The following is a 91,648-nucleotide window of genomic DNA, read 5'->3' on the forward strand; positions in this document are numbered from 1 at the left end:
CCGGAGCCACTGGCGCAACAGGAGCAGCAGGTACGGCGGGACCATCCGGAGCCACCGGTGCTACAGGAGCAGCAGGTGCGGCGGGATCATCCGGAGCCACCGGTGCTACAGGAGCAGCAGGTGCGGCGGGACCATCCGGAGCCACTGGCGCAACAGGAGCAGCAGGTGCGGCGGGAGCATCCGGAGCCACTGGCGCTACAGGAGCAGCAGGTGTGGCGGGACCATCCGGAGCCACTGGCGCTACAGGAGCAGCAGGTGCGACGGGACCATCCGGAGCCACTGGCGCAACAGGAGCAGCAGGAGGTGTATTGGGATTTGCAGATTTTTTTGCCTTGATGCCTCCTGATAATGCAGCAACTGTTGCTCCGGGTACAGACGTAAGTTTTCCGGAAAATGGCCCTACCAGCGGGACTACTATTACCCGAACCGGTCCTAGCTCTTTTAATTTAGCAGCAATAGGGACTTATCAGGTGCTCTTTCAGGTTAGTGTAACCGAAGCTGGACAACTCATCTTGACACTCAATGGCGCGGATCTCGCCTATACTGTAATCGGACGTGCAACAGGTACATCGCAAATCGTAGAAATGGCTATAGTGCAAACGACGGTCATTAATTCCATACTGACTGTTCGAAATCCTGCTGGCAATTCCACTGCACTTACTATTACTCCTCTCGCTGGAGGAACAAGACCTGTTTCAGCACATCTTGTTATCACACAATTAGCATAGCAAGATATCTTGCATGTAGATAATCTAGAAATTTGCTATCTTTAACTGGACGGCTTTTCTTATGATCATAATTAGGACGTACGAACGTCCTCCTCTTCCTCCAGAGTATCCCTCGGCTGAGATAGCGGCCCGCCACGCGTGGCATTTTGCAGACATCCGCTATTTAGTATTTCATTAAATGGAAAATCTGAGGGATACGACAATGGGAACAGCATACGAACAACAAAATGCAGTACTACAACATGAAATCACGGTAATGGAAAGTATCCTGGAAAGCAAGGAGCAGTATTCCAAAATAGTTTCGTGTTGCGTCGTCATTCGGATCGCCACCTTTTTGGGGGCTCTTAATTTTACGAGTTCAATCTATATAGAGTAAAAATCCCAGTAGCAATAATGACGAAATAACTCGTTTCAAAATAATCTCTCCTTATTTATGTATTATTATGCGAGTTTAGAAGTTTCAATATGTATCATCTAAATATTTAAATTCATATATTAAATAATAAGTAAAATAACTACTTTTTGTATGAGTAAGCTATCTATTAAATAATTGTACTGATGAACAAAGGTAGGATTCATAGTGAATATACAATTTCTCGAAAAATTAAGTATCTTACGGGAACTTTACCGGAACGCACTTAATTTCACCAATTCTGTTGTGATTTAAAAGAAAAAGCCCCGAAGGGCTTACTTTGTTAAAATTATTGATTTTCTTTTGTGAGAATAGAAGCTGCTAGCAGTGTAGTATTAGTATAACCACCTGAAACATTTTCATACGAAAAATTAGCGATAGGAACTCCAATAACTGAAGCAACGTCACCCTCAAAAATGTCCCCACTTGCTCCTGGATAAACTGCTATTACTGTATTATCATTTTCATCACTAATATAAACGATAGCCGTTGTCCCTATAGGAATGTTATCTTCTTCTATATCTATTACATCGCCGCTTATTTTTACAAATTTGTTTAAGTATAAATTCAGATTTTTATTTAAGTGTTTTGTTGTTACAGATTTGTCTACTAGATTAATGACTTTGCTTTTATCTGTTGAAGGAAATAAGTCACTGTTTTTAACAATGAAGTCGTAAGATGCTTGCTCCATAGAAGCTTGATCTTCTGTTAAAACAGGTGTCCCATTTTTCATGAATTCGGCAAATAAATATTGTTGATCTGTGACCTGATTATTTGTAGAACTTTGCTGAGCAGTATTCTCATTGCTCGCTGTTTGTTCTGTAGCAAAGGATGTAGTTGAAGAATTAGACCCTGCTTTTGTTGTTTCTTCTTTTATATTGCTTCCACAAGCTGTTAGAGCTATAGAAAGTAGAGTAATTAATAAAACTTTCTTTGACATGATGAATTCTCCTGTGAGTATCCTCATCGGTTGAGGTAGTTGCTCATTTTATCTTGTTACCTTTATTATCGAATATTGGTGTTGAATATGTTAGCAAAGCACAGCTCCCAAGCTTTTTGAAGACTGTGTTTTTTATTGAAATGAGCGGTCACAATTAGTTTGTAATCCTTAGGTCTAGAAAAGTGCATTGTCCTGTATATCAATTTAGGTGTGATTATTCAGATTTGAACCCTAAATATTAAAAAGGACTTCATTAGCATGTGGCTGATATGAAGTCCTCCTTAATGTTTATTTAGTTGAATATTCGCTTACCTCAAAGGTAAGTATTTTGTTGAAAATGACATAATCCTTACGGTTACTGAAAGGTCCTTTATTATTATTGTGCTTGTCAATGGCAAAGAATGAAGCACCTCTGCCAGCATCTTTAGCGTCATACCAAGCGATGAAGGAATTTAAGCATTTAGTTCAGCTTAAAGTTTATTCGACTAGCGACAAAAAGTCCTTTTCGATAATATATCACTCTGCACCAATATAAACTCTGTCCCAACGTAAAAAGGACCCTCAGCAACTCCGGTCCCTTCTGGATTATTCAGTAGATTCTTTGGCATTCAATATGTAATCAATTTCAATAATTTCCCCGATATCTGTAATTTCAAGTACCTCAATAATCTTTGCCAGATGGTCTTTATTCAAAACACTACGGGAGCCACGGACAATTTCACTAATGGTACTTGGGCGTAGCCCTGTTAACTGAGATAAAGTCCCTTGTGTCATTCCTTTTGACTCCAGAATCTTTCCAAGCTTGACCACGATTATAGATTTTTTTGACATATAACCGACCGTTCCTTCCCCTTGATTCTTGCTTAGTTATGCTTGTGTTGATTTTAAGTGAAACTAAAAGATAACGCAAAAAGATGTTGACAATAACGTTATATGGTTATATCGTTAATAACGAAATAACGTTAAAATGTTATGTAAATTCATGCCATGGAAACAATTTTGTTATTGACATCGTTGATGATAAGGCAGTACGAAAATTCGCATCTAATTAGAGTGGTTCTTCATTATTGTACAGCAAGTTAATCCGCAATTCTACGCGAGTGAACATGAAGCAGTCCTATCACAACTTATTGAAATCATAGGTAAGAAGGGAATTTGGGATTTTGCTATTGAGAGGGCAGTTGAGGCTGCCACAATTTGATGGTCAGGAGCCCTTGCCAAGTTGGACGGATAAACACTAAGAAGGAGCACATAAAAATGGAGACTAAATCAACCATACTAGAATGGGTGGCAATGGTATATGGACCTTTTGACCATTTACATATGTATGAAATATATGAAGGTGTGCTTTATGATGGACGCTACTTCTTTCACATTGAGGACGGACGTTTGTGGATGCGTCATGTGCGGGGGTTGGAGCATCCCGAACATACACACTTATTCGTCGATGGTGACAGTGGTGGGCTGCAATTGGCAGAAGGCATTCAGCGTGACCTTATGGAGGTTGTTTCAGAAACCATTGACCAGCTACGCTCTATGGATGGTATGACTTTTTTGCTTAACGAACTGCTATGGTTGGAAGGGGAGGGGCGCTGTGACATCCAGTTGAATCTTGTAAGGAACAAGGGATAGCATTTACAGGGATTTTTGTCGTAGAAGGAATCGTTATATTGTTCACCGAATGAAATATTTGAGGTGATCGTCTTGAAGGATACATATAAAATGTTGAAAACAGACATGGAGCTATTTGGAGCGGCTTTAACCAAGGTACATGTATACGTTGTATCCGTCGATGAAGAATTACGTGTGACACTTGAGGATTATGGCGGAGTGGTGGAGGAGATTACACCAGGGTCGGTTAAGATCGCCAGTAAAGATTTTATACGAGAACAGTTTGAATTCCGGGTAGACTTAACAGGAGGAGAGCAATTTGAATGATCTTAAAACCCCGATTTTAAAAGAAACATTAAAGCACATGGAAAGGTTTAATGCAACGGTTCCACTCCCCTCCAAGGCAGACGTAGGCTTTAAATTCAGTGTTATGTTCGGGACTCGCTTTGCATAAAGCTAGGCGGAGTCATGGGTAAAGCGTGACTCCGCCTCGAATTAATCATATATCGGGACGCTTGTTCTATAATCCTTGGTGATCATGGAGACAGCCTCTGACTTTGTTAAAGCTAAGTGTTCATAGAACATTTTCCTAAATTCTTCTTTAGGTAGATAGGGATTGATACGGCTTAAAAACTCGGAAATTTCATTGGCGTTGGAATACCATTTTTTTTCTGTAGCTGCAACCAGATTCTGATCTCCTGCTATGGCTGCTTTAACAAGATCCGCAGCAAGGACTAAATGTTCCCTAATTAAGTTACTGTATGTTTGAGCAACATGATCACCATAAAAAGGTCGAAGTGAATTCCCCATATCTGTTGCATTTTGAAGAAGCCGGGCGGTAACCACGTTCACATCAGGTAGATGAAAGACCAAGCTAAGGATGGTCATCCTGGTCCAGGCTATATGTTGTTCCCACAGCATACGTATGAAGCTTTTCAATTCAACCTTCGCCTTGCTTACACAATGAGGATTTTTGGTCATTAGATGAGCAGGTGTTACTTGATCCGATCGCCAATAATGATCGTATGGTTGTACTACATAAGGAAACATACTTTTTCACTCCTTGTTTCCATAAATTTGTATACCACATGCATCTGCATATATAGTGCTACATTATTCGAACTCATATTGTTGGGTTAATGTCCATTAAAAAAGTCATCTTCTAGCAGAACTTCTAAACAACCTCGGAATTAGATTAGTATGAGGCGTGGAACTTCGATATTCATAATGACAAGGCATATTCCATATGACTAAGTAAGTTGCTTTTTGCTCACATAGAGGAGGGATATGATTGGATGCATTCGTTGCGCGCTCATTAGATGAGATACGATTTTGGTCCAGGATCATGAAGGAGCATTCATTTTTTCTGGGGTTAGGTTTTAGAGCGGAAGATACTCAACTCATTACAGAAGCCAATCAGTTTCATGCTATTTTTGAGGATATTGAGAGAAGATCACACGAATTTAATATCGATACTGACCCTCACACAATCAAAGAGTTTAATACGGAGGTGCAGAATGCAGCGACTCATATTTGGGCGTTTAAGAGAATGGTATTGGGCCTTATATTGCAATGCAAGCTTCCCGGACAAACCAATTTCCCTTTACTGGTAGATCATATAAGCCGGGAAGCGAATTATTTCAGAAACCGTTTAGAGGAACTTAATTCGGGAAAGCTCGAACCATTACCCGATGCAATTATTGATGAAAATGTATTTTTCTTAAAAATCATGGCCGATCATGCAAAATTTATAGGCCATTTGCTAGATCCATCCGAACGTAAACTGGTTGAACAAGCTAGGGAGTTTAGTAATGATTTCGATACGCTAATGTTTCAAGCGATTGATTTAAGTCATATGCAGCCACAGTCGTAGACCGTTCCACTCCTAAGTCAATTTGTTGATGAAAACCGTGTCTCTGTTAAGTCCTTGCGTGATTTTAAGAAAACAGCGCGTGATTTAATCGACGAATGCCGAATAAAAAGTATTATCCATCCTTTATTAGCCGATCATGTATTTCGTGAAGCTGAGCGCTTCCTTTTTATTCTCGATATGTTTGATCAATCTTTATCAGGTGTTAAGGTGAACAAGAAAGAAATCATGCACTGATATGCTGTCGCTGCTGTGTAGCATAAATAATTAAAACGTAATCCTTCAGACTGGGACACAGTATTCCCCAACAGGAGGTGCGCCAAGACCGTATCTTTTAAATCCTAATCCAGGTGTCGAAATTTATAAATCATTACGTTGGGCCCTCTTCCTATATCTCAAAAAAAGGAGAAACCCTGTCTTGTGTAAAGCGGGTTTCTCTACTTTGTAGAGATCACTTTATAATTTCGTCGATTCGTGATTCCAACTATGAATGCACAATGTTCTTATGCTCATGTTCTTCATGGCTACATACTTTAAGTGTATAACCTGTGTCATCGTTAGTACACCATGACTGAGATTGAAAAGCTAAGAATAATGCGACCCAACGATCTTTAAACTGAATTAGCAATCCCCCGTCTTGCCAAACTCCATTATCTTTTTCCCATTTGGGATTTCCTGAGTTTCCTTGATTCATATGAATATCGTGAACTCCATTCCCGGGTTTGAAATGAAAGTATTCATCCTCCTTATGTTCAGGGCCAAATCGTTCTCCATAAGCATATATAACAGCTTCTTCATCAATAGCTTTTTGAACATAGTCTGTTAACTTTTCGTACAAATCGTTGTCGGGACCAGGTTTAATATTTGGGAGTGGTGTCATTTGTTTAGGATCAAACAGACCGCCCCTGACATAATCCAATGCAATCTCCGGATTGTTTTTATTGATTCCAGTGAAGCCTTCTGTCATACCTTGCAGATGGGTAATTTGCGAGGAATTAAAATTTTCGCCAATCAAATAAAGAACTTCTGACGGCCAATCTTGTGATTGGATATTAATGGCTAATCTGAACTTTTCTTTGCTATGCAATACTTTCATGAGCACTTCTAGATGCTGGTCATCTTTTCCTAATTTGAATTCTTTAGGAATTGCTTTTAGCACACCGTATTTAATGGGCATTGTTATAGTCTCCTTGCGATTAATTTTTTACATTTTCTAGCGTGTCTTATATTTGAATTTATTATTTAATCCAGGTTTGTCCAAAAGGGCTATAGAGATCGGTTATTTTATGGATAATTTAGGGGTTATAAATTTTTTGAAAAATGAAACAATAACTCAGTACTTTATAACAAAGGAGGAAACAAAATGTCAGAGGTGAAGGGATTGGGTTTAACCCCATCTCCAATAGATAAAAGGGATATTCTTATGTCTTCTATTTTGCCGCCTTTTATTATTCCATCAAAATTTGAAGTTAAAGGAATAACTCCTGTGAGAGATCAGGGACACGAAGGAACGTGCGTTGGCTTCTCCTGCGCTGTAGGCATGAAAGAGTGGCAAGAGAGAGATAAACATGTCGGACTCTCACCCAGGTACCTTTACGAGAAGGCAAAAGCAGCAGATTCAGCTCCAGATAATACACCTCGATGTACTCCTGATGGAGACGGGACATCTATTAGAGTAGCCATGGATATACTGAAAAAACAGGGAGTATGTGAAGAAAGCTTTTGGAAGTATGAAGCCTGTAATCCTGGTAGTCCCCAAGCTGGAGCAGATACAAATGCAGCAAAATATAAAATAAAAGCATATGCAAATCTGGACACGATAAAAGCAATGCAGAGAAGCTTAGTTGTGAACGGACCTTTTGTAGTCGGGACATCAGTGTACAAAAACTGGATGGATCCAAACGTAGCAGCTACAGGTAAAATACCTTTACCCGAAAGTAGTGAATTTATAGGTGGACATGCCATATGTATTGTAGGCTTCGATGATGATACCCAAATGTTCAAATTTAAAAATTCATGGGGAACTCCTTGGGGCGATAATGGATTTGGCTACTTACCTTATGATTATCGTGTTCAAAAACAAGCGGAACATTTCTTTTTTGAAGCGTATAGCGCAACGGATCTAATCGACAATGTTGACGCCTTAGTCAATGCTAAGGAGAAAATATTGCAGCAAATGGGTGAAGAATTTAAAGAAGAGGTTGAGCTTCATCATTGGGGGGGAGATCAGGTTATTAAATATCACTAGAAAGTCAGGTGATTTAATGATCATTTCCATTGAAGAGAAGGACAATGGTAAAATCCTCCGTCTAAAAAAAGGCGAAGCCTTCCAGATTACCCTACTTGAAAATGCATCTACAGGATATACATGGTTGGAAGAAATCGTTTCAGAGAAAAATGTGGTCTTGCTTGAGAAAGAAGATTATGTTGGTAACCACACTGTAATTGGAGGATCTGGTGTCCGAGCTTGGACGTATACGGCAAATGAAGCAGGTCAGAGAAAGGTGAGATTTCATTACCAAAGGCCGTGGCTACAGGAGGCTGTAAAAAGTTTTGAAATTACGGTTATTGTAATATAGGGACGCTGAAAAGCGTTCCTTTTTTATTTCTGTGTTTTAATAAGGGGGATTCTATTTCTCAGTCCAGTGGTTAGTAACCATTCAGGATGTGAACCCGTCTGAGTATTCAGGGGGGATGATCAATGAACAGCTTTACGTTGTTGTTTAGACGAACTATAGCAGTAGCTTGTACCGCAGTGTTACTATTATCCGGCTGCACGCCAACGAAGGGCGAGGAACATGAAAAATCGCCTGTAGAATCTACACAAGTGGGACCATCATTGGATAAGCACGAAAAAGAGTGTTCAAATATAACTGTGGATTACGCATCTCTAGCAAAATGGAATGGCGTTACCTATAGGGCGAGCTATGAGAACGACAATAGTAACTTGCACAAAGGGGAGAAAGTTGGCGCAATTTTATATCGCATGGCAGATTATGCTTGCCCGGGATATGTGATGAAGGACGGGGATGCGACGTTGCTGGAGATCGGAACAGAACTGTATGAAGTGAACGGGTACGCCCAATCTGCCAGATTATTTGCGGGGAATACACTGTATGAAGCAACGCATAACCCTTCTGCCAAGACTATTAATGATTTGCTGGATAGCTCGGGAAAAATAGCAGTCGTTCGCTTTGTCAGCGGCAATGACGGGACCAAGTTGAAAGATTTCACACCCCAGGCGACTGCCACATTTGCCGAAGCCTATCCTAAACTGAACTACGTTTCTTTTGAACAAATGTACAAACAGACCAAGGGATTGGTCGGGAACAGCTACTATCTCCAAATTGAAATGAAAGACGGATCAACGAGAAACCTTGCCTATCATATCCAATCTAAAGCCTTCTATCCTGCCGGATATGCTACTCCTGAACTGGCTCAGCTTGTGGAAGAACAACGTAAACGAATATACGCTAAATAAAGGACTACAGCTCAGAATTATCCTTCCCGATCTCTATCGAAAATACTTCTTTAAAACCTCTCTCACCATCTGCTGTAATGTATATTGCTCGGGTTTTGGGCAGACGTTGAATCCAGTTTAATTCGAATAATCTGTCCAAAAGAGCATTCCCCAAGGCTCCGGCCAGATGGTGGCGTCGTTCACTCCAATCCATGCATTTATGTGAGAAGGAGCGGCGCTTTTTTTTCGTTTCTTCAAGGTCAATTTGAAAGTCTGCAAAGAACGCCCTCCCTTTTTCAGTAACAGAGAACCCGTCCCGATCCTGCGAAATGTAATCTTTTTGAATGAGAGAAGCCGTTAGCTGTACACCTAAATGACCTGCCAGATGATCGTAGCAGGTTCTTGCCTGACGTATGGCTTTGTCTTCGGAAGCATGCTGGAATGACTTGATTGGAATAGGTGGAGCTATGGATAAAAATGACTCCATTACCCGGGCAACTTCGGGATTTTGAATGCCGTAGTAACGGTGACGCCCTTGTTTCTCCACAGTAACGACTTGAGCCTCGGTCATTTTAGCCAAATGGAAGCTGGCGGTTTGCGGTTTGATGCGTGCCATATGGGCCAGCTCGCTTGCAGGATGAAATCTGCCGTCTAATAAGGCGGTTAAGATGGCTGCGCGGGAAGGCTCGCTGACGAGAGAAGCAATCATGGCTACATTTGATTTGGCGCTCATGGCACAGTTATCCTCCTTTGTAATCCATACTTCGATGAAGATTGAAGTATTTATATTCTACAATAAGGAGGCAGATCTGAACAGAAGGAGAAGGGATAATGGACCAAATGAATCAAATGAATCAAATAAATCAAATAAATCAGATGAATTTCAGCCCAGACATCAAAACGATTAAACCTAGCATTTTATATTATGGAACCCCTGTGATTTTACTCAACACGCTGAATGAGGATGGAACGACCAATATCAGCCCTATTTCCTCCTCATGGGCATTGGGAGATTGTGTCGTACTGGGTATTGGAATAGGTGGGAAAGCATTTGAAAATATGAAGCGGCATCCCGAATGTGTGATTAACATTCCGGGACCTGCCTTATGGGAGCATGTGGAGCGGTTGGCCCCCTACACGGGCAAAAATCCCGTACCCGAGGATAAGCAACAAAATGGCTTTACCTATCAGAAAGACAAGTATGAGATTAGCGGACTAACTTCGATTGACTCTAATGTGGTCAAGCCCGTTCGAATTAGGGAATCCCCTATTCAAATTGAAGCCAAGGTGAAGGATGTACGGATTTCTGATCATTCTCCTTCTTTTGCAATCGTTGAAACCCAAGCTGTACAGGTGCACGTTCATCAGGATATGATCCTCGGTGATAACCACATTGATCCGGCAAAGTGGAGCCCACTCATCTATAACTTCCGCCATTATTTCGGCCTTGGTGAGCGGTTGGGCAAAACCTTCCGGTCTGAAACCTGATGTTCTAGAAAAAAAATATAATTTCCTACCTGAATAATGAGAATTATCTTCCCAAATTGTTCTTTTTGTGCGAGAATGATTGAAAAATCATTCATGATTGCGCATACAGAAAGAGAAGATTCATACAGCACGTATAACAAGGGAGGAAATAACCATGTCAGAAGATCGCAAGCTGTCATTCGAAACTCTCGCTGTCCATGCCGGACAACAAATTGATCCTACTACTTTTGCCCGCGCCGTTCCGTTATACCAAACCACCTCGTATGGATTTCGGGATGCCGAGCATGCGGCTGATTTGTTTTCGTTAAAAGAGTTCGGCAACATTTATACGCGCCTAATGAATCCGACCACGGATGTGTTCGAGCAGCGGATCGCAGCTCTGGAGGGAGGGGCTGGCGCGTTGGCAACGGCTTCGGGAGCAGCAGCCATTTCCTTTTCCATCCTGAACATTGCGGGAGCAGGGGATGAAATTGTGTCGGCATCCAGTCTATATGGCGGTACATATAATTTGTTTTCCACGACGCTGCCGAAGCTGGGCATTAAGGTGCATTTTGTGGATTCGGATGACCCGGAGAACTTCCGCAAAGCCATTACGGATAAAACGAAGGCGTTATTTGCCGAGACGATTGGCAATCCGCAGGGCAATGTGCTGGATGTGGAAGCTGTAGCAGCGATTGCGCATGAATATGGTATTCCGTTAATTGTAGATAACACGTTCCCAAGCCCGTACTTATTGCGTCCCATTGAATACGGAGCGGATATTGTCGTGCATTCTGCGACGAAATTCATTGGCGGACACGGAACGTCCATCGGTGGGGTGATCGTGGACAGCGGCAAGTTTGACTGGAAAGCAAGTGGCCGTTTCCCTGGGCTGACCGAACCGGACCCGAGCTATCACGGGGTTGTATACACCGAGGCGGTGGGGCCTATTGCATACATTATCAAGGCGCGGGTACAACTGCTGCGTGACCTGGGAGCAGCTATTTCACCGTTCAACTCATGGCTGCTGCTTCAGGGCTTGGAGACACTCCATCTGCGGCTGGAAAGACATAGCCAGAATGCTTTGAAGGTAGCGCAATATCTCGAAAGCCACAAGGATGTGGAATGGGTCAGCTACACTGGATTGCCAAGCCACCCATCCTACGAGTTAGCCCAAAAATACTTGCCGAAAGGGCAAGGGGCGATCCTGACCTTCGGCATTAAAGGTGGTAGTCAGGCGGGAAGCAAGCTGATTGAAAATGTGAAGCTATTTTCCCATTTGGCGAATGTGGGCGATTCCAAATCTCTGATCATTCATCCGGCGAGCACAACCCATCAACAGTTGAATGCGGAGGAACAGGTTGCTGCTGGAGTCAAGCCAGAGCTGTTGCGTTTGTCTGTCGGGACGGAAGCGATAGACGATATTTTGTACGATTTGGAGCAGGCGATCGCGGCCAGCCAGCAGTAGTTAAGTGAGCAGAGGCCAGCGACGTTGGCTTGTTAAGCAAAGTGTGACAGGGCATTTGTGCAGGATTCCGTAAGTGGTTTTTCAATCCAGATTGGTTTTCGGTCTGTGGTTAATCAGGTGGGGGGCAACCTCCACCTTTTTTGCGTCCATGTCATGAATAAATAGCGTTGACAACATACCCCCATAGGTATATATTATACCCCGTAGGGTATATGAGGAGGGGAAGAAATGAGCAGAAAAATAGTTATTATTGGCGGGGTAGCAGGTGGGGCTTCTGCGGCGGCAAGATTGCGTAGATGGAATGAGGAAGACGAGATTATAATGTTTGAACGCGGAGAGCATGTTTCTTTTGCAAACTGTGGACTTCCTTACTATATTGGCGAGACGATCCGTGCGCGGGAGAAGCTGTTCCTCCAGACACCTCAAGGGATTCGAGAACGTTTTAATATAGATGTACGGGTATTTACCGAAGTTATAGAAATAGACCGGGAGCAGAAGCTCATCCGCTTCCGTGATGTAATGACAGGAACAATGGGGGAGCAACCGTACGACTTGGTGGTTTTGTCCCCAGGGGCCAAACCGTTGATGCCGGATATTCCCGGATTAAACGAAGCTACTAATCTATTCACGCTAAGAAATATTCCTGATACGGACGTGATTAAGGCATATGTAGATGAAAAGCACCCGCGACATGCTGCTGTTATTGGCGGTGGATTTATCGGGCTGGAAATGGCTGAGAATCTGCGGGAGCGTGGACTTGCGGTAACGATTATCGACCAGGGAGAACAATTGCTTAATCCGCTAGATCCTGAAATGGCTAAACTGGTAGAACAGCATATGAAGCTGAACGGAGTGGAGGTGCGCTTAAAGGAAGGGGTTGCGGCTATTGCAGATCAGGGTACACGGCTCCTTTTAGCTTCGGGAGGTGTGCTTCAGACGGATTTGGTTATTCTGGCGATTGGTGTTGTTCCCGAAAATGAACTGGCCAAGCAAAGCGGATTGGAGCTTGGTTATCGCGGGGCTATTCAGGTGAACGCCCAACTGCAAACCAGTGATCCGGCCATTTATGCGGTAGGAGACGCCATTCAGGTCAAAGACCGCAATCACGGTTTTGCGACCATGGTATCGCTGGCCTGGGGAGCCAATCGGCAGGGGCGCTTGGTGGCGGATCATATGAACGGTCAGGCCATTTCTTATGATGGCGCGCTCGGAACGTCCGTGATTAAGACCTTTGCCTTGACAGCAGCATCGACAGGCAATAACGAAAAAACATTGCTACGGCTGGGCGTTCCCTATAAGGCTATTCATATTCATCCCGGTTCGCATGCGGGTTATTATCCCGGGGCATCGCCAATCTCTATGAAGCTGCTCTTTAGCCCGGAGACGGGAATGATATACGGGGCACAGGCCGTTGGAGCCGACGGAGTAGACAAAAGGATTGATGTGATTGCGACCGCCATGCGTGGGCATTTGGAGGTGCGTGAGCTGGCTGATATCGAACTTGCCTATGCTCCCCCTTATTCTTCGGCCAAAGATCCTGTCAATATGGCTGGTTATGTGGCTTCGAATATCATGGATGGGCTGGTCCAAACGATGCAATGGCATGAAGTCGATGACTTTTACCACAACGGTGGTGTCATTATTGATGTCAGGGATGAGGTGGAGCTGCAAGCAGGAGTCATTCCGGGTTCTATCCATATTCCTTTGCCAGAGCTGAGAGAACGGATGTCAGAAATCCCTCGTGATCTGGAGATCGCGGTATCCTGCCAGGTCGGTTTGCGGGGTTATATTGCGGCCAGAATACTGACCCAATATGGTTATCAGGTGAGAAACGTTGATGGTGGCTACAAGACGTATTCAGTTATGGTTGAACGGGATTCTGATTTTGATCTGCCTACAGGGGGCGAACTGGACGAGGAAGCTAAAGACGGGTCCGGCGTACCTTCGAGAGTTGCAGAAGAAGCCGTAAGCCCCGACACAGAAATTACCCTGCTGGATGCCTGTGGATTGCAATGTCCGGGTCCTATTCTCAAGGTATATGAAGCTGTTAAGGCACTGGAAGAAGGGCAAAAGCTGGAGGTTACCGCAACCGATTTCGGTTTTGCGAGAGATATTGAAGCGTGGTGCCTCAAAACCGGGAATACGTTGGAATCTTTGGGAGTGTCCCAAGACAAGGTTAAGGCTGTGGTACGCAAAGATTCTGGCAAGCCATCTGCTGTTAACGGTCATTAGTGATGATAGAAGAATACAAGCAGGACAGCGCTGATGCTGTCCTTTTTTGCTTGGAATCTGCCAGGTTTTGTGTCCTGCAATGGCCCGTTTTCAGCCGTGCAAATGAAAGAGACTTGTGGTTATTTGTACAACAGATCAAGGACGGCGGTTTTTAAAATAGTTCATAACCCATCCAATGTGATTGAGATGGTCTGTCACTTCGCCATGCAGGGCACCAAAAAAAGTATCTTGAAGCTCTACGTCAACGGTACCTTTTTCCGCCAGTGCATGGTAAGCCAGCTTAAGTTCCTCTTCGCTGTCAAAATCGAGAATGATTTGTACATGTTGCGCCCTCAGCGGTTTACCATAGGAATCGGAAAAATGGATGTGACTGCTGCCCAAGTGAAGCTCAGCGTGTAAAAGCTTGTCTTCCTGCTTGTTCAGTACTTTAATTTCTCCGCCCAAAACAGACTGATAGTAATCCACCGTTTGCTGGACATCGTTCACAATGACAAAGGGACTTGCACTTCTCATGGGTTCATCTCCTTTGGGGTCTTTATGTAGTTACTATACATTATTTACGTTGCCGGCAGGATTTACCCCTTTTCATTTCAAATTATGGCTTGGTTCACTGTGTGACGTCTGTTACAATAGAAGTGACATTTACAAATGGATAGAAAAAAGATCGGACGGTGAGCACTTCTATGCTGTGGGAAGCGACTATATATTTTGTGATTTTGGTAATTTCCGCTCTAAGCGTGATTGCGGTATCAGGTAACCGGAGGACTGCGAGTACAATTCTTCTGGTGCCCATCGTTTTATTTTGTACGATATTTATGGTGCAAGGTTCAGTATTTACAGCGATGAAGCACCCGACGATGGGAGCTAATGTTGGTTCGCACATGGCATTTTTAACAACTTGGGTAGTTACTGGAATATTGTTTGCCGTGACGATTGTGATTGCTTTCATTAAATATAGCAAGAAAAACAAGGCGTAATTCAGCCTTAACCTCAGATGAAAAAGGGCTTTTGGTCTTTGGCCGAAAGCCCTTTTTGTATCCTTTTTTCAACAATGCGGGATGTCTTCGTTTATCTGCGTCTTCTCATGAACAATACAACAACCAGCACAACGATGATGACGATCAATAGAAATTTCATATTCGATACCCTCCTTGGTCTGTCTCTTATTTGGTATTAACCATATTTAATTAGCATGTACCGGTTTACCTCAAGAAGATACCTGTTGTGGAGTGTTTGGAAAAAATAGAGCTGGGCTCCAAAAAGAGGTTTACAGGATTAGTTGGGAAGTGTATACATATAGTAAGGAGGCGATTGCCATGAGTGATCGTGGATTTCATTTGTTCTATATTATTTTCCTGACGGTTCTTGCACTAGGAAGCGTGGGTGGAATTGTTTGGTGGCTGCGTTCTGTCAGTCGTCAGGAGAAAGAAAAAAACTGAATTTGAACCGGACGTAAAAGTCCAAAATGCAGCTTCCAGTAGGAGGGTGCATTTTTATATGCTATAATGGGAACATATGTTCTTTACAGTGGGAGGAAAGACGATGTTGCCTGATTTGGAACGAAAGCTGTTACGGATTTTGTATAACTATTTTGCCCAGCATCGCCATATGCCAACGATGACGGAATTGACCGTCAAAACGGGGAAAAGGGACAGCGAGATTACAGCCGCTTTGCGGCATATGGAACAGGAGCATTACATTACATGGGAAAATAACTCCAGTACTCAGCATGTGGTCTTGCTGGAAGGGTGGGAGCGTCCTTCAACGGATAGGTTCACCCGCCCGGAAACAGGGCGCACAACTACTCCAACCACGCCACAGGGCGGGACGGAATACTGGACGAATTATTAAAGTAGAACTCAAAGCTGGAAAAAATTAATGAGTTTTTAAGGTGCATATCATTTAGTTTTAAGAAAGAGTGACTATAATGACCTTATTAACCCCTTTTTGATCAAGCTATAGACCCTGCCGATGTATTGGCAGGGTCATTTTTTTGGCTATAGATGCTTTCGATGGTGCTTAACAGATACCTATGTACATTAAAAATCCCCCGGGGATCATCCGGAGGATGGGTGCAGCTTGCGTGAACTGCACGGCCTGCTCGAACTTCATGGTTCGACGGCATAATATATATTCAACCCCTGCTGCCTTGCATAATATGGTCAGCATGTTCATAAGGGGCAGTCCGATTCCACTGCTCATTTTCCAAACGACAAAAGCCCTACCTCTCTTTCGTCCTTGCGGCTCCGATGACCGCGCCAGTGTGAATGTGAAAATCTTCGGCAAAAGCTCAAAATTCTACATTAGGGTTATACATAAAATTTGGAGAAGCTCCATGCGGTGATTAGGAGTATAGCTTGTTGCGCGGAATCCTATGGGGTTTAATACATACTTTAATAGTATAGCAAGAACGATTCTAAAATGCAAGGCATTTCTGTTTTTTTGATGATAGAATGGAAAAAAAAAGTTTCTCGTCTAATTCGATTTTCCATGATATAAGTTTACCACTGCAAGGCCATATTACGGACAATTATAGGCCACGAAAAAACTTTTGACGAAAAAAAGGTTATATTTGTAATTATTGTATGATAGTATTGTATTTAGCTGGCCAGCTACCAATCTCATGGAATCTGGAGGATGAATTAATGAAAAAGCTGTCTGCTTCCTTGCTGACACTCATTTTTTTATTGGTATTTTCCATCCCTGTATCCGCAAATCCAGCAGAGTCAGACTCACGAGGCTTAGAACCCTTTAAAGATGCAAGTACAAAAAGCGAATCGGAAATTGACGAATACTTAAAACAAATGGGCTTTACTGACGAAGAATTAGGTTTTACGTCATTGGAATTAAAAAAAGATATTGCAAGTAACGGTGGCACAAAAATAAAAATCGAAGAGTTAGACCCTGAAGTTGTTGTTAAAGATGAACTTGGCAAAGCAGTCGCATCTTCTGATAAAATTTCCACTCAAGATGTCAGAGATGGAATCTTCAAATTGTATGGCTATGCATTTAAACTTGAATCTCCGAATAGTAAAGAAAATGCCTATCATGTTTATGCTCAGTATAGCTGGGACAGAGGTCCTTTGAATTATTACACTGATACATTAGCAATGGCCTGGCAAAGTAAAGTTACTCCTTATCGTTCTCCATATAGTGTCCATAACTGGAGAAGCGGATCACACCTTTATCAATACGAAAACCAACTACAGAAACAACAGAATGAAGGTAACTCTTTTGAGGTAGATGTGTTTGGATATCCAGATCCACAAGATGGATTTGCAAGACAAGAAGTAAGAGCTCCTAAATCACTTGCTGGCCAAACAGGCTCAGTGGAAATTGGTTATGCTCATAAACATATTCCACAAATAGCAAAAGCTATACTGTACTATTTCAGCATTGACTTCAGTGGATATTCACAGGATGAATATAGCGATAGATTTAATTTCACGTACTAAATTAGTTATCAATAATGCCAAAGATACCGTTTAAACAAGCGGTATCTTTGGCATTATAAATGGAGGTAATAAACGATGGTTTATCTGTATATGTTTTTGGGTGTTGTAGGTTACTATGCTTTAGGTTTCATCCTTACTTCTCTTGATTTGATAGTATTTAAAGGTGATGAGGCAGTTCAAGTCCTTATTTCAATGATTATTGGTATATTAGTGTACATTGCCGAAACTCTGGATGAAAAAAACAATGAAAAAGAGAAAAATGAGCCAAAAATCATTGACGAAACAGATGACATGTCTTAGCTATACATCTCGCTCAGGCCCAACTCTCCGCAAACTGTAAAATCAAATTCCCCTTCATCATCCAAATAACTGCGCCGAATGACCTGTTGCTGCATACTGGAAAGCTTGTCCATTGCCAGTGTAAGCAGCCGATCCTTGGCGGCCAGATCTGCCTCCTTATCCACGTTGTAAACGGCAATGGATCCAGTCTGCTTGCTGATCGCGTTGGTCGACTGATGCTCTCTATATGAATACACCTGCGTGATAGCCGCCGCGTGAACAGGTCATTCTGGCTGCTCCCGTACGCGATATCTAAGTCGGCTGCGATCCAGTTTTTTTGGTTAAGGCAGCATGTTGCAAATTGCTCAAGCAAACATGTTAACTTTTGCCGACCGGACTCCGATATTGAATAAACAAGATGTTTTGTGAGTGTACGGATGAAAAGAGGGGTAGCATTTTGCCGATCTATAAGCGTTTTATTCAGCATGTTATCCTGAACTATATTATAGGTTCGTTTATAGCTGTTCTGTTGGTAGGCGCGATTTTTGTATTTTCCACGTTAAATGTAGCCCACTATGAATTTTTAGGTCTTATGAAGATCATTGCTTTTTCCAGTATTATTATGATTGCTTGCGAAACGCTGGTATTTCGGATGCATCTGGGACCAGTTCGTCACTTTTTTCTGGATAAGCGGACGACGTTCGAGGATGTAGAAGCGATGTATATACGGATTCACCGTCTGCCTAATCTGTCAGTGTTACGTATTATGGTACCGCATTTGCTCGGTTTTTCCATCCCGGCAGCTAGTATGGCTATATGGATGATTCATACCGGACAGCTCACCCTGCCCTTCTATTATGTGGGAATTGCCTGTATAGGGGCTTGTCTGGTTGCTTCGATGCACGCGATGATTGAATTTTTCCTGACGATGAGGGCGATCCGTCCGTTGCTGATAGAAATTAGAGACCGAACTTATCAGAAATATGGAATTAACATATCGCTTCGGGGACGGGTGTTACTATCACTCCGGCACAAATTTCAGCTGAGTGCAACGTTGATTGGTGCATTTCCGCTTTTTTTGTTTTGCCTGGCCACGCAGATTCGGCTGGAACGTCTGGATAAGGCACTTTCCAGCTCCTATTGGTTATGGGCGGGCACGATTTTACTATTTGGTGTGGCCTTTGCTTATCTGGGAGGATGGCTGTTAACCCGTGAGATTGAGCAGCCGATTCAACATTTGCTGGAAAAGATGAACGAAGTGAAGGAAGGCCGCCTGAACGATAAGGCTAGAGATTTGTACTCTGACGAGTTTGCGAAGCTGGTTGAAGGCTTTAATATCATGGTTGAGGGATTGAAGGAACGGGAAGACAAAAACAGTCAGCTACAGGAAAGTTATTTCGCCACCTTGGCGGCAGCACTGGATGCGAGGGACGCTTATACCGCAGGACATTCTTTGCGTGTGGCTGAATACTCGGTGATCATTGGACGGCGGGGCGGTTTGAATGAGACAGACCTCGATTTGCTGCGCAAAACGGCATTACTGCATGATATCGGCAAAATCGGCGTAGCCGATGCTGTGCTGCTCAAGGATGGCAAGCTGACGGACGAGGAATTTGACCAGATTAAAATGCACCCGGTCATGGGAGAAAGCATTCTCCGCCAGGTGGAGCCGGCCGATGCCATGGCTCCTTATTTGCCCGGCGTGCGTTCGCACCATGAGCGTTATGATGGCAAAGGATATCCAGACCAGCTCTGCGGGGAGGATATCCCGCTATTTGGAAGGATCATTGCGGTAGCGGATGCGTATGATGCGATGACGTCTGACCGCCCATACCGGAAGGGTATGCAGAAAGAAAAAGCGGTTATGATATTGGAAGACGGAAAAGGAACCCAGTGGGACCCTTACTTTGCCGAATTATTTGTCGATGAATGGCGCCGGAACAAAGGCATCATGAGTTGACCCTATACTGTATATCCACCAGGCGAGCCGTTGCGGTTCGCTTTTTTTATATAGGGATGTACGCATCTTTTGACATGTCGAAAGCTGAAGCTTCATGTTATGATATACGAGAAAAGCAAAAGCGGTCAGCATAGGCCTGGCATCCAATTTTTCGCGCTATGGGAGTGTGAGTCCATGCAATTTTCAATGATGTTTCTAATGAATCTGGGGATGCTGATTGCCGTTGCCTATGTGGCGAACGTGATTTATAAATATGGGTTGAGTCGTACCTCTTCGCGATTTAAATATATCAGCTCGGTATTGCTGGTGGTATTTGGCGGATGGGTTAGCTCTTGCTTCGGTTTTAACTTTAGTGAGACGGTTATTTTTGACCTGCGCTTTGTGCCGTTGATTATCGCGGCGTTGGTGTATCCCCGCTCCTATACGCTTATTATTATCGGGGTAGCGATCGGGCTTACAAGATTTACCTTCGGTGTGAATATGGCGGCGTGGGTCGGCTTTCTGAATATGAGCATTCTGGGCGTGCTGTGCGCCGGATTGAACTACTGGATGCGCCGTTCCACCTGCCGTCTGATTATTAAGGCATCGGTGACTATTTTAGCAGTTAATATCGTAAATACGTTGAATATTGCCTTTCTAGGCGTTATTCCATGGCGCTATTATGTGGCGGAGGTTGTTCCTCTTACTTTGCCTATTGGCATTGTACTCAGCTTTTTATTTGCGCTGATTTTACGTGATTTTCAGATGGAGCAGATGCGTAATTATCAGATTAAGCAGGCGAATCAGCTATTATCAGAGCAGCGTGATGAGTTACAGAAGACGAAAATCATTTTGGAAGAACGGGCCAGACAGTTAATGGTGGCTTCCCAATATAAATCGGATTTTATGGCAACGATGTCGCATGAGCTGCGTACACCACTTAATAGCATTATTAATCTGGCGCAGATCATCAACGAGCAGGGAAAAGAACTGGATGAGGACGAGCTTTACCAGTATAGCGAGCTGATCTATGCTTCGGGGCATGATTTACTCCAGTTGATCAATGACATTCTGGACTTGTCCAAAGTCGAGGCGGGGCGGATGGAAATTGTCAGTGAGCCGGTCAGCGTGCGCGAGATTGCGCAGGTGATGATGATGCATTTTGAAGTCACTGCCAAGGACAAGAAGCTTGAATTCAGCTTGAACGAGCATGGCGATATACCGGATGAAATTCGATCCGATCCCAAACGTGTACAGCAAATTTTGCGCAACTTGTTATCTAATGCTTTTAAGTTCACTCATGAGGGACGTGTATTGCTGGAGATCAGCACACAGCATCTGGAACGAAAGGGGCAGGAGGGAGATTGGGTTGTAATTGCGGTAAAAGACACGGGCATCGGTATTTCCAAGCTCCAGCAGCATGTTATTTTTGAGGCATTCCAGCAGGCGAACGGTTCCATTAACCGCAAATATGGAGGAACCGGGCTGGGACTATCGATCAGCCGTGATTTATCCCGCTTGTTGGGCGGTTTTATACGTTTGGAGAGCGAGGAGGGCAAGGGAAGCACTTTTTCCCTGTATCTGCCCATGTGTCCGTCTGAAAGCAGGGAGGCGGGCGAACAGCCGTTTAAATTAGCCTAGTAAACAAGTGCAGGAGCAGGTGCGTTACAGGTTACAGGCATAAGGAGGTCTATCGTGGAGCGTAAAGCGGTCGTTGTGGGTGCAACGGGGCTTGTCGGGGGTTATGTTGTACGGGAGCTGCTGGTGCAAAAGGAATACAGCCGCGTCATGGTTGTGGGCAGACGTGCGCTGGAAATCAAGCATCCCAAGCTGGAACAGGCACTCATCGACTGGGAGCAGTCGCAGGAAGCGGCATCCGCCTTCGAAGGGGTTGATGATGTTTTTTGCTGCCTCGGGACGACGATGAAAAAGGCTGGCTCCAAGGAGCAGTTTCGTCAGGTGGATCTGGACTATCCGGTTCTGACCGCCCGGTTGGGCAAAGAGGCCGGTGCGGTGCAGATGCTCGCCATCTCCTCGATGGGGGCGGACCCGGATTCGCACGTGTTTTACAACCGTACAAAGGGAGAGGCTGAGGAGGCGCTTGCCGCTATTGGATTGCCTGCGTTGCATTTGTTTCGTCCGTCGCTGATTTTGGGCACGAGGCCGGAACGTCGTTTTGGCGAGGCCGCGGCTGCTGTCGTCATGAAGGCACTGGATGGCGTGATGACGGGTAAACTGGCTTCCTACCGTGCCATCCCGGCTTCGGTGATCGCGCGGGCTATGGTACGAATCGCTCTCGCGCATGCGAGCGGCGTACATATTTATCCGAATGATATCATTCGGGTCATCGGAGCTGAGCTGACACCTGGTGAGGGTGATTCAGGGACAGAGCGTAACAGTCATTAATGCGGAATAGTGGCTTTGGACTTCCCATGCTATAATACGGAGAACCAGTATCAGGAAGGAGCATTCAACCCATATGAAAAAAACAATTGCTACTGAAAAAGCGCCTGGCGCTATCGGACCCTATAGCCAAGCTGTAGAGGCGGGCGGTTTTATTTACACCTCAGGACAGCTTGGACTGAATCCGGCAACAGGTGAGTTCGGTAAAGATGTACAGGAGCAGGCTCGTCTGTCCTTGAGCAACGTACAAGCTATTCTGGAAGCGGCAGGAAGCAGCCTGAACCAAGTCGTGAAAGCGACCGTATTCCTGAAAGATATGAACGACTTTGTCAGCGTAAATGAAGTATACAGCTCTTTCTTCGAACAACCGTATCCGGCTCGTAGTGCGGTGGAGGTAGCTCGTCTGCCGAAGGATGCACTGGTGGAGATTGAAGTTATCGCCTTGAAGGGCGAATAGGCTAAGGAATACAAAAGAACTTCCAAAATCCACACTTGAGTTGGAAATGGAAGTTCTTTTTATGCGTACGGTATGTGTAATGTGATTCTTTTAGTCCCGTTCCCGGTTACGGGCAAAGAACAGCCACAGCGAGTACACCAGAATGATTGCGGCCAGAATGAATGCAGCCAGCCGCACGTTTTCATTGTCCGGATGTTTGATGGCGATGGCGACATAAGCCCACACGAACACAAGTGGATAAATGCTGTCACGATATGGAAAGCTGACCATGATAGCAAGCACGGTACCAATGAACAGGACGATGATCGCCCATGTGGTATCGCTGAGTCCCCAGCCGTTCCACTCGTTCTTTTCCAGTGCCACCGCGATATTGATGATGGTAGCGACGGATACCCAGCCAAGGTTCAGACTGAACGGCAGCTTGACGAACCACATTTCCCCGAGGGTTGGTTGCGGTGTACGAGAGCGTACATATACGACAGCCAGAGAGAGCAAGTACAGGATAATGACGATCACACACAACTCTACATATACATACTGCCACAAAAAAATCCAGATCATGTTGAAGATACAGCTTAAAATAAAGAAAAAACCGATAGACCGAACGCTCGTCTTGGTTTGTCCTGCCGATGTGGCCTGATACACAACAAAGCAGGCAAGCAGCAAGTAGATAACCGACCAGATGGAAAAGGCATAACCCGCAGGTGTTAGCAGGGTAGGATACATATTGGATACGGCAGCAGTGCTTCTTCCGCCGATGGGAAGTGTGGAAGCCAGAATGTTAACAACGATGACAGCAATAAATGCAATGATATTCCACCACTTGAATGGATGGGTTCGTGACATAGGGGCATCTCCTCCTCAATAAATGATGAACCGTGGAATGACCGACTGGTCACCATCTTCTAATATGAATATACCCACTTTTCTACCAAATATGTCCTTGCCGGGAAAAGTTTCATGCTACAAATATTTTATTAAAAGGTGTATGTATATGCTGTCATATGTAGTCCAATGATAAAAATTTTAACCACTAGAAGTAAGGAGACAAGAGGGATGAATGGTTTGGAAAAAGCGGGAAAGTTCGTAGGAGGAACCTTTTCGATCTGGGTAATTTTATTTGCATGTCTGGGATTTTTCTTTCCTGCGGCGTTTACAGGACTGAAAGGATACATACAGCTATTCCTTGGCATCGTGATGTTCGGTATGGGGCTGACGCTTTCCTCGGCTGATTTTCGTGAAGTATTCCGGCGTCCGGTTGATGTGGCTATTGGGGTAGTCGGGCATTATCTGATCATGCCGTTTTTGGCTTTTGCGTTAGCGCTGGTATTGCAGCTACCCCCAGATATTGCTGTTGGTGTTATTTTGGTAGGGTGTTGCCCGAGCGGCACCGCGTCCAACGTGATGACCCTTTTATCAAAAGGCGACGTGGCGCTGGGAGTATCCATTGCTTCGGTGTCGACGCTGATCGCGCCACTGGCAACTCCGGTCATGATCAGCCTGCTTGCTGGACGGTGGATGAATATTGATGCAAAGTCGCTGATTATGGATATTCTTGTCGTGGTTATTGTACCGATTGTGCTGGGGGTTATCGTCAAATCGCTGTTCCGTAAACAGGCTGAAGCAAGTGTCAAGGCACTGCCGCTTGTATCGACGCTGGCTATTGTGCTGATCGTGGCTATTGTAGTCGCAGGCAGCAGAGGCAAGATTTTGGAAACCGGCCCGATTATTTTTGCTGTGGTGATTTTGCATAACGGCATCGGGTTCCTGCTCGGGTATTGGTTTGCCAAGCTGTTCGGAATGAATCTGTCCAAACGCAAAGCCGTTACGTTGGAAACAGGGATGCAAAATTCCGGGCTGGGCGCTGCGCTGGCAGCGGCTCATTTTAATCCGATTGCCGCTGTGCCGAGTGCGATTTTCAGCGTGTGGCACAATATTTCCGGCTCGCTGCTTGCGACCTGGTTTTCCCGTCGGGAAGAAAAGGACAGCACAGCAGGGAGATAGCTAAAACGCTGTCAGGCACTTGGAATTGTACAGGCTCACCGAATGGTTTAGGGAGGATCAGAAGGGTTTTATTTGACTTTATATGAGCGGATCATTATACTGTGGTTGTTATAACCACTGTATTTAGGTAAGCAATATTACACATGCTTCATAAGAGTAAAGTTGCCTTGAATTCGTTTTTGGCATCATGGTAACAGCCCATATTCGTTTTGATCTGACTTACATTAAAGGAGAGAGTACCGAAATGAATCCGAAATATAAACCGCTATTTGAAGCTTTTACTCTGCCATCTGGCGTTACGTTGAAAAACCGTATTACGATGGCACCGATGACTAACTTTGCGTCTCATGAAAATGGTGAAGTCAGTGATCAGGAGTTGGCTTACTACCGTGAACGTTCCGGCGGTGTAGGTGCGGTCATTACCGCTTGCGTGTACGTGACTCCAGATGGTAAAGGCTTTGTAAATGAGTTTGGTGCGGACAAGGATGAAATGATTCCGAGCCTGCGCCGTCTAGCTGACACGATTCATCAGGAGGGCGCAAAAGCGATTCTGCAAATTTATCATGGCGGTCGTTTGTGCCCACCGGATCAGATACCGGACGGACAGCCGATCAGCGCAAGCGCGGTGGCTGAGGAAAAAGAAGGCGCACCTGTGCCGCGTGAAATGACCACCGACGATATTCACCGTGTTATCCGTGCCTATGGCGAAGCGACTCGCCGTGCGATTGAAGCGGGCTATGACGGCGTGGAGCTTCACGGAGCGAATGGATATCTGGTACAGCAGTTCTTCTCCCCGCATTCCAACCTTCGTACCGATGAGTGGGGGGGCAGCCTTGAGAAACGCTTGACCTTCCCGCTGGCGGTTGTTCATGAAGTGAAGAAAGTGATCGCAGAGCATGCGAAGCAGCCTTTCATTTTTGGATATCGCTTGTCTCCCGAAGAAGGAACCACGCCGGGCATTACACTGGACGATACGTTGGTGCTCGTTGACCGCTTGGCAGATCAAGGTCTGGATTACCTGCACATTTCCGTCAATCATTTCTTCGGCGGGTCCATTCGTGATCGTAGTGCAGAACAATCTCGTACCGTTATCATTCATGAAAAGGTGGGCGACCGTGTGCCTGTCATGGGCGTTGGCTCGCTGAATACGCCTGACGAAGCTCTCGGCGCACTGGAGACAGGTGTACCGCTGGTTTCACTGGGACGTCCGCTTTTGATGGAACCGCAATGGGTTCAGAAGGTGCAACACGGCACTGAAGATACGATCCGCACGACATTGTCCAAGCAAGCTCAACAGGAGCTGGTCATTCCGGACTACCTGTGGGGTGCGTTGACGACGGTGCCTGGCTGGATGCCTGTTACGGACTAAATCTCGAATGAAATGGATGAGGATACCCTGGGTTGCTTTCATGCACCTGGGGTATTTTTCTGCCCTGTAAATACATGCATACGAAAAACAGAGAAAGAAGGGAAATGACAATGTTAAATGAATCCAATGGCGCAAGTTTGATCACTTCCACCCATCCGGGGCTACAGATTCGGCTTTTACAAGTAAGTGATGCAGAACGATTATTGGAGATTAGACGCGAAAATTTTGATTTTCTTAAGCCATTTGAGCCGGAACGGCCTGAAATTTACTTTACGCTGGAAGAACAGGCCCGCCTGATTTCCATCGGCCTTGAGGCTGCGCGAGCCGGGCAGGGATATACGTTTGGACTTTTTTTGCCGGAAAATGATAAGCTTATCGGCAGAATGGAGCTATCGGGCGTAGCCAGAGGCCCTTTTCAAAATGCGAATCTGGGGTACTTCGTAGATCCTGCACATCACGGACAAGGCTACGCCACCTCAGCAGTAAAGGATATTGTACGTTACGCCATCAATGAATTGGGATTGCACCGTATACAGGCCGGGGTTATGCCGAGAAATACGCCATCCAATCGAGTGATGGAAAAGGCCGGATTTCGCCGGGAAGGGCTGGCTATATCCTATTTGAAGATTAATGGTGTCTGGGAAGACCATGTGCTATATGCGTTAACGGCTGAGGATCTACAGAATGGCGTTTTCTGAACTCGCCGGGCGTGATGCCCTCCAGTTTTTTGAATACCTTGCCAAAATATTTTTCGTCCTGATAACCAACCATACCGGCAATATGATGAAGGCGTAGCTTGTCGTTTAACAGCAGCAGCTTCGCTTTGTCCATCCTGATCCGACATAGATACTCGGACAGATTAACGCCGTATTCCTGCTTGAATTTACGAGAGATATATTCCCGACTGAGGTAAAAACGGCTCGCCATATCCTGTAGGGAAATGTCCTCATCGTAATGAGCGTCCAGATAGCGGGCAATATCACGGATAACAGGATTGCTTGGGCTATGGCTTGGTGTAAGGGCCTGCCCGGCTGCAAGCAGTCGGTTTTCAACCTGCTTCTGCCATAGGGGCAGGGATAGCAAGCCCCGGTTGTCGATCGGCAGGGCAGGGATGGAGCTGTGCTCGTCTGCCAGTTCCTCGCCTGCGGCATCTCCGGGTCTGTCATTCAGCCAGCGAGCCAGCATCCAGTCCAGCTCCTGATTCCAGCCGACCAGTTGCTCTGCCGTAACCGAAGGTAGCTCGGCTACGGCTGCTATCCAGCCTCCTGCCGCCGCAGCTATACGACTGGCGTTGCAGCTAAGCGCACTAAGCCGCAGCTCCTCCTCCATCTCGGGAAGCTGGGGAAGACGTACGGCTTGCCGTGCAAGAGAGCTATGGTGCAGCCAGTCGGCGGCTTGCAGCACATCCCGTTTCCACAATGCTTGCCGCGCTTCCTGGTAGGCTGTGGCCGCCGCCACGGGAAAGGCACCGAAAGAGCCGATTCCAATATGCATATAGCACCGCAACGCCGTTCTTATCCCTGTGTGTATATCCTGCAAGAGCAGCGGCCAGCGGGACGGTTCGCCCCAATACAGCAGAATAATTTCGTCCATACGCTCCAGATGGCGGAACGCAATCCCGGTCTGGGAATTCCCGAGAAACTCGGTACAGATGTTAATCAGGGAAAAGCCCAGAAGCGTGTGCCGCGTCTTATATTTGTCCAGCATATCGGCATCCAGTTGAGTGGTGCTCATCACCGCTGCATTGCACATATGAATATCCGCAGGAAGATGCAGTTCCTCACGTAAAGGCGTGATGGAAAGATGGGTATTCGCCGTGCCGGACACCAGCTCGGTCAGGAGCTTGTCGGCATAGTGCGGCCTCATCCGGTTCACCTCAATGGCCTGCATCGTGTGCCTGTTCCGGTCTTGCTCCGCTGTCTGCCAGGCTTGAGTGGCTTTGGTTAATGCCTCGTTAATCTCCACCGGGTCCACAGGCTTGAGAATATAGTCCATGCCTCCCCGACGGATGACCTGCCGGACCAGCTCAAAATCGTCATAGCCGCTGACCACCACGACTCTGGTCGCGGGGGAATTCACCTGAATCCACTCCATCAGGGCCACCCCGTCCTTGCCTGGCATCCGCATATCCGTGAGTACAACAGGTGGCGAAAAGGCGGTGATGACCTCAATCGCCTGATCGCCCGACTCGGCTTCAATGACCTCGGTCACGCCGCAAGCTTCCCAATGTACAAGCATCCGAATGGCATGGCGCACATGCTTTTCATCATCCACAATCAGCACTTTCATGACAGGTCACTCTCCCTTAATATGAATTTCGGTATGAGCTTCGGTACGAATTTCGAGAGTATAACGAACGCCATGAGGCAGAATATTGTCTACATACAGGGTGTTAGAGCCATCTTCGGAGTGAAGCTGGATGCGCAGCAGCACATTACGGAGTCCGATGGAATCCGACTCGCCAGTGTTCGGTTCCTCATAGGCTTTCAGCGGACGTTTCAGTATATGCTGGAGCTGCTCCAACTCAGCCTGCGGAATGGGAGTTCCGTTATTTTCCACTGTTATCTTCACGATTCCTTCCCGAATCCGGCAGCCTGCAATTCGAATCTCACCATGTCCCAGCCGTGGATCAGCACCGTGTTTAAAATAATTTTCCACTAATGGCTGGAGAATCATTTTGGGCACCTGGTCATCCAGGACTCCATCTGCCCACTGGTAAGTAACCTCTAATTGCTCGCCAAAGCGTTCTTTTTGCAAATCGAGATATTGCTTTACGTGCTCGGCCTCTTCCTTGAGTGTAACGACTGTATGATCCCGCATGTTATAGCGCAGCATTTTGGCAAGAGAAGAGAGCAGAGAATAGATTCGCGGCACCTCATGCTGTAGAGCCAGCGTTCCGATAGATTGTAGCGTATTGTATAAAAAATGAGGATTAATCTGTGCTTGAAGCGCTTTCAATTGATGTGTCTTGTTCGCCAGTTCGAGCTTGTATTCCCGTAAAATGAGGTTGTTGATGGTATCCATCATCTGTCTGAAACGGCGTGACAGCACTCCGATCTCATCATTGCTCATGGCCCGGATGTCTACATCCAGTTGACCGGACTGAATCTGGTTTATGTAGCGGGTCAGTCGTTTGATGGGCTCCGTGATTTTGATGGAAATCCACAAGGTGGCGACAATGACGAGCAGCAATGCAGCGCCTGTAATGACTGCATTGATCTGGGTTAGGCGAGTGGCCCGTAAATAAAGCGTGCGATTAGGGATTTTCTTGACGATCGTCCAGCCTGACAGGTTGGCATCCAGCTTGCCATACACCTGCAATGCCGTATCGTCTTCAATGACTCCATGCTCGCCTTCTTTAGAAATTCGATTAATCAGACCGGATTCCTTCCAGTGTGTTCCAATCAACGCTTCCTGTCCACTATATATGATCGTTCCGTTCCGGTCGATCAAAAACAGTTCCTCTGTATCTGCATCGTACAATTGACGGCAAATGCTGCGCAGCGGCTCCAGACGAACATCCATAGCAAGTACCCCAAGCGTCTCTGAGGAAGGAATGTTCCGAATCGCCCGATGGAGTGTGAATACCTGTCGCTGTGTGTTGTGCTCCGCATAGGAAACCGCCGAAAAGCCGTACAAATGCTTCGTATGTGAAGGCTGAATAAACAATCCGGAAGAGCCGTAATGAATAGAGCCGGGAAAGGGGGCCAGCCGGAATTCCCGTAGAGGGACCGTGCTGGTAATCAGCGTAGATTGCCTGGCCTCAAAAGAGTGCAAATACACCTGGTCGATGCCTGACGAAGCATTCATCATCGTTTGCAGCGTGGTGTAAATTTCGGCGACGGCCCGGTAATCATCCGGAATTTTAGCCAGATTGCGCAGGAAATGAGGATCATTATAGACTCCAATGGACGCGCGGTTCAATGCCTGTAAATAGTTATCCAGATTCGTAATTCCCTGAAAAATAAGCCGTTCATTTTCTTGTGTGGCCTGCTCTCGCAAGGATTGCTTGGTAAGAATGAAGGTCATGGTCATCGACAGCAGCAGCGGCAGAGTGACCGCAATTAACAGAAACCAGATCAGACGAGAACGAATGCTATGGAATTTCATGCGGATAGCTCCTTTCACGATTCAAGGCAAGCCGGAGGTCAATATTTTCCCCCTGAATGGTTCACGATCTTGCGTGTTCTCCAGAGCGCTTATTCGACATAATGAACATGTGAACCGCAAATCATATGGTCAAAGCGTCCATGCTGCTTGATGAGGAAGCCGTAAGGAGCGCTTCAGACACCAACAGACAACAAAGGAGGGGATCGGCTTGAACCGCGCCAAATCGTCGCAATGGCTCCAGCAATGGATCTTCGTAGGGCCGTCGACGTTATTTTTCGTTATCATTATTGTAATCCCTTTCATGCTGGGAATGTACTATTCTTTTACTGAGTGGAATGGAGTTGCTAATCAGGCAAAGTGGGTCGGATTGGATAATTTCAGTCACATTTTACTGGATGATGACAAGTTTAGGACAGCGTTCTGGTTTACGGTCCGTTTTACGGTGATTGGAGTAGTGGCTGCGAATATGATTGGTTTTCTGCTGGCGTATTTTTTAACCAAGCCGCTGAAGACCAAAAATGTGCTGAGGACTATTTTTTTCATGCCCAATGTGATTGGAGGGCTGTTGCTGGGATTTATATGGCAGTTTATTTTTGTCAAAGGATTTGCAGCGATTGGAGAGAGTACGGACTTGTCTTTCTTCAATCTGCCCTGGCTGGGAGATGAGATCACGGCTTTCTGGGGGATTGTGATCGTGTTTATCTGGCAAACCGCCGGATATTTGATGGTTATCTACATCTCTTCCCTGACCAATGTACCTCGGGATATGCTGGAGGCAGCCGAAATTGACGGAGCGAGTCGGATGCAAATATTAAGGTCAATTATACTGCCCTTGATCATGCCTGCCGTTACGGTATGTCTTTTCCTGGCGATCTCGTGGTCGTTTAAAATGTTCGATCTCAATTTGTCACTGACCAAAGGGGGGCCCTTCGGTTCCACAGAGTCGGTCGCACTTAATATTTATAACGAGGCGTTTGTGAATAATCGTTATGGGCTGGGAACGGCCAAGGCACTCATATTCTTTATCATTGTTGCGCTTGTTACGAGCCTTCAGGTGCGTTTGACGAAAAGCCGGGAGGTGGAGGCGTAAATGGAAACAAGCAAGCGTTACCGTGCTGGAACATGGGTGACCGAGCTGGTGATGATACTCGTCGCTTTGATCTTCCTCGTTCCGTTTTATTTTTTATTCGTCAATTCGGTCAAAAGCTTTGGTGATCTGCTCACCGATTCGGCAGCCTGGCCGCAAACGTTTGTATGGAGTAACTATGTCAGAGCATGGAGCATTACACGTTTTCCCGAGGCCTTATGGAATTCACTCGTGGTTACGGTGGTCAGTAATCTGTCGCTCGCACTGATCAGCTCGATGGCTGCTTACCGGATGGTCCGGCATCCGACGCGTTATAACCGGGTGTTGTTCACCCTGTTTGTGGCTGCCATGGTCATTCCTTTTCAATCCGTGATGATTCCTTTGGTCAAGGTGGTTAGTACGCTGGATTTAATGAACAGCATCAGTGGTCTGGTTATCTGTTATTTGGGATTCGGAGCGCCGATGTCCATCTTTCTCTTTCACGGGTTTGTTAAAGGCGTACCGGTTGAGGTGGAGGAGGCGGCTACGGTAGACGGCTGTACGCCTTACGGTGTGTTTTTCCGCATTGTATATCCGTTGATGCTGCCGATGATGGTAACGGTTATTATTTTGAATACACTCTGGATCTGGAATGACTATCTGCTGCCTTCTCTTGTGCTGCAAAAGGCGGAGCTGCGAACGATTCCAATTGCGACCTATGCCTTTTTCGGGCAATACACCAAGCAGTGGGATTTGGCATTGCCCGCACTGGTACTAGGCATCTTGCCAGTGATCGTGTTCTTTCTGGCCATGCAAAAATATATTATTCAAGGTATTATGGCAGGCTCAGTCAAGGGATGAGTGTGGGATGAACTGAAAATGTTCATGGTGTGCCACTCCGCAAACGGATGGTACTTACCATCGCTGTTGCCTCCAGATTCCCCTGAATAAACGGATAAAGGTGGGAATCTAGAGACAAAGGCGAGCGCTATCGCTTGTTCAGCACCATTCCGTTTGCTCCGTTTCCATATGAATTTTTCGAGTTCATCTTATTTGAAATTTAAAATAGAAAGGAACATGAATATGAAAACGCATACTTTTAAAAAGAAAGCCCAAACTCTGATTCTGCTTCTCGCTGCTTTTGCACTTGTTCTGGCAGGCTGTAACAGTAGCGGCGGTGAACAAAATGCAGGAAAAGAGGAAGCCAAGGAAAAGACGATTCATATTTTTCAGTTCAAAGTGGAAATTGCAGAGGCACTCAATCGCATGAAGGCGGAATATGAAGCGTCCCATCCGGGAATCAAGCTCGATATTCAGACCGTGGGCGGAGGTAGCGACTATGGGGCTGCCTTGAAGGCGAAGTTTGCCTCCGGGGAGCAACCGGATATTTTTAACGTAGGAGGCTACCGGGAGCTGGATACGTGGCTGGAGTATTTGGAGGACCTGTCTGACCAGCCTTGGGTCGGTGACGTGGTCGATGTCGCCAAGGAGCCCATGAGCAAGGACGGCAAGCTGTACGGTCAGCCGATGAATCTGGAGGGCTACGGCTTTATTTATAACAAGGATTTATTCAAGAAAGCGGGCATTACCGAGACACCCAAAACGCTGTCCGAGCTGGAAGGGGCTGCCCAAAAGCTCCAAGCCGCAGGCATTACCCCTTTTTCTAATGGATACCAGGAGTTTTGGGTGCTGGGGAATCATTTGCTGAACGTGGCATTTGCCAATCAGCCGGACCCGTCAGCTTTTGTGAAGGGACTGAATGATGGAACAGCGAAAATCCCGGGTAACGCTGTATTCGCAGAGTGGATTAAGTTGTTCGATCTGACGCTCAAGTACGGCAATTCCAAGCCGCTGACGACGGATTACAATACTCAGGTCACGAATTTTGCTACGGGCACGGCCGCCATGATGCAGCAAGGGAATTGGACCCAAGTACAAATTGACGGGATTAATCCAAAGCTGAATCTGGGTATTCTGCCTATGCCGATTGGTGAAGACGCCGCAGCCGGAGATAAGCTGTTTGTAGGAGTCGCCAACAACTGGGTAGTTAACAAAAATTCATCTGTCAAAGCTGAGGCGAAGGAGTTTTTAAACTGGATGGTGACATCCGAGCAGGGTAAAAAGTATATCACCAAGGAATTCAAATTCATTCCGGCGTTCAAGAGCATTAAAGGGTCAGAGGCCGATATGGGCCAATTGGGTGCCGAAGTGGTGAAATACAGTCAGGAAAACAAGCTGCTGGGCTGGTTCTTTAGCCGCTATCCTGAAGGAGCGCAGCAGGAATTCGGCAGTCAGATGCAAGCCTATGTGGCGGGTAAATCGGATGCCGGGAAGCTGTTCGAGGATTTCCAGAGCACGTGGGATAATTTGAAGACCAAATAGTTGGAACGAAACCGAGGACTCATCCAATCCATGTTCCGTTGCCTGTCGAAGTTAACTCGACAGGCTTTATTTATTTTAAGCTTTCCGATACAGAACCAGCACTTAACTCCTAATCATTGATTTTATTTCTAAATTTCCGGAAATTTTTGGGTGTTATATGATGATGTTTTTTAAAAGACTGAATGAAGTGATTTACATGGTTGAATCCAACCCTGTGGGCTATTTCAGTTATTGTATAATCTGTTGAAATTAATAACTCACTGCCTTTCTTGATACGGTACTTAATTAAGTAGTCGTAAGGTGTCATATGAATTGTTCTCTTAAAACTACGAGTACATTCCGAAACACTTAGATGCGCTGTATCAGCAATCTCTTGCAGTGTTATATTATTGGGGTAGTTTTGATGGATGAAGCTGAGCATTAATTGAAGTCTTTCTTGTTGCAGCTTTAAGTATTTAGGTGCTTCCTCAGAAGAAAGCGAAATGTTAGAAATTAAGGTGAACCATAATTGTACAGTTTTGATAGAAACCTCATATTCCCATCCCCAGCTTTTTTTTGTATCAAATCTTATTTTCATATCCCAAAGCATTTCCAGTACTTTAGTTTGCCATTCAACATCCCCTTTGATTACTAGCGATAATAAGAGAGAGTTTGTAAAAGGCAGTACATAATTTTTTTCCATCGCACTATCCGCATAAAAGGCCAGCAGCTTCTCAGGAAAATTAAAACTCACGTATTGGCCGTTATGTGTTAGGTGTGTAGTAACATGTAGGACTCCCTTATTAATTAAAATGGCCTGGCCTGCTTCTAATTCATGGTCAATTCCATTAACTTGTATAGTTAGTTTTCCTTTAGTTACTAAAGTAATTTGTAGTTCTTCGTGCCAGTGTAAATCGTTGAAACCTCTACCTTCAGGGATAATTTTTAGAGCGTTAGCAGTGTACATAATGTATGGAAATGAAGCATCCGGATAGAAAATAGTCTCGTGCAATTGTTTAGACATTATAGAAGTCCTTTCCGAGTGATGATATTTCTATATAATTCAATGATATTATTGCACAAAAAAAAGGGTGGTGGTGATATTATTATATTCAATCTTTCATTTATCAAACAGTCTTGTGCACAGACAATGAGGTAAAACATCTTGGAGGCATAATTAAGGTGAAAATAAAGAAATCGAAGTTAGCGTTTCATCCGTATATTTTACTTTTTATCAGCATATTGTCTGTTTCTGTCTCTTCCATCATGATCAAATCTTCGGATACTCCAACCTCAGTGGCTGGAATGTACCGATTGTACATGGCAGTAATCATTATGCTTCCTTTCGTACCCTGGAAAACTGTACGATCCTTGCAATTAGGTAAAAAAGATTGGGGTACCATTTTTGTAGCTGGCCTATTTCTCGGGTTACACTTCTTATGTTGGATGGAATCATTAGTGTATACCTCTGTTGCAAGCTCGATGGTCATTTTAGCATTACAACCTTTGTTTGTAATCATTGGTTCATACTTCATATTCAATGAACGATCAAATATATTAACAATTCTTTGTTTGATAGCTGCCCTTTTCGGTTCAGTAATCATAGCTTGGGGAGACATAGGGATTTCAAGGGAAGCGTTAATAGGTGATGGATTATCTTTATTAGGAACAATCTTAGTTTCAGCATATATGTTGGCAGGGCAAAAGGTCAGTCATAAAATAGAGACAAATTTGTACAGTGTTATTGTGTTCTTTATTGGTGGGAGCGTCATGCTGGTCTATAGTTTGTTAAATAATTATTCAGTGATAGAATATGACTCTGCTGATTGGACATATTTCTTTTTACTTGCAGTAATCCCAACTATTTTTGGACAATATATTTTTAATCAGTTATTAAAGTCTTTAGGCGCAACCACTGTTTCTGTAGGTATTATTGGAGAACCTGTTCTCGCTATAATCCTTGCCTATTTATTTTTGGGTGAAACAACCTCTATATTTCAATTTATTGGAGGGTTTATGACGCTCTTGGGTATGGGAGGATTTTTTTGGACAAAATCTATGAACTATACAGCTGCTAAAAATACAGTAGCTAAGAATTAAATTTGTTATTCATTAGTGTGTGATTTAGAAAAAATATAGTGTATGAGGAGAATTCTAAATGGTAACGATTGATGATTTTTTGAAGCTGGATATTCGTGTTGGAACAATTGTTAAGGCTGAGTTTTTCGCAAAAGCAAAAATACCAGCTATCAAACTTGAGATTGATTTTGGACAAGAGATCGGAATTAAAACGTCTAGTGCACAAATTACTAAACGATATGTAGCTGAAGAAATAATAGGGAAACAAGTAATTGGGGTGATCAACTTCCCTCCGCGACGTATAGCCGGATTTAATTCAGAGGTATTAGTTCTTGGTGGGCTGCCGGATAAAGGGGACGTGGTTCTCTTAAAACCGGATGTTAAGCTACCTGATGGAACACCGATTGGATGATAGATATAATTCAATTTACCGGACAAACTAACGAACAGATATGTATTACACTGACAGACTGTTCAGACCATATCTGGCCGATAAGATGAGAGCATATAAGGTAATTACTGAAGTTGGTAACGTTCAGAATAACGATAAAGCACGCAATAGAGTCCTCGTATTTCAGGTAGAGATATGGTCCTGAAATACGAGGGCTTTTCTATTAACAGATATATAACTATAAAAGCTGGCTTAAAAGTTACCTATCGTGCCACTGCGCAGACGGATGGTGCTTCCCACCGCCACCGCCCCGCTTGTACAGCACCATTCCGCCTACTCCGTTTTGATGTACATTTTTCGGATTTGGCTTATATGTGATAATGAAGCATAACGATATCCCCGCGGCGTTCTATTTCCTGGAGTTCAAATGTACTTGGTGGTGTTCCTTCAGGAAATAACGGTATTCCTCGTCCGAGTACCTTGGGAATGATCGCAATGATAGCCTCCTCCAGCAGCCCCTCTCGCATGAAGTCCTGAACTAACTGTCCTCCACCCACCAGCCATACTGCACCTTCCGATTGTTCTTGTAGATGCGGAACAAGCTCAGACAGAGCTTTGTCCGTAAACGTAACATGCGGTGCCTGGTGATGCTTCGTTAATGACCGGGTGAGTACATAACATGGCTTGCTTGCATAAGGGAAATCATCTGAAAGCTTCAATACCTCCTCATACGTTAACCTGCCCATCAGCACCGTGCCTACGGTGTCGTAAAAGTCGGCATATCCATTGTCCCCGCCATCTCCTTTGACATCATATAGCCAGTCCACCGAGCCATCCGGCAGCGCTATATACCCGTCCAGACTCATGGCAATATACAGCACGATTTTGTTGCGAGGCTTTGTATTCTTCATCGTTCATCACTCCTTTCTATCTCCTATGTTACAATATATTTATGACATATTATGTCGTAGTTAAATTGCGTACCCGATTGAATTTTTAATAAAAGGAGTCCCTGATGAACGAACGCCGAATTGCTCTTATGAGGATACTGGATTCCCGAAAAAAATATACGGCACGTGAGCTTGCCGAGCGTTTTGACGTTTCCGTCAGGACGATACAAAGAGATCTCGACTATTTGCAACAGACCGGGTTACCCCTTTATACCGAAACTGGCCCTCATGGCGGGTACCGGGCGCTTCCCAATCGACTTCTTCCGCCTCTTCATCTTGCCCGCGACGAGGCCCTCGGTCTTTTTCTCATGCTGCAACTGCTGGAAGACATTCCGGATATTCCTTTTGGATCGGTTCGGGGGCATGTATCCGAGCATTATTATGCCGGGCTTCCACAGGATGTACAGGACAGCATTGATCAATTGAAGGACTATATCTCTTTTCGCATGATGCCTACTCACGCAGAGTCGCCCTACACCTCGCTCATTTTGGAGGCTGCGTTGAATAAGCGCCAGGTGAAGATGCATTACCGCTCCGCTTCCGGGGAAAAGTGGACTGAAGTATATCCGGTTGGGCTATATTTTGATCACGGATATTGGTACATGCCAGCGCATAGCAAAGACCGGATTATTCTGTACCGTTCAGATCGGGTAATCGCAATGACCATGCTGGAACAAACCTTACCCAGCCTTCCCACACTTCGAGAATGGATGGCTTCGGATGATTCTCGTACGGGAGTTCCGTCAAAAATAAGGTTTACCGCGTTTGGTGCCCGGCTGGCGGAATCAGATCCCCTCTTCCAGAATGTCTCCCATCTGGAATGGCAGGGATATATTCCGTTCGAAGAATTTAAATATGTATCCAGACTCCTGCTAAAGTATGGGCCAGAGGCCGAGGTCATATATCCGGAAGAGCTGCGTATGCGAGTCAAGCAACTGCTTCAAGATAGCCTGAATCCTTATCTGAAGGATGCTCAAGCTGATGATGAAGAAAAAAGACTTGATCCTATAGATTGAGTCTCTTTTGTATAGTTAATCACATGAATATTTAAGGTTATTAACTTATGAGTTTCCATTTATTTTTGCGATAAAGTTTTGAAAAGAGCCCGTTTTCGTATATGATGAAGAGTAATAATTCAAAAGGCTGGACGGGAGACAGATATGAATCAACCGCTTTATGGAATATGGCTCGGAGATGTGTTTTTTTGCTTTTCTGGTGAGACGTCAGAACCACGAATTGATGCGTGGAGCAGTGTGGTCCGCAGGCTGACGCTGAAGGGAGACCTTCGGCCGTTTCGGCAGGCTGCGTTGCGTCTTGCTGAGGTGCGGATACCAAACACCGCTCGTGTGGAAGTCGCAGGCAGAGGAGGCAAAAGACGCTCCATGCTGGGGCGCACGCTGGAGGGCCTGGCGCTGGAACCGCGCGAAACGCTGGCCCTGCTGACCCGTATGGACGAGAAGGGCTGTGCCGCGTCGGGCATTACGTTGGGAGAGGAGATGCAATATTGGCAAAAAGCCGCTTATTTTGCGCTGGAACTGATGCAGCGAGGCGAAATTGCGCCATCGCTTACAGAGGCGCGTCCATCGGGACCGCGCCGTCGTGGCCCGGAGGCGGCGGTTGGGGTGTGGATTCCCCGGCTGGGTCTGAAAGAGGACGTTCGCCGCTTTCATGAGCTGGCTTCGGCGATGCCTGCCGTCTGCATGGCGGCTCCCGCCGTCTTCGCGGGCAAGGAGCCGGAAAAACGGGAGGACGCAGCGGGGATCGTGCTCTATTCCTTCCTGTGTGCGGTCATCCATGCGGAAACGACTGCGGTACTGGCAGCCTCAGACCGTGAGCTGAGCAGATATCGCGCAGAGTATCGGCGCGGGAGATCGCCGCTGGCAGAACTGTGGTGGAACAGTCTGCTAACAGGTTCCCGTCCGGTTGCGATACAGGGAACACCCGCCGAGATGGAGGAGCTGGTCCTCCAGGCGGCCTCTCTTGAAGGAAGCGCAATGCCAGTCACGGAACGGAAGGATCAGGAGCCGATCGAAGGGCAGGTTCGTCTGTGTCTTCGTCTGGAGCCTTCACTGGAAGAGAATGTGAAGGAATGGCGTATTACCTTTTGGGCGGAAAGCGATGCCGAGCCGGGGTTGCGACTGCCTGCTTTGGCGCTGTGGGCGCATCCCGAGCGCGATCTGGTGCGTGGAACCATCGTGTATCGCCAAGTGCAGGCACAGCTGCTGCTGCTGCTTGGACAGGCGGCCGAAGCGGTGCCGATACTGCAAGAAGCGTTAAGTCGCCCTTATCCCGAGGGCCTCACGCTGGAGCCAGAGCTGTTTTTTCGCTTCCTGACGGAAGCCGTGCCTGCTCTGCAAAAGAACGGCACCACCGTGCAAATGCCTTCACGCTGGAGCCGGGAGGGCCGCCGCCGCGCAGGCCTGCGGCTCAAAATGCGTTCGGCGGAGCGCGGCGCACCGCCGGAAGGCGTGATTGCCGACACATCGACGGTCGGCATTAACCGTATGATTTCCTTTGATGCCGAGGCTGTGCTGGGCGATACGACCTTGACGGTGGAGGAATTGGAAAGCATCGTTGCGGCCAATTTGCCGTATGTACGTTTGGGAGGCGAATGGATTGAGGTCGATCCGAAGGAAATACGTCAGGTGCTGCGTTTTATCAAGCGCGGCGAAGACGGGGAAATGACCTTGTCCGAGTGGATGCATCTGGCCGCGGAAAATGAAGGTGCAGGCGAGGCCTCATGGAAGGGCCTGTCCATCTTCGGTGCGGAATCCGCCGGGTTGCTGGCCTCTCTGGTTGAGGGCGGCGTGCTTCGTTCTGTGGAGCCGCGCCCTGTACCGAAGACGCTGCATGGCGCATTACGTCCTTATCAGGAGCGCGGCTTCCAATGGCTGGCTGCCATGCGCGGGCTGGGCTTCGGTGTCTGCCTTGCAGACGACATGGGACTTGGTAAAACAATTCAGGTGATTACCTGCCTGCTCGATGGCGGCATCGGGGCCGCGGATCAGCGTCCAGCGCTGATCGTCTGTCCGACCTCGCTGCTTGGTAACTGGCAGCGGGAGTTGAAGCGTTTTTCGCCGGATTTGTCACTTTATATTCATCACGGCAACCAGCGACTTCACGGGGAGGTATTTCAAGAAAGCGTCCGCGAATATGATATCGTCCTCACGACCTACCATTTGGCGGGCCGGGACGGCAGTGATTTATCTGCGGTCTATTGGTCCTCCATCGTGCTGGATGAGGCGCAATATATTAAAAATGCACGGACAAAGCAGGCTCAGAGTGTGATGAAGCTGTCGGCACCGCATCGGATTGCCATGACGGGTACCCCGGTGGAGAATCGGCTGAGTGAGCTGTGGTCCATTTTTCAATTTTTGAATCCGGGTTATCTCGGCACTTCTTCTTCGTTCCGTCAGCGCTACAGTATGGCGGGAGAGGAAAGAGGGGCCGCGCTGCGCGAGCTGTATCGTCTCGTCTCGCCGTTCATGTTGCGTCGACTCAAAAGCGACCCGGATATACGCAAGGATTTGCCGGAGAAGCTGGAACTGAAATCGTATTGTGTGCTGACACCGGAGCAGGCTGGATTGTATCGCGGCGTGGTGGATCAACTCATGGGGACACTGGACGGGCAGATCGGTATCGCCCGCAAGGGGCTTGTCCTGTCTTCGTTGACCAAGCTGAAGCAAATTTGTGACCATCCGGGTCTGATCATTCCGGGCCGCGCTGACACAGGAAAAACCGAAAATTCGGGTAAAATGGAACGGCTGCTGGAGCTGGTGGAAACTATTCGGGAGAATGGAGAATCTGCTCTGATTTTCACCCAATATGTGTCTATGGGAGAGCTGCTGGTAGCACGGCTGGCCCGGATTTTCGGGGAAGAACCGTATTTCCTGCATGGGGGGCTGGCGAAAACCAGACGGGACGAAATCGTCCACAATTTCCAGCAGGGGGAAGGGCCGAATATATTCGTGCTTTCCTTGCGGGCAGGCGGTGTCGGCTTGAATCTGACGCGTGCCAGTCATGTTATTCACTATGACCGCTGGTGGAATCCTGCGGTGGAAAATCAGGCGACGGACCGAGTATTCCGCATTGGTCAAAGCCGCAACGTGCAGGTGCATAAACTGATTTGCCAAGGTACGCTGGAGGAACGGATTGACGAGCTGATCGAGAGCAAAAAGGCGCTTTCCGAGCAGGTTGTCGGCTCTGGTGAGCATTGGCTGACGGAAATGTCTGACGATGAATTGCGCGGTCTGATTGCGCTGCAAAATGATATATGGATTGAGTAAGCACAGAAAGGATGAAGACGATGACAAGGCCGCGTGTGATGCTGCAGGTAACTGACGGTCAATGGGAGGCGGATGTAGAGGGGGACGGAACGGAAAACGGTTCGGCGACTGCTCAGGCTGTCCGCTGGACTGGCTCCGTGCCTGTATTGAACCCGGAACAGCGAACGGCGTGGCTGGAGCAGCTAAAGGCGGAGCCTTGGGACATTTACCGTTTTATGCAGGGGGAAGCCTGCCCCTCGCTGGATGAAGTCGTTCAGGCAGCAGCCGATACGGCTACATCCAGCCTGGAGGACGGCGTTGGTGCCGCCGAAGAAGCCAGGAAGGCTCTCCAGGCCGGGTTGGAAAGCGATCCGCTACTCGGTCTGGAGCTGATCGGCATGACGCGCGAAGCGCTGCTGGAATTCGTATTCAGCGCTTGGGCAGGTGAACTGTCCCATGTGCAGGGGACATCTCCTGCGCTTGAGCCGACCTCGCGGTCAGAGGGCGCACGTAGCGGATCGGCGGCGATCAGCGAATGGATTGCTGAATCTGCCGCCGAAGGAGCACTGCACCGTCCAGGCGCGGGCTTTCATGCCATTGAGATTCGCCTGCCGCAGAAGCTTGCTCCAGTGAATGAAGCGGATATTACGGCATTGCTGCCGGGACTGCCCCGTGCAAAAGAGGCGCTGAAGCTCATACGTGAGCGTGTAGCTGAACGCGCCCGGGCCACAATTCCGCAAAAACGTCATACTCCGTAATAATTAGGGGCTATCCTTTCTTTTTCGCGCCTATTCAGCTTCATCGAACCGGATACAGCTTCGAAGAGTGTCGAAAATTCAGTTACAATAGGGGAACGAAAACTATAGCAAGCCATGCATCAAATGTAATATTGGAGGAGATACCCGCATGAAACAACATATGCAACAGAAACGAACCTCTCAGCACTGGACCAAGGCGCTTATCCCGGGACTGATTCTGCCGGGGCTGTTGTTGGCGGCGTGCCAACAGGGAGGTTCGGGCGGACAGGAAAGCCAGCCGCTGAAATCATCCCCGACGACGCAGGAGAGCGTGCAGCCTGCTACCCAGTCGAATGCGAGCAATAGTAGCACTGAATCGGGTACTGGACAAGCCCCGGCGGGTACAGGAAGCGAACAGGCAGATCCCGTGATGGCGCTGCGAAGCGAGAGTGCGCTGCAAGCCACGGTGGAGGAAGATGGCGGTACGGCCATCGTCACTAACGCGACGTCTGATACAGTCGTGGTGAACAAAAAGCGCAGCTTGCCTGTAGGCTATGCCCCGGATGATCTAGTGGAGCCGAAGGTGCCTTTTTCCTTCGAAGGTCCACATGAGAAGCGGCATATGCGTAAGGAAGCAGCAGAAGCGCTGGAGAAGTTGTTCGACGGTGCGAAGAAGGACGGCATTGAGCTGCGTGCTGTATCGGGATACCGTTCCTATAAGCGTCAGGTTTCTATTTTTAACAACAATGTGAAGACAAAGGGGCAGGAATACGCCTCTAAAGTCAGTGCTGTACCGGGTACAAGCGAGCACCAGACAGGATTGGCGATTGATGTGTCCAGTCCAAGCGTAGGCAATGTGCTGGAACAATCCTTCGGAGCTTCCAAGGAAGGCGAGTGGTTGGAGAAGCATGCGCCAGAATACGGATTTATTATTCGTTATATGAAGGGCAAGGAAGATGTGACCGGCTATGTATACGAGCCTTGGCATATTCGCTATGTAGGAACAGACCTCGCGGAGGATGTAGCCAAGCAGGGAATGACGCTGGAGGAATATTTTGACGAGAAGAATATCAAGCTGTAGTAGCTGAGAACAAAGCCGTAATCCTGGGGATTGCGGCAGCAGCGGCTATTCCTATGGCGGCTCGCGTAGCCGATCTCATTCCGGGGGCTAGGATGAATATGGGGACCTTTGTCGTTACCTGCTCTCTTTAGCAGCCAAGCAAGAGAATGGCTAAATCCTATGCTATAATGTAAAGGATTAACAATAAAGAGCGGTCAAAAGAGGTTTTATTCATTTATGACAAAATTGATGAACGTCATGCAGGCAAAGCATATAACACTTTTTAAATATATAACCATCATGCTGTTTATTTTTGCTGCATTAGTCGGCATGAGATGGGCGTGGTCTGTCGTTTTTCCCGTATCCGACCACCAGCCCCGTGCTGTTGGCGGCGTGCTTGACCTGCGCGGTATTGATCTGGAAAATTCCCCTGTGCTCTATTTGAATGGAGAATGGGAGTTTTATCCTGAAAATTTTGTTACGGGAGACGAGTTTCTGGAGAAGGAACCCGAAGCAAGCCATGTTACCGTACCAGGTGACTGGGGGAGCGCGCTTCAGCAGCATTCAAACAACTCGTACGGGTATGGAACGTATCGTCTTCGCATTTTGATTGATTCGCTTCAGACTCCTGTTTCATTCTGGTTTAAAAAAATTCAGGCGGCATCGGAAATTGAAATTAACGGAAAAAATTTTGCCATTATGGGCAAGCTAGCCGACGCTGCAAATGAATATACACCCAAAAGCATCTCTTTTACCTCTACTTATGACACAGAAGGAGTGACCGAGATTGAACTGGTCATTCGTGCGGCCAATTTCGACAACCCCTATAATGGCGGCATTGTAACTCCGATTCGCTTTGGCACTGCGGCCACTATTGATTTTGTGCGCTGGTACTCGATTGGATTTCAGCTGTTCATTTTTCTTATTCTGCTGCTTCATTGCCTGTATGCTTGCATTCTCTATCTATTCAGCTCAAAAGAAAGGACCTTGTTGATCGCAGCGCTGTTAACGATATCCGTTGGCATTACGATTCTAGTAAGTCACGATAATATACTCTTGTTATGGCTGCCGATTAACTATACATGGGCAATCAAAATTAGACTGATCTCTCTGCTGTGGCAAAATGTGTTTCTGCTTCTGCTATTCAAAAGTTTCAACGCGGCCCCGCTGCGAGAAAAATGGTTCCAAACCTACATTGCAGCGAATGTTGCTCTTACCGGCATTTTCCTGGTCTCACCAGCCAATATTGCTTATGCAATCGTCCATTTCAATGTATTTCATACGATTAATTTCATATCATTCGTCTGGTTTATATACATAGTAGGAACGATGATTTTGCAAAAAAATAAAGATAATGACGTCATTTTCTTGCTGTTCTCCGCAGTAAACATCTTATCCAACTTACTGTGGAGTATTGCTGAGAGCGCAAGAGATGTTACGACCGTCTACTATCCCATCGACATTATTTTTGCTATTACCGGCTTTTCGGCCTATTGGTTTAAAAAGTATTTTCGAAATTCGATAGAAAACATGGAATTGAACAAGCAGCTACAAAAAGCGGATAAAATTAAGGACCAGTTTTTGGCTAATACGTCCCATGAGCTCCGCACGCCGCTGCACGGTATTATGAACATCGCTTATAACGTTGTCACCAAAGAGAAGACCAGGCTTGCGAAAAGCAGCCTTGAGGATATGCAGCTGCTCATTACGATCAGCAGACGGATGTCACAGCTGCTTGGCGATCTTCTCGATGTCGTTCGGCTTCAGGAACGGCGCATTGTTTTGCAGCGGGAGCCCCTCAGCATTCAGTCCATCGCTCCTGGCGTTGTCGCAATGCTGCAATTTATGAAGGAAAGCAAGCCAATCGAACTGCATATGGAGATACCGGAATCGCTGCCTTTGGTACTGGCGGATGAGAAAAGGCTCGTTCAAATTTTGTATAACCTGCTGCATAATGCGCTTAAATATACCGAGGAGGGAAGCATCTCCGTCTCAGCCGAAATTCGGGACAGGCAGGCTGTTATTCATATTGCCGATACGGGGCCCGGCATGGATGAGGCGACCCAGTCGCGTATTTTTCTCCCTTATGAGCAAGGCTCTGATGGAATAAGCGGTGAGCAGGGCATCGGACTGGGCTTAAGCATTTGCAAGCAGCTTGTCGAGCTGCATAATGGCGACTTGACGGTTCGCTCCAAATTGGGAAAGGGCTCCGTTTTCAGCTTTAATCTGCCTTTAGCAGACGCAGCAGATTTTGAACCCAATCAGGTCCCTATTGCTCAGGCACAAACGAAGGGAATAATAGATGAGGTGCCTGCCGGCTTTCTTTTTCCGCACTCCATTGGGGAAATGGAAGCTGCCGCCGCACTGCCGCCGCTGTTAAAGGAGGACAAAGCCTATATAATTGCCGTTGATGATAATCCGGTCAACCTAAATGTTCTTGTCAGTATCCTTTCCACGGAGCCTTATAACATTACTACCGCTCGTTCCGGACGGGAGGCGATAGAATTGCTGGGGACCAGGCAGTGGGATCTGCTCATAGCCGATGTTATGATGCCGCAAATGTCCGGCTATGAATTAACACAGAAGGTTAGAGAGCAGTTTTCCATGTCAGAGCTTCCTGTGCTGCTCCTTACCGCACGCAGCCAGCAATCGGACATTTACACCGGATTTTCAGCAGGGGCAAGCGACTATGTGACGAAGCCCGTAGACGCTTTGGAGTTAAAATATCGGATCAGGGCATTGATAGCCCTAAAGCAATCCATTAAAGAGCGTCTACGTATGGAGGCTGCCTATTTGCAAGCGCAAATCCAGCCCCACTTCCTATTCAACACCCTTAATTCGTTAATGGCGTTAAGCGATATCGATACGGAAAGCATGCGCAAGCTGGGTGAGGCCTTCTCGTCCTTTTTACGAATTAGCTTTGATTATCTCAATACGGGGGAGTTAGTAGAGCTGGCCCATGAACTCGCGCTCGTTGAAGCCTATCTATACATCGAAAAAACGCGGTTCGGGGATCGGCTGTCGATTAAATGGGAGGTGGAGACGGGCATGCGGCTGCTGCTTCCTCCGCTCTCAATTCAGCCGTTGGTCGAAAACGCCGTCAAACACGGTCTTCTCAGCCGAAACGCAGGCGGTACGATTCAGCTGTCCATTACTCGCCGGGAGGGCTTCACCCTTATTGAAGTTAAAGATAACGGCAAGGGAATGGAGCAGGAAAAGGTCAATCAATTGCAAAATGCGGCTCAGAGTGAAAAAGCAGGCATTGGCATCCCTAATACGAATCGGCGATTGCAGCAGCTGTACGGTCAAGGCTTGTCGATCGTGAGCCGTGTTAATGAAGGAACAACCGTGTCGTTTGTTATTCCGGATAGATAGTAACAAGGCTCACGTCCTGGACAGGGATGATACCATGACGTGAGCCTAAATTCTAATTCGAATCCTGATCAAATATATTATTTATTTCCATATTAATCGTAGGATATTTTGTGTTCAGCTTGCTGATACGTTATAACGATAATAAGAAATTGTGCGCGGCAATGTGGCTCTGGCGCAACTGCTGCGCTCGATCATCGTCGGGGTAGCTTTTGTCGTAGGTACATTTTTAATGTAGCTCTGTATAGAGAATTGGTATAGAGAAGGTGTGAAAAGGATCTGCGAAACCGGACATCGGAATTGCAGGTCCTTTTTTTATTTTATGGACCACTATCGTTTCTGCGGGGACTATTCTGCAAAGCTACGGGTGATACTGCATAGCAAAAAGGAATTTGATGCAGTCATAAAAGCCAAATTGAAGAGAAGGGAATTCTGATCACATGAGTACCTCCATCTCCCCAACCAAACCAATTCGTATGGGTGTCATCGGCCTTGGCCTTATCGCTGAATATCACATTAGATCCCTGCAAACCATCTCGGGGGTTTCTATTGTGGCCGTTAGTGATGTGAACCCCAATCGCCTTCAACACATTGGAGAACAATTGCAACTTTCTGCTTCCAAGCAATATCCCCATTATGAAGCCTTAATCCGTGACCCTGAGGTGGATGCAATTCTATCGCTCACACCCAACGATGTGCATTTTGACATCCTTCGTATTGCACTGGAAGAACACAAAGCTGTACTGGCGGAAAAACCGTTGACACTCACGTGGGAGGAAGCGGATCAGTTGAAAAAGCTGTATACAGCGAACCCGGTGCCTTTTCTGGTTCATTACAAGCATCGTTACGGCCCTGCTTTCCAATATGCCAAGCAATTGCTGGATGAACACAAGCTGGGCAACATCTATAACATTCAATTTCGATATCTGATGGATGCATTCTCACCATATCGTCAACATCCGTATACATGGCGGCATAATTTAGCCAAGGCAGGCTCCGGGGTCGTGGGCGATACAGCCTCGCATATTATTGACCTGGCCCGTTTTCTGGTGGGCGAATTTAAAAGCGTCGCGGCGCTGCTACATACGATTACACCCGAGCGGCCTGATCCGGTCACAGGTCTGCCTGTAAAAGTGGATGTGGAAGACTTCGCTGCTTTCCATGGCATCGTAGGCGATAATACCGTCGGCACGTTCATCACCCACAAAAATGCCATTGGCAAACGTCACGATATCGAAGTTGATATCTATGGCGAGCTCGGTGCGCTGCACGCCAGTCTCAACAACCGGGAAAATGTCCGCATTGTGCTGCGAGATTTGGAGCACCCGGATGCCGAATACGAGTCTTGGACGGTCCCTGCAATCTATGATCATACGGCCTATGGAGACTTCGTGAAGCTGGCAAGGGGAGAGTCCGTGGATCATGCCCCATTGTTCGAGGACGGGTACAAAAACCAATGGGTCCTCGAACAAATACTGCAATCCTGGAAAGAGAATGGACGTTTAGTGGAAGTGTAGGGCAAGAATACCAAACTGTGGCCCATAAGATGGAGTCCTGAAAGGAGTGACCCTCTTGCGGATCACAGTTCCGCTCGGTTTGCATCCATTCAAATGAATCCTGCTTCGATCTTTTGAATAATGGTCAGCAGGAAGGCTTCAGCCAAGCTGTTTTTCAAAATAGCCTGTTTGGCTTCCTCCAGCGTAAACCAACGTGCTTGGTCTACCTCTGCACTGAGAGCATCCAGCTTGTCATCGTTCACAATGGATACAAAATTCAGCATCAGCGTATTGGTTCGTTCAAAATACTCGCTGCGCATATATGTATACTCATCCACTTGCAATCCCACTTCTTCCCTAACCTCGCGCACCAATGTCTGCTCGGCGGATTCCCCTTTGTTCACATAACCAGCCAGCAAAATAAAATCCTTGATATTGTACTGCTGTATGAGCAGCACTTTATTTCTCTGCCGATTGATTACAGCGGTGCTAATTGCAGTGCTGAATATCGGGAACCGAAAGACCTGGCATGTATTGCAATAGGGAATAGGGCCTTCGCCTTTACACTCCTTCACCATTAGTTTTGTTCCACATTCATAGCAATACTTCATCTAAGCGCCACCTTATATTCCATTTTTAATTTGTAAATGTTGCTTTTTATTCCATGTTCGTACGGAATACTTATCATCTTAATTCCACCATAACCGTTCTGTCTATGAGCGTTTTCGTTCTTCTGACATCCGTTATTTCTTTTCCTCCTGCACCTTTGCCCGCCTGGACCCGATCAGCCGCCAGCCTGTTAGCAGTGCTGCCACCAGACAGATGGACGCGGAAGTCATAAAGACCACATGCATCCCTGCCAGAAAAATTTCCGGATGACCCGGAACCAATCCGGTGACCCGATAACCGGCCTCTTTACTCATGGTATAAAAGAGGATCGACGTGGCTAAGGTAATCCCTACCACCATACCGACATTACGGACCAGTGAATTGACGCTTCCGGCTGAGCCGAGCTGCGTGCGGGGCACCTTGGACATGATCAGCGAGTTGTTCGGCGATTGGAATAAACCACTGCCGATACCCAGCATAGCGATCCACAGACCCACGAACGGAACGGGACTGCCTGCATGGAGACGAGCCAAGCCAATCTGGGCGACTACCATGACTACCAGTCCGGCAAAGGTGAGCAGTTCAGACCCGATTTTATCTGAAAGCGCACCGCTGAGAGGGGCAACGATAACCATGGAGATTGGAAACAGCATTAGCAGGAACCCGGCATAAAAAGGTGACAGGTTCAGCATATTCTGCGCATAGAAAGGCGAAATGATATTAAAGCAGAAGTTAGCGGCGAATACGAGAAAAGCGCACAGAATACTGAGCGAGAACAACGGATTCTTGAATAAAGCGAGCTGCAACAATGGCTGTGGACGGCGAATTTCCACCCAAAGGAATATCGCAAAAGCAATCACGGCAATTACCAGCAGAGCAACGATGCGGCTGTCTCCATATCCGACCTGCTGTCCCAGCAGCAATCCGGCGAACAAAGCGAGGATAAAAATCGCAAACACCAGACTGCCGGGAACGTCGATCTTGTCTTTCACCTTGATCAGATCCTTTGGAAGCAGCTTCCAGCCGAGAAAAACGGCCACCAGACCAATCGGTACATTGACCCAGAAGATATATTGCCAGCCCAGTGAAGAGACGATAATGCCGCCCAAGCTGGGTCCCGTGATACTGCCGAGGGAGACGAAGGTACCGATTAGGCCGAGCGCTTTGCCCCGTTCAGTCGAAGGGAAGATATCCGTAACGATCCCTTGGCTGTTGGCCATAGTCATGGATGCTCCGAGTGCCTGAATAATTCGGGAGATCAGCAGCATGGGCAATGAATGACTAAGACCGCACAGCAGTGAGCCAAGGATGAACACGATCGTGCCGATCTTGAATATTTTAATTTTGCCGACCATATCTCCAAGCTTGCCAAAAAATAAAATGGCTGTACATATAGCCATCAAATAGGCTGTTGTAACCCATTCAATCTGTGCTACGGGTAAATTTAACGTACGGGATAACACCGGGAGAGCGATATTAACGATGCTTCCATCCAGTGTGGACATAAACGTAAACAGATTCAATACAATCAAAATCATCCAACGTTTCTTCTGAATTTCGGTATTTTCCTGATACGTTGCAGCGGTTGTAGCAGTTGAACTCATGATAAGCACCTCTTTATCGTTGACGATAACTGTTTGGTTGCACGCGCAACTAAATGAATAGTTCTAGTGTATAGTAAATTAGTTGCGCATGCAACCATATTGTTGTAGAATTTGCTTGGGTTCTACCTGCGGATTTGCCATTTTAAGCTACTGGGGTGTAATTAATGAGAAAAAAACCGATTGGAAAGCTGATTTCCCACCTGTATCGTCGAAACCAAAAAATATTGTCCAGGAAAATGGCTCCTTATGGGATCGGCAGCGGCGGCCAGCACAGCTTTTTAAAGCTTATTTTACAGCGTCCGGGCATTACACAGGAACAGTTGACGAATGAACTCAAATTTGACAAAGCAACCACTGCGCGCTCTGTGAAGCAATTGGAGGAATCGGGTTACATTGAGCGAGAAACAGACCCGAATGACCGTCGTTCCTTTCTTTTGTCCCCAACGGTCAAGGCATTAGAATTTTCTCCTGTTTTGCAAGGAATTCTGGATGAGTTCAATGCCGATCTCGTCCAGAATTTATCTGATGAGGAAGAAGACCTGCTTATTGCCCTACTGCAAAAGATTAGTATAGACCCTGGTGAATAAAGGTATACAGTGAGATCATGGGCCGTTCCCCCCGTACGGCTTAAAAATACATCTCCAATAAGATCAAGCCTGTTTCGAACCTTGGAGGGTGTTTGACCAGACCACGCTAAAGCCATTGAATATATTGTTATCATTCATGTTATTTAAGGGTTTTCTAAAAAAATGGTCGGGGGGGATTACATTGGCAATCCGCTACAGTATCATCATTCCAACCTATAATCGAGCCCAGCAGTTGTTGCTCTCACTCGCTTCATTTGAAACACAAACGTATCCGAAGCATTTATTCGAAGTAATTGTAGCTGATGACGGTTCTACGGACGGGACAAAGGAAATGGTCGAAGGGTTCCAAGCATCCTATTCACTTCAGTATGTATTCCATCAGGAACAACGCAGTCGAGCTGCCATTAGAAATTTGGGGCTGCGCCATGCGAAAGGGCTATATATCATCTTCTGCGATGCTGACTTTTTAGTGTTACCTGAATTCATTAGAGTTGTGAGCCGTTATCACCGCAAATATCCCCAAGCCGTGCTTTCAGGCTTCCCTCACTCGTGGGATGATGCTTATACCCATTATTACCCTGACTTTTCCCCAGAGGAAAAAGAACAATGTCGTAATGCACTTACACAATCCAACTTATGGAGTCCGGACTTTGAAGCAGCGAATGAAATTATTCCGTTAATAACACCAGAAGATATCCTTCATCAAACGGATGCATTGTCAAAAGTTATTATCCCCACAAGAGTTCCCCCCAATGTCAAAAAGCAATTTGCCAAAACGGATGTAGCTCCCTGGACGCTACTAGTTACACGTTGTGTATCCATCAGACGCAGCCATTTGGCTCGTATTGGAGGTTTCAATGAACGGTTTGTACTTTATGGACTCGAAGACTGGGACCTTGGCTACAGGCTGCATCGATTGAAAATCCCTTTTTATTGTATCAAAGAGGTAGTCGGATATCACCAGGAACATCCAACCCACCTCAGAGGAAACGTTTTAAATACGGAAAATCTGAAAATCATGTTTGAAACCTACGGATTCAATGACTCCTCGTTAAATCTATTTGCCCTTGTACATCCATCCCTGGATTTGGAGACTTACAAAAATACGCTGCGGGTACTGCGCAGGGGAAGCCGATCCAAGCAAACACGTTCGTCAGCACTGTTGTTGAGGAGAACACTGCGAATGGCAGCCAAGCAGTTCGTTCAACCAAACCATACCCATGCGTATAAAAAATCATTACGATGGATAAAAAAGAATGCAGAGGGCCGCAAAAGTCGAGTCGCTCAGGTTTTACGAGACATGGTGTTAAAGTCTGAAAAGCTGGTGGAGTAGCATTACTGGATGTCAACACGCAAGAACATAATCATTAAAATGGCTGTTCCCAAAAGGAAACAAAGGGGGGAATAGAGCAGACTGTCCCATTTTGCAAAGACTGTTCCCTCCTTTTTTTCTGTACGGTATCGTCTAGATAAATGTTATATTACAGAGCCTTTCGGGTGATGTAAATAGATGTACATAAACGCCCACTTGAAATACCTGCGGATTTGCTCTATAATGCTGTAGCATATAGTGATATTCAAGGCATTGACCAAAGACATGATTTCCTTGAAGGGCCGTTCAGAGAGAAAAGACGAGGCTGAGAGCTTTTCCGGCAACCGCATGTGAAGTTACCCCTTTGTAGCCGTGACGTTGAACATGTAGCTGTGCAATGTGACAGTGACATCAGTAAGCGCCTACCGATTGATCCCCGTTAACGGATACCAATGGAGGGTCACGCATGTCGTGCATGAACATGTTTAATCAACATGAAATGTATGCACAGGAGCGGGCCGAACTAGGGTGGAACCACGAGCTGAACGCACTCGTCCCTTGAGGGAGAGAGGCGTTTTTTTGCGTTCAATTTTGATATATAGCATGCAACCTTACAATTTGAATGGAGGCTTTAATCGTGAGTATTCAAGTAAAATTGCCAGATGGAGCCGTACGCGAGTACGAGCAGGGCGTAACGATCGCCGACGTGGCGGGTTCGATCAGCTCCGGGCTGAAAAAGAACGCAGTCGCAGGTAAAGTGAATGGGAAGGCTGTGGATCTGAACACCGTTTTGGATCAGGACAGCGACCTGGAAATTATTACGCTGGACGGTGCGGACGGTCTGGAAATTTATCGTCACAGCACAGCGCATTTGCTGGCACAAGCCCTCAAACGCATTTATGGCGAGAAAAACGTGAAGCTTGGTATTGGCCCGGTCATTGACAGCGGCTTCTACTATGACATTGATATCGAAAACCCGTTGTCCGTTGACGATTTGGCGAAGATTGAGAAGGAAATGACGAAGATTGCACAGGAAAATCTGCCGATTACACGCCGTGTCGTTAGCCGTGAGGAAGCAACTCGTATTTTCGGAGAGCTGGAAGATCCGTTGAAGCTGGAACTGATTCGCGATTTGCCAGAGGATGCGGAAATCACGATCTACGATCAGGGCGAATTTTTTGACCTTTGTCGCGGGCCGCATTTGCCATCTACAGGCCGCATTAAAGCTTTTAAACTGCTGAGTGTAGCAGGTGCATACTGGAGAGGCGATTCCAACAACAAGATGCTGCAACGTATCTACGGAACTGCATTCCCGAAAAAAGCGCAGCTAGATGAGCATCTGCACTTGCTGGAAGAAGCGAAAAAACGCGATCACCGCAAGCTGGGTAAAGAGCTGGAACTGTTCATGTTCTCCGAGGAAGCACCGGGTATGCCGTTCTACCTGCCTAAAGGTATGGTTGTTCGTACTGCACTGGAAGATTACTCGCGCGAAATTCAACGCCTGCATGGCTATGAGGAAGTACGCACACCGCTGATGATGAACAACCGTCTGTGGGAACAATCGGGACACTATGAGCATTACAAGGAAAACATGTACTTCTCCGAAGTCGATGAAACTACATTTGCTCTGAAACCGATGAACTGCCCGGGACATATGCTTGTGTTTAAAAATGAGCTTCATTCTTACCGCGATCTGCCGATTCGCATATCGGAATTTGGGCAAGTGCATCGCCATGAGCTGTCCGGTGCGTTGAACGGTATGATGCGTGTTCGTACATTCTGTCAGGATGATGCGCATATTTTCGTCACTCCGGGTCAGATTGAGCAAGAGATTACGGACGTAATCAAGCTGATTAACGAAATGTATAGTGTGTTTGGCTTTGATTTTACAGTGGAGCTGTCCACACGTCCGGATGACTTTATGGGCGAGCCAGCGTTGTGGGATCAAGCGGAACAAGCTCTGCAAAACGTGCTGGATCACCTAGGCATCAACTACCGTATTAATGCGGGAGATGGAGCGTTTTACGGTCCGAAAATTGACTTCCACATTCTCGATGCACTCAAACGTAGCTGGCAGTGCGGAACGATCCAATTGGACTTCCAAATGCCTGAGAAATTCGACCTCACTTATGTGGGCGAGGATAACCAGAAGCACCGTCCAGTCGTTATTCACCGTGCCATCTACGGTTCAATTGACCGCTTCATGGGCATCCTGACAGAGCATTTTACAGGTGCATTCCCATTGTGGCTGGCTCCTGTTCATGCAAAGCTGTTGCCGGTATCCGAGAACTATATCGAGACTGCCAATGAGATACAGGAAGCATTGCTGAAAGCGGGCCTGCGCGTCGAAGTGGATACTCGTAATGAGAAGCTTGGTTATAAAATCCGCGAGGCGCAATTGGAGAAGGTTCCATATATGTTCGTTATCGGGGAAAATGAAAAAACATCCGGTACTGTAGCGGTTCGTAAACGGGGCGAAGGCGATCTGGGATCGCTCAGCATTGCGGACATCGTTGAGAAAATCAGCACTGAAATTCGCGAGAAGCAGTAATATTTGATTGAAAAATGAGCGAAAGAGCCATCAGAACCATGATGAACGTGGTTTTGATGGCTCTTTTTTTGTACATTACAGAATGCGTAGGTTTTAGCGAAGCTGAGCCAAGGCGGTTGTCCCCCTGACCGACGAATTGCTCAGGTTGTCAGATAGTAGTGAAGCCCTAGCAGGTCTGCGGCCGGGATACGGCGTGATCTGTAGGCAGAGCGTGCTTCCTCGGAGCTGAAGCCGCAGGCGGTTGCGCAGACGATTCTTCCTGATCCTCGCTGAGCGACAAGATTTCGCCGCGCAGCTTTAGCATTTTCTGATCCAGCTCATAGGTTGCACGCGCAGCCTCGGACAGCCCATTGACGACATGCTCAGGCACTTTCTTATCAAACTTATAGTACAAAATATGCTCCATACTGGCCCAGAAATCCATAGCCAGTGTGCGAAGCTGAATTTCAACCTTGATCCAGCGTGTACCTTCAAACAGAATCAGGGGAACTTCTACAATGACATGAAGGCTCTGATAGCCGTTGGGCTTGGGCTGGTCAATATAGTCCTTGACCTCCAGAATACGGATGTCTTCCCGTGTACGCAGATGATCCATCAGGCGGTAGATATCTTTAACAAAAGCACACACGACCCGCATTCCCGCGATATCATGAATTTCACGCAATATATTGTCCAGAGTGACTTCATACCCTTTGCGCCGAACCTTTTCCACGATGCTGTGAGGCTCTTTGATTCGGGTCTTGATATGCTCAATCGGGCTAAAGCCGTCCAACAGCTTCCATTCCGTCTGAATCAGCTTGATTTTGTTCTTTAATTCCTCCAGAGCCAGCTGATAAAGGACAGGGATTTTTCTCCATTCCTCCAGTTGCTTGGCGTTAACTCCGTTCTGCTCCAGCTGTAGCTGAAATTCCTGTAAGGGCAAAGGGACAGCATTCAAGTGCTTCCAATCCGGTTCATTCACAGGGCATTCTCCTAAATGAGGCTTACGATGTCCTCGATCTATTTCGTAAATATGCATTCCTGTATATATTGTACACTATGTCAAAACCTAGAGGCAAAGGAGAGAGGGGCAAAGAAAGGAGAAATAGGACAAGAATTTTTGTGGTAAAACCGAGTAATCCGATGTATAATTACAAAAATGCTGATTTGGAGCATTTAATTTAAAAAAATAGCACTAATGTAGAGTATCCGTCATTAGATTAAAAATATAAATTACAGAAAATGAGGTTGAGTGAAATGGCAAAAGTAGAAAGTTTTCAATTAGATCACACGATTGTAAAAGCCCCTTATGTAAGAGCAGCCGGAGTAGAGCATGACGAAAAAGGAAGCACAGTTCAAAAGTATGACTTGAGATTTTTACAGCCCAATGAAGATGCAATTCCAACAGCCGCTGTACATACGCTGGAACACTTGTTGGCGACGTATCTGAGAGATGAAATTAAAGGGATTATCGATATTTCTCCGATGGGATGCAGAACCGGGTTCTATTTAATTCTTTGGAACGAACATGAGCCTGAAGAAATTGCAGTCGCTTTGGAAAAAACCTTGAAAAAAATTCTGGAAACCACAGAGGTTCCGGCTGTTACGCCTCTGGAATGCGGGAATTACAAGGACCACTCTCTTTTCTCGGCGCAGGAATATGTGAAAATTGTATTGGAAGCTGGCATTAGCCGAGATCCTTTCGAAAGAGTATTTTAAAATTTATGATTTCGATTGACTTATCTCATCAGACAGCGGTAGTGACAGGCGGCAAGTCAGGTATAGGCAAGGGAATTGTGGAGCTTTTCATGAAAAGCGGGGCTAAAGTGATTTCTGCTGATATTTCCTATGAAGAGCCGTATCGAGTGGTCCATCCGCAGTTGGTTGAAACTCATTTGGACATTTCCAAGACGGACGATATTGAGAGATGGTGCAATGTACTATTCAGTGAAACGGGAGTCCCTGACATATTGGTAAACTGTGCGGGCACTTCCACGATGGACTATGTTATTGATAGTGAGTTAGCAGACTGGGAGAAGGTATTTTCTATTAATTCAACCGGATTATATGTGGCGTCCAAACGTTTTGCCAAAGAAATGGTGAACGCTCATAAGCCGGGACGAATTATTCAAATCGCTTCGCAGGCTGGAAAAAATGGATATCGGGCGATGGGAGGGTATTGCGCCTCCAAGCACGCGGTTCTCGGATTAACCAAGGTTATGGCGATTGAGCTTGCGCCCCAAAATATTTTGGTCAATGCGGTGTGTCCTGGCATTGTAGAAACGCCGATGAAGCATCGGGAACGGATTGAGGGGGGCGTCATTCGTGGAATGACCGCTCAAGAAATATATGAGGAAGATTGTTCTCAGGTACCTCTGGGAAGAACGGCTGAGGTGGAGGATGTCGCCAATGTGGTGCTGTTTTTGGCAAGTCCGCTCTCCGCATATATGACAGGACAAGCGATTAATGTTACAGGCGGAATGACGATGCACTAGCAAGATCTGGGGGGAATTAGAGATGAAGAAATCATTCGTTTTACTATTAGGAATCAGTTTATTATTAGTAGCCGCAGGATGTGGCAATAAAAGCTCTGACAGTAGTGGTGCCAGCTCCACTTCCGGTTCGGAAACACAGAAAATAGTCATCGGTTCCATGGGCTCGGACGCACAGATATGGAAGCATATTGCCCAATCTCAAGCAGCTAAGGATGCCAAGCTGGACATTCAAGTGAAGGAAATTAACGGCGGGATCGAAACGAACAATGCCACCAAGGAAGGCGAAGTAGATGTGAATGCATTCCAGTCGTGGGCGTATCTCGTTACCTACAACAAGGAAAGTAAGGCGGATTTGAAGGCTATTGCCACAACCTATCTGGAGCCGATGGGCATCTACTCACAAAAATTCAAAAGCATTGATGAAGTGACGGACGGGGCTTTGGTGGCTTTGGCAGATAATCCGGCCAATACGGCAAGAGGCTTGAAGCTGTTGGAGGCGTCCGGCTTAATTAAGCTGAAAGCAGATTTTGATGATGCTTTAGGCACGGTCAATGATATCACCAGCAACCCTAAAAACCTGAAATTCGAGCTGATCGACGATAAAACAGGTCCTCGTGTGATTCAGGATGTAGGCTTGGTGCTGATCGGGAACACGATTGCTTTGGAAGGTGGCCTGAATGTACTTAAGGACTCTTTGTTCCACGAAGAGATTAGTCAGGCGACTAAAAATAATATCAATGTCCTGGTTACCTCATCCGATAAGCAAAATGACAAAGGACTTCAAAAGTTGGCAGACCTGTATCATAGCGAGGATACTCAGAAATACATTAAAGATGAATTTGGCGGTACCAAGGTTGAGGTTAAAGAGCCTGTTTCTTATTTGGAAGGAAAGTAATACTCGGAAGTAGTTTGTCGCTAAGATCATAATAAGAGCAATTGAGCGATGTATAGAGGAATGACAGGCTGCTCCCGATTTCCTCTATTTGCCCAATTTATTGATTATAAACCCAAAAACACAATGTACCCAATATGCAAATAAGCGACAAAGGATAGAGCAGCCACTTGCTAACTCTATCTTTAAAAATGATTACCAAACAAACAGTACATATCCACGCGATTATCAATTGCCAGAAACCCAATGAATCAACACCTCCCCATGATAGCATACTTCGACAAAGTGAAATTTATATCCTTCTACTTGTTTTTTCATATGGAGTAAGAACTGCAAGAGTTCCAAAGATTCTGCAAGGATTATATAAAAAAGGCCAGCACATTGGCCGACCTGATCACCTAAGCCCGAAAGCTGTGGTGCTGTTCCTTATTCGATTTTCCATGATACAAATTTACCACAGCAAAAGTCCAGTGGCGGGCCATAAAGCGGTCATTTTCCAGTCAAAAATATTACTAGTCCCATTGACCAATTGTGAAATTGCTTCTCCAACTCCAAAAATCGCCTAATCCAGTCCCAGTAATACTCACTGAACCTAAAGATATAGCGAATGGTACCTCCGTGTATGAATGAGCATAACTATTGGCAAAGCTTCCTGTACCGCCACCATGCGCTTCTGGTATTCTTACTTCAGTATATAAAGTTCCGTATTGCTCTTTGATGGGTATTAAGCGGACTGACCCAACAGTTCCCAAAGTTTGTGATTGGTCAATATTACTAAATTCACCATCATGCCAGTTTCCATTTGCTGAACGATAAAAGAAATCAGCTTTTGACCCAATGGCAGAAGTATGGGATTGGAAAGCATGCGCTACCCTATCAGATAAGGTAATCCAAGGGATGTTGCTCCAGTTAAAATGTGTTCTGTATGAATACTTGTACTCTCTACCATTAGCTGTTTTCCCCATATAATGAATTGAAGAAGTGCCTGAAAAAGTACCGTCGTTAACAGATCCCATTGCAGATGTGCTAAACTTATCACCTTTTATTTTTTTTAAATCAGCTTCTTTGATCTTGTTAATTTCAGCTTCATTTTCTGGTGTAATTATATGTTCCTTACCACTAAGATCAAAATATTTGTGAACCATTTCACTTTGGGTTACTTTAACTTTCACTCCACCCTCAGTAATGAGATAAACTTTCTCTGCCTCAGAGAGTTCTTCACTTTCTTTTTCGGTATAACCCATTTCGCTTAAGATCTCGTCTTGTTGTTTCTCCGTCAAAGATTTTGCATTCTCAATCGGCTCAATACGGCCATCAGAAAATTTTTTAACCGTTAGATTGTTGTCAATTTTCAGTGGAGTATAGTCCATTACCTCCATTTCTGCCGCACTAGCCACGCTAACTGAGCCTTGAGAAAATGCAAGGAGTCCAACTACCACAAGCGAGAGTAACCCTGTCTTCTTTTTCATCTTTTACCTCCAAAGTGGAATAATATTGTAATTCTATTTCCAATAATATCATAGATATAGTATAATGATCAATTATTGGAGGTGTATTCTAATGTCAGTAACAAAAAATAAAATTTCATCATTTATTCTAAAAATTGTATTTATTTCACTAATCATTGGTTTGATTTATTATTATTCAGGATCTCATCCAAGTGAAACCGCTAAATTAGTCGAAGTTAAAGATGATTACTTAGTCATCCAAAGCGATGCCTCTAACGGAGGCGAGATTAAAAAATTATATATCTCTTCAAAATCCGTTATCCCTCCTCTTGTTGTGGGGAAAGAATATTATTTCGTGTCTGACCAAAGGTATTTTCAACGTCCTTATATCCGTTTTGTAGAAGACTAAAACATGAAGGTCCGCTTTGTTGTCCTTTCACCGTAATATAATGGGATGAAATATTCGGATTATTTCAAAAGCGTATTTCTGTTTCCACTCTCTTAAAGTACTTATGGAAATGGTATAAATAGAAAATGACAGATATATAATGATCAACAAGCACCATCATAACCATGTAGCTAGTGGTTTTGATGGTGCTTTTATACTTTTTCAGGGGAAGAATGATTTAGTTTATGCCTATCTAGCCGGGATGCTGCGTGTCCCCTCTGCCATCGGGGATGAGCAGAGCGGGCATACCGGCGGCGTGCCTGCTCCAGCCGAAGCCGTTCGGCGGGCGCCTGTCGTATCGCGCCGCATCCACGCCTTGCAGGCGTCGTCGGTGCATTTCCACACGGGCACGCTGATGCGTGGCTCCTCCCGTGTACTTGCCACCGACGAGGCCGTCCGCGCTGGCCCGCTACCCGGTCCGGGCCTGCTGCTTACGCGGGTCCCAGCGCTAGACACGGTAGCCCCGCTGCTGGTGCGGCTACCATGCCCGGGCGTACTCTTCGGCTGGCCGAAGCTGGTGCGCCGCGTTTCCGGCTTGGAAGCCTCAGGGGGTGTGACCCCGTAGGCTTCCAGCAGAAAACGCGACACGGCGGCAGGCTTGCCATGATTGGAGGCAGGGGAGGTGATGTACAGCAGCTCCTTCGCCCGGGTGACGGCCACGTAGGCGAGGCGTCGCTCTTCCTCCAGCGCCGCGTCGTTATCGACGGCCGCTGCGGGGGCTGCGCCTGCCCGCCGATCCTCTGGCAGCTCGCTGTGCAACGCGGAGCTATGCGGCAGGATGCCTTCGCTGGCGCCGATCCAGTAGACGCAAGGGAACTCCAGTCCCTTGGCCCGGTGGATCGTCATAAGGCGGACAGCATCGCTGTCTTCCTCTCTGCGCAGCGATTCCATCTGACGGTGGCGCTCGGAAAGCTCGTCCGCAAAGCTGACGAACGCCTCCATCGTGTCAAACCGCTTCGCCGCCGTTTCCAGCTCCTCCAGACTTTCCTGCATCGTTTCCTTATAATGAGTCCACGCGCCCGTATCGCCGCTTTCCAAATATTTATCATAGAAGACGCGCCGCATTTCCTGAATGGCGAAAGTCGGCTTCATCGTGGTGAGGCTGCGAATCAGCCGAATACGCTCCTTCACCTGTTCGCGCTGAAAGTCGCGCAGCCGATCCCAGCGACTGAGATGGATTAACGGATATTTTTTAGCCTGCTGCTTTTCCTCGCGCATAATCCATTCCATTCCCGCTTCACGGGAAACATACAGCGGCCCAAGGGTACTCGGAATGGATTCCATCCGCCTTGGGTTCAGCGACAGACGCAGATGATCCATCAAGGGGCGAATCAGGGATTGGTCATAAAATACCGCCCCGGCTCCATACTGAATAAACGGTACATCCCGCATGATTAGTTGCTCAAAAATAGAACGGCTTCCGCTGGCTGTCCGGTGCAAAATTGCGATATCCCGGTAGCGAAGCCGACCTTCCTCCACTTGTCCGAGCAGATGTGTAACAATATGCGCCGCTTCTTCCTCCGGCCCGGATGGTGTGGCAAACTGTGGGGGCAAGCCCTCACGTCCGGCAGCCGACAGGCGCTTGGAGCGTCGATGGACGTTTTTGGCGACAATGTTGGAGCCCAGCCCCAAAATCCGCGCATCGCTGCGGTAATTAATATCAAGGGTAATGACCTTTGCATCCTTATAAACCTTGTCAAACTCCAGAATGGATTCCTGACGCGCCCCGTTAAAGGTGTAGATCGTCTGGTCATCATCACCGACGACCATCAGATTGCGGTGACGGGCAGCCAATCGCTGCACCATTTCATATTGCAGGGCATTCGTATCCTGAAACTCATCGACCATGATGTGGGAAAAACGCCGCTGAAGCGGTTGAAGTACGTCCGGGTCACGCAGCAGAACGGAGGCACGCAGCAGAATATCGTCAAAATCCATTTTATTGCGCTCCTGTTTCCACGCTTCATAAGCGAGCATGGCACGTTTGGCATCCGATTCCTCGCGTACGGTTTCCGGCAGCTCGTCCGCGCTGCGGCCTTCCGCCTTCCAGGCGGAGAGGGCGGACAGCAGGCTTTCAGGCTGGAACGCCTCGCTAAGCCCAAGCTGGCGCAGCATCATTTTCATAACGGTGTGCTGGGCCTGCGTTTCGCCGAATACTTCATCCTGCACGCCGCGATGCCGCAGCATCGCCAAAGCGAACGAGTGGAAGGTACGTGCTTGGACGGCACGTGCGGCAGCCGGGCGCACACCGGGCAATCCTGCGATGCGCAGCTTCATTTCGGCAGCCGCCTTGCTGGTGAAGGTCACGAGCAGAATGGACGATGCAGGAACATCCCGCAGCGCCATCAGGTAGCCCGCACGGGCGGCCAACACGGTGGTTTTGCCGCAGCCTGCCCCGGCTAGTGTCAGTAGGGGACCTTTACCATGACGGACCGCCTGGATTTGCGGGCGGTTCAAGTGAATGCCCGCGTTCTCCAAAGCGCGAAAATAAGCCGAGTCGCGGTCACTGTCAGATACCAGTGTTGTGCTGGTATCCATAGAAGCACGGCGGGCCTGCGGGCTCGACGTTGAATAAGGAACCCCGATAGGTCGGGGGTAAAAAGCAGGATTTGGGTCCATGATCCTGAAACCCCTTTCGATTATAAAATCTTCCATTTTCACAAATGGGGGTAGTTTTTGGTATGATAGAGTTCTAGTCAGCATAAGCTGACCTTGAGAACAAGACAATAGACTGAAATATATGCTGAAACGCATGCGGGTCTGAACAGATTGTTAGAATGTCAGAACGTTGCCGCGGATGCTTGCATCCTTCCAAAAGGCGATATGACCGCATTCCATTATACAGGAGTTCGAGGTTTGCCAACAGAAAAAAACTTGGATATATGCACGGTACGGGGAAATCCGGCTGGATATAGGGAGGAAATCACGATGAAGCTGATTCAACGTATTAAGGAAGGCGCTAATCGCGCTACAGAAAAGGCACAGCATGCTGTCGAGATTAGTAAAATAAACTCACAGATTACGGCGATCCAGCAGGAAATGGATGTTCATTTTTTGCGAATGGGTCAAATTTTTTATGAAGGCTACCGGGCATCCGATATGTCGGTGGCAGAAAAGGAAATGACACAGCTATCTACCGCTTGTGATGAGCTTCAGGATGAAATTGACGAGCTTCGTGGCAGAATTGCAGAGCTGAAAAATGCTCATTTATGCACCTGTGGAGCTGTTGTGCCACTGGATGCGAACTTTTGCCCGAAATGTGGGCGCAAGCTGAATGAGGGACAGGCAGCTTCCAAGCAAGTAGCTGCTGTGCGCGAAGAGGCGCCAACCGGCGTATATTCGTTTGATCTGCGCAAGCACGAAGAGCCAGCCAAGAGTGCTGAGCCTGCTTACAACCATTACGAAGAACATGAGCCGTATGATCGGCATGAACTGGAGCAGGATAAGCTGCATGAAACACACGAACCATCCAGCTTGGAACGCAACTATACGGTGTCCGACTTTACACCGGAAGAAAAGGCGGCCTTCGATGAAGAGTGGGAGCGCCGTCGTCAGGAAGAGCTGGAGCAAGAGCATCGTCGTCTGGAGGAGCTGGAACGTGAACGGGAGCGTCAGGAGGAGCTGGACGAGCGCATTCGGTACTGGAAGGCTAACAACTCTGAGGCAGAAAAGCCGGCAACTCCGGCTGCACAGGTACGAGAGAATGTGAAATGCCAAATTTGTACAGCCGAGCTGCCCAAAGGCTCCAAGTGGTGCCCGCGTTGCGGAGCTGAACAGATTTGACGCAGCCGAACAGGCTGCCGCAGGACATAGACAGAACGCCGGGCAGCATAGGGGGAACAGAACATATGGAGCGTTTGCTGCATCATCTGCGGAATCTGGGATTTACGGAAATGGAAGCCAAGGTTATGGTCGAGCTGTCAAGGCAAAATGCGGCCTCCGGCTATGAAGTCGCCAAGCGTCTGGGTGCATCACGCTCCAACGTATACGCAGCTTTGCAGCGTCTGGCCGGGCAGGGGTATCTCAGGGCGAGTGCGGGAGAACCTGTGCGTTACAGCATGCTGCCATCGGGTGAGCTGACCCGGATGATTGAAGGGCAATTGCAGGAGTCCCTGCGTGCGGTCGAGAAGGAAATGCCGAGAGCAGAGCCGGCCAAGCCGACCTTTTATAACGCGGAAGGCGACCGGAATGTACTGGAAAGCCTGACACGTGAGCTGGAACGGGCGGAGCATGAGATTGTGCTGGATTTGTGGCGTGAGGAAGCTGAACTGCTGCGGACCGAGCTGGAAAAAGCCGAAAAACGGGGTGTGCGCCTGTTATGGTCCTGCGATAACGGAGAAAGTGTGCTTGGGCCATGGCTACCGCGTGCGTCTCATGAGGCCGGACAGGAACCTTCGGGGCGCAAATTTTCTTTTGTCATTGATCGGCGCTGGTGCATGCTGGGCATGCGGGGAGAGAATTGCCCGACACAGGCGCTCATTACCGAGCATCCGGTGATGACAGGACTGCTGCTGAATCATTTTGCCCAGGATCTGATTCTGTATGAGCTGGAGCATGACATGGGCAGCGAGCTGTCGACCCGGTATGGCTGGCGGTATGAGGGCATTATCGGTAAATATATGTCGGCTGGAGAATAAAATAAGAATTATAGAGCAGGAAGTTCCATCAGAGCCCGGCATATAGATGTAATGTATCCGGCCTTATGAGGAACGAATTGATCCGATGTAATCAGGCGGCGATATTGTTCGGGGTTCAGCCCCGAGGATACGCCGTTGGCTTCGAGAAAAGGAATACGTCCTTCAAAGAGGGCAAGTGCTTGTTTGAGGTCTGCTTCGTACAGCCCGGCCACTTCTTCTTGCTGGAGACGATAGGCCTCCAATGGCTGGTTCGACAGCAAACCAAACACCGAGCTGACCTCACGGTCCCAAAAAGATATGCCCTGTGCCGTTCCTTTGCCCTCATGCCGAACGGTCATCAGCGGTGTCAATGAGGCAAAAGGAACGTGAATGCCGAGTTCTTCCTCCAACTCACGCGCTGCCTGAGATACATCTTCACCTGCCGTTAAATGGCCTGCTGCCGTAATATCGTAGTAGCCGGGGAAGGTGTCCTTCGTATCCTGGCGCTGTTGAAAGAGCAAGCGGCGGCCTGTTGAGGTGTCTCGTGCCAGCCAGCAGTGAAAGGTATGGTGCCAGTATCCCTTGGCGTGTGCATCTTGGCGGGAAGCTGTGCCAAGGGGCTTATCTTCATCGTCATAGATGTCCAGAAGCTCGCTAGTCATCGTGGTTCCTCCTCATTTTAAGCAGATGTAAAAAGGTCTATTTTACAGTATAACGTGTTTTTCATCCTGACGATATGAAGGCAGCTATAGAATGTGGAGTGGGGTTTGGGGTATGCTGGGAACGTGGAGATTTACGCCATAAAATAGGTATACGATCGAAAGGAGCGATTTTACATGGAATGTATCGTACATTTTCGGGTCATGCATCCGGAAGAACCCAAGGAGCTGCGCGGACTGATTATGCTGGAAAGCGGTGGCAAGCCGGGTATCGAGCAAATCACAGATATGTTTAAAAATATGGGTTATGATGTCCGTCCGGACAATCCGGAGGAACTGATTTTCAAGCCAGTCGATGTCAGAGCGAACTATACATATATCCGGGTTATTGAGCTGGATACGGGTGAGGAAGTCTATCAGGAAGACCGGGATTTACGTGCTATTCTGGAAACCTTGCTGAATAAGCATTAAGAGTTTAGGAGGGCTACGGATAGGATGAGATAAAGCTGTCCTGTTGTCATTTCATAGGAACGGAGAAAAGAAATATGAGATTGTATATCATTCGGCACGCAGATCCTGATTATCCGAACAATACCATAACTCCGGAAGGGCATTTGGAAGCTCAGGCACTGGCCAAACGGCTGTCCAGTCACGGACTGGACCGTATTTATGCTTCTCCTATGGGGCGTGCGCTGGATACGATGCGATACACCTCGGATTCTCTCGGGATGACTCATGAAGTGGAGCACTGGACGCAGGAGCTGGGCTTGAAGCTGGAGGAAACTCCCTACGGCCGTCTCTCTCATTGGGATTTACCCGGTGAAGTGATCCGCTCTGAGGTACCTCTGCCGACTCATGACTCCTGGAAGGAGATTTCCTATTATCAGGGAACGCAAAGCCCCGAAACCTTCGAGCAGCTAAAGCTGCATTCCGATGAATTCTTGAAGCGCCAAGGCTTTGAGCGGGTTGGGGGTAAATATCGGATTCTGAAGCATACCGAAGACCGGGTGGCCGTATTTTGCCATGGTGGCTTCGGACTGACCTGGCTTGCCCATCTGTTGGAGCTGCCACTGGCCCTGGTCTGGTCCGGTTTCTGGATGCCGCCTAGCTCCGTAACCACGATCTTGTTTGATGAGCGTTCCAAGGAGTGGGCGACTCCCCGTTGCATTGGCTTCGGTGACGTCTCCCATCTATACGCAGAGGGCTTACCCGTCAGACCCCGCGGCATCATCACCAATTTTAGCTGATCAAGCCTTCAATACTATAGTTAAAGCGGCTTAGACGTTGCATCGTCTAAGCCGCTTTTTGTAGTTATATGAGTGGTTCCTGACCGACGTTTCCCGGCTGAAACCAGTTAGCGTGCTTCTACGTACCCTTCCAGCTTGGAAGTGCAATGTGCACAACGAGTAGCAGCTACAGGAATTTCCGACAGGCAGTGCGGGCATTCCTTGATCGTTTTTTCCTGAGGAGGTTTTTCTTCCTCTTTACGCTTCAGCATGTTGATCCCTTTGACCAGCAGGAACACGCAGAAGGCCACGATCATAAAGTCAAGCAGGACGTTAATAAACTGACCGTAAGCAAGAACGGCGATCCCTGCATCTCTGGCTTGTGCCAGAGTCATGCGTGTACCGTCAGCATTCAAAGGCTCGGCAGTTCTTAAAGCAACATATAGGTCTGGAAAATTCATGCCGCCCAGAAGCTTACCAATCGGAGGCATAATAATATCGTTTACCACAGAAGTGACAATCTTGCCAAAAGCTCCACCGATGATAACACCGACCGCGAGATCAATCACGTTCCCCCGTACAGCGAATTCCTTAAACTCCTTAATAAAACCTTTTCCGTTCATATGAGTGCTCACCTTCTTTACATAAAATCATTTATCTATAATACATGCTATGTCAATTGAGGGCAATTCCAGATTTTTTTTAATTGCACATTGTCACAAATCCACAGGTTCATTTGTCTTCTAAGTGTAAACCAATGATGGAGGCGATGTATCGTGAGTTTAAGATTGAATTACAGAGCAGTGAGTCCAAGTACATTTAAGGCTATGATGGAGATGGAAAAATATATTTCCGGACGTTTTACAGACAAGGTGCTGTACGAGCTGCTGAAAATCAGAGTATCTCAGATCAATGGGTGTTCTTATTGTTTGGACATGCATGCCAAGGATCTATTGAAACTAGGGGATTATGGGGATCACATTTTGCAGTTGGCCCTATGGCGGGAAGTTCCTTTGTTCACGGAAAAAGAACGTGCTATGCTTGAATTAGCTGAAGCGGTTGCCCGTATTTCTGAACAAGGGGTGCCTACAGATTTGTATAATCGGGTCAGAGAACATTTTACCGAGGAAGAATATGTGGATTTAATTATGGCGGTTAACGTCATTAATGGTTGGAACCGGATTGCCATTGCGACGGGGATGTATCCGGGCAGTCTTTAATCGAACAGGAGGCCATACTTTGACTGGCAAAGAATACGGAATTGGACAAGAATCGGCAGCGTTAAGTCTGGAGGATCTATATCAAAGATATCGTAAATATTCTTTTGCCATTGCTTATCGAATGCTTGGGACGGTGACGGATGCTGAGGATGTAGTTCAAGACTGCTTTGTCGAGTTGAAGAAAAAGCCCCTGGATGACTTACAGAATCCCAAAGCCTATGTAGCCAAAATGACGATGAATCGATGTTTGAATCTTCTGAACTCTGCCCGTAAGCAAAGGGAGACGTATGTTGGACAGTGGCTGCCGGAGCCGCTTGGTGAGAGCGCAGATCTTCCAGCGGATTGGTTGGAGCGTAAAGATATGATATCTTACGCTTTTCTGGTTCTGCTGGAGCAGCTCAAGCCGATGGAACGGGCTGTTTTTGTGCTCCGGGAAGCTTTTCAATATGACTATAAAGAGATTGCGGAATTACTGGGAAAGACAGAGAGTAACTGCCGTCAACTGTTCAGTCGCTCCCGACGTATTCTCGCTTCCGAGGAATCTGCCTATGCCGATTACGTTAGCAGCAGTACGATGAACCCTTCCAGAATAAAGGTACTGGAACGTTTTACAGCCGCCTTTCTCGCCTACGATGTTAGCGCTATGCTAGAACTGCTGGCTGAGCAACCCGTATTTGTGGCTGATGGCGGAGGCAATGTGCATACGGTGATGAGACCCATGGTCGTGCGCAAGGGCGTTCTTGCCCTGCTAACCTCTCGCCGGGTATTAACCGTACTACGGGAGAGAGAACTGGTCCGCACCGTCATCAACGGGGAGGTACAGCTCGCATTTCTGAAGGAAGGCAAAGTGAGAGAGGTCCTATGCTTCAGTCTGTCACCAGACGAGGAGCATATTCAGAATTTTTACTTAATGATTAACCCCGACAAGCTGGGGCATATTCATGTATGAGCCGAACAAAGCCGACAAGCTACAAAAAACCTTGATTCCTTCTCAGGATCAAGGTTTTTTGCTGTTAAATCTAAATAATGGGAAGCACTATCCGTCTCTTCTCACAACTGCCGGGCTTGATGGAGGGCCAGATCGCCCACCCAGGGAAGCTTAAGCCACTTGCCTTGTCCAGCATGAATGATCAGGACGATCCATAAGGCGATGCCTGCCAGCGTCAGCAGGGAAGCGAGTAGAGGGCCGAGTAGCGGTATGAGTCCTGCAAGCACATGCCCGATCATGAGGGCTACGAACAGAAAAATAGATTGCAGCGCGTGAAACAGGACGAATCTGCTTTTCTTTTCCAGCAACACAAAGGCCAGTGCACCGATGAAGGCAAACAGGTAGCACAGGACAGCCGCTATATTTTCATCCATTCCTGTGGAAGACTTATAGACTGACATGTAAGGCGAATCCTCCTTTATAAGTTTTTCATGCGTAAGCTCCGTACTATACAGGGTATGAGGACAGGAATTAAGGTTATGCCAACCTCGGCAAGAAAAGTTCAAGCTAAGCCATGTGTATATAAATAGGAGGGACCGCCAGCAACATGCTAACGGTGTATTCGGCTTTGTTGCTATACCTGGTTCAACGGACGCAATGATTCCTCAACCAAAAAGAAGCATCCAGACTAGGCCGTCTGCGATGCTTCTTGGCTTCCCGTTTCATGCGGAAACGGTCTTTCTCCTTACGAAACGTCTGTCTGCCAAATAAACGACGAACAGAGACAACAAGCCGACGCCGATCGGTATGCCGAACGCTTCGTACGAAAATGGCGCTCCTTCAAGTTTAAGCTGGCTTGTGGCCCGGTACTCGAGCCGCTTGGCTGCGAATTTCGCCGTCCCGATATCTTCCTGCTTCGCCAAATCTTCAAACGCAGGCTCCATCGCGAACCGCTCCGGCGCATCGCTGTGCAGATAAAGCTGCTCAGCCTTTCCGCCGTTCTCATTCCAGCTTCGGATATCGCCCTCAGCGCGCGTCTTAACGTCCGGCCCCACAAAAATCATTTTGTCGAGCTTCGGAGCATCCGCTATTAGGTATCGGGCGATCAGATTCAGCCCGTGCCGGGTAACGATCGGCTCGCTTTTGCTTGATATCGTCAATGTTGTCGTCGTGCCGGAAGCCCCGTACGTGTCAAAAGCCGAGGATAACATCAGCTCGTCGGCCCCGTTATACAGCAGGACCCCGTTCTTTTTCTTGCTCCATTGAAATGCGTTGTTTAAAACATAGACGATATCACTCAATCCGGCCGTGAAAGGCTCCATTTGCGGATGCTGAACAAAATCGTAGGAAGGATAGTTCATTTCCTTTGCCACTTTCTTCGCTGTCGGCTCTCCCAATTGCCTGGATATGACGTACAGTGTGGCATCGATCCCCGAAGTCAAGCCGGCCGAGGAGACCATATTGCCGTCAGGCACGTAACGTTGATCCCTTTTCCAAGTAATCTCGGTGTACTTCTTTTCCAATCTGCCGATATCTCCCCAATGCGTTGCCGCAGATTTACCGTTCAGCAGGCCGGTATCTGCCAAATTTTCCGCCCCATTGCAGATGGACAACAAGGTTGTTTCCTTGCCGGAGTGCTTCTTTATCCATTCGCGGACAGGTCTGTATTTCGCATCATCCAAAATCGGCATGAAAGGGATCACGATTATATCCGGACCTTTGCCCGTCAATTTGTCCAATTCGTCGAAAGTGTAATGCGGTGCGACATCAAGGCCACCCGTCAACGATTTGATGTTTTTGTCGGGAGCTGCCGCAAACACATTGTACGAGCCCGTCATGGAGAACATTTCGTATGGTACCAGGAAATCGAACACCTCGGTCACTTCATTCGCCAAAATAACGGCCACTGTCGGCTTTTTCGAATCATAGGCAGGAGCTTGTATGCTTTGTAAAGAAGCAGGAACCGGCTTATCGTAAACCGACATAGCCTCCTGCATAGTGTTCATGAAACCGATCGCTCCCGTTCCTCCCACAACCAGAACAAAAACGCACACATACACGATGAAACGCCATACTTTTTTCAATTACCTTTTCTCCCTTTTGATTTTTATAATTGATTATTAATCATTGCTACTTTCCTAATTCAATGATAAAGGGGAGAAGGCAAGTTAATAAACCGCCCTAAGACTATATTTTTCCCCGACTAAGGTCCAGTAAAGGACTTTTTTCTCGAACAGCAGCCGAATACTTCTTTTATAATCACAACTGACAGACCCTTTTCTGTGTATGACTCGATCAGGCTATTGGCATCCACGTTTTGCTAGAGGTACCCCAAATACGAAAAAAGACCGAACGAATAGGTTTCGCTCAGCCATTTTTAACGTTATCAACAATTTTTACACAGGTTGTACGCAATTTATCCACTATTTCATAATCTTATCCACAAAACAAACAGTTGTTATACACAATTTGTGCACAAGTTGTAGACAACATAGAATATACCCACGCTTTATGCACAAATTGTGCACAATATATCAACAAGATATACTTATCTGTGGATATTTTATTTAGATACTTTCTTTCCTGTGTTAACGATCTCCGCGTTGTAAACGACGGCGTGGATGTGTAATTTTACCCTTTTTATTCTCGTCATCCTCTTTGGGGACAAGTCGTTCGTCGGTACGTCCGTCATGATGATTGTCAAAGGCGTATTCGGTCATTTTCCACTCGGAATCGCCTAAAACAACATCAGAGGGAAAATGCTGTCCCCGATGTAAATGCTGCTCATGTCCGTCCTCATCGACATAAATACCGTCTACTTCTACCTTCTCACCCGTTAGCGGGAGCAAATCCTTTCCTTTGCGTTCCATTGGTATCCCCTCCGTCTGGCTTATTCTTCGTTAATTTGTCCGTATGGAAGGGGTTTTATCCACAAGCTGGTGCAAAATATCCTCGGCAATCCGGTCTGCCGGATGAGGTTTGCGCAGTTGCTCAATCGACTGTTTCATTCCTAGAGCGAGAGAGGGGTTGGAGATCAGGTCGACGCAAAGTTGAATCAGCTCTTGCGTATTACGGGCAATGCGAGCAGCTCCTTTTTGCTCCAGATACAGGGCGTTATTCAGCTCCTGACCGGGTACAGGCTTGAACACAAGGATGGGTAATCCAGAGGCGATGCTTTCCGAGAGTGTGATGCCGCCGGGCTTGGTAATGACCATATCGCTTGCACGCATGAGTGCGGGAACATAGTCGATGAATCCAAAGATGCGGATACCGGGATGATCTGCATACAGCGCATCCAACTCGGCTTTAAGTTGCGGATTACGTCCGCAGACGATCAGTAGCCGCAGCTGCGGGAGACGGCTCAATTGCCGACAAAGGTCCAATATGCCGGACATCACGCCATAGGCACCTGCCATAATGAGCAGTGTTGTAGTTCCCGGATCTAACGGAGGAATTGGATAATCCTCAGCAACATCAGCATTAGCATCAGTATCTTCGGCAAGCCTTTTATAAAACGAGGCATGAATCGGGATGCCTGTGGCGACAATCCGTTCGGGAGAGATTCCCCGCTGTGCGGCTTCCTGCTGTATATCCTCGGTTGCCACATAGTAGCGATCGATATCGGGATGCAGCCAGCGCCCGTGCAGATCAAAGTCTGTAACCACGTTCACAATGGGCAGCTTCATCCCCAATTTGCGGCGTAACGCCGGGAGAGCGAGCTGCGGAAACGTATGTATGACAAGGTCAGGATTTTCCTTTTCCAGAGTGAGCGCAAGCTGGCGCATCCCGAAGGAATGCAGCATACTGCCAAAGGCCGATTTTGCCTGCATTCCACGGGTTATGTTATATACCCAACCGTAAAGCCCAGGAATGGTTTTGAAGCTTTGCATATAGACAAATTTGGTTAAATTGTTCAACCAGGGATGGGATTCAGCCATCAGGTCGAGTAACTGAACCTCGCAGCGTCCGAGCCTCCGCAAACTGTCCATAATCGCCCGGGCGGCCTGCACATGGCCTTCTCCGTAGCTGGCATACAATATTAAAATTTTTGGTGCTGCGGCTTCCATTATGTCTAGCCCCCTATTATTCAATAAGCACATGTAGCTCATTTCAGGAACATTCCCATCCATTCTCCTTGTATGTTTATTTATTTTACCCCAAACACATACACTCCAAAAGCCGATAAATAGAGTATACTGTCCTGCACCAGTCAAAAGGGACATCCAGATATGACGTGTAACGTAAAATTTGGGTAAAATATATGTAAAATTGCTGGAAAGCTGAAAGCTGTACCTGAATATGTTATAATGGGGAAGTGATTCAGCCAATAGAAGTTCGGTTAATAATAGTGTCAGGTACATGCCTTGCATAAGGCATTCCCGACCTAAGCTGCATTAAGACATACTACTTCACTGCATAAGGACATCAATACTTTTCGGCATTCTCTTCAACGGAGCACTTATTTTCAACGTTTTGGGAGGGAGTAACATGGCAACGAAAGGTCACAATGAAGTTAAGGAAAGTCTGCGGGAAATGACTCGAATTTTCCGGCCTAAGGATCCCAAAAAATTTGTAAAGGAATATGTGCGAAAATACCGGATTACAGGAGGGTATGAGGAAGAGTTGACCATGGTGGTGGAAAACGAACTCGGTCGCATAAATTCTTCAGTATCTTAAAGGGTTCGATGACCCGCAAAACATAGGAATACGACTTTTATAAACCGTCTATCCACAGAGGAGACGGTTTTTTTGTGTCCGCCCTGCATACAATGGGATAGGTTTAGTGAATTTGTATGCCAAAAGGAGGCGGATTCCAATGGAGGAGATAGCCATACGGACACCGGAGGAAATCGGCTATATGAGGGAGGCCGGACGTATTTTGGCAGATTGCCATCGTGCGTTGGAGAGCCGTATCCTTCCGGGAATGACCACGCTTGAAATTGATGCGTGGGTAGAGCAATTTTTGAGCAAGCGCGGAGCCACGCCTGAGCAAAAAGGCTATAAGGGCTTTCCTTATGCCACCTGCGCTTCGGTCAACGAGGTGGTATGTCACGGCTTTCCCTCGGAGCGGGTACTTCATGACGGGGACATTGTGACCATCGACATTGTCGTCAATAAGGACGGCTGGCTGGCCGACCGGGGCTGGACCTATGCAGTAGGTAACGTCAGTCGCCCGGTAGCGAGGCTGCTACGGCAAACGCATAAGGCACTGGTGCGCGGAATCGAAGTCGCCCGTCCGGGCAGGACACTGGGGGACATTGGGCACGCGGTGGAAAAAGCGACAGGATGGCGGCGGTACGGCATCGTGAAGCCCTTGATCGGGCACGGTATTGGTCGTCAGATGCACGAGCCGCCGGATGTTTTGCACTATGGCCGTGCCGGAACGGGGTTGCCGCTGCGCGAAGGGATGGTGATTACCATCGAGCCAGTATTTACCCTCGGAACGGAGGGGGCTGTATTGTGGGAGGATGATGGCTGGACCATCACCTCGGCAGACGGCAGTTGGGGCGCACAATATGAGCACACGATTGCGATCACGAAGAACGGCCCGTACATTTTGACCGCATAAAGATCGGTACAGCCATAGGGAGTCCAATCTGCCTGGCATGGGCAAGGGGCTCTCTTGGCGGGCTTTTTATTCAGGATGACACGTTCATCGTATTCAGAGAGATTTTCCGGTAAAGCCACAGATAGATACCTAATTCGACGGGTGAGGAAACAGCCATAACGATTCCTGCCACCTGCCCGTCCAGCCCTGGAAAAAAGGAGATGCATAAAATGAGCGCGAGAATCGCAAAGGAAACGGAGAACAGCCTGCCGATGAAAATAGGTTTGGTATTGCCGATCAATATCGACCGTCCGATGAAATATTCTACCCATGGATAAAATGCAACATAGATTGAAAGTATGCGAAGCAATCCTCTCGTTTCCACCAGTAGTTCCCCTTCCAGTCCTAATACATTCCGCAAAATAGGGTCACCTGCAAATTCAAAGGACAACAGCAGCAATAATAACGGCGACAGTACGGACAGAACGCTCAAAAATATCAGCACCTCCCGACGCCTGCTCGTATAGAATTGAATGACGATCTGATGCAGGGAACTGCAAAACCAGACGAACAGATTCAGGATTTGCAGAGCCACGGAGAAGGAGGCTACGGCCAATAATGGATCGGTTGTATTGTTCAGCGCAGCCTGTATGGACGGGTTCAGAACAACCAGCACCAGCGCCGAATACAGCAAGGGGAGATAAAAAGGAAGCAGATGGCTTGCACGGTGGATGGTTTGCTCACCGTTGTCGGGCGGCAGCTTTTTTTTCAAAACGCGGCCTTCCAAAAAGGTAACGACCAGTTCAATGAAGATGCCTGCAATAAAGATGGCAGCACCAATTCGTCCGTCATTCGTCCAGCCTGCACGAATTAGGAACCAGGATGCGATTAGCATCGCGACAATACGAATGGACGAGCTGAACGTCATCCAGGCCGTCCGGTGCTTGTTAATAATAAGCCCCTGATAGATGTTGCGAACGGCTACTAATATGTATAGTAAAGTAAGCACCTGAAACACACTCTTGGTGGGTTCGATCAAGGCAGGAGATACGCCGAATACATATTCAAAGACCAGGTTTCCAGCGGGTGTAAGACCAATGCTCCAGCCGATGACCAGTACAGCTGCCGCTACACATGCACATAAAATACCGATGGAACGAACGGATTTGCGGTCATATCCGAATTTCGTGGTCATCTGTCGTACGGCTGTTAGCGGGGTTTCCAGCAGCAGGCACAGGCTGACTGCCACCGCATAGCTACTCAATGTGAACGAAGGATGCTCCGAGCGTGCGAGCACGGCATTGACGATGACATGAGTCAGCGCCGCAATCAATGATGAGATGCCAAGCGGAACGTAGAATGAAATGATTTTATTCAAGTCCAATCCTCCAGTAATGAATGATGAGTAAAGGGATTGCCGTTGCATTGAGCTTCTATAAACAATGGTAATTCTTATTATAGATCAAGACTGGGCTCGTCGGTATAATAGAAAGCATAATATTGGAAATGGAAGTGGGGCCAACATGATGATCAGAGAAGCGACGATATCAGATGCGGCAGGCATCGCCAAGGTGCATGTGGATTGCTGGAGAACCACCTACAAAAATATCATACCCGCCGAGGTTCTGGAGCAGCTTTCCTACGAGCAAAGAACAGAGCTGTGGAAATCAAATATATCCAGTGAAGACGATCATCAGGTGTATGTGATTGAAAATGATAAGGGGGAAATCAGCGGATTTGTGAGTGGAGGGCCGGAAAAGTCAGGTGAATATCCCCCGTATGAGGGAGAGGTAACTGCTATTTATGTGTTAAAAGAATACCATAGTTTAGGATTGGGAAAGCAATTATTCATGCGTCTTCTTCAACATTTAAGCAGTATGAACATTCACTCTGCCATCGTGTGGGTGTTAGCAGATAATCCAGCTCGCTATTTTTATGAGCAACTGGGAGCCAAGCTTATAGTGGAGCAGCATCTTATAAAAATGGGTGACAAGAACCTGAACATGGTAGCTTACGGGTGGGAACATAAATAGCGGACTGTACAAATGGAAAGGAGTCTTTCTCTACATGTAAAGTGGAGGAAGACTCCTTTGATGTTAGCTGGAGGCGACAGGAATACAGTGAGTAATCTTATTGTAGCGGATAATGATTACTCGGATAAAATCCGTTTCTGCCCTTCCAAGGCACGAATAGGTGCGATGTTTTGCGTGAATTCTAGCGTTCCGAGATAGCGGTCTTCTGCATCACGGATGGCAAAATAGCGGATATAGACAAATTTGTCCTTGATCGGAATCCAAAAATCTTCAGCATCCTTGCGGCCAGCCTTAAAATCTTCCAGCAGCTTCTCAACGACATGCATGCTTTGCGGCGGATGGCAATTCTGCACGGTACGTCCAATGACGGCCTTCGTACGGGCGAAGACCCGTTCTTTACCATGGGAGAAATAACGAACGACATCGTGCTCGTCTATAAATGTCAGATCGACGGGTAGATGATTTAACAGCAGTTCCAATTGTTGCACAGACACAATCCCCGTCTCGAATCGCACAAAGCCTTGGGGAGTTTCTGATGTTCCTTCCTGTTGCTCATCCATTTCCACAGGCTCCTCTGCCCGTTCAGGTATCCATTCCCGCTCGGGAGCGGTCAGGCAGAATCCGATTTCTGCACTTTCACGGGCTATTTTGAGCCACTCATCCTCTGTCAGCTTACCCAGCGCCATCGGCAGCAAAATATTTTCTTCCTTGAATATCATTTCGTTCACTTCGGTCATGATATGGGTGAGCGTCTGCCCAATGAGTTCTTTGTTCCCATTATATTGGGTGAGCAGTTTCTTCGCTTCCTTGATGGCGTTACGAATACTATCGTCTACACCCCACATTACCTTGGTTGGGCCGAAAATTCCATAGCGTTCTAAATAAGGAAAGACCAAATTTTCTTTACGGCTATAGTGCTTATCAAGATCCAGCAGCAGACTTAAATCCTCCAGCAGCTTGTAAATGATTTTGGGGCTGTCATCCTTTTGAAATTGATCTGCGTGCAGTGCGAGCTGGAAGTTGACCAGCCGTTCAATCTCCCGATTTTCCAGCTTGAAGGTATGAACGGGATGTCCCGGCTGCTCCTCCGGTCCGGAAGGACGGTGAATATCCTCAATCGAGCCCTTGAATATCGACGTGTGAACGGAACAGAGACGCTGCACCTCCGACACGGGGATTCCTTCCTCGGTCATCAGGGCATGCTCCATGGCCGAAATTTCTGCCACACTTACCCCGCCAACTGCCACTGCGAAGCGCGCTTTGACTTCATCCACGCTTTTCCCGTCATGTAGTTCCTTCATAATTTCCTTTAATATTTGCTGGCGTTCTGTGAGTTCCTTTGCTGTGTGTTCGCGGTTATTGATCAGCTCGCTCATGATGGTTCGCTCCTTTATGTTTGAATGCGTTTATCGCCTTGAATGAGAATGTTTATCAGTTACAGGGTAGCATAGGTATTCGCGGACTTTTGTGATTGTACGCACAATTTGGCGGAGTGGACTGTACAAGCGATAACGGGGCCTTTGGGCCAACGTATTTGGAGAAATGTACGGTCACAGTGTTGACAGGTGTGATTCTTAGTTTATATACTGTGTATAAAGATATATACAGTAATAACACTTTATGCTGTGACGGCACCTCAGAAGTCATGTGAGACTGAGACGTCGTTACGGACAGTGCAGAAGGGACCTGGATAAGAAAATGACAAACATGAAGCAGGCATGGATGATCACCCGTCAGGATTTTCGCAATAATCCTTATGTAATGCTGTGGACGTTACTGTTTATTACGTACCTGGGGTTTACCATAAGCTTTGTTGTAAGTATGCAATTGGGCGAGAGTGGAGCCTTGAATCCGGCAGCCGATTTTGTCATGCTGGTGCTGATTCCGTTTCTCGGATTCATTTATAACCGACGTACATTCAAATATTTACAGGAAGATTCCTATACGCACATGCTGGCTTTTCTCCGCATATTGCCCATACCGGTGAGTGCGGTGATTATGAGCCGAATTCAACAGGCGGTTTTGGCGTTTATCGTGAATAGCGTGCTATTTTTTATCCTTTTGTTTACGTTGTCAGGTACGCTTCGGGTATATGCTGGCACAGGCTTTTTTGTATCGTTTGCGCTCACCTGGGTCGGTTACGGGATGCTGATTCAGGCCATTTATATTCATTTGGAGTTTCTTAAAAAAGGGAAAGCCTATTTCTGGCTATCGCTTGTGATCATGCTGGTTTGCGGAATAATCGCGATTGTAGTTCGCATATACGGGATGAATCTGGTATCGACGACGGCATATTTCAGCAAGGAGTGGCAGCTATTATCTCCGGTGATGTGGGGAGCGTTGGCGGCAGGGGCTATCGGCATGTTCGTGTCCTATCGGATGACACTGCGCAGGCTCATGAAGCGGGATCTGGCTTAGCAGCGTGTATATAAAGATCAATAAGGGGGGGAGAAGCAGGTGAACATACCGGTGCAAATTGATGAGAACAGCGCGGAACCGCTGTATGCGCAGATTGAAAAGCAGCTTCGCTCACTCATCGTAACCGGACAGATCGCAGCGGGGACGCTGCTTCCCTCCATACGAGAGTTTGCGGGGACGCTCCATTGCAGCGTGATTACCGTCCGGCGGGTCTATCAGGATTTGGAAAACGAAGGCTTGCTTCGTACCCGACAGGGAACGGGAACCTTTGTAGCTCTGGTGGAGGAAGATTTACGCTCAGGCTATCGTCTTAAAGCGGTGACCGAGGTACTGGAGACGGCCATTGATACAGGCCTGGCGGTGCAGATGTCGGAACAGGAATTGTTGGAGCTTTTCGCAGACATGGTGAAGAGAAAGTATGAAGTCCAAGCGAAGGAGTGATGCCCGTGGAAACACCAATCATAGAGATGAGCCAAGTCTATAAAAAGCGGGGAAACCGGGAGATCGGACCGATTAATTTGACGATTGAACCGGGATATGTGATTGCTTTGGCCGGACATAACGGATCAGGGAAAAGCACATTGCTGCATCTGCTAACCCAGCTTGTCCACCCGGATTCCGGTGTAATTCGCTGGTTCGGTCAGGCGTATCCGGATGGTATGCCCGTAGATACGCGGCAGTGGGTTGGATATGTGCCGGAGCAGCCGACCCGTGAGGAAGACCGACTTACAGCAGAAGCAGCAGCGGCTTTTCGGGCGTTGTGGTATCCGGGCTGGGACGAAACCCGATTCCAGCGGTTGCTGGAACGCTTTCAGGTTCCACAGCATACGAGATTATCGCGTATGTCCAAGGGAGAGCGCCGCAAGTTTGAGCTGGCTGCTGCCTTGGCGCCTCATCCCCGTTTGCTGCTGCTCGACGAACCTTCGTCGGGATTGGACCCTTTTGCATGGAAGATTATGCTGGAGGAACTGCGGGATTGTATGGAAAACGGTAAAACGACGGTCATTATCGCAACTCATATCATGGAAGAGATCAAGCGCCTGGCCGATTATATTGTCCTGATGCATGAAGGAAGGCTGCTCGGTAAGCTGGAAAAGGACCACCTGCTCGAAAATAGCAAGGAAATGTGGTTTGAGGGGACGCCAGAGAAAGCATCGGAGCTGCCGGGAGTTATAGAGACAGAGAGCGAAGGCGGATTGCAGCGAATTGTAACGTTGGCAGCCGGAGAAGCCAGCGCGATATTGGAGCAGGCGGGCATTCGCCCGATTCGTATACGGAGTCTGGAGCTGGATGATATTTTATGGCATTGGTCTGCGGGACAAATTCCGGGAGGTACAGAGATTTTAGGGGAGAAAAAGGGGGCTGGAGATTCATGAGTATGCTGCAATTGGAGCAGGTTGTGAAGCAATATGGCAACCACACGGCGGTTAACGGCATTTCGCTGAATGTGAACGGTGGAGAGATTTACGGACTGCTGGGAGGCAATGGAGCAGGCAAAACGACAACGATGCGCATGGTACTTGGCCTAATTTACCCTGATGGCGGAAGCATTCAATATGAGGGCAAGCCATATAGCAAGGAGCTTCAACGGACGATGGGTTATTTGCCAGAGGAACGAGGGTTGTATCCCAAGGTAAAGGTGAGCGAGCAAATTAACTATTTAGGCAGGCTACGCGGAATGTCGTCCAAGGATGCGGACAAAAGTCTGCGCTATTGGCTGGAACGCTTTGGCGTGCCTGAATATTACAATAAGCGGATTGAAGAGTTATCCAAGGGGAATCAGCAGAAAATGGGCTTTATTGCAGCCGTTGTGCATCGCCCGACGTTGCTTATTTTGGATGAGGCATTCAGCGGGCTGGATCCTGTGAACGTCGAGCTGCTTAAGGATACGGTGAAGGAGCTGCGGGACGACGGGGCTGCAATTTTATTCTCGACTCACCGGATGGAGCATGTAGAGGAGCTGTGTCGCCATATTACGATTTTGCATCGTTCGAATACAGTTGTGCAGGGAAATGTGCAGGAGATTAAAGGTCGCTACCCGCGTGAAAAAGTTCGTCTCATCACGACTGGCGAGGTGAACGGACTGGAACAACTGCCCGGCGTACGCCGTGTAGAGCGAATGGACCGGGGCTGGATACTGCATATTGAACAGCCGGATGCGGCCAAGTTGATTTTACAAACGGCGTTGGAGCAAACGGATGTAGAGCATTTTGAAATTAAAGAGCCTACGCTGAATGAAATTTTCATACGAGAGGTGGGTGATTCTCATGAATAGACTGGGTACGGTTATCGGTTTTACGTTTCGCCAGAAGGCGAGAACCAAATCTTTTGTCATTACAACGCTGGTGCTGGCATTGCTCATTACCATTGGCATGAATCTGCCGTATCTGATTTCTTTGTTTAAAGGAGAAGGAATGGGTGGTGCAGGGGGTTCCGGTAAATCCGCTGCTGAGCATCATCGTTTGGGACTGATCGCTGGAAGCCGGACTGAGATCGCGGATCAACTGGAGCAATTTACGAAGGCTCAGTCCAATTCGGCAGCTACCTGGGTGCGTTATGACAACGCACAAGCTCCCGCAATGCAGCAAGCTTTGAAAGACGGGGAGCTGCAAGGCTATGTGGAGTTTACGCGGCCTACCGCAACGGGAGAAACCTTTCCCAAGGTAGAGTACGTATCGGTTGAAAAAGAGCCGTCCCCGGCTGTAATCACACTGCTACAAACCGGACTTCAGGAGGCAAAGGTCAAGGCTATGATCGGTGTGAATACCTTGACCAGTGAGCAAGTCCGTGAAATTAGTACGCCTGTTACCGTGCACAGTCGAGAAGTGAACAGTCCCTCTGAGACAGGTCGTGCTGCTGGAACAGAGGACAAAGAAGCTTCCATGATTAACTATGGCTTGGTCTATGTACTCATGATTTTGTTCTTCACCTCGTCGATGATGACAGGCAATATGATTGCCTCAGAAGTGACTTCGGAAAAAAGCTCACGCATCATGGAAATTCTCATCACGAGCGTATCGCCTTTGACCCAGATGTTTGGGAAAATCATTGGTATCTTTCTGGTGGGTCTGCTGCAAATTGCTGTTTTTGCCGCTGTAGTGTGTGCCAATCTTATGCTGCCGCATAACAGCGTTATCCTCAGCTCGGCTGGGCTGGATCTGTCGCAGTTGAATACCACAGTGCTTGGATATGGCCTGGTTTTCTACATCCTCGGTTACTTCCTGTACGCGGTATTGTTCGCTGCTGTCGGCTCCATTGTCAGCCGTACCGAAGAATTGGGGCAGGCGGTCATGCCGATTACCATGTTGTCACTGGCAGCCTTTTATATCGGTATCTTCAATATCGCCGCACCAGACACGATGTTCGTCAAGGTCGCCGGGTATATTCCGTTTTTATCGCCGACCGTCATGCTGCTGCGGATTGGTCTGGAGCGGGCGAGCCTGCTGGAAATCTGGCTGTCACTTGCCATACTGGTTGCATCCATTCTGTTCTTCGGCTGGCTAGCCGCCAAAATCTACCGTACTGGCGTCTTAATGTACGGCAAGCGTCCTTCGTTCAAGGAACTGCGTAAGGCGATGAAGGCGTATAAGATATAGGATTGAATTTGATTTGTGCTGTGTGGTGTCATAATTAATGAGAATATTTTCAGATTAAATAAGAAAAAAATTTCACAATTGATGAGAAGTGAATATTTATGCATAGATATACATTAGTGTGGAGTTGTTGTATGGTGTCTGAATAGAAGAAGGTAGCAGAGAAATAAACTATTTGAAGGGACGGCTTAAAAATGACAAAAGAGAAAAAAATTAAAATACGCTGATTTTGTTGAGTGCTGTGGTACTACTAATTCTTTGGGACGGCCATGAGTACAACAGGTTCAAGCCACTCAAGGAGGAATGATGGGCTTGAAGCCTTACTGTGGTCGTTCGGTAAAAGAAACTAAATAATATGTAATTTCTCCGAATGGGTGGGTTCAATTGTGAATCCACCCATTTTCCATTGAACACAGTTATGGTTCTTTCTGTAAACAAAATCACTAATCTGTCCGATACATACATAAGGATGATTTATTGTTAAATATACCCTTGAAAAATATCATTTCACATATCATTTATATTAGATTCCGGTTTAAGATCACTGGCTACTTTAATACGCACAGCAGTATGTAAATGTAGCAACCAGAAAGGGGATGGAACGTGAATCGTGAGGAAATTCTTCAACATTTTGCAAATGAGGTCTACGAACCGCTAAAGTATCAAATGTTATTCGCGTTGGAAGTTTCTTTTCAAAATCGTAAGCATACTTTAGCCAAGACATTTCGCAATTCACTGGAGCAGATACTCGGTAAAGTCAAGCAGATGCAGCGAGAAGGTACCAAGCAGGCGTTGGGATATATCTCTTATTCCATGCTTCGTACCGAATTAGCAAACGGAAGGGCGACCTATTTAGTGGAGGCGATGGATAAGAGATGGTTTATGGATCGCCATCCTTGCCGAGATACTTATAATGCAGAATGGGCATTTCTCTGTTTGGACGAGTGGGAGACGGAATTAAGTAAGCACGCTAAGAAATATGGCGGAAGAATCGGATTGGATGATATTCAAAGGATGAAATTGCGCGCGGCAATACATATTCATCAATATATCATTGCTTTGGCGCGTTTTAGTATCACAGAAGAATGGCTGGACGAAATACAGTATGCTCATGAAATACAGTTGGAAGATGTGTTCGAACTAAGAGTCGGAGAGTATTTAGACCAAAGTGAAATCGTTTATAAACGAGATATGCGTGTCAAAGATTCGACGGTGATGAAAGAGTGGCTTGAGGAAAAGAAGCCACATGACTACATACATGAAGTTTTTCGAGGAATTGACGGATCTCAAGGAGATTATGAGGGAATACGTCTGCAATATGCCGATTTGAGTGAAAGTTCTTTTGTCAATGGTGTTTTTATGGGAGGAAACTTGATCGGTTCCCGTTGGAGTAAAGCCTGTTTACAAGAAGCGGATTTTAGCGGTTGTTTGATTCAGGAAGCCCGTTTTGAACAAGCCAACTTAAGAGGAGCATCTTTCCGGGATGCAATAGCTGTACCTGGAATTTACCAGTCTGAACGATGGGAAAGACCCGGTTTTCAACCCGTAAGTTTTGCAGGAGCGGATCTTACAGGAGCTCAATTTCAGGGAGCTTACTTGAAGGATGCAGATTTCACCGGGGCCATATTGCAGGGAGCTGACTTTATGGGTGCAGCGTTTGAGGGAGCCTGCTTCAAAGGAGCGGTGCTGGATGGAAGCAGGTTTAGTTTAGGCACGCATCCAGTCGTACAGAGTCTAACTTAATTTGGATAACACAATGTGGGACAAACGGAATGAAAGGGACGTGGCATAGTGGAGTATTTCCTTTGTCAGCAGGATGATCGGATGTTGTATGCTGCTGTTCCCGTATGGGATGAAGAAGCAAATGCAGAGATGATGGACCTAAATGACTGGACGAATTGGCCTCCATCTTATGCAGCACAGTTTAAGGTTAATGGTCACGATTACACGGTTTATCCTGATATTCTGATGGGTTCCAGGATGATGGTATCTGATGCAGTGCATGAATTGTTACAGGTCTATGTGCCGAGCTTATTCAGCCGCATGGCTTTGCTTCGGGATGTAGAACGATCACAGCAAAAGTTGTATTGGATGATTCAACCCCCGTTAGTGGATTGTTTGGGTGAGGAAAGCCAATTTCGTCCCGGAGGAACATTGATGAAGCTGGTGGTAGATCGAAAACGTACCGGGGGGAAATCTCTATTGCAAGTCCAAGGGTTGCGTGAAACCTGCACGTTGGTCAATCTGGCATTGGCGGAAAGTCTGTTGCGGAGAGGGACAAGTGGCATCACCTTTCAGGAAGTCGTCATGCAGTAATAAAGATGGGAGTGGATGATGTATGGAACATCTGGATAAGAAAATGGTCTCGATGCTACACACAGTAGCTGCAGAAAATATCGAAAATGATCAATCTTTAATTGAGCATGAAGGATTGAAACACGTTAACGGGAAGGAGCCTTTTGGACAGCCGCTACAAACATTTATGCAACTCGACGGAGAAAGACTGGTCTTTGCTCAGCGACATTTGCTGGATGAACGCATCCGTATTACGATGCCAAAGAGCTTTCGGGATATGCCCATTCACGAGCAACGATTAAAATATCCTTCTCACCATCGTCCGGATTTTATTTTCACCAATGAGGCAGGCACGATTAACCTAACCTTCAAGCATACCGAAAGTCATTTGCAAACAGAAGAGTTGGAGAACTTTACGGATGAGATGGCTCAGGTGGTAAAACAAACCCAGAAGTTGACTGAATGGTTTGGTCATGAAGTGTTGAAGGTAGGAGATTATCGAATTGGATACTGCGAATTTATGACGCCTGTATGGAATGCGCGTATGTATAATCTATCTTTTTTTACGGTGCTAGAAGGACGTGCGCTAATGTGTACTTTTAACTGTACGGATGAAGAGATGGCGATCTGGCAGCCAATAGCCCGCAGTATGCTGCTAACGTTGAAAATCGAGTCTGAGCGAAAGGAAAATCAATCCTTATGACATTAACCCACATTACATATGATCGGTTGCAAATTACACCATTTGAATTGGTGAGCATTCAGGAATTGCATATGACCAAGCGATTGAATGAGCACACCCGGCTCTCTTTTACCGCCATTTTACCTGAAGAATTACAGGATAGTTATGTCCAGTTGATCGAAGCCGATTCCCCGGTTTGTGTGTCGCAACTAGATGAGGCAGGCACTCCAACACCTCTATTTAACGGAACGGTGCTTCATATGGAAGTTAAAGTGGTCAGAGATGTGTATTACCTTGAGGTCGAGGCGATATCACACACGTATAAACTGGATATTCGTAAAAAAAATAGGTCCTTTCAGGACAAAAATATGAAGGTTGAGGATTTGTTGCAGGCTGTAGGTGCAGATTATCCCGGTTTTGACATCATTGATTCGGCTACGGGGGGAGCGGCTTTAGGCCGTATAGCAGTCCAATATCGTGAAACCGATTGGGAGTTCCTCAAGCGGATCGCTTCGCGTTATCATACTTCACTTACGCCTGCCTCGGTGTTTGAAGTGCCAAAGTGTTATTTTGGTGTTGAGGAGACCCAGTCAGGACTTGATTTAACGAATTATCATTATACCGTCAGTAAACGAGTTGCGGATTATCGTTATTTTAACGGCAATGATACAGCACATGTAAACGAGCATGATTTTATTGATTACCTGGTTGAGGCGGAGCAAGTTTTGGAGTTGGGCAGCACCGTTACTTTTAAAGGTAAAAGCTTGTATGTGTACAAGGTAGACACTCACATGCAAAAGGGTGTGCTACAGCACGTGTATACCTTAACTTCTCACAAGGGATTGAGGCACAAGGAAGTCTTTAACGAACAGCTTATCGGTCTGTCGTTACCAGGTAAAGTCATTCAGGTAGAGCGAGATCGTATCCAATTACATTTGAATATCGATTCCGTTCAAGACCCTGCGAAGGCCCACTGGTTCACGTATGTTTCTCCTTATACTGCAGAAGGACATAGCGGATGGTACGTGATGCCTGAGTTGGGAGATACCGTGCTACTCTATTTCCCTGCCCAGCGGGAAGAAGAAGGCATGGCAAGTACATCTCTGCGCCAAAAGAATCAGAGTGTAGAGCAGCATGCTCTTGCAAATCCCGACATCAAATTGTTTCGGACCGCCCACGGCAAGGAAATCAAATTAACTCCCGATGAAATTGTAATCACCAGTAAGGAGGGAGCCGTGTATATTCAGTTAAATGAGAAAGATGGTATTCATATTGTAAGCGACAAACAGATTCATTTCTCTGCAGGAGGAAATATCTCCATTCATTCCGGCAGTAAAGTGAAAATCACAGCAGGGAATGAGATTCAAATGACTAGCAAAGGCAGCACCGTATCGCTGGGCGGAATGACGAATGTTCTTGGCAGTGAAGTGAAGACGAACTAAGAAAGGCATGAGAGGGGGAATAGAAGAATGGCAAATAAGTCTCATTCCGATAAGGAACCTATTCAAGCTGGACGGGGAAGTAAACAAGGATATGTTGTTGCCGGAGCGATCTTAAGCTGCAGCTTTGGTACGCAACCGACACGTCTCAAACGTCCGTTCAGTCACGGAGTATATGTAAAAGGGAAAGCCCAAATGAACGTTGGAGATTACTTGCCAGGTACCCATATCAGCAATTTCGGCCGTTGCTCCTGTCCGGCTAATCCAGCAGTCAAAAGTAGTGATATGGTGGATATCTACGGGGTGAAAAAAGCGAACTGTGTTCCGGTCATCACCGGACCCTGGATTGGCGGCAAAAGTGATGTGCTTGTGGAGGGAGAACCAGCCTTGCTGGATCAATGCTCGAATGCGTGCCTATACGGGGGAATGATTCGGATTACAGACGATGGCCAGACGCTGGAGTAAGGAGGTACAAGTTGAATCACACACAAACGATGTTAACGTATACGGAGTTGGAATGTACAGGTCCATATCCTCTTCAAACGATAAACGAACTGCGTATTGAACGGAAATTAAATGACCATGCCCGGTTAAAGATCAGTGGATGGTTAGATGAAGAGCAGAGAGATCATTACATAGAACAGGATCAGGATAACGAACCGGTCATTATCCGTACCAAAACAGAAAATGGTCAGCCTGAACGCATTTTGTTCCATGGTTTATTGGTCCATGCACAAACACGGATGGTACGTGGTATCTATTACGTGGAGCTTGAAGCCGTATCACATACGATTCAGTTGGACATAACACCTGTCACATGTTCTTATCAGAATACCTTAATGTCCTATGGAGAGATGACCAAGCAAATCATTCAAAAGTACAGTCAGGCCGATGTTATTGATAACGTAACAGACGGTACTACCTTGCATGAATTTACTTTACAGTATCAGGAGACAGATTGGGCCTTTCTCAAACGGATGGCTTCCCGATTTAGAACTGTGCTGATACCGGAAATTTCATTGAACGGGCCCAAGTTCTGGTTGGGTATGCCTGAAGGACAATACGTTGAAATGAAGCATCCTGTTTACCGTACTCGGCGCAGTTTTGATCCTAACAGCAAAACGGAATTCAGCTACCTGCTGCAGAGTGAAACACTTGCCCGGCCCGGAGACCTCACGAATTGGAATGGTAAGCAATGGATGGTGGCAGAAGTCACTTCTGAATTGCGAAAAGGGTTGCTGTTACACGAATATGAACTGGTTCACGAACAGGGAATTCAGCAAACAGAGATGTTGTGCCCTCACCTCACAGGAGCTTCGCTCGAAGGACGTGTATTAGAGGCCAAATCAGGCCGAATCCGTGTTCATCTTACAGTGGATGAAAAACAGGATAGAGAAACGGCATGGTGGTTTCCATATGCCAGCAGTTATACCGCCGAAGGACATAGCGGTTGGTATGTCATGCCGGAGCTAGGGGATAGGGTATCCGTCCGGTTCCCTACAGAGCAGGAGGCGGACGGATATGCGGCAAGCTCCATACGAAAAGAGCGAAATTCGCTGAAGCTCGCTGATCCAGCCACCAAGTATTGGGGGACTCCTTATGGCAAGGATATCAAGTTGAGTGCCAATGAATTGAAGGTGACGGCTAAATCGGAACAGGTTCACATTCAATTGGATGATTCGGGTATTCAGGTCGTCAGTGAACATGAATTGTCATTATCGGCAGGCAAGACGCTCTCCTTGCATGCAGATGGGGAACTACATATTCAAGCTGCTGAGGCTATTTATTTCAAAGCGGGCAGCAGCAGCTTGGTGCTGGATGGTGAAACGGATATACGGTCCGCTAAAGTACAGTTGGAAGGGACGGTTAAAAAACCGGTTTTTGTAGCTGAACTGGCTCCAGTCTGGGAACCGCCATTAATGTCTGTAAAAGCCTATGCGGAGGCGCAGGCGGCGAAAAGTGCAGCAAGCAGCAATACAGGAGGAAGCTCCAATTCAAGCGTTACATCGAAAGATGGGGGAGCCGTTAAGTCAGCCGTAAACACTCCCAGCTCACCGAAGGCCAGTCTACTGGATGGCGTATTGGGATTAGCCCAGAAAGTATGTGATGTGGCTGCGTCGATTCCTGTATTGGGGGCCATTCCGAAAGCAGCAAGTCAAAAGATAGCTTCGATCCGTTCCGAAGTGGCTTCCTCCGGACCGTCATCCATACTTAAATATGCGGTAGCCGGATTGTCCATGATTGCTAGCGTACCTTCCCATGGGTGGGGAGTGGTGCTGGGGAAGACCGCCAAGGTTGCTGCCCAAACCTTACATGCGCACGCGGAGGAACAGAAGGCGCGTGAACGATATGCGATGATGGATTTTCTCGGCAAGGTGTGGACGAGTGCCAGGGGGTATGGAGAAGTACAATCTATACCTGACTTCATCAACTATGTAAAGGGAGTCAATCAGGCTTCCGTCCAAGCCTATGGCGAAGTTCCTCCTGATATACGGGAACGCTGGCATCAAAGAAATGTGGATCAACAGTTTGAGGATGCGCTGAATGCCTATTATAATAAGCAGGACCCCTTCACAGATATAGTCGCATTAATGGAACATCAACGGCAGACAGGCAACCATTTCCGATATAGTGACAGAGCTTTGATGAGTTCCAAGTATCGGGATGATATGAAAGGGTACACGACGGAACAGAAGAAATATCTAATTGATTTTCTGAATTCAATTGACGAATATAGAAAAGAGTATGGGCCGTTTAGGGAAAGTCCGTTTATGAAAGACCTGGATGAGACTGAGCGGATTGTGTTCAATGAAATCAAAAACTCTGCTCATGCGAGTGTAGAAGCGACATGGGAGCGAATACGTAATTTCCCTAATATAGATATCCGTCAAATGGCAGATGATTATGTAAACACATGGACAGGTTTAGGGTACAATATTGCTAAAGTAGCATCTGACCCAGATGATGCCTATGAAAAATTGAAAAACAATTCCAAAGAGGAAAATGCTCAATTGCTAGTAGATACAGCATTTTCATTTTTCGTTGGAAAGAAAGGGAAGAGACATTCTAAAGATGATGGTGCTTCACCAGGAGGATCGCCGCATAAGAAGGATGACCATTCTTCTAAGGAGACGGGAAAAGTCCCAGGTATGCCGCCTATCGTGCAGTCTAGAATAAACTTAAGAAATGGAAGTGCAGCAGAAGGAGCAGGGTTTGATCATGTGTTAGATAGGCATTTTAACCCTGCTAAGAATGCTTCCCAATTTACGGTTACGCCTGATAAGCTAAAGACTATTCTGCAAAGTAAAGAGGTTGTGAACACTCCAGTTACACGGGTATTACAAGCGAAAATTCAGTTACCAAATGGAAAAACTGAAATACAAGCTAGATATGTTAGAGAAGTTACATTAAACTCAAACATAGGTATTGATAAGTTTAGTGGTCCTACAAATATTATGACTATATTAACCGATAAGCATGGGAACCTAGTTACAGCTAGTCCGGGGGTGATTAAATGAAGCTGATAGGAAGCAAACAAGAACAGGATTTTAGAAAAGAGTTAGCTGACTGCAACATTATTATAGCTCAAGGCGATAAAGAAAAAGCAATATTGGATGTGTTAAGAACTATTTTTGGAGAAATTAAGACAGCATATATTCTAAATTGGACACCTGAACAATACGAGGATATCTTCACTATTTTAATTGACCTTGATAAAATTGCTAAAGTTGAGATTAGTAGAATCAATCATTTGGAAGCTCCTATAATTGAAACTTTTACGCTAAAGGATTTCCAAAAAGGTCTTAGTAAAGTATTTCAAATTAAATTAGCCGTGGCGATTGATTTGGCGAAAAAAGACCATCAAAATAGTTAAATACTGTATAGTACGCTCAATACGTTGTATACTAGTACTGCGAGTCTGTATAGTGAACCTTGATTGGTTGTTGCTTTTCAAGGTTTCTTTTTGAAGGGTGGGTGCCGAATGGACCCAACATTCAACCAATAACACATATAAGTCATGTAATATCCGTATAGTGATTTCTCCATTACTTTTTACGCACATCAATACTTGAATTTTATACCCTAAATAACCTTTTGGTTACATTGAACAGGTCATTCATGGCAGATAGCACCAATGATTGGCCTGTTTTTTGCTATTTTCTAAGTATCGATTTTGAACTGAATGTGTTTAACCAATAAATTAGTTTAAATTTGTAGACCTCATAAAGCTGGTTTGTTGTAAAATAATATACAGGGTTGAAAGGAGCTGAAAGCTGATGGTGTAATCAACCACTTTTTGAAATGATGTACCTGTAATTGGATTGTCAACAATAAATCAAATAGCTTTTTTAAGGGCAATTCTCCTGTAGTCTACAGGGGTTAAATAACCGAGAGTTCTATGTATCCGGTGTTTGTTGTACCAATTCACGTAATCGTAAAGTTCCAGTTCTAGGTGAAGAAGGCTCTGAAAGTTCATCTGGTTAATAAATTTTGTCTTCATTACTTTAAAGGTTGCCTCGGCAACTGCGTTATCATAAGGACAGCCTTTCATGCTTAGCGATCGGCTAATTTGAAAGGATTCAAGGGTTTCGTCGGTCCATTTATTCTTAAACTCACTTCCTTGATCCGTGTGGAATAATTGAATTTGACGTAAATTTCCTTGTACTGAGGCGAAGGCTCGGGCTACTAAAGCCGCATCCTTATGGGGACCTGCACTATACCCAATCATTTCTCGATTAAAAAGGTCGACAAATACACAGATGTAATACCATCTGTTCTGGACCTTAACATACGTCAGATCGCTTACAACCGCCCGTTTGCTTCGGATTGTTCGAACTTCCGGTTTAGTTTATTGGCGATTTCCGATTCATTACAAGTCGCTTTGTGAGGCTTATATTGAGACACGGTGTAGGTAGAAACAAGCCCATATTTTTTCATAATCCGGCCAATGCGGCGCCCTGGATACCGCAAGTCCGTTTTCCAGAAGCTTGGCCTTGATCTTTCTTGTACCGCAGGCTTTTCGGTTCTTTTGAAAGATATTCACAATCTCTTGGGTCATTTCATCTTCGTTTGCTTGATTTTTGT

At 46.8% G+C, this 91,648-nt stretch carries 85 protein-coding genes and 4 pseudogenes; 62 read left to right on the forward strand and 27 right to left on the reverse strand.

All coding sequences use genetic code 11. The features are described from left to right. The first annotated feature begins 212 nt into the window (after positions 1 to 212). Positions 213 to 728: a hypothetical protein gene (locus ACWXW9_RS13245; RefSeq protein ID WP_494929767.1), complete on the forward strand. Its 516-nt coding sequence runs from the start codon at positions 213 to 215 to the stop codon at positions 726 to 728. Between the two features lie 701 nt (positions 729 to 1,429). Here ACWXW9_RS13245 and ACWXW9_RS13250 read toward each other — a convergent pair. From ACWXW9_RS13250 to ACWXW9_RS13260, 3 genes and pseudogenes are all read right to left on the reverse strand, one after another. Beyond that, positions 1,430 to 2,080, reverse strand: coding sequence for a hypothetical protein (locus tag ACWXW9_RS13250; protein ID WP_494929768.1), 651 nt, complete (start codon positions 2,078 to 2,080; stop codon positions 1,430 to 1,432). A gap of 288 nt (positions 2,081 to 2,368) precedes the next feature. Next, positions 2,369 to 2,542: pseudogene (locus ACWXW9_RS13255) on the reverse strand (SPRY domain-containing protein); the annotation flags it as partial. Between the two features lie 123 nt (positions 2,543 to 2,665). Continuing rightward, complete coding sequence (locus ACWXW9_RS13260) at positions 2,666 to 2,911, reverse strand: helix-turn-helix domain-containing protein (RefSeq protein WP_494929769.1); 246 nt, start codon at positions 2,909 to 2,911, stop codon at positions 2,666 to 2,668. A gap of 426 nt (positions 2,912 to 3,337) precedes the next feature. Between ACWXW9_RS13260 and ACWXW9_RS13265 the strand changes: the two genes are divergently transcribed. From ACWXW9_RS13265 to ACWXW9_RS13275, 3 genes are all read left to right on the forward strand, one after another. Then, positions 3,338 to 3,712, forward strand: a complete 375-nt coding sequence (locus ACWXW9_RS13265; RefSeq protein WP_494929770.1) for a hypothetical protein — start codon at positions 3,338 to 3,340, stop codon at positions 3,710 to 3,712. A gap of 90 nt (positions 3,713 to 3,802) precedes the next feature. Next, entirely contained in the window at positions 3,803 to 4,018 is a 216-nt protein-coding gene (locus ACWXW9_RS13270) for a hypothetical protein (RefSeq protein WP_494929771.1), read from the forward strand. Next, positions 4,011 to 4,145 carry a hypothetical protein gene (locus tag ACWXW9_RS13275; RefSeq protein ID WP_494929772.1) on the forward strand — a complete coding sequence of 45 codons (135 nt, stop codon included), beginning with the start codon at positions 4,011 to 4,013 and terminating at the stop codon, positions 4,143 to 4,145. The genes ACWXW9_RS13270 and ACWXW9_RS13275 overlap by 8 nt, the downstream gene beginning before the upstream one ends. Before the next feature lie 44 nt (positions 4,146 to 4,189). Here ACWXW9_RS13275 and ACWXW9_RS13280 read toward each other — a convergent pair. Then, positions 4,190 to 4,672 (reverse strand): annotated as a pseudogene (locus tag ACWXW9_RS13280) (acetylglutamate kinase); the annotation flags it as partial. 310 nt (positions 4,673 to 4,982) lie between these two features. Here ACWXW9_RS13280 and ACWXW9_RS13285 point away from each other — a divergent pair. Continuing rightward, positions 4,983 to 5,798 (forward strand): annotated as a pseudogene (locus tag ACWXW9_RS13285) (DUF2935 domain-containing protein). 247 nt (positions 5,799 to 6,045) lie between these two features. Here the strand turns inward: ACWXW9_RS13285 and ACWXW9_RS13290 are convergent. Further along, entirely contained in the window at positions 6,046 to 6,738 is a 693-nt protein-coding gene (locus ACWXW9_RS13290; protein WP_494929773.1) for a DUF2278 family protein, read from the reverse strand. A 186-nt stretch (positions 6,739 to 6,924) separates the two neighbouring features. Between ACWXW9_RS13290 and ACWXW9_RS13295 the strand changes: the two genes are divergently transcribed. The 3 genes from ACWXW9_RS13295 (at position 6,925) to ACWXW9_RS13305 (ending at position 9,042) form a co-directional block, all read left to right on the forward strand. Further along, entirely contained in the window at positions 6,925 to 7,809 is an 885-nt protein-coding gene (locus ACWXW9_RS13295) for a C1 family peptidase (protein WP_494929774.1), read from the forward strand. Between the two features lie 16 nt (positions 7,810 to 7,825). Beyond that, positions 7,826 to 8,140: a protease inhibitor I42 family protein gene (locus tag ACWXW9_RS13300; RefSeq protein WP_044646518.1), complete on the forward strand. Its 315-nt coding sequence runs from the start codon at positions 7,826 to 7,828 to the stop codon at positions 8,138 to 8,140. A gap of 122 nt (positions 8,141 to 8,262) precedes the next feature. Continuing rightward, complete coding sequence (locus ACWXW9_RS13305; RefSeq protein ID WP_494929775.1) at positions 8,263 to 9,042, forward strand: hypothetical protein; 780 nt, start codon at positions 8,263 to 8,265, stop codon at positions 9,040 to 9,042. A 4-nt stretch (positions 9,043 to 9,046) separates the two neighbouring features. On the opposite strand, the gene ACWXW9_RS13310 is transcribed toward ACWXW9_RS13305, so the two are convergent. Further along, positions 9,047 to 9,754: an ArsR/SmtB family transcription factor gene (locus ACWXW9_RS13310; protein ID WP_494929776.1), complete on the reverse strand. Its 708-nt coding sequence runs from the start codon at positions 9,752 to 9,754 to the stop codon at positions 9,047 to 9,049. 116 nt (positions 9,755 to 9,870) lie between these two features. Here ACWXW9_RS13310 and ACWXW9_RS13315 point away from each other — a divergent pair, with 116 nt between their 5' ends. From ACWXW9_RS13315 to ACWXW9_RS13325, 3 genes are all read left to right on the forward strand, one after another. Next, on the forward strand, positions 9,871 to 10,509 hold the full coding sequence (locus tag ACWXW9_RS13315; protein ID WP_494929846.1) for a flavin reductase family protein: 639 nt from the start codon (positions 9,871 to 9,873) through the stop codon (positions 10,507 to 10,509). 154 nt (positions 10,510 to 10,663) lie between these two features. Then, positions 10,664 to 11,956, forward strand: coding sequence for a homocysteine synthase (locus ACWXW9_RS13320; RefSeq protein ID WP_494929777.1), 1,293 nt, complete (start codon positions 10,664 to 10,666; stop codon positions 11,954 to 11,956). Positions 11,957 to 12,184: 228 nt separating this feature from the next. Further along, positions 12,185 to 14,188, forward strand: a complete 2,004-nt coding sequence (locus ACWXW9_RS13325; protein WP_494929778.1) for a CoA-disulfide reductase — start codon at positions 12,185 to 12,187, stop codon at positions 14,186 to 14,188. A gap of 135 nt (positions 14,189 to 14,323) precedes the next feature. Here ACWXW9_RS13325 and ACWXW9_RS13330 read toward each other — a convergent pair whose 3' ends face one another. Then, positions 14,324 to 14,701 (reverse strand): VOC family protein, encoded by a 378-nt coding sequence (locus ACWXW9_RS13330; protein WP_494929779.1) that lies wholly within the window; start codon positions 14,699 to 14,701, stop codon positions 14,324 to 14,326. A gap of 170 nt (positions 14,702 to 14,871) precedes the next feature. Between ACWXW9_RS13330 and ACWXW9_RS13335 the strand changes: the two genes are divergently transcribed. The 5 genes from ACWXW9_RS13335 (at position 14,872) to ACWXW9_RS13355 (ending at position 17,943) form a co-directional block, all read left to right on the forward strand. Beyond that, positions 14,872 to 15,165, forward strand: coding sequence for a hypothetical protein (locus tag ACWXW9_RS13335; protein ID WP_431090735.1), 294 nt, complete (start codon positions 14,872 to 14,874; stop codon positions 15,163 to 15,165). Positions 15,166 to 15,504: 339 nt separating this feature from the next. Beyond that, on the forward strand, positions 15,505 to 15,627 hold the full coding sequence (locus tag ACWXW9_RS13340) for a hypothetical protein (protein ID WP_494929780.1): 123 nt from the start codon (positions 15,505 to 15,507) through the stop codon (positions 15,625 to 15,627). A gap of 103 nt (positions 15,628 to 15,730) precedes the next feature. Then, complete coding sequence (locus ACWXW9_RS13345; protein ID WP_494929781.1) at positions 15,731 to 16,039, forward strand: hypothetical protein; 309 nt, start codon at positions 15,731 to 15,733, stop codon at positions 16,037 to 16,039. Positions 16,040 to 16,833: 794 nt separating this feature from the next. After that, positions 16,834 to 17,643 (forward strand): hypothetical protein, encoded by an 810-nt coding sequence (locus tag ACWXW9_RS13350; protein ID WP_494929782.1) that lies wholly within the window; start codon positions 16,834 to 16,836, stop codon positions 17,641 to 17,643. A 75-nt stretch (positions 17,644 to 17,718) separates the two neighbouring features. Beyond that, the gene (locus tag ACWXW9_RS13355; RefSeq protein WP_494929783.1) at positions 17,719 to 17,943 is read left to right on the forward strand and encodes a hypothetical protein; all 225 of its coding nucleotides are present in this window, start codon (positions 17,719 to 17,721) and stop codon (positions 17,941 to 17,943) included. On the opposite strand, the gene ACWXW9_RS13360 is transcribed toward ACWXW9_RS13355, so the two are convergent. Beyond that, positions 17,940 to 18,179 carry an ArpU family phage packaging/lysis transcriptional regulator gene (locus ACWXW9_RS13360; RefSeq protein WP_494929784.1) on the reverse strand — a complete coding sequence of 80 codons (240 nt, stop codon included), beginning with the start codon at positions 18,177 to 18,179 and terminating at the stop codon, positions 17,940 to 17,942. The two genes, ACWXW9_RS13355 and ACWXW9_RS13360, sit on opposite strands and share 4 nt — an antisense overlap. A gap of 200 nt (positions 18,180 to 18,379) precedes the next feature. Between ACWXW9_RS13360 and ACWXW9_RS13365 the strand changes: the two genes are divergently transcribed. From ACWXW9_RS13365 to ACWXW9_RS13380, 4 genes are all read left to right on the forward strand, one after another. After that, positions 18,380 to 19,882, forward strand: coding sequence for an HD-GYP domain-containing protein (locus ACWXW9_RS13365; protein WP_494929785.1), 1,503 nt, complete (start codon positions 18,380 to 18,382; stop codon positions 19,880 to 19,882). A 174-nt stretch (positions 19,883 to 20,056) separates the two neighbouring features. Continuing rightward, positions 20,057 to 21,502 carry an ATP-binding protein gene (locus tag ACWXW9_RS13370; protein ID WP_494929786.1) on the forward strand — a complete coding sequence of 482 codons (1,446 nt, stop codon included), beginning with the start codon at positions 20,057 to 20,059 and terminating at the stop codon, positions 21,500 to 21,502. A 54-nt stretch (positions 21,503 to 21,556) separates the two neighbouring features. Beyond that, the gene (locus ACWXW9_RS13375; RefSeq protein ID WP_494929787.1) at positions 21,557 to 22,267 is read left to right on the forward strand and encodes an oxidoreductase; all 711 of its coding nucleotides are present in this window, start codon (positions 21,557 to 21,559) and stop codon (positions 22,265 to 22,267) included. A gap of 73 nt (positions 22,268 to 22,340) precedes the next feature. Continuing rightward, on the forward strand, positions 22,341 to 22,721 hold the full coding sequence (locus tag ACWXW9_RS13380; RefSeq protein ID WP_014279543.1) for a RidA family protein: 381 nt from the start codon (positions 22,341 to 22,343) through the stop codon (positions 22,719 to 22,721). Positions 22,722 to 22,811: 90 nt separating this feature from the next. Here the strand turns inward: ACWXW9_RS13380 and ACWXW9_RS13385 are convergent, their stop codons facing one another. After that, positions 22,812 to 23,567 (reverse strand): TspO-related membrane protein, encoded by a 756-nt coding sequence (locus ACWXW9_RS13385; RefSeq protein WP_494929788.1) that lies wholly within the window; start codon positions 23,565 to 23,567, stop codon positions 22,812 to 22,814. Positions 23,568 to 23,777: 210 nt separating this feature from the next. Between ACWXW9_RS13385 and ACWXW9_RS13390 the strand changes: the two genes are divergently transcribed. The 3 genes from ACWXW9_RS13390 (at position 23,778) to ACWXW9_RS13400 (ending at position 26,792) form a co-directional block, all read left to right on the forward strand. Further along, positions 23,778 to 24,725 (forward strand): bile acid:sodium symporter family protein, encoded by a 948-nt coding sequence (locus ACWXW9_RS13390; RefSeq protein WP_494929789.1) that lies wholly within the window; start codon positions 23,778 to 23,780, stop codon positions 24,723 to 24,725. 244 nt (positions 24,726 to 24,969) lie between these two features. Further along, positions 24,970 to 26,094, forward strand: coding sequence for an NADH-dependent flavin oxidoreductase (locus ACWXW9_RS13395; RefSeq protein WP_494929790.1), 1,125 nt, complete (start codon positions 24,970 to 24,972; stop codon positions 26,092 to 26,094). 110 nt (positions 26,095 to 26,204) lie between these two features. Further along, a complete protein-coding gene (locus tag ACWXW9_RS13400; RefSeq protein WP_494929791.1) occupies positions 26,205 to 26,792 on the forward strand; it encodes a GNAT family N-acetyltransferase in 588 nt (195 codons plus the stop codon). Here the strand turns inward: ACWXW9_RS13400 and ACWXW9_RS13405 are convergent. Beyond that, positions 26,722 to 28,383 (reverse strand): response regulator, encoded by a 1,662-nt coding sequence (locus tag ACWXW9_RS13405; RefSeq protein WP_494929792.1) that lies wholly within the window; start codon positions 28,381 to 28,383, stop codon positions 26,722 to 26,724. The two genes, ACWXW9_RS13400 and ACWXW9_RS13405, sit on opposite strands and share 71 nt — an antisense overlap. Before the next feature lie 6 nt (positions 28,384 to 28,389). Further along, positions 28,390 to 30,204: a sensor histidine kinase gene (locus ACWXW9_RS13410; protein WP_494929793.1), complete on the reverse strand. Its 1,815-nt coding sequence runs from the start codon at positions 30,202 to 30,204 to the stop codon at positions 28,390 to 28,392. A gap of 208 nt (positions 30,205 to 30,412) precedes the next feature. Here ACWXW9_RS13410 and ACWXW9_RS13415 point away from each other — a divergent pair, with 208 nt between their 5' ends. The 3 genes from ACWXW9_RS13415 (at position 30,413) to ACWXW9_RS13425 (ending at position 33,652) form a co-directional block, all read left to right on the forward strand. Further along, positions 30,413 to 31,294 (forward strand): carbohydrate ABC transporter permease, encoded by an 882-nt coding sequence (locus tag ACWXW9_RS13415; RefSeq protein ID WP_044646534.1) that lies wholly within the window; start codon positions 30,413 to 30,415, stop codon positions 31,292 to 31,294. Beyond that, positions 31,295 to 32,131: a carbohydrate ABC transporter permease gene (locus ACWXW9_RS13420; RefSeq protein ID WP_137061417.1), complete on the forward strand. Its 837-nt coding sequence runs from the start codon at positions 31,295 to 31,297 to the stop codon at positions 32,129 to 32,131. A 222-nt stretch (positions 32,132 to 32,353) separates the two neighbouring features. Then, positions 32,354 to 33,652 (forward strand): ABC transporter substrate-binding protein, encoded by a 1,299-nt coding sequence (locus ACWXW9_RS13425; RefSeq protein WP_494929794.1) that lies wholly within the window; start codon positions 32,354 to 32,356, stop codon positions 33,650 to 33,652. Between the two features lie 109 nt (positions 33,653 to 33,761). On the opposite strand, the gene ACWXW9_RS13430 is transcribed toward ACWXW9_RS13425, so the two are convergent. Continuing rightward, the gene (locus ACWXW9_RS13430) at positions 33,762 to 34,655 is read right to left on the reverse strand and encodes an AraC family transcriptional regulator (RefSeq protein ID WP_494929795.1); all 894 of its coding nucleotides are present in this window, start codon (positions 34,653 to 34,655) and stop codon (positions 33,762 to 33,764) included. Positions 34,656 to 34,813: 158 nt separating this feature from the next. Here ACWXW9_RS13430 and ACWXW9_RS13435 point away from each other — a divergent pair, with 158 nt between their 5' ends. Further along, positions 34,814 to 35,731 carry a DMT family transporter gene (locus tag ACWXW9_RS13435; RefSeq protein ID WP_494929796.1) on the forward strand — a complete coding sequence of 306 codons (918 nt, stop codon included), beginning with the start codon at positions 34,814 to 34,816 and terminating at the stop codon, positions 35,729 to 35,731. A 58-nt stretch (positions 35,732 to 35,789) separates the two neighbouring features. After that, on the forward strand, positions 35,790 to 36,122 hold the full coding sequence (csaA, locus tag ACWXW9_RS13440) for a chaperone CsaA (RefSeq protein ID WP_494929797.1): 333 nt from the start codon (positions 35,790 to 35,792) through the stop codon (positions 36,120 to 36,122). A gap of 347 nt (positions 36,123 to 36,469) precedes the next feature. Here csaA and ACWXW9_RS13445 read toward each other — a convergent pair whose 3' ends face one another. Beyond that, complete coding sequence (locus tag ACWXW9_RS13445) at positions 36,470 to 37,012, reverse strand: dihydrofolate reductase family protein (RefSeq protein WP_494929798.1); 543 nt, start codon at positions 37,010 to 37,012, stop codon at positions 36,470 to 36,472. A 104-nt stretch (positions 37,013 to 37,116) separates the two neighbouring features. Here ACWXW9_RS13445 and ACWXW9_RS13450 point away from each other — a divergent pair, with 104 nt between their 5' ends. The 6 genes from ACWXW9_RS13450 to ACWXW9_RS13475 all read left to right on the forward strand — a co-directional run bounded on the left by ACWXW9_RS13450 (position 37,117) and on the right by ACWXW9_RS13475 (position 48,002). After that, entirely contained in the window at positions 37,117 to 38,067 is a 951-nt protein-coding gene (locus tag ACWXW9_RS13450) for a helix-turn-helix transcriptional regulator (protein WP_494929799.1), read from the forward strand. Between the two features lie 144 nt (positions 38,068 to 38,211). Then, positions 38,212 to 41,337, forward strand: coding sequence for a DEAD/DEAH box helicase (locus ACWXW9_RS13455; RefSeq protein ID WP_494929800.1), 3,126 nt, complete (start codon positions 38,212 to 38,214; stop codon positions 41,335 to 41,337). Between the two features lie 20 nt (positions 41,338 to 41,357). Continuing rightward, on the forward strand, positions 41,358 to 42,074 hold the full coding sequence (locus tag ACWXW9_RS13460) for a phosphoribosylglycinamide synthetase (RefSeq protein ID WP_494929801.1): 717 nt from the start codon (positions 41,358 to 41,360) through the stop codon (positions 42,072 to 42,074). Positions 42,075 to 42,222: 148 nt separating this feature from the next. Further along, complete coding sequence (locus ACWXW9_RS13465; protein WP_494929802.1) at positions 42,223 to 43,134, forward strand: M15 family metallopeptidase; 912 nt, start codon at positions 42,223 to 42,225, stop codon at positions 43,132 to 43,134. 216 nt (positions 43,135 to 43,350) lie between these two features. After that, the gene (locus ACWXW9_RS13470) at positions 43,351 to 46,488 is read left to right on the forward strand and encodes a hybrid sensor histidine kinase/response regulator (RefSeq protein ID WP_494929803.1); all 3,138 of its coding nucleotides are present in this window, start codon (positions 43,351 to 43,353) and stop codon (positions 46,486 to 46,488) included. Between the two features lie 437 nt (positions 46,489 to 46,925). Further along, positions 46,926 to 48,002, forward strand: coding sequence for a Gfo/Idh/MocA family protein (locus ACWXW9_RS13475; RefSeq protein WP_494929804.1), 1,077 nt, complete (start codon positions 46,926 to 46,928; stop codon positions 48,000 to 48,002). Between the two features lie 89 nt (positions 48,003 to 48,091). Here ACWXW9_RS13475 and ACWXW9_RS13480 read toward each other — a convergent pair whose 3' ends face one another. Together ACWXW9_RS13480 and ACWXW9_RS13485 are read right to left on the reverse strand one after the other, a co-directional pair. After that, entirely contained in the window at positions 48,092 to 48,592 is a 501-nt protein-coding gene (locus ACWXW9_RS13480) for an NAD(+) diphosphatase (protein WP_494929805.1), read from the reverse strand. A 132-nt stretch (positions 48,593 to 48,724) separates the two neighbouring features. Next, on the reverse strand, positions 48,725 to 50,194 hold the full coding sequence (locus ACWXW9_RS13485) for an MFS transporter (RefSeq protein ID WP_494929806.1): 1,470 nt from the start codon (positions 50,192 to 50,194) through the stop codon (positions 48,725 to 48,727). A gap of 164 nt (positions 50,195 to 50,358) precedes the next feature. Here ACWXW9_RS13485 and ACWXW9_RS13490 point away from each other — a divergent pair, with 164 nt between their 5' ends. The 3 genes from ACWXW9_RS13490 to thrS all read left to right on the forward strand — a co-directional run bounded on the left by ACWXW9_RS13490 (position 50,359) and on the right by thrS (position 54,644). After that, complete coding sequence (locus ACWXW9_RS13490) at positions 50,359 to 50,781, forward strand: MarR family winged helix-turn-helix transcriptional regulator (protein WP_494929807.1); 423 nt, start codon at positions 50,359 to 50,361, stop codon at positions 50,779 to 50,781. A 181-nt stretch (positions 50,782 to 50,962) separates the two neighbouring features. Further along, on the forward strand, positions 50,963 to 52,114 hold the full coding sequence (locus tag ACWXW9_RS13495) for a glycosyltransferase (RefSeq protein ID WP_494929808.1): 1,152 nt from the start codon (positions 50,963 to 50,965) through the stop codon (positions 52,112 to 52,114). A gap of 616 nt (positions 52,115 to 52,730) precedes the next feature. Further along, the gene (gene thrS / locus ACWXW9_RS13500) at positions 52,731 to 54,644 is read left to right on the forward strand and encodes a threonine--tRNA ligase (RefSeq protein ID WP_494929809.1); all 1,914 of its coding nucleotides are present in this window, start codon (positions 52,731 to 52,733) and stop codon (positions 54,642 to 54,644) included. 166 nt (positions 54,645 to 54,810) lie between these two features. Here the strand turns inward: thrS and ACWXW9_RS13505 are convergent, their stop codons facing one another. Further along, complete coding sequence (locus ACWXW9_RS13505; RefSeq protein ID WP_192512493.1) at positions 54,811 to 55,605, reverse strand: GTP pyrophosphokinase family protein; 795 nt, start codon at positions 55,603 to 55,605, stop codon at positions 54,811 to 54,813. 275 nt (positions 55,606 to 55,880) lie between these two features. Between ACWXW9_RS13505 and ACWXW9_RS13510 the strand changes: the two genes are divergently transcribed. The 3 genes from ACWXW9_RS13510 to ACWXW9_RS13520 are packed head-to-tail and all read left to right on the forward strand — an operon-like array spanning position 55,881 to position 58,013. Then, entirely contained in the window at positions 55,881 to 56,342 is a 462-nt protein-coding gene (locus ACWXW9_RS13510; protein WP_494929810.1) for an S-ribosylhomocysteine lyase, read from the forward strand. Positions 56,343 to 56,347: 5 nt separating this feature from the next. Continuing rightward, on the forward strand, positions 56,348 to 57,118 hold the full coding sequence (locus tag ACWXW9_RS13515; RefSeq protein ID WP_494929811.1) for an SDR family NAD(P)-dependent oxidoreductase: 771 nt from the start codon (positions 56,348 to 56,350) through the stop codon (positions 57,116 to 57,118). Positions 57,119 to 57,140: 22 nt separating this feature from the next. Beyond that, the gene (locus tag ACWXW9_RS13520; RefSeq protein ID WP_494929812.1) at positions 57,141 to 58,013 is read left to right on the forward strand and encodes a MetQ/NlpA family ABC transporter substrate-binding protein; all 873 of its coding nucleotides are present in this window, start codon (positions 57,141 to 57,143) and stop codon (positions 58,011 to 58,013) included. A 509-nt stretch (positions 58,014 to 58,522) separates the two neighbouring features. On the opposite strand, the gene ACWXW9_RS13525 is transcribed toward ACWXW9_RS13520, so the two are convergent. Then, entirely contained in the window at positions 58,523 to 59,479 is a 957-nt protein-coding gene (locus ACWXW9_RS13525) for a hypothetical protein (protein WP_494929813.1), read from the reverse strand. A gap of 91 nt (positions 59,480 to 59,570) precedes the next feature. Here ACWXW9_RS13525 and ACWXW9_RS13530 point away from each other — a divergent pair, with 91 nt between their 5' ends. Beyond that, positions 59,571 to 59,867: a hypothetical protein gene (locus tag ACWXW9_RS13530; RefSeq protein ID WP_134911359.1), complete on the forward strand. Its 297-nt coding sequence runs from the start codon at positions 59,571 to 59,573 to the stop codon at positions 59,865 to 59,867. Between the two features lie 228 nt (positions 59,868 to 60,095). Here ACWXW9_RS13530 and ACWXW9_RS13535 read toward each other — a convergent pair whose 3' ends face one another. Then, positions 60,096 to 62,525: a UvrD-helicase domain-containing protein gene (locus ACWXW9_RS13535; protein ID WP_494929814.1), complete on the reverse strand. Its 2,430-nt coding sequence runs from the start codon at positions 62,523 to 62,525 to the stop codon at positions 60,096 to 60,098. A 309-nt stretch (positions 62,526 to 62,834) separates the two neighbouring features. Here ACWXW9_RS13535 and ACWXW9_RS13540 point away from each other — a divergent pair, with 309 nt between their 5' ends. Together ACWXW9_RS13540 and ACWXW9_RS13545 are read left to right on the forward strand one after the other, a co-directional pair. Beyond that, positions 62,835 to 63,689 (forward strand): zinc ribbon domain-containing protein, encoded by an 855-nt coding sequence (locus ACWXW9_RS13540; protein WP_494929815.1) that lies wholly within the window; start codon positions 62,835 to 62,837, stop codon positions 63,687 to 63,689. A 65-nt stretch (positions 63,690 to 63,754) separates the two neighbouring features. Further along, on the forward strand, positions 63,755 to 64,543 hold the full coding sequence (locus ACWXW9_RS13545) for a TrmB family transcriptional regulator (RefSeq protein WP_134914490.1): 789 nt from the start codon (positions 63,755 to 63,757) through the stop codon (positions 64,541 to 64,543). Between the two features lie 8 nt (positions 64,544 to 64,551). Here ACWXW9_RS13545 and ACWXW9_RS13550 read toward each other — a convergent pair whose 3' ends face one another. Beyond that, entirely contained in the window at positions 64,552 to 65,184 is a 633-nt protein-coding gene (locus tag ACWXW9_RS13550; RefSeq protein WP_494929816.1) for an NUDIX hydrolase, read from the reverse strand. 174 nt (positions 65,185 to 65,358) lie between these two features. Here ACWXW9_RS13550 and ACWXW9_RS13555 point away from each other — a divergent pair, with 174 nt between their 5' ends. Both ACWXW9_RS13555 and ACWXW9_RS13560 read left to right on the forward strand, forming a co-directional pair. Next, the gene (locus ACWXW9_RS13555; RefSeq protein ID WP_494929817.1) at positions 65,359 to 65,652 is read left to right on the forward strand and encodes a hypothetical protein; all 294 of its coding nucleotides are present in this window, start codon (positions 65,359 to 65,361) and stop codon (positions 65,650 to 65,652) included. A gap of 74 nt (positions 65,653 to 65,726) precedes the next feature. Then, positions 65,727 to 66,428 (forward strand): histidine phosphatase family protein, encoded by a 702-nt coding sequence (locus ACWXW9_RS13560; RefSeq protein WP_494929818.1) that lies wholly within the window; start codon positions 65,727 to 65,729, stop codon positions 66,426 to 66,428. Between the two features lie 107 nt (positions 66,429 to 66,535). Here ACWXW9_RS13560 and mscL read toward each other — a convergent pair whose 3' ends face one another. After that, positions 66,536 to 67,030: a large conductance mechanosensitive channel protein MscL gene (mscL, locus tag ACWXW9_RS13565; RefSeq protein WP_494929819.1), complete on the reverse strand. Its 495-nt coding sequence runs from the start codon at positions 67,028 to 67,030 to the stop codon at positions 66,536 to 66,538. A gap of 153 nt (positions 67,031 to 67,183) precedes the next feature. On the opposite strand from mscL, the gene ACWXW9_RS13570 reads away from it, so the two are divergent. Both ACWXW9_RS13570 and ACWXW9_RS13575 read left to right on the forward strand, forming a co-directional pair. After that, on the forward strand, positions 67,184 to 67,627 hold the full coding sequence (locus tag ACWXW9_RS13570) for a carboxymuconolactone decarboxylase family protein (RefSeq protein WP_494929820.1): 444 nt from the start codon (positions 67,184 to 67,186) through the stop codon (positions 67,625 to 67,627). 19 nt (positions 67,628 to 67,646) lie between these two features. After that, complete coding sequence (locus ACWXW9_RS13575; RefSeq protein WP_494929821.1) at positions 67,647 to 68,576, forward strand: sigma-70 family RNA polymerase sigma factor; 930 nt, start codon at positions 67,647 to 67,649, stop codon at positions 68,574 to 68,576. 101 nt (positions 68,577 to 68,677) lie between these two features. On the opposite strand, the gene ACWXW9_RS13580 is transcribed toward ACWXW9_RS13575, so the two are convergent. The 4 genes from ACWXW9_RS13580 to ACWXW9_RS13595 form a co-directional block, all read right to left on the reverse strand. Next, positions 68,678 to 69,016, reverse strand: a complete 339-nt coding sequence (locus ACWXW9_RS13580) for a DUF4870 domain-containing protein (RefSeq protein WP_025682727.1) — start codon at positions 69,014 to 69,016, stop codon at positions 68,678 to 68,680. 261 nt (positions 69,017 to 69,277) lie between these two features. Continuing rightward, complete coding sequence (locus tag ACWXW9_RS13585) at positions 69,278 to 70,639, reverse strand: DJ-1/PfpI family protein (protein WP_494929822.1); 1,362 nt, start codon at positions 70,637 to 70,639, stop codon at positions 69,278 to 69,280. A 504-nt stretch (positions 70,640 to 71,143) separates the two neighbouring features. Further along, positions 71,144 to 71,425, reverse strand: a complete 282-nt coding sequence (locus ACWXW9_RS13590) for a transposase (RefSeq protein WP_494929823.1) — start codon at positions 71,423 to 71,425, stop codon at positions 71,144 to 71,146. Positions 71,426 to 71,455: 30 nt separating this feature from the next. Then, positions 71,456 to 72,622: an MGDG synthase family glycosyltransferase gene (locus ACWXW9_RS13595; RefSeq protein ID WP_494929824.1), complete on the reverse strand. Its 1,167-nt coding sequence runs from the start codon at positions 72,620 to 72,622 to the stop codon at positions 71,456 to 71,458. Between the two features lie 421 nt (positions 72,623 to 73,043). Here ACWXW9_RS13595 and ACWXW9_RS13600 point away from each other — a divergent pair, with 421 nt between their 5' ends. Beyond that, positions 73,044 to 73,232, forward strand: coding sequence for a hypothetical protein (locus ACWXW9_RS13600; RefSeq protein WP_007428354.1), 189 nt, complete (start codon positions 73,044 to 73,046; stop codon positions 73,230 to 73,232). A gap of 139 nt (positions 73,233 to 73,371) precedes the next feature. Then, a complete protein-coding gene (map, locus tag ACWXW9_RS13605; RefSeq protein ID WP_494929825.1) occupies positions 73,372 to 74,124 on the forward strand; it encodes a type I methionyl aminopeptidase in 753 nt (250 codons plus the stop codon). Positions 74,125 to 74,194: 70 nt separating this feature from the next. Here the strand turns inward: map and ACWXW9_RS13610 are convergent, their stop codons facing one another. Next, entirely contained in the window at positions 74,195 to 75,481 is a 1,287-nt protein-coding gene (locus ACWXW9_RS13610) for a hypothetical protein (RefSeq protein ID WP_494929826.1), read from the reverse strand. 145 nt (positions 75,482 to 75,626) lie between these two features. Between ACWXW9_RS13610 and ACWXW9_RS13615 the strand changes: the two genes are divergently transcribed. Next, positions 75,627 to 76,136, forward strand: a complete 510-nt coding sequence (locus ACWXW9_RS13615) for a GNAT family N-acetyltransferase (protein WP_494929827.1) — start codon at positions 75,627 to 75,629, stop codon at positions 76,134 to 76,136. Positions 76,137 to 76,252: 116 nt separating this feature from the next. On the opposite strand, the gene ACWXW9_RS13620 is transcribed toward ACWXW9_RS13615, so the two are convergent. Then, positions 76,253 to 77,512, reverse strand: a complete 1,260-nt coding sequence (locus tag ACWXW9_RS13620) for a DUF438 domain-containing protein (RefSeq protein WP_494929828.1) — start codon at positions 77,510 to 77,512, stop codon at positions 76,253 to 76,255. A 322-nt stretch (positions 77,513 to 77,834) separates the two neighbouring features. Between ACWXW9_RS13620 and ACWXW9_RS13625 the strand changes: the two genes are divergently transcribed. From ACWXW9_RS13625 to ACWXW9_RS13680, 12 genes are all read left to right on the forward strand, one after another. Beyond that, positions 77,835 to 78,554: a hypothetical protein gene (locus ACWXW9_RS13625; protein ID WP_494929829.1), complete on the forward strand. Its 720-nt coding sequence runs from the start codon at positions 77,835 to 77,837 to the stop codon at positions 78,552 to 78,554. Between the two features lie 39 nt (positions 78,555 to 78,593). After that, complete coding sequence (locus ACWXW9_RS13630; protein WP_494929830.1) at positions 78,594 to 78,995, forward strand: GntR family transcriptional regulator; 402 nt, start codon at positions 78,594 to 78,596, stop codon at positions 78,993 to 78,995. 26 nt (positions 78,996 to 79,021) lie between these two features. Then, positions 79,022 to 79,930, forward strand: a complete 909-nt coding sequence (locus ACWXW9_RS13635; RefSeq protein WP_494929847.1) for an ATP-binding cassette domain-containing protein — start codon at positions 79,022 to 79,024, stop codon at positions 79,928 to 79,930. Continuing rightward, a complete protein-coding gene (locus tag ACWXW9_RS13640; RefSeq protein WP_494929831.1) occupies positions 79,927 to 80,829 on the forward strand; it encodes an ABC transporter ATP-binding protein in 903 nt (300 codons plus the stop codon). Before ACWXW9_RS13635 ends, ACWXW9_RS13640 begins: the two co-directional genes overlap by 4 nt. Then, positions 80,822 to 82,150 carry an ABC transporter permease gene (locus ACWXW9_RS13645; RefSeq protein WP_494929832.1) on the forward strand — a complete coding sequence of 443 codons (1,329 nt, stop codon included), beginning with the start codon at positions 80,822 to 80,824 and terminating at the stop codon, positions 82,148 to 82,150. The genes ACWXW9_RS13640 and ACWXW9_RS13645 overlap by 8 nt, the downstream gene beginning before the upstream one ends. A 600-nt stretch (positions 82,151 to 82,750) precedes the next feature. Next, positions 82,751 to 83,890: a pentapeptide repeat-containing protein gene (locus ACWXW9_RS13650; RefSeq protein ID WP_494929833.1), complete on the forward strand. Its 1,140-nt coding sequence runs from the start codon at positions 82,751 to 82,753 to the stop codon at positions 83,888 to 83,890. Between the two features lie 81 nt (positions 83,891 to 83,971). Continuing rightward, positions 83,972 to 84,463 (forward strand): hypothetical protein, encoded by a 492-nt coding sequence (locus ACWXW9_RS13655; RefSeq protein ID WP_494929834.1) that lies wholly within the window; start codon positions 83,972 to 83,974, stop codon positions 84,461 to 84,463. A 22-nt stretch (positions 84,464 to 84,485) separates the two neighbouring features. Next, complete coding sequence (locus tag ACWXW9_RS13660) at positions 84,486 to 85,145, forward strand: hypothetical protein (protein ID WP_494929835.1); 660 nt, start codon at positions 84,486 to 84,488, stop codon at positions 85,143 to 85,145. Beyond that, positions 85,142 to 86,566 carry a phage baseplate assembly protein V gene (locus ACWXW9_RS13665; RefSeq protein WP_494929836.1) on the forward strand — a complete coding sequence of 475 codons (1,425 nt, stop codon included), beginning with the start codon at positions 85,142 to 85,144 and terminating at the stop codon, positions 86,564 to 86,566. The genes ACWXW9_RS13660 and ACWXW9_RS13665 overlap by 4 nt, the downstream gene beginning before the upstream one ends. Before the next feature lie 27 nt (positions 86,567 to 86,593). Beyond that, positions 86,594 to 87,028: a DUF4280 domain-containing protein gene (locus tag ACWXW9_RS13670; RefSeq protein ID WP_192512469.1), complete on the forward strand. Its 435-nt coding sequence runs from the start codon at positions 86,594 to 86,596 to the stop codon at positions 87,026 to 87,028. A gap of 11 nt (positions 87,029 to 87,039) precedes the next feature. Next, complete coding sequence (locus ACWXW9_RS13675; RefSeq protein ID WP_494929837.1) at positions 87,040 to 90,081, forward strand: phage baseplate assembly protein V; 3,042 nt, start codon at positions 87,040 to 87,042, stop codon at positions 90,079 to 90,081. Continuing rightward, the gene (locus ACWXW9_RS13680) at positions 90,078 to 90,437 is read left to right on the forward strand and encodes a hypothetical protein (RefSeq protein ID WP_494929838.1); all 360 of its coding nucleotides are present in this window, start codon (positions 90,078 to 90,080) and stop codon (positions 90,435 to 90,437) included. The genes ACWXW9_RS13675 and ACWXW9_RS13680 overlap by 4 nt, the downstream gene beginning before the upstream one ends. Before the next feature lie 462 nt (positions 90,438 to 90,899). Here the strand turns inward: ACWXW9_RS13680 and ACWXW9_RS13685 are convergent. Continuing rightward, a pseudogene (locus tag ACWXW9_RS13685) lies at positions 90,900 to 91,648 on the reverse strand (IS3 family transposase); the annotation flags it as partial.

This window comes from Paenibacillus sp. LT-B23, assembly GCF_059417685.1.

Bases quoted from the DNA above. Each gene is read 5' to 3' on its own strand.
- ACWXW9_RS13625 (WP_494929829.1), top strand. From the start codon at position 77,835: ATGACAAACATGAAGCAGGCATGGATGATCACCCGTCAGGATTTTCGC.
- ACWXW9_RS13655 (WP_494929834.1), top strand. From the start codon at position 83,972: ATGTTGTATGCTGCTGTTCCCGTATGGGATGAAGAAGCAAATGCAGAG.
- ACWXW9_RS13510 (WP_494929810.1), top strand. From the start codon at position 55,881: ATGGCAAAAGTAGAAAGTTTTCAATTAGATCACACGATTGTAAAAGCC.
- ACWXW9_RS13535 (WP_494929814.1), bottom strand. From the start codon at position 62,525: ATGGACCCAAATCCTGCTTTTTACCCCCGACCTATCGGGGTTCCTTAT.
- ACWXW9_RS13640 (WP_494929831.1), top strand. From the start codon at position 79,927: ATGAGTATGCTGCAATTGGAGCAGGTTGTGAAGCAATATGGCAACCAC.
- ACWXW9_RS13475 (WP_494929804.1), top strand. From the start codon at position 46,926: ATGAGTACCTCCATCTCCCCAACCAAACCAATTCGTATGGGTGTCATC.
- ACWXW9_RS13270 (WP_494929771.1), top strand. From the start codon at position 3,803: ATGTTGAAAACAGACATGGAGCTATTTGGAGCGGCTTTAACCAAGGTA.
- ACWXW9_RS13390 (WP_494929789.1), top strand. From the start codon at position 23,778: ATGAATGGTTTGGAAAAAGCGGGAAAGTTCGTAGGAGGAACCTTTTCG.
- ACWXW9_RS13420 (WP_137061417.1), top strand. From the start codon at position 31,295: ATGGAAACAAGCAAGCGTTACCGTGCTGGAACATGGGTGACCGAGCTG.
- ACWXW9_RS13300 (WP_044646518.1), top strand. From the start codon at position 7,826: ATGATCATTTCCATTGAAGAGAAGGACAATGGTAAAATCCTCCGTCTA.
- ACWXW9_RS13250 (WP_494929768.1), bottom strand. From the start codon at position 2,080: ATGTCAAAGAAAGTTTTATTAATTACTCTACTTTCTATAGCTCTAACA.
- ACWXW9_RS13295 (WP_494929774.1), top strand. From the start codon at position 6,925: ATGTCAGAGGTGAAGGGATTGGGTTTAACCCCATCTCCAATAGATAAA.
- ACWXW9_RS13615 (WP_494929827.1), top strand. From the start codon at position 75,627: ATGATGATCAGAGAAGCGACGATATCAGATGCGGCAGGCATCGCCAAG.
- ACWXW9_RS13680 (WP_494929838.1), top strand. From the start codon at position 90,078: ATGAAGCTGATAGGAAGCAAACAAGAACAGGATTTTAGAAAAGAGTTA.
- ACWXW9_RS13290 (WP_494929773.1), bottom strand. From the start codon at position 6,738: ATGCCCATTAAATACGGTGTGCTAAAAGCAATTCCTAAAGAATTCAAA.
- ACWXW9_RS13490 (WP_494929807.1), top strand. From the start codon at position 50,359: ATGAGAAAAAAACCGATTGGAAAGCTGATTTCCCACCTGTATCGTCGA.
- ACWXW9_RS13485 (WP_494929806.1), bottom strand. From the start codon at position 50,194: ATGAGTTCAACTGCTACAACCGCTGCAACGTATCAGGAAAATACCGAA.
- ACWXW9_RS13355 (WP_494929783.1), top strand. From the start codon at position 17,719: ATGGTTTATCTGTATATGTTTTTGGGTGTTGTAGGTTACTATGCTTTA.
- ACWXW9_RS13325 (WP_494929778.1), top strand. From the start codon at position 12,185: ATGAGCAGAAAAATAGTTATTATTGGCGGGGTAGCAGGTGGGGCTTCT.
- ACWXW9_RS13265 (WP_494929770.1), top strand. From the start codon at position 3,338: ATGGAGACTAAATCAACCATACTAGAATGGGTGGCAATGGTATATGGA.
- ACWXW9_RS13370 (WP_494929786.1), top strand. From the start codon at position 20,057: ATGCAATTTTCAATGATGTTTCTAATGAATCTGGGGATGCTGATTGCC.
- ACWXW9_RS13340 (WP_494929780.1), top strand. From the start codon at position 15,505: ATGAGTGATCGTGGATTTCATTTGTTCTATATTATTTTCCTGACGGTT.
- map (WP_494929825.1), top strand. From the start codon at position 73,372: ATGGAGGAGATAGCCATACGGACACCGGAGGAAATCGGCTATATGAGG.
- ACWXW9_RS13430 (WP_494929795.1), bottom strand. From the start codon at position 34,655: ATGTCTAAACAATTGCACGAGACTATTTTCTATCCGGATGCTTCATTT.
- ACWXW9_RS13320 (WP_494929777.1), top strand. From the start codon at position 10,664: ATGTCAGAAGATCGCAAGCTGTCATTCGAAACTCTCGCTGTCCATGCC.
- ACWXW9_RS13400 (WP_494929791.1), top strand. From the start codon at position 26,205: ATGTTAAATGAATCCAATGGCGCAAGTTTGATCACTTCCACCCATCCG.
- ACWXW9_RS13460 (WP_494929801.1), top strand. From the start codon at position 41,358: ATGACAAGGCCGCGTGTGATGCTGCAGGTAACTGACGGTCAATGGGAG.
- ACWXW9_RS13335 (WP_431090735.1), top strand. From the start codon at position 14,872: ATGCTGTGGGAAGCGACTATATATTTTGTGATTTTGGTAATTTCCGCT.
- ACWXW9_RS13345 (WP_494929781.1), top strand. From the start codon at position 15,731: ATGTTGCCTGATTTGGAACGAAAGCTGTTACGGATTTTGTATAACTAT.
- ACWXW9_RS13445 (WP_494929798.1), bottom strand. From the start codon at position 37,012: ATGAAGAATACAAAGCCTCGCAACAAAATCGTGCTGTATATTGCCATG.
- ACWXW9_RS13590 (WP_494929823.1), bottom strand. From the start codon at position 71,425: ATGGAACGCAAAGGAAAGGATTTGCTCCCGCTAACGGGTGAGAAGGTA.
- ACWXW9_RS13465 (WP_494929802.1), top strand. From the start codon at position 42,223: ATGAAACAACATATGCAACAGAAACGAACCTCTCAGCACTGGACCAAG.
- ACWXW9_RS13545 (WP_134914490.1), top strand. From the start codon at position 63,755: ATGGAGCGTTTGCTGCATCATCTGCGGAATCTGGGATTTACGGAAATG.
- ACWXW9_RS13395 (WP_494929790.1), top strand. From the start codon at position 24,970: ATGAATCCGAAATATAAACCGCTATTTGAAGCTTTTACTCTGCCATCT.
- ACWXW9_RS13470 (WP_494929803.1), top strand. From the start codon at position 43,351: ATGACAAAATTGATGAACGTCATGCAGGCAAAGCATATAACACTTTTT.
- ACWXW9_RS13620 (WP_494929828.1), bottom strand. From the start codon at position 77,512: ATGAGCGAGCTGATCAATAACCGCGAACACACAGCAAAGGAACTCACA.
- ACWXW9_RS13455 (WP_494929800.1), top strand. From the start codon at position 38,212: ATGAATCAACCGCTTTATGGAATATGGCTCGGAGATGTGTTTTTTTGC.
- ACWXW9_RS13515 (WP_494929811.1), top strand. From the start codon at position 56,348: ATGATTTCGATTGACTTATCTCATCAGACAGCGGTAGTGACAGGCGGC.
- ACWXW9_RS13525 (WP_494929813.1), bottom strand. From the start codon at position 59,479: ATGAAAAAGAAGACAGGGTTACTCTCGCTTGTGGTAGTTGGACTCCTT.
- ACWXW9_RS13310 (WP_494929776.1), bottom strand. From the start codon at position 9,754: ATGAGCGCCAAATCAAATGTAGCCATGATTGCTTCTCTCGTCAGCGAG.
- ACWXW9_RS13600 (WP_007428354.1), top strand. From the start codon at position 73,044: ATGGCAACGAAAGGTCACAATGAAGTTAAGGAAAGTCTGCGGGAAATG.
- ACWXW9_RS13670 (WP_192512469.1), top strand. From the start codon at position 86,594: ATGGCAAATAAGTCTCATTCCGATAAGGAACCTATTCAAGCTGGACGG.
- ACWXW9_RS13410 (WP_494929793.1), bottom strand. From the start codon at position 30,204: ATGAAATTCCATAGCATTCGTTCTCGTCTGATCTGGTTTCTGTTAATT.
- ACWXW9_RS13550 (WP_494929816.1), bottom strand. From the start codon at position 65,184: ATGACTAGCGAGCTTCTGGACATCTATGACGATGAAGATAAGCCCCTT.
- csaA (WP_494929797.1), top strand. From the start codon at position 35,790: ATGGTAACGATTGATGATTTTTTGAAGCTGGATATTCGTGTTGGAACA.
- ACWXW9_RS13560 (WP_494929818.1), top strand. From the start codon at position 65,727: ATGAGATTGTATATCATTCGGCACGCAGATCCTGATTATCCGAACAAT.
- ACWXW9_RS13305 (WP_494929775.1), top strand. From the start codon at position 8,263: ATGAACAGCTTTACGTTGTTGTTTAGACGAACTATAGCAGTAGCTTGT.
- ACWXW9_RS13480 (WP_494929805.1), bottom strand. From the start codon at position 48,592: ATGAAGTATTGCTATGAATGTGGAACAAAACTAATGGTGAAGGAGTGT.
- ACWXW9_RS13520 (WP_494929812.1), top strand. From the start codon at position 57,141: ATGAAGAAATCATTCGTTTTACTATTAGGAATCAGTTTATTATTAGTA.
- ACWXW9_RS13530 (WP_134911359.1), top strand. From the start codon at position 59,571: ATGTCAGTAACAAAAAATAAAATTTCATCATTTATTCTAAAAATTGTA.
- ACWXW9_RS13540 (WP_494929815.1), top strand. From the start codon at position 62,835: ATGAAGCTGATTCAACGTATTAAGGAAGGCGCTAATCGCGCTACAGAA.
- ACWXW9_RS13645 (WP_494929832.1), top strand. From the start codon at position 80,822: ATGAATAGACTGGGTACGGTTATCGGTTTTACGTTTCGCCAGAAGGCG.
- ACWXW9_RS13425 (WP_494929794.1), top strand. From the start codon at position 32,354: ATGAAAACGCATACTTTTAAAAAGAAAGCCCAAACTCTGATTCTGCTT.
- ACWXW9_RS13380 (WP_014279543.1), top strand. From the start codon at position 22,341: ATGAAAAAAACAATTGCTACTGAAAAAGCGCCTGGCGCTATCGGACCC.
- ACWXW9_RS13580 (WP_025682727.1), bottom strand. From the start codon at position 69,016: ATGTCAGTCTATAAGTCTTCCACAGGAATGGATGAAAATATAGCGGCT.
- ACWXW9_RS13405 (WP_494929792.1), bottom strand. From the start codon at position 28,383: ATGAAAGTGCTGATTGTGGATGATGAAAAGCATGTGCGCCATGCCATT.
- ACWXW9_RS13665 (WP_494929836.1), top strand. From the start codon at position 85,142: ATGACATTAACCCACATTACATATGATCGGTTGCAAATTACACCATTT.
- ACWXW9_RS13595 (WP_494929824.1), bottom strand. From the start codon at position 72,622: ATGGAAGCCGCAGCACCAAAAATTTTAATATTGTATGCCAGCTACGGA.
- ACWXW9_RS13660 (WP_494929835.1), top strand. From the start codon at position 84,486: ATGGAACATCTGGATAAGAAAATGGTCTCGATGCTACACACAGTAGCT.
- ACWXW9_RS13555 (WP_494929817.1), top strand. From the start codon at position 65,359: ATGGAATGTATCGTACATTTTCGGGTCATGCATCCGGAAGAACCCAAG.
- ACWXW9_RS13385 (WP_494929788.1), bottom strand. From the start codon at position 23,567: ATGTCACGAACCCATCCATTCAAGTGGTGGAATATCATTGCATTTATT.
- ACWXW9_RS13260 (WP_494929769.1), bottom strand. From the start codon at position 2,911: ATGTCAAAAAAATCTATAATCGTGGTCAAGCTTGGAAAGATTCTGGAG.
- ACWXW9_RS13315 (WP_494929846.1), top strand. From the start codon at position 9,871: ATGAATCAAATAAATCAAATAAATCAGATGAATTTCAGCCCAGACATC.
- ACWXW9_RS13350 (WP_494929782.1), top strand. From the start codon at position 16,834: ATGAAAAAGCTGTCTGCTTCCTTGCTGACACTCATTTTTTTATTGGTA.
- ACWXW9_RS13330 (WP_494929779.1), bottom strand. From the start codon at position 14,701: ATGAGAAGTGCAAGTCCCTTTGTCATTGTGAACGATGTCCAGCAAACG.
- ACWXW9_RS13450 (WP_494929799.1), top strand. From the start codon at position 37,117: ATGAACGAACGCCGAATTGCTCTTATGAGGATACTGGATTCCCGAAAA.
- mscL (WP_494929819.1), bottom strand. From the start codon at position 67,030: ATGAACGGAAAAGGTTTTATTAAGGAGTTTAAGGAATTCGCTGTACGG.
- ACWXW9_RS13635 (WP_494929847.1), top strand. From the start codon at position 79,022: ATGAGCCAAGTCTATAAAAAGCGGGGAAACCGGGAGATCGGACCGATT.